Origin of the sequence: Streptomyces sp. NPDC088733, from assembly GCF_044751185.1 — a bacterium.
Lineage (GTDB): Bacteria > Actinomycetota > Actinomycetes > Streptomycetales > Streptomycetaceae > Actinacidiphila.
This window is the reverse complement of the sequence record NZ_JBIVLH010000001.1, coordinates 567,463-680,096: the sequence shown is the minus strand read 5'-3', so window position 1 is coordinate 680,096 and position 112,634 is coordinate 567,463. Positions and strand designations below refer to the sequence as shown.

Here is a 112,634-nt window from a genome sequence, read left to right as displayed (position 1 = left end):
ACGATGATCGACTACGGCTTCAAGAGCGACAGCCAGGTCGAGATCATCAACAAGGCGACCACCTACTACATCGCGGGTATCGCGGTCGCCGTCGGCTTCCGCATGAACCTGTTCAACATCGGCGTCGAGGGCCAGTACCGGCTGGGCGTCTTCTTCGCCGCCGCGATCGGCGGCGCGGTGACCCTGCCGAGCTTCCTGCAGATCCCGCTGATCATCGTGGTGGCCATGGTGGTCGGCGGCGTGTGGGCCGGCATCGCGGGTGTCCTGAAGACCACCCGCGGGGTCAGCGAGGTCATCGCGACCATCATGCTGAACGCGATCGCGCTGTCCATCGTCGGCTACTTCCTCAAGGCCGGCCGGCTCGGCCATCTCGACAAGGCGCAGACCTCGGTGTCGACCACGCCGCTGCCCTCCTCCGGCCACCTGTTCAACTTCGACATGGGCGAGGACATCGGCCAGATCTACGGCTTCGTCGTCCTCGCCGTGATCATCGGAGTCGGCTACTGGTTCGTGCTGGGCCGCACCCGCTTCGGCTTCGACCTGCGCAGCGTCGGGATGTCCGAGAGCGCGGCCACCGCGAGCGGTGTCAGCGTCAAGCGCATGGTGGTCATCAGCATGCTGATCTCGGGCGGCCTGGCCGGCCTGACCGGTCTGCCGCTGCTGCTGAACGACGTGCACGCCTACGGCGCCGACCTCTTCCCGGCCGGCATCGGCTTCACCGGCATCTCGGTGGCGCTGCTGGGCCGCAACAACCCGGTCGGTGTCGCGCTGGCCGCGCTGCTGTGGGGCTTCCTGGAGCGCGGCTCCGGCCGCCTGGAGTTCGACGGCTACGACAAGGAGATCGTCGGCGTCATGCAGGGCGTCATCGTCCTGTGCGTCGTCATCGCCTACGAGCTCGTGCGCCGCTACGGCCTCAAGCGGCAGCAGCAGAAGGTCGGCGAGCAGCTCGCCGCCCAGGCCCGCACCAAGACGGAGGTGACGGCGTGACCGCCACGACGACCCACACCCCGCCGCCCGCGGCTCCCAAGGCGGCCGGCACCAAGGGCCGCAAGGTCCGCCTCTCCTTCCCGATGATCCTGCTGGTCATCGCCGGCGCGCTCGCGCTGGTGTCGGTCGTGCGGATCGTCACGGGCCAGGACCAGCTCACCGCGCAGGGCCAGATCACCGCGGCCCTCGGGCTCGCCGTGCCGATCGGCCTGGCCGGTCTGGCCGGTCTGTGGTCCGAGCGCTCCGGCGTGGTCAACATCGGCCTCGAGGGCATGATGATCCTCGGCACCTTCTTCGGTGCCTGGGCCGGCTGGCAGACCAACCCCTGGATCGGCGTCCTCGCCGGTGTCGTCGGCGGTGCGGTCGGCGGTCTGGTCCACGCCGTCGCCACGGTCACCTTCGGCGTCGACCACATCATCTCCGGTGTCGCGATCAACATCCTGGCACTGGGCGCGACGCAGTACCTCGCCAAGCTGTGGTTCACCAACGGCGAGGCGGCGGCCAAGGGCGGCAACCCCAAGCAGTCCCCGCCGGTCGACTCCCTGCCGTCGTTCGACATCCCCGGGCTGTCCGACTGGCTGGCCGGCATCGAGAAGCACGGCTGGTTCTTCGTCTCCGACCTCGCGGGTGTCATCGGCGGCCTGGTCACCGATGTCTCGGCGCTGACGATCATCGCCGCCGTGCTGTTCGTCGGCAGCTTCTACCTGCTGTGGCGCACGGCCTTCGGGCTGCGGCTGCGGTCGGCCGGTGAGAACCCGGTGGCCGCCGAGTCGCTCGGCGTGAACGTGTACCTGTACAAGTACGTCGCCGTGATCGTCTCCGGTGCCCTGGCCGGCCTCGGCGGCGCCTTCCTGGCGATGGTGCCCACGCACATCTACCTGGAGGGCCAGACCGGCGGCCGCGGCTACATCGGTCTCGCCGCTATGATCTTCGGCAACTGGCGGGTGGGCGGACTCGCCGCCGGCGCCGGGCTGTTCGGCTACTCCGACGCGCTCCAGCTGCGCAACGGCGGTCCCACCGTCCACGCGCTGCTGCTGCTCCTGGTGATCCTGGTCGTGCTGCTCGGCGCCTGGAAGCTGTGGAAGCGGCACGTGTGGCAGGGCGTGGCCAGCCTGGCCGTCGGCGCGCTGGTGCTGGTCTGGTACCTGGTCACCGACGAGGTCCCGGCCGAGTTCGTCGGCGCGACCCCGTACGTCGTCACCCTGCTGGTGCTCTCCCTGTCGGCGCAACGCCTGCGCATGCCCAAGGCTGACGGTATGCGCTACCGAAAGGGTCAAGGAAAGTGACCGCCACCGCGGGCCCGGTCGACCCCGCGGGGGTCGACTGGGAGCACCTGCGGGCACAGGCCCGGGACGCCATGTCCCGGGCCTATGTGCCCTACTCCCACTTCCCGGTGGGTGCGGCCGCCCTGGTCGACGACGGCCGTGTCATCGCCGCGTGCAATGTGGAGAACGCCAGCTACGGCCTCGGCCTGTGCGCCGAGTGCGGGCTGGTCTCGCTGCTGCACGCGACGGGAGGCGGCCGGCTCACCGCGTTCACCTGCGTCGACCGCAACGGCGACCAGCTGATGCCGTGCGGCCGCTGCCGCCAGTTGCTGTGGGAGCACGGCGGCCCCGATCTGCTGGTCGAGATGTCGGACGGCATCCGCACCATGCGGGACGTCCTGCCCGACGCGTTCGGCCCGGACGATCTGACCAACCGTTAAGAAGGTACGTGAATCATGGACGCCATTTCCGTCATCCGCACCAAGCGCGACGGCGGCCGCCTCGACGACGAGCAGATCGACTGGGTCATCGACGCCTACACCAAGGGTGAGGTCGCCGACGAGCAGATGTCCGCGCTCGCCATGGCGATCCTGCTCAACGGCATGGACCGGGCCGAGATCGCCCGCTGGACCGCGGCGATGATCAACAGCGGCGAGCGCATGGACTTCTCCTCGCTGCCGCGCCCCACCGCGGACAAGCACTCCACCGGCGGCGTCGGCGACAAGATCACGCTGCCGCTCGCGCCCCTCGTGGCCGCCTGCGGTGCCGCCGTGCCCCAGCTGTCCGGCCGGGGCCTGGGTCACACCGGCGGCACCCTGGACAAGCTGGAGTCCATCCCCGGCTGGCGGGCGCTGCTGTCCAACGAGGAGATGCTGCGGGTCCTGGGCGACACCGGCGCGGTCATCTGCGCGGCCGGCGACGGCCTCGCCCCGGCCGACAAGAAGCTGTACGCGCTGCGCGACGTGACCGGCACCGTCGAGGCGATCCCGCTGATCGCCTCCTCGATCATGTCGAAGAAGATCGCCGAGGGCACGGGTTCGCTCGTCCTGGACGTCAAGGTCGGCTCCGGCGCCTTCATGAAGAACCTGGAGGACGCCCGCGAGCTGGCCTCCACGATGGTGGGCCTGGGCACCGACCACGGTGTGCGCACCGTCGCCCTGCTCACCGACATGGCGACCCCGCTGGGCCTCACCGCGGGCAACGCCCTGGAGGTCCGCGAGTCCGTCGAGGTCCTGGCGGGCGGCGGCCCGGCCGACGTGGTCGAGCTGACCCTCGCCCTGGCCCGCGAGATGCTCGACGCGGCCGGCCTGACGGACGCCGACCCGGTCAAGGCGCTGGCCGACGGCTCCGCCATGGACGTGTGGCGCCGCATGGTCGCCGCCCAGGGCGGCGACCCGGACGCGGCGCTGCCCGTCGCGCGCGAGCGGCACGTGGTCACCGCCGAGCGCTCCGGCGTGCTCACCGGCCTGGACGCCTACGCCGTCGGCGTCGCCGCCTGGCGCCTGGGCGCCGGCCGCGCGCGCAAGGAGGACCCCGTACAGGCCGGGGCGGGCGTGGAGATCCACGCCAAGCCGGGTGCCGCGGTCACGCAGGGCCAGCCGCTGCTGACCCTGCACACCGACACCCCGGAGAAGTTCGACTACGCCCTGGCGGCCCTGGCCGGCGGCGTCGAGATCTCCCCCGAGGGCACGGCGTTCACGCCGCGCCCGATCGTGCTGGACCGCATCGCCTGACGGTCACGCCCGTGCGGCGCAGGGAGCGGGACCGGTGGACGTCCACCGGTCCCGCTCTCTTCCCCTCCGCTCCCCTCCGCGTGGGGTGCGCCGCTCAGCCGGCGGTGCGCAGCGCCCGGCCGCGGTGCTCGGCCACGGCACGCCGCGTGGCATGGAGGGTGATCGCGGCGACGCCCAGGACCGCGGCGAGGCAGAGGACCACCGTGCCGTCCCAGCCGGCGGAGTGGAAGGCGGAGGCGCCCAGGGTGCCGCCGAGGCTGTTGCCGATGTAGTACGCCGTCAGATAGAGGGCGGAGGCCTGGGCGCGGCCGGTGGTGGCCGTGCGGCTGACGGCGCCCGAGGCGATCGCGTGGCCGGTGAAGAAGCCGGCGGTGATCAGCACGAGGCCGGTGAGCACGGCGGCGAGGGAGCCCGCGAGGCTCAGCAGCAGGCCTGTGGTCACCAGGCCCGCGGCGACGTACAGGGCGCCGCGGCGGCCGATGCGGCCGTGCAGCACACCCGAGGCCGCGGAGGCGGCGGTACCGACCAGGTACACCAGGAAGATGAGGCCGATGGCGGTCTGGGAGAGGCCGAACGGCGCCTCCCCGAGCCGGTAGCCCAGGACGTTGTAGACGGCGCCGAAGACCGCCATGAAGAGCAGCCCGATGACGTACAGACGGCGCAGCAGCGGCGTGCGCAGATGGTGCCCGACGGTACGCAGGAGGGCCGCCGGATTGACCGGCCCGGGACGGAAGTTGCGGGCGGGCGGGATCAGCACGCGGAAGGCGGCGGCGCACAGCAGCGCCATGGCTCCGGCGGCGAACAGCGCGGTGCGCCACCCGAAGGCCTGGGCGACGGCGCCGGTCAGGACCCGGGAGCTCATCCCGCCGATGCTGTTGCCCGCCACGTACAGGCCGATCGCGGAGGCCACCGCCTTGGGGTGGATCTCCTCGGCGAGGTACGCCATCGCCGTCGCGGGCAGTCCGGCCAGCGCCACGCCCTGCACGGCGCGCAGCACGACGAGCGTGGTGAGGTCCGGGGCGAAGGGGATGACCAGGGCGAGTGCGGAGGCGCTGAACACCGAGGCCGTCATCACCGCCGTACGGCCGTACTTCTCGCTGAGCGCGCTCACCGGCAGCAGGGCCAGCGCGAGTGCCGCGGTCGTGGCGGAGACGGTGAGGCTGGACTGCGCCGGGGTGAGGGAGAGGCCGGCGGAGAGCGCGGGGAGCAGGGCCTGCGTCGAGTAGAGCAGGGCGAACGTCGCGAGACCGGCGGCGAACAGCGCCGCATTGGCGCGGCGGTAGCCGGGTCCGCCCGGACGGAGAGCGGTGGCGGAGGCGGTGGCGGAGGCGGCGTCCGGCCGTGTCACGGCGGACGCCCCTGTATCGGCAGGAGGCATGTCCCCCACGCTAGGACCGGCCCGTTTCATGCGTCCAATGCACGGACTGGCCATAATCGTTCCCATGACGCATGAAGCGAGGTCAACGGCTCCGGTTCCGTCGCCGAGTGACGCGAGCGACATGCGCGCGGAGCTGGACAGCGCCTCCTGGGCGGCCGTACTCGCGCCCCGGCTCGCGCAGTTCGCGGCGGTCGCGCGGCACGAGCACGTGACACGGGCGGCGCGTGAGCTGGGCATGCCCCAGTCGACACTGAGCCGGGCCATGGTCCGGCTGGAGATCGATCTGGGCGTCACGCTCTTCGCCCGCCAGGGGCGCACCGTGTCGCTCACCCCCGCCGGCCGGGGCTTCCTCGCCTCCGTGGAGCGCGCGCTGGCGGAAGTGGAGCGGTCGGCGGAGTCGGCACGCGCCGGCGCCGACCCGGCCACCGGGCGCGTCGCCTTCGGATTCCTGCACACCCTCGGCTCGGAGACCGTACCGGCCCTGCTGCGCGAGTTCCGCGTCGACCACCCGCGGGTGCGCTTCCAGCTCGTGCAGAACTACAGCGAGGCGATGCTGGCCGGGCTGCGCGCGGGTCAGCTGGACCTGTGCCTGACCTCACCGGTGCCGGACGCGCCCGATCTGGTCACCCGGCGGCTGGACGAGCAGCGGCTGCGGCTGGTCGTCCCCGACGGCCACCGGCTCGCGGGACGGCGCAGGATCCGGCTTGCGGAGGCCGCCGGTGAACTCTTCGTCACGCTCGAACCGGGCTACGGGCTGCGCCGGATCGCCGACACACTGTGCGCCGAGGCCGGGTTCACCCCGCGGGTGGCCTTCGAGGGCGAGGAGACCGAGACGCTGCGCGGCCTGGTCGCCGCGGGCCTGGGGGTGGCACTGCTGCCGCCGCCGCTGGTGCCGCGTCCCGGTGTGGTGGAGCTGACGGTGACGGCGCCGCGCGCGGTGCGCGAGATCGGGGTGGCCTGGCTCGGCGGTCACCCGGACACGGCGCCGGTGGCGGCCTTCAAGAAGTTCCTGATCGGGCGGCGCGGCAGGCTCATCCCGGGGTGAGCAGCGTGTCCGTCGGGCGGCGCGGATCGACCACCCGGCCGTCGGGCAGGATCTCGCCGGTGTCCTCGAAGAGCAGGACGCCGTTGCACAGCAGACTCCAGCCCTGCTCGCTGTGGGACGCCGTGGCCAGCGCCGCCTCGCGGTCGGGAGCGTCGGCGGACGGGCATTGCGGCTGGTGCAGACACATGACGGACCTCGCTTTTCCACCGGCTGCCGCGATGCTCCCCCGCCCCCCTGACACCGGCCGTACGTCCGTACGGCGCGCAGGCGAACGCCGGGACAGCTCTTGGTGCCGGGGAGAGGCCTGTTCAGTGCAGCGGGGCGCGGCCGAACCCCGCCGCCAGCGGCATGCGCAGGCCGAGCGGGGGAGGGGCGGCGAGCGCGTCGGCGACGGGACGCGCGAAGGACCGCCCCAGCAGCGTCCCGAGGACGAAGTCGGCGGCCAGGGCGGAGACTTCGGAGCGGTGCTCGGTCAGCAGGTGGCCGTCGGAGTGGACCTCGAAGCGGCACACGTCCCGGTTGACCTTCTTGGCGCGTTCGGCGAGCCGGTAGGACAGGTCGGGGTGGGTGGAGTGGTCGTTCGTGCCGTGCACGATCATCACGTGACGGCCGATCAACTGCTTGACGGGGTCGGGCTCCAGCGCGTCGGGCAGCCAGGGCGCTATCGCGACCACGGAGTCGACGGCCGTGTGCCCGGCCGCGCGCAGCGCCGCGCGGCCGCCCATGTCCATGCCGACCAGGGCCACCGGCACGTCGCCGTAGCGCTGCACTACCTCGTCCACGGCCCACTCGGCGTCCTGCGCGGGGTGGGCGTGACCGCCGTTCCAGCCGCGGAAGCGGTAGTGCACGACGTGCACGGCCAGTCCCTCGCCGCGCCCTGCCGCCCGTACCAGCCGCCGGGCCAGGGGCACCATGGCGGCGGCCGCCACCGGCGAGCGCCGGCGCGTGCTCAGCGCGCTGCCCCCGGGCAGCACGAGTACGGCGGCCCGGACCGTGTCGTCCGATTCCCGCCGTGCCGCCGGGGTCAGCCCCGGTGTGACTCTCTTTCCCAACCGCGCACCACGCACCGGTAAAGCTTGCGAAGCCATGGCGTAACCATGGCAGACGGGAAGGTGTGCACGACCTGGCCGGGAGGTCAATATTCAGCATCATCCACAAGTTCTACGCGCGTACGGCTGTGCCGGGTCCGCCGCCCTCCGGAGAGGACGGCCGCCCGGCGCGGCATTGCGTCACGTACCGGTGGAACCCGGACGCGGCCGCCTTGTTCGCGCGAAACCCGGTGCCGGCGCCTTCCGTTGTCGTAGCCTCTCGCTACTGTGTGCTTCCTGTGAAGGGGGAGTGGCGGCCTTGTGTCGCCCGGTTGTTCCCCGGCACGCGTGCCGCCCGGTCCCTTCGGGAGCGTGAGCTGGGGTTCGACGCCCCGGCCGGGTGCCATGCGGACAGCGCTGTCCGCAGGGGTATGGGGAGGGACAACCGAATGAGCAACAGCCCGCAGCAGCCGCAGGGGTGGGGACAGGGGCCGCAGCAGCAGGGATGGGGCCGGCCGCCCACGCATCCGTACGACACGTCCGGGGCGCCGCGCGTACCGGACTCCCGGCCGCTGCACCGGCGCAAGCGCGTCTGGTTCGCGGGGATCGGGGTGTTCGTGTTCGCCGTGGTGATCACCGCCGCGGCCACGGGGAACGAGGCCGGCCAGGCCAATGCGACGGCGAAGGCCGCCCCGACGGTCACGGCGAGGGTCACCGTCACCGCGACGGCCACGGCCACCGTCACCGCGTCCCCCGAGCCCGGCCCGACGGTGACCAGGACCGTCACGGCGAAGCCGCTGCCCCGGGTGACGGTGACCAGGACCGTCGAGGCCGCCTCCGGGTCCGGCGGTGGTGGCAGCGACAGCGGGGGAGGCGGCGGCAGCGCCTACTACGCGAACTGCACCGCGGCCCGCGCCGCCGGGGCCGCCCCGCTCCACGTGGGCGACCCGGGCTACCGCAGCGGGCTCGACCGCGACAGCGACGGAGTCGCCTGCGAGTAGCCGCCCGCGGGGGCCGGGACGGTCCGCGTCCCGGCCCCGGGCCGGCACCTCACCCCTGGAACAGCCACTCGCTGCGCAGCGCCGAGTAGCCCGGCTTGATCACCTCGTCGATCAGCGCCAGCCGCTCGTCGAACGGGATGAAGGCCGACTTGAGCGCGTTGATCGAGAACCACTCGAAGTCCCGCAGCGTGTACCCGAACGCGGCCGCCAGGTGCTCGAACTCCCGGCTCATGCTCGTCCCGCTCATCAGCCGGTTGTCGGTGTTCACCGTCACCCGGAACCGCAGCCGGCGCAGCAGCCCGATGGGGTGCTCCTCGTACGAGGACGCCGCGCCCGTCTGGAGGTTCGAGGTCGGGCACATCTCCAGCGGGATGCGCTTGTCCCGCACGTACGACGCCAGCCGGCCCAGTCGCACCGAGCCGTCGTCGGCGACCTCGATGTCGTCGATGATGCGGACGCCGTGGCCGAGCCGGTCCGCGCCGCACCACTGGAGCGCCTGCCAGATCGACGGCAGCCCGAACCCCTCGCCCGCGTGGATGGTGAAGTGGAAGTTCTCCCGCTGCAGGTACTCGAAGGCGTCCAGGTGGCGGGTGGGCGGGAAGCCCGCCTCGGCGCCCGCGATGTCGAAGCCGACCACGCCCGCGTCCCGGTACCGGATCGCCAGTTCCGCGATCTCCTGTGAACGCGCCGCATGCCGCATCGCCGTCAGCAGCGCCCCCACCCGGATACGGCGGCCGTCCTCGCGGGCCCGCCGCTCCCCCTCCCGGAAGCCCTCGTTGACGGCCTCGACGACCTCCTCCAGGCCCAGGCCGCGCTCCACGTGCAGCTCCGGAGCGAACCGCACCTCCGCGTACACCACACCGTCGGCCGCGAGGTCCTCGGCGCACTCCGCGGCGACCCGCACCAGGGCCTCACGCGTCTGCATCACGCCGACCGTGTGCGAGAACGTCTCCAAGTACCGCTCCAGCGACCCCGAATCGGCCGCCTCGCGGAACCACACCCCGAGCTTGCCGGGGTCCTCCTCCGGCAGCCCCTCGTAGCCCGAGGCGCGGGCCAGGTCGACGACCGTCCCCGGCCGCAGGCCGCCGTCCAGATGGTCGTGGAGCAGCACCTTCGGCGCGCGCCGGATCTGCTCAGAACTCGGGATCACGCTCTGGCTCGTCATTTCCGCACTCTAACTCCTACGCGCATAGAACGGACTCCGATCCGGCCTCGGTGCCCCGCAGTTCCGATGCGGACCGTCAACGCGACGAAGTCGGCGTTCATCCCTTTCGCTGAACGACCGGCCATGATCGATGACGTCCGCCGGCCCGGGTGTGCGGAGGCCGAGGGCCGCGCGGCCGTTCCGTCCGGCGTCCGCCGCACCCCCCTCGGCCAGCGGTTCCGCGTCCGGCGGGCGGTGGCCGGCGGGGCGGGCGCGGGCCCGCCGCGCGGCGACGGCGCGCCGCGCGACGGCGCGCCTCCGCTTGCGCCCGGGTGCCCCGCCTCGCTACGTTCCGGATTCCCGCGGTTACGGCCCGTGTGTCGACGCGGCGGGCGCTCCATCTCCCCCATCACGAGGATCGCAACCATGAAGACCGGAACCGTCAAGACTCTCGGTGCCGCCGCGCTGGGCGTGGCCTTCGTCGGTGCCGCCGCGGGCGCCGCATCCGCCGCCCCGTCGACGACCGACATGGGCCTGCCCCAGGTGCCGAACCTGCCGGCCACTTCCCTGCCGGTCAACCAGGTCGCGCAGGCGGTCCCGCTCGACTCGCTCGCCGGCAACCTGCCCAAGACGGGCAGCGTCGTCCCGGGCGCGCAGAACACCCCCGTGGCGGTGAACACGCTGCTCGGCGGTCTGCCGCTGGGCAAGCTGCCGATCGGGCAGCTCCCCATCGGGCAGCTCCCGCTGCAGGGCCTGCCCATCGGCGGCTGACCCCGCCCGCACGTGAGGGCCGCACCCCCGACCGGGGGTGCGGCCCTCACGCATTGCGGCGCCGGCGGCTACAGGGCGGCCGAGGGACGCCCCTCGGCGGGCAGCACGATCCACAGCGCCAGGTAGAGCAGGAACTGCGGGCCGGGCAGGAGGCAGGACAGCAGGAAGATCACGCGCATCGTGGTGTGCGAGGTGCCGAACCGGTCGGCGAGCCCGGCGCAGACCCCGGCGATCATCCGGCCGTGACGCGGGCGGACCAGAGCGGACATGGCGGGTGCTCCTTCGGGAGTTCCAGGCCGGTCCCTCCGGCCGATGACACCACCGTAGAAGCGCATACCACCTCGAATCGTCGCTCTACGGGGCGACTCCGACCCTGGGAATCCTCGGGGTCCGGCCCTGAGAACCGGCCGCGCCGGGGGCCGTGACCCGCGCGCCGCGCCGCCGCAGCCAGGCGCGCGCGGCCGGTACGACCGCGAGGTGGGCCAGGGCGACGCCCACCGTGTTGAGCAGCAGGGCGTCGACGTCGAAGATCTGACCCGGCACGCCGGTCTGCATGAACTCCAGGGTCAGCGAGATCATCAGCCCGGCGAAGACCGTCCGTGCGAACGAACCCGGCCCGGAGACCCGTACCCGCCCCCCGGCCATGGGCAGCAGCACCCCCAGCGGCGCGAGCAGCACCAGCCCCGCGCCCAGTTCGCGGAACGCCTCCAGGGGCGGCAGGGCGAGGTCGGTGCGGATCGTCGCCAGGGGGCGCAGGTTGGGCGCGTCGACCCAGGCGACGTACTGCGGTCGCAGCAGCATCCATCCCACCAGAGTCAGATGAACCGCGGCGAGTACCAGGCCCACCGCGCGCACTTTCGGGGAAGAGCCGTCGCGCCGCACGAATGGAAGGACGTCCGTCACTTCACGGCGGTTCCAGCGGTTTCGGCCGCGCCGGGGTCCGTGCGCAGGTCGCTGGTACAGGTGTAACGACGCACCTGGGTGTCGTCGGAACCCCCCAGCACCACCGAGCCGCCGGAGGACAGCGACGGATCGGCCGCATAGGTGCACACCACCTGCGCCAGCGCGAACGGCGGCAGCTCCGACAGCGGCGCGCTCAGCCGCAGCGCGTCCCGCGGATCGCCGGGATGCGGTCCCTCCACGGCCAGGTCGCCCTGCACGGCGGTGCCGAAGCCGGCGGTCGCCTCGGTCATCCCGAGGCGTTGCTGGAGTTCGCGCAGCAGCGCCACGGCGGTGCCGAGCCGGGTCAGCCCGGCGAGGGCGACCGCGCGGTGCACGTCGGCGACCTGCGAGCTGCACACCAGGTACACGGTGACGACGGACTCCGCGGCGGACGGCGCCGGCGCCGAGGCCGAGGCGGAGGCCGACACCGTGGCGGAGGCGGACGCCGTCGTCGCCCGGGGGCTGTCCGGGACCGCGCACGACACCCGCGAGGGCGCCGGTCCCGCGTCCACCGGCACGGAGGTGGTGCGGATGCCGCAGCCGGCCGCCAGTGCCGCGCACACCACGGCGAGGAGCGGGGCGCGCCACCTGCGGGCGGCGCCCGGAGCCGCAGGCGACGGGGCGGTGCCCCGGAACGGCTGCGTCATGTGTTCACGTTCCCTTCCTCGGGCTCCGGGGCGAGGTCGTCCCCGCCGCCCATCGGCAGCCGCAGCGTGAAGACCGCGCCCCCGCCGGGGGCGTTGGCCGCGGTGATGCCGCCGCCGTGGATGTGCGCGTTCTCCAGCGCGATCGACAGGCCCAGGCCGCTGCCCTCGGAACGGGCGCGGGAGGCGTCGGCCTTGAAGAACCGGTCGAAGACGTGCGGCAGGACGTCCTCGGGGATGCCGGGGCCGTTGTCGGCGACCTCCACGACCAGCTCGTCGCCGTCCTGCCGCACCTTGACCCGGACCGGGGAGCCGCCGTGCTTGAGGGCGTTGCCGATCAGGTTGGCCAGGATGACGTCCAGGCGGCGCGGGTCGAGCCGGGCGATGATGCCGCGCGGGGCGTCGAGTTCGACCGCGTCGAGCCAGGCGCGGGTGTCGATGCAGGCGGTGACCATGTCGGAGACGTCCACCGCGTCCTCGACGAGCCGGGCGGTGCCCGCGTCGAAACGGGTGACCTCCATGAGGTTCTCCACCAGCTCGCCCAGCCGCTTGGTCTCGCTCACCACCAGCCGCACCGCGGGGGCGATCATCGGGTCGAGGGAGTCCGCCTCGTCCTCCAGCACCTCGGTGACGGCGGTGATCGCGGTCAGCGGGGTGCGCAGCTCGTGCGACATGTCGGCGACGAAGCGGCGGCTGGCCGCCTCGCGCTGGCTGAGCTCGTCCACGCGCCGTTCCAGGCGCTCGGCGGTGCGGTTGAACGTCCGCGACAGCTCGGCGAGTTCGTCGGTGCCGGTGACGCGCAGCCGGGTGTCGAGCTTGCCCTCGCCGAGCCGTCGGGCGGCCTCGCCGAGCCGTGCCACCGGCCGCAGCACGGTGGAGGCGGCGGCCTGCGCCAGCAGCGCGGCGCCGATCAGGGCGAGCGCGGTCGCGATGCCGAGCGACCAGGCCAGCGAGTTGAGGTCCTTGCGCTCGGCCTCCAGCGACTTGAACATGTAGCCGGTCGGGCCGCCCCCGATCACCTTGGCGCCGCCCACCAGGTAGGGCTGGCCGCCGCGGGTGATCCGCTGCCAGTACAGGTGGTACTCGGCGGGGTCGCCCTGCTTGGGGTTGCGCTTCTCGACGGCCTTGCGCAGCGACGGCGGCACCGCGTCCAGGGAGAGGCCGTCGCTGCTCGACTTGGTCGCGCAGCGCTCGCCGTCCGGCCCGGTGCCGATGAGGATGACCTGGTAGTTCTGGGTGCTCGACCCGATGCTGCGGGTCGCCTCGGCCAGCTTGTCGCAGGACGGATGGCGCGGCAGCGACCCCGCGTTGCGGGTCATCGAGGCGCGGAAGTCGTTCAGCGCCGCGTTCTGGGCGCGGGTCAGCACGGCGTCGCGGTTGAGCCAGTACGCGATGCCGGAGGCGGACACGGCGGCGGCCAGCGCCACGGCGGCGAAGACCACCACCAGGCGCAGCCGCAGGCTCGTGAGCCGCAGCAGTCGTGATCGCCAGCCGTTCAGCCGCTGCTCCGCGGCGTCGTCCTCGGCGGCGTACTCGTGATGCCCTGGATTCACGCCGGGGCGTCCAGGCGGTATCCGACGCCTCTGACGGTACGGATCAAGGTGGGCGACGACGGCACGTCCTCGATCTTCGCGCGCAGCCGCTGCACGCAGGCGTCGACCAGGCGCGAGTCACCGAGGTAGTCGTGCTCCCACACCAGGCGCAGCAACTGCTGCCGGGACAGCGCCTGCCCGGGCCGGCGGCTGAGCTCCAGCAGCAGGCGCAGTTCGGTGGGGGTCAGTTGCAGGTCCTCGCCGTTCTTCGTGACGGTCATCGCGGACCGGTCGATCACGATGCTGCCGAAGGCCGCCGAGTCGGAACTGTCGCGCTCGCCGCGGCGCAGCACCGCGCGGATGCGGGCGTCGAGCACCCGCGGCTGGATCGGTTTGAGGACGTAGTCGTCCGCACCGGACTCCAGGCCCACGACGACGTCGATGTCGTCGCTGCGGGCGGTCAGCAGGATGATCGGCAGCTGGTCGGTCCGCCGGATGCGCCGGCACACCTCGAAACCGTCGATCCCGGGCAGCATGACGTCCAGCACGATCAGGTCCGGCCGCTGTTCGCGCAGCAGCTTCAGCCCGTCCTCGCCCGTCGCCGCGGCCACCACTCGGTGGCCTTGGCGCGACAGGGCGAGTTCGAGGCTCGCTCGGATGGCGTCGTCGTCCTCGATCAGCAACAGGAAAGGCACGCCCGCATTCTCCACCAAGGATGGCCGCGGAAGGTACCTGTGGCGTCTGTGACGGGCCTGTGACACTCGGCGGACAGCGTCATGAAACTGGCCCGGCAGTCTATTGGTCACGGCGAGGGCATCCCTGGGGGGAGCCCCTGCCGGACCGAGACAGACACCAGGCAGGCTCCACCCACGGGGGCGCGAAATGAACGCACTGCACAGCACGACGACGGCAGTACTTCAGCCGCTCCCGCTCGTCTCCCACCAGCAGGTCCGTGGGGAGGAGCTTCGCCCGGCCGCCGCGGTGCACACCGCGGGGCGGGGCGTGGAGAAGTCCGGTGCCACGGGCGGGCGGGGGTGCGCGCGTGGCGCCGGGCGTGGGGTGATCCGCAACCGGCCGCCGTACTTCACGGCGATCGAGGGCGGTCACGGGGGACACGGGGGTGTCGCGTACGGAGAGGCCACGGGGGCCTCGGGGGATCTCGCCGGCCCGGCCACGGGCGGCGAGGGGGAGCGGCGGCTCTCGGCGGAGGCGGACTTCACCGCCTACGTCCAGGAGCGCCGGGCCTCTCTGTACGCGACCGCGTACCACCTGACCGGTGACCGGTTCGAGGCGGAGGACCTGCTGCAGAGCGCGCTGTTCTCCACCTACCGGGCCTGGGACCGGATCAGCGACAAGGCGGCGGTCGGGGGCTACCTCCGCCGCACCATGACCAATCTGCACATCAGCGCCTGGCGGCGCCGCAAGCTCAACGAGTACCCGACCGAGGAACTGCCGGAGACGGTGGGCGACTCCGACGAGATGCGCGGCACCGAGCTGCGCGCGGTGCTCTGGCAGGCGCTCGCCAAGCTGCCGGAGACCCAGCGCACGATGCTGGTGCTCCGCTACTACGAGGGCCGGACCGACCCGGAGATCGCCGACATCCTCGGCATCAGCGTCGGCACGGTGAAGAGCAGCATCTGGCGCTCCCTGCGCCGGCTGCGCGAGGACCAGACGCTCAGCGCGGGCGTCGACGAGGAAGGGGCGTTCGGCGAGCTGGTGGCCTGACGCCGCGGAGCCCCGGGGGGATCGGGGGAGCGGGGGCTCCACCGCGGGGGGACGGGGGAGAGGGAGCGGTTGCGTACGGCGGGGGGTCCGTGCGCACCGCTCCCTCGTGCATGTGTACGGGCGTGCGCGCCGATCCGTTCAAACCTGAACGGGAACCGGCGCGAATCGCGCACCGGCGATCCGATCCAGCGCCTCGTCCCGGTCGCACACATAGGCCCCGAGCGCCGAGTGCCGTGCCACGATGCGCCGTTCGGCCCGCATCAGGTTCCAGCCGCGGCGCAGCAGGAAGGGCACCGACTTGCGGCCCTCGCGCAGGTCCCGCACGAAGCGGCGGCGGGCGGTGGTGACCGCTCCCCGGCTCAGGCACAGGGCGTCGGCGAGCAGCCCAAGACCGGCGCAGCGCCCCACGATGTCGGCGGCGAAGATGCCCTCGGCGATGAACACCGGTGCCCCGCCGAGCTCCACCGCCGTGCGGCCGACGACGGAGCTGGAGGAGATGTCGTAGTCGGGGACCTCGGTCCGGCCGGTCGCGCACAGTTCGGCGACGGCGGTGAGGGCGGCGTCCGCGTTCCAGGAGACGGGCGAGTCCCAGTCGGTGCCGGCGCCGCTCGCGAGCCGCGGCAGGGTCGGGTCGTCGCCCTCCTTGTAGAAGTCGTCCAGGCGGAGGATCGGCAGTCCGGTGCGGGCGGCGAGGGAGGACTTGCCGGACCCGGAGGGACCGGTCAGCAGGATCACGCGGGCGGCGGGGTGGGAGCTCACGGAACACCAGTGTGAGGCATTCGGCCTTTGGAGTGACCCGCGGGGACATGTTTTGGACGCGTGATGTTCAACCGCATACCGTACGTGGCGACATCGTCGCGCACGGAGACGGCCGACGGCCCGCGAGCGAGCCTCTTTCGGCGTCCCCGGCCCGGCACCGGTTCAGCGACCAGGCAGGTGGACTCTCGATGCCGCAGCTCCCCCGTACCCTTCTCCGCGCCGCAGCCCTCGCCGTGTCGTCCGTCGCCGCCCTCGCGGTGGCCGGGACGGCGCAGGCGGGCGCGGCGCAGCCCGACGGGCAGGGAAGCTCCGACAAGGCCGGCAAGGAGACCGCGTCGGCCCTCGTCGGCACCATCAACTACCTGCCGGTCAACCCGCTGGCGCGCACCAGCGTCAACCCGCTGGACAACGCGGTGGGTTCGCAGGTCAGCGACTTCAAGCCGGTCTCCACCGCCATGCTCACCAAGCCGGTCGCCGACAGCCGCTCGGTCGCCGATCTGCCGCTCGTCGGCGGCCTGGTGCGCAAGCTCCAGGGGCACTGACCGCACTGGCCCCACTGGCCCCACTGGCCCCACTGGCCCCACCGACTGGGGTTTCCGCTTCGCCCCGCTCCGACCAGCGATTTTCGGTCAGGCGGGGCGAACTGTCCCGCGTGAATGAGGGACAACTTCGGTGTGAAGCCCTTTCTGTATTCGGACCGATGGGGCGTCCGGCGCCGCACCGACCACTACATTCCGCGAACCGAGATCAGCCAGGTCGGCGGCTCGGGTCCGACGGGGAGATGGGGTGGGGTACAGGTGATGGCGGCACGCAGGGACCGCGGACCTGCGCCGGGGGCACGGTGGAGCGTCGAGCGGTCCCCGGACGGGGGCCATCACTGGCGCATGAAGGCATACAACGGCCGGGTGGTGGCGGTGGCGGCCGAAAGCAGGCCGGATCCCGTCGCCTGTCTCGCGGACTTCACGCTCCTCAAGAGCGAGATCGACAACCTCACCTGTGTGATGCTGCACGCCCCCGGGGACGGCAGCGGCTGGTGCTGGTCCGCGCGCGACGCGCAGGGCCGCACGCTGGCCGTCTCGCCCCGCGCCTACGAGCGGTACTCGACCTGCCAGACGGCGTACGAGCGCTTCGTCTCCTTACTCGCCGGCACGACGACGGGCGATGCCGGCGCGGCGGAGGGCGCCGGGTGAGCGCGGCCGTGGTGCGACGGGCTCCCCGGCGGCGGGAGGGGCCGCCGGGGAGTCCGGTTCAGTAGGCGGAGCCGGAGCCCGCGCCCGCACCCGCCGGGTGCCACACGGTCTTCGTCTCCAGGAACGCGGTCATGCGCTCCGTGCCGGGTTCGGCCGACCAGTCCACAGGCTGTGGACGCAGCACCCGCTTCAGGTTGTCGGCGGCGGCCACCTCCAGCTCCCGGGCCAGTTCCGCGTCGTGCGCCGCGCCCGCGAGGTCGATGGCGTTGACGTCCTGGTGCGAGGCGAGCGTCGGCGCGACCTCGGACGTCCGGCCGGACAGCAGGTTGACCACACCGCCGGGCACGTCCGAGGTGGCCAGCACCTCGCCCAGCGACAGCGCGGGCAGCGGGGCCTTCTCGCTGGTCACGACGACCGCCGTGTTGCCGGTGGCGATCACCGGGGCGATCACCGACACCAGGCCGAGGAAGGACGACTCCTGCGGCGCGAGGACCGCCACGACACCGGTGGGCTCGGGGCTGGAGAGGTTGAAGTACGGCCCCGCCACGGGGTTGGCGCCGCCGACGACCTGGGCGATCTTGTCCGTCCACCCCGCGTACCAGACCCAGCGGTCGATCGCGGCGTCCACCACGGCGGCCGCCTTGGACTTCGACAGCCCCTCGGCCTCGGCGACCTCGCGCACGAACTGGTCCCGGCGGCCCTCCAGCATCTCCGCGACGCGGTAGAGGACCTGGCCCCGGTTGTACGCGGTCGCGCCGGACCAGCCGGCGACGGCCTTGCGGGCGGCGGAGACCGCGTCACGGGCGTCCTTGCGCGAGGACTGCGGGGCATTGGCGAGCCAATCGCCCTTGGAGTCGGTCACCTCGTACACCCGCCCGCTCTCGCTGCGGGGGAACTTGCCCCCGACGAACAGCTTGTAGGTCTTGAAGACGGACAGCCGTGCCGACTCTGCCTTCTCCGCCTTGTCCGCCTTGTCCGACTTCTCTGCCTTCTCAGACATCGAGGTACCCCTCCAGACCGTGGCGGCCGCCCTCGCGGCCGAAGCCCGACTCCTTGTAGCCGCCGAAGGGCGAGGTCGGGTCGAACTTGTTGAACGTGTTGGCCCACACCACACCCGCGCGGAGCTGGTTCGCGACCGACAGGATGCGCGAGCCCTTCTCCGTCCAGATGCCGGCCGACAGGCCGTACGGGGTGTTGTTGGCCTTCTCCACGGCCTCGGCCGGGGTGCGGAAGGTCAGCACCGACAGCACCGGGCCGAAGATCTCCTCGCGGGCGATGCGGTGCGCCTGGGTGACACCGGTGAACAGCGTCGGCGCGAACCAGTAGCCGGACGAGGGAAGTTCGCACGCGGGCGACCAGCGCTCGGCGCCCTCGGCCTCGCCGGCGTCGGCGAGCGCGGTGATCCGCGCCAGCTGCTCGGCGGAGTTGATGGCGCCGACGTCGGTGTTCTTGTCCAGCGGGTCGCCGACGCGCAGCGTCGACAGCCGGCGCTTGAGCGCGTCCAGCATCTCGTCGGCCACCGACTCCTGGAGCAGCAGCCGGGAGCCGGCGCAGCAGACCTGGCCCTGGTTGAAGAAGATGCCGTTGACGATGCCCTCGACGGCCTGGTCGACCGGGGCGTCGTCGAAGACGATGTTGGCGCCCTTGCCGCCCAGCTCGAGGGTGACCTTCTTCTTCGTGCCGGCCACGGCGCGGGCGATCTGCTTGCCGACCCCGGTGGAGCCGGTGAACGCGACCTTGTCCACGTCCTCGTGCGCGACGAGCGCGGCACCGGCGTCACCGTAGCCGGGGAGGATGTTGACGACGCCCTTGGGCAGTCCCGCCTGGCGGCAGATGTCGGCGAAGAACAGCGCCGACAGCGGTGTGGTCTCGGCGGGCTTGAGGACCACGGTGTTGCCCGCGGCCAGCGCCGGGGCGATCTTCCACGCCAGCATCAGCAGCGGGAAGTTCCACGGGATGACCTGGCCGGCCACACCGAGCGGGCGCGGGTTCGGGCCGTAGCCGGCGTGCGAGAGCTTGTCCGCCCAGCCGGCGTAGTAGAAGAAGTGCGCGGCGACCAGGGGGAGGTCGGCGTCGCGCGTCTCCTTGATCGGCTTGCCGTTGTCCAGCGTCTCCAGCACGGCCAGTTCGCGCGAGCGCTCCTGGACGATCCGGGCGATGCGGAACAGGTACTTGGCGCGCTCGGAGCCGGGCAGCGCCGACCACGTGCCGAAGGCGCGGCGGGCGGCCCGCACGGCGCGGTCCACGTCCGCCTCACCGGCCCGGGCGACCTCGGAGAGCACCTCCTCGGTGGACGGGCTGACGGTCTTGAAGACCCGGCCGTCGGCGGCCTCGGTGAACTCGCCGTCGATGAACAGGCCGTAGGAGGGCGCGATGTCGACGACGGAACGGGACTCCGGCGCGGGCGCGTACGCGAAGGCGGAGCCGGGCCCGGGCTGCGGGGCCGTGCTCGTCCGCGGGTTCTGCGTGTTCTTGGTCATGGGAGGTCTCAGTCCACCGTCACGTAGTTGGGACCGGAGTAGCGGCCGGTGCTCAGCTTCTGGCGCTGCATGAGCAGGTCGTTCAGCAGGCTGGAGGCGCCGAAGCGGAACCACTCGTTGCTCAGCCACTCGTCGCCCACGGTCTCGTTCACCAGCACCAGGAACTTGATGGCGTCCTTGGAGCTGCGGATGCCGCCGGCGGGCTTCACGCCGATCTGGACGCCGGTGGCGGCGCGGAAGTCGCGCACGGCCTCCAGCATCAGCAGGGTGTTGGCGGGGGTCGCGTTGACCGCGACCTTGCCGGTCGAGGTCTTGATGAAGTCGGCGCCGGCGAGCATGCCGAGCCAGGAGGCGCGGCGGATGTTGTCGTACGTCGCCAGCTCACCGGTCTCGAAGATCACCTTGAGCCGGGCGGCGCCGCCCCCGGGGCGGAGGCAGGCCTCCTTGACCGCCTTGATCTCCTCGAAGACCTTCAGGTAGCGGCCGGAGAGGAAGGCGCCCCGGTCGATGACCATGTCGACCTCGTCGGCCCCGGCGGCCACCGCGTCGGCGGTGTCGGCGAGCTTGACAGGCAGCGCGGCGCGGCCGGCCGGGAAGGCGGTGGCGACGGAGGCGACCCGGACGCCGGAGGCGCCGAGGGACTCCTTGGCGATCGCGGCCATGTCGGGGTACACGCAGATCGCGGCGACCTGGGGGGCCGTGCGGTCGGTGGGGTCCGGCGTGACGCCCTTGGCGCACAGCGCCCGGACCTTGCCCGGGGTGTCCGCGCCTTCGAGCGTGGTCAGGTCGATCATGGAGATCGCCAGGTCGATGGCGTACGCCTTCGCCGTGGTCTTGATCGAGCGGGTGCCGAGGCTGGCGGCGCGGGCCTCGAGGCCGACCGCGTCGACGCCGGGCAGCCCGTGCAGGAAGCGGCGCAGCGCGGCGTCGGAGGACGTGACGTCGGACATCGACGCCAGCCTCGCCGCGGCGTCCGGGCCGTGAGCGGGAACTGTGGTGGGCATGGTCACCACATGAGCATATCTACGCGCGTAGCACATGTCACCACCCGAGTGGGGGATTCGTGAGGACCGGGGGCCGGGCCGAGCAACCGATTTCACGCGACCGGTGGTCTGGGAGGTGAAGGGGGTCATCGATGAATCCGGACGACGAGGCGCAGTTCCAAGGCTACGTCCGTGCCAGATGGGCCCATCTGGTGCGGACCGCCTATCTCCTCACAGGTGACAGGCATCACGCCGAGGACCTGGCCCAGACGGCGCTCGCCAAGGCCTACCGGTCCTGGCGCAGGCTCCAGCGCAGGGACAACCCCGACGCCTATGTGCGCCGGATCCTGATCACCTGCAACAACGACCGGTTCCGCAAGAAACGGGTGCCGGAGCGGCTGGTCGACGCACCGCCGGACGGCGCGGGGGCCGATCCGACGGCGCGGATCGCCCAGCGCGAGGTGCTGCTGGACGCGCTCGGCGAACTCCCCGCCCGGCAGCGGGCGGTGGTGGTCCTGCGGTACTGGGACGACCTGTCGGAGACCGAGGTCGCCCAGGTGCTGGGCTGCTCGGTGGGGACGGTCAAGAGCCAGGCCGCCAGGGGCCTGGCCAAACTCCGCGGCCACCTGGGGGCGGAAGCGGTGATGGCGGGCGCCGGCCCGGAAGAGGGGCCGGCGCGACACGGCGAGGTAGGCACAGGCAGGAGGAGGGGCCGATGAGCGGCATGGAGCAGGACGGACCGGACGGACGGGACCGGCAGGACCGGCAGGACCGTCCGGGCGGCACGGACAGCGGGAGCGGGGCGGCGGGGGAGCCGGAGGACACCCCGTTCGAGGCGAGGCTGCGCGATCTGCTGGAGCGGGAGACGGACGGATTCCGTCCCGGTGAGGCGCCCTACGCCTCGATCGTGCGGCAGGGCAGGAACGACCGCCGCCGGCGTCTGGCCGTGGCCGGAGCGGGCCTGGCGGCACTGGTGGCGGTGCCGTCGACGGCGGTGGCCGTGCACTTCCAGCCGGAAGGGGGCGGGGCGACCGGGCAGCCGGCCGCCGGAACCGTGCCCGCGAAGAGCGCCGGCACGGTACGTCCGCAGTCCTCCGCGCCGGCGGTGCGTGCCTCCCGCACACCGTCCGGGCCCGCGGGACCGGCCACGCCGGGGCAGCTCGTGGACGGGATCACGATGCGGCAGGCAGCCGAAGGGCTCGACAAGTGCCTGCGCTTCGACCGGAAGCATGCGTTCCCGGGGGACTCCCTCTCCTGGGCGGCCGAGGACTACCGCGTGATCCTCGCCCTGAGGGCCACCGGTGACGACAACTCGCCGGGGGACGGGTTCAGCGTCGTCGCAGTCGACAGGCTGCACTCGACGTCCCAGCGCCTGATCTGCGACATCAGGGACGGCCAGGCCTCCGGCATCAACTCCGGGGCCGACGACGACCCGGGCCGGGGCGCGGTCGCACCCGACATCAACGCCACGAAGCTCTACCAGCAGACGGTGCTCCCCGGCCACGCATGGAGGCTCCCCTACCGCTGGGGCAGCATCGGCACGGTCGAGCCCCAGGTCGCCCGGGTCACCGTCTCCTACGGAGGCGTCACCGAGGAGGCCGCGCTCGACCACGGCTACTACACGGCCACCGGCATACTCACCGAGTCCGTGACCTCGGCGCCGCGCGTCAAGGGTTACAACGCGGCGGGCACGCTGGTCTACGACTCGCGGCAGGACACCGCGTACCAGCAGAAGGTGAGTGGCTGACGCCGATGCACTAACGCAACCTCCGCCCCGCGAGGCAGCGGCGGCCCGTCGGGCACAATCTGATCTCATGACGAGCTCGCAGACCCCCGCCCCCGACCCGCAGCCCGATCCGGGGCAGCCGAAGTACGCCGACCGGTCCTACCGCTCGTCGGCCGGTATCGCCGGCGGTGTGGTCATGCTCGCCATCGCGCTGTGGCTCGGCATCGACGCGATGGTCCGGGGCGACGGCCGCACTCCCTGGGTCGCTCTGGCACTGCTGGTGCTGGTCGTGCCGTTGATCATCGCCTTCAGCCTGCGCCCGGTGGTGTTCGCGGGGGAGGACCGGCTGCGGGTGCGCAATCCCTTCCGGACCATCGTCGCGCCCTGGGCGGAGGTGGAGGGACTGCGTGCCGGGTACTCCACCGAGCTGTTCGCCGGGGCGAAGAAGTACCAGCTGTGGGCGGTCCCGGTGTCGATGCGCGCCCGCAAGCGCGCGGTGCGGGCCCAGTCCCGGGCGGCGTCCGGGAACGCTTCGGGCGCGACGGCGAAGGGGCGCTTCGGCGCGCCGGACGCCGCCGCCCCCACCCGGGCCTGGTCCGACCAGGTCGTCGCCGACTTGCGGGAGCTCGCCGAGAAGAACGCGGGCCGGGACACCGCCCAGGGCGAGGTCACGGTGCGCTGGGCGTACGAGGTGATCGCCCCCGCCGTGGCCGGGGCGATCGCCCTGGTGGTGCTGCTCGCCCTGGGGTGAACCGTCGTGGCGCTCGGGGCCGGGTGGCACCCGTGGCGTCGGGCCGCCCGAGTACCGCGGGCGGTCCCGCTCGGGGCCGGGACCCCGGGGCCGGCGCGTGACGGCTTCGCCCGGGAAGGCAGGAGGGCGATCGTGCCCGCCGCCCGGGTCGCGAGCAGCCGTGCGGCCGGACTGCCGCCGGTGAGGGGCGCTCTGTGGAGCCCCCGCACGGCAGGTCGTCCCGACGTCCGGTCGTCCGGCGTCCCGACGTCCCGACGCCCGGTCGTTCCGCTGTCCGCCGGACACGGCAGACGGTCCGTGCGGTCATGGATTACGGCGACCGGGCACCAGCCTGGCCCGGTGATATTTCAGATGTAGTGCCGCGCCTGGCCGTCGCGCGTCCGGGGACGGCGTGAAGAGCGAATGACCCAACCCCGTGGACGCCCTCTCCGTCAATAGGCCGCTCCCGCATGATCCACCCGCGAAAAGAGATCCCGGAAAACAAGAACGGCACGTCAGGACCGAATTCCGTAGGGCGGGCGCGCGCTTTGCTTCCGTGCGGAAGTTATTGCCGGTCCGGCGGATTCATCTTGAATTTGCCCCGCAGGACCCCCTTGCTCGCCGCATTCACCGATGGGGGAAAGAGTGCGGCGCCGGACCCCGTGGGGGCCCGGCGCCGGCGGCTGCTCAGGGCTCAGCGGACGTCGACGTAGTCGGCATCGGAGACCGCGGCCGCGGTGTCGGCCGTGCCGGCCCAGGACCAGCGGTAGGAACCGTCGAGGAGCGCCGGGACGGTGGTGGAGACAGTGCCGTCGGCGGCGGTCCTGACGGTCTTGACGGTGATCCAGGAGTCGCAGTCGGCCAGGCGGAACTGCAGCGCGACGGGGCGGCCGGCCGCGGCCGGGGCGTAGGCGCCCGCCGCCCAGTCGGCGTGCTGCACGCTGCCCTTGACGGTGAGGTTCTTGCCGAACTTCACCGGCTCGGGGGTGGCGTCGGCGGTCACACGGGTGTCGCGCTGCACGTTGAAGGTGGCGGCGGCGTCCAGGAAGACGGCGTCGCTGTCGGGAGCGATCGCGTAGGCGGAGAGGCTCCAGGCGCCGGCCAGCGAGCCGTCGGCCGGAACGGTGCCGGGCGTGAGGGTGAACGTCAGGGTGCAGGTGCTGGTGGTGGCAGTGGTCGGTTCGCAGGCCGCCGCCGAGGGCACGGTGACATCCTGGTTCTCGAACGTGCCGTGGTACAGGAACGCGTTGATCTGGTCCAGGCCGGACGGGTCCGTCGCGGTGACCTTGACGGTGAAGTCTCTCTCGGTCGTGCCGACGACGACGGGCCGGCCGTCGTTGACGACCACGCTGGTGATCTCGGTGTCGCCGTACTTCTGGTCCGCCTGGGCGGCCGGCAGGGCGAGAGCGGACAGGGCCAGGACGCCGGACGTGGCGGCGACGACTGAGCTAATACGCATGCGAATTCCCCAAGGTGAGTGCCACAGCCTGCCAATCTCCCCCTGGCAGACTCGAATTGACGTGTGCAGCGTACTCATCCTGTGGAGAGTTCGGAACGTTTTCTCCAAAAGAGAGAAGCCGGTCGTCGATTTCCGTCAGGGGAAACAATGCGGAATATCGTTCGCGTCGATTTCCCGGGAAACCGAAGGAGAAACACAATCCGAATTTCAGTCGACCCGGCGGCCACGGACGCACCGTCGCGGTCCTGGCCCGCCGCCCGGAGGGGGGCGGCCGGCCCGCGATCGGCCGGCGGCGCGGGCCCCGTGGCTGTGGGGTTCCTGTGAGTCCGCCGGATGAACGAGGGGCAACATCGCCGCGAAGCGTGGCTCGTGCAGCCAACCGGCACGACCACAGTGCACTCTTGTCTGATTACCCTGCGTGTGCTGCATGAGCGCTCAACCACGAACAGCACATGCAACGTTTCCTGACATCAGACAACAGGGGCGGGGATGGCGGCACTTAGGGGGGGCGCGGCCGTACCGGGCACGCGCTGCCAGATAGACATCGAGGCGGACGGCTCCTACTCGTGGCGGCTCACCGCGTCGAACGGCCGGGTGATCGCCGTGGCCGCGACCGTGTACAGGGATTACGGCGAGTGCCGTGCCGCGTTCGAGTACCTGTGTGCGGAGGCCGAGGGCTTACCCGGCGAACTGCACCATTCCGCCGAGGGCAACGGCTGGGTCTGGCGGGTGCGCGACCGCAGCGGCCGGTCCGTCGCCGTGGCCTCGCGCGCCTATGAGCGGCACTCGACGTGCCGGACGGCATACGACCGTTTCCGTGCGGTCCTGACCGAACTCGGTTCGGGGCGGGCGGCGTTGTGGGACGACGCCGACTGAAATGAAATCCACACACGGCTGTTGCCGGAAGTTGCCCCTAGGGGGCGTCTCGTTCACATTCGTGTGCGCGGGTGTCCACCGCGTCCCAGAAGTGTCGTAGCACGTGACGACGCGAACATCCGAACAGCCAGTGGCTCCGGCCCCTCGACCGCCGAGACGCCTGTACCCGGACCCAGGCCTGTCCGACCGCGTGTTCCGGGCCATTCTGCGCGGCGGCGGCGCCCTGGTCCTCGCGATCATGCTGCTTGTCGGCGGCTTCCTGACCTACCGGGCCTGGCAGGCGTTGTCGGTCGCGAAGTGGTCCTTCATCACCACGCAGGCGTGGGAGCCGGAGGCGCACAACTTCGGCATCGCGGCGGTGCTCGTCGGTACGGTGCTCATCGCCGCTGTCGCCATCGTGTTCGCGGTGCCGCTCGCTCTCGGTACCGCGCTCTACATCTCCGAGTTCGCCCCGCCGCGGATCCGTCAGACCCTCATCAGCGTCGTCGACCTGATGGCCGCGGTGCCGTCGGTGGTCTACGGCCTGTGGGGCCTCTTCTACTACCAGGGGCACGTGGTCACCGTCTCGCGCTGGATCTCCACCTACTTCGGCTGGATACCGGCCTTCAAGGTGGACGGCTCGGATCCGAACGACCCGCTCGCCACCGCGACGGTGTACACCTCCTCCACCTTCATCGCGGGCATGGTCGTGGCCCTGATGGTGGCGCCGATCACCTGCTCGGTGATGCGGGAGGTCTTCTCGCAGGCGCCGGTCGGCGAGCGGGAGGGGGCGTACGCGCTCGGTGCGAACCGCTGGGGCATGATCCGCAGCGTCGTCCTGCCCTTCGGCAAGGGCGGCATGATCGGCGGCACCATGCTGGGCCTGGGCCGGGCACTGGGCGAGACCATCGCCGTCTACATGATCATCTCGCCGGTCTTCGCGATCCAGCCGCACATCCTGCAGAACGGCGCCAACTCGGTCTCCTCCCTGATCGCCCTGCGGTACGGCGAGGCCACCCCGTTCGGCATGTCGGCGCTGATGGCCGCCGGCCTCGCGCTCTTCCTGATGACCCTCGTCGTCAATTTCGCCGCGTCGTCGATCGTCGCCCGCAGCCGTTCCGGCGCGGCGAGCGACTCCTAGGAGACCGAGTCCGATGACCGTCACCGCTTCACAGAGCCAGAAGACCGGGCAGGGCCTGCGTCCCGGGCCGAACCCCGGTGGTCCGCAGAAAGGATCCGGCGCGGGCACCAACCTGCCCGGACGCCGGACCGGCGACGGTACGGCGCGCGGTGAGGCGCGCCGCAACCTGTCCACCCTGCGTGCCACCGACATGTACGCGATGGTGGGCGCCGGCGCCGCGTCCGTCGCCGTCACCTGGCTGCTCTACGACCGATTGCTGCCGTTCAACGGCGCGCTGGGCTTCGTCGTCATCGCCTACGCGCTTTTCATCGGCATCTACGCGCTGACGGTCTCCTTCGACGAGGACGGTCCCGCGGTCCGGGACCGGGTGGCCGCCGCGGTCGTCCAGAGTCTCGGTCTGGTGATGCTGACCGCGCTGGCGTTCGTGGTCGTCTTCACCCTGTTCGAGGGCCGCAAGGCACTGCCGCACCTGAACTTCTACACCCAGTCGATGGCCGATGCCGGTCCGCTCGAACCGCTCGACGTCGGTGGCATCCTGCACGCGATCGTCGGCACGCTGTGGCAGATCGGCATCGCGCTGGTGATCTGCATCCCGGCCGGGCTGGTGTGCGCGGTCTTCCTCAACGAGATCCCCGGTGCCTTCAGCCGGTTCGTCCGCACCATCGTCGAGGCGATGACCGCGCTGCCGTCCATCGTCGCCGGTCTGTTCATCTACGCCATGTTCATCCTGGGGCTGGGCTTCGACCAGTCCGGTCTCGCCGCCGCGCTCGCCATCTCCGTGATGATGCTGCCGATCATCATCCGCGCCTCGGACGTGGTGATCCGGCTGACTCCCGGCACGCTGCGCGAGGCGTCCTACGCGCTCGGCACCTCGCGGTGGCGCACCGTCTGGCACGTGGTGCTGCCCACCTCGCGGTCCGGGCTGACCACGGCGGTCATCCTGGGTACCGCGCGCGGCGTGGGCGAGACCTCACCGGTGCTGCTGACCGCCGGTTTCACCGCGGAGCTCAACACCAATCCGCTCCACGACCCGATGGTGTCGCTGCCGCTCGCCGCCTTCGAACTCGTCAAGTCCCCCGAGCCCACCTACATCGCCCGCGGCTTCGGCACCGCGGCGGTGCTGCTGGTGCTGGTGCTCGTCCTGTTCGTCATGGCCCGCATCTTCGGCGGCCGCGGTCCGGGCAAGCTGACGCATCGTCAGGAGCATCGCGCGGTCAGGGCCTCGCAGCGTGACGCCCGGCGCTTCGCGCCGTCCGCAACAGCAGACCAGTCGCCAGTCCGTCCCGCACCGACGAGGAGCACCCCGTGATACCCGCACCCGTCCGCCGTACGCGCCCCCTGCGCGCGTACCAGGCACTGGCGCTGTTCGTCGCCGTGGTCTGCGCGCTGCTGGCGGTCCGGCCGCCGGGCGCCGCCGCGGCCTCCTACACGAAGATCAGCGGATCCGGCTCCACCTGGAGCGCCAACGCCATCGAGCAGTGGCGGCGCAACGTCCGCCAGCAGGGCATGACCGTGAACTACGCGTCGGTCGGCTCCACGGTCGGCCGCAGCCAGTTCGCGTCCGGGACGTCCGACTTCGGTGTGTCCGAGATTCCGTACGGCCTCACCGACCTGGGTCAGCAGGACCCCCCGCCCACGCGCAAGTACGCCTACATGCCGATCGTGGCCGGCGGTACCTCGTTCATGTACAACCTGAAGATCGGCGGTCGGCAGGTCACCAACCTCCGGCTGTCCGGGGATGTGCTCAGCAAGATCTTCACCGGCAAGCTCACCATGTGGAACTCGCCGGAGATCAAGGCCGACAATCCCAGGCTGACCCTTCCGGCCCGGCGCATCGTCCCGGTCGTCCGCTCCGACGGCTCCGGTACCACCGCGCAGTTCACCCTCTGGATGTCCAAGGAGCACTCCGGGCTCTGGAACGACTACTGCCGCCGGGCCGGCAAGACACCGCCCTGCGGACTGACGTCGTACTTCCCGAACATCCCCGGCTCCGGCTTCGTCTCCCAGTCGGGCTCCCTCGGCGTGGCCGGCTACACCCGGCAGCCCCAGGCCGAAGGCGCCATCACCTACGTCGAGTACTCGTACGCCAGGAACGCGGGCTTCCCGGTGGTCAAGGTGCTCAACAGGGCCGGCTACTACGTCGAGCCGACCGCGTCCAGCGTGGCCGTCGCCCTGACGAAGGCCGAGATCAACAACGACCCGCGCTCCGCGAACTACCTGACGCAGCAGCTGGACAACGTCTACCGGTACGGCGACGACCGGACCTACCCGCTGTCCAGCTACAGCTACATGATCATCCCGACCAAGGAGGAGATGGGCTTCACCCAGGCCAAGGGCAGGACGCTGAGCGCCTTCAACAACTACTTCCTGTGCGAGGGCCAGCAGCTGGCGGACCGGCTCGGCTACTCGCCGCTGCCGCGCAACCTGGTGGAGGCGGCCATGGCGCAGACCCGGAAGATCCCCGGGGCCGTGGGGAACACCATCGACATCAACACGTGCAACAACCCGACCTTCTCCGGCGGCAGGAACACCCTGATCCTCAACGCCCCGCACCCGAAGGCGTGCGACAAGAAGGGCCCCGACCAGTGCGCCGACGGCACCGCCGGCGCCCAGCAGCCCACCGTGCCGAGCGGCACCTCCGGCGGCACGTCCAGCACGGGGGGCAGCGGCTCCACGGGGGCGACGGGATCGACCGGCGGCAGCGGTTCCACGGGTTCCGCGGGAGGCAGCGGTTCCACGGGATCGACCGGCGGCAGCGGCTCCACGGGTTCCGCGGGAGGCAGCGGCTCCACGGGGGCGACGGGATCGACGGGCGGCAGCGGCGGTACCACCGGTGACCCCGGCACCGCGGCGGGCGGGACGAGCGGTGGGACCGTGCTCGACCCCGACACCGGTCAGCTCGTCAGCACCGAACAGACCGGCGACACCTCCGTCGTCGCCAGTCCGGTCTCCCTCGGCACGGACGACGCCCTCGGACTGCGCACCGCACTGATGGCACTGTCGGCCGTGCTGCTGCTCGGTGTCGTCGTCGGACCACCACTCGTCGCCCGCGTGATGGCCAACCGGGCCCGCCGGAACGGCGGCTCGGCATGAGGACCGCACTGAACCGGCCCCGGCCGCGCATCCTCCTGGCCGTGGGCTCGCTGCTGGCCGCCCTCGTGGTGGCCCTGGTCCCGCTGCCGTCCACCGGCACCGCCGCCGCCGCGGACGCCGGCGCGGAGTCCTCCGCGGTGACGAAGACGGGGACCAAGGGCACGTACAACGACTTCTCCCACCTGAAGGTGACCGTCCACCAGACCAAGGACCTGCGCTCCCAGAGCGTGCGGGTCAGCTGGGAAGGCGGGACGCCGACGGAGTCGGACACTCAGTTCAACACCAACTTCCTGCAGATCATGCAGTGCTGGGGCGACGATCCGGCCGGGCCCGCGCGAGAGCAGTGCGAATTCGGCGCCACGGGAGTTCCGCTTCCCGGCATCATGACCAGTAGCCGGCGGGTCGCCAGCACCGGGTCCGGCGTCGGCGATCCCGGGGAGACGCAGTACCCCGGCACCAACAACTTCGTGCCCTTCCGTCCCGTCCACGGGGCGCCCACCACGTCCTCCACGGACTACACGTACTTCGGGCCGTTGGACACCAACGAGCAGATAGCCGGCCGGATCTTCGGCAACGGCACGGGTGAAGTGGGATTCGAAGTACAGGACGGGAGCCAGGCCGACCATCTCGGCTGCGGTGCGAACACGGCGCCGCCCGGCGCTGCCGTCACTCCGCGTTCCTGCTGGCTGGTCGTCGTGCCGCGCGGCACTCACGACGCGGACGGCAGTGACAGGGGCGCGGGCAACAAGCTCGACACCTCGCCGCTGTCCGCGACGAACTGGGCCCAGCGGATCGTCTTCCGCCTGGACTTCCAGCCGATCGGCTCGTTCTGCCAGGTGGGCCAGGCGGAGCGAACCGTATCGGGTTCCGAACTGGCCGACGACGCGGTCGCGTCGTGGGGGCCGACGCTGTGCTCGTCCACGGGGAGCACGTTCGTCTTCAACCGGGAGGACGAGGAGAGCGCCAGGGGCGAGGTACTGAGCACCACGCCCCAGACGCCCGGGCTGGGGGTCACCGTCGACCCGGTGGTTCAGCCGGCAGGCGGACCATCCGTCGTGCACGCTCCGGTGGCGTTGTCCGGTCTGGGGTTCGCCTTCTTCATAGAAGGCCCTTCCGGCGTGGTGCGCGACATGAATCTGACACCGCGGCTCGTGGCCAAGATGCTCACCCATTCCTATGTGAGAGACGTGCCGTGGGCCATCCCTGTTCCGGGGCATGTGAAAGGCAATCCTGATTACTGGACCCAGGACCCGGAATTCAAGGAACTGAACCCGGAATTCCCTGGTCAGATTACGCCCATGAGCCTCATTGTTCCGCAGGGGAATTCTGACACCGCGCGCATGATCTGGAACTGGCTCCAGGCGGACAAGGACGCCCGGGACTTCCTTGCCGGAAAGAAAGATCCCTGGGGAATGAAATTGAACCCCTATTTCAAGGACCTGGGCCTGGACACCGCCCTGAACAACTTCCCCAAGGTGGACGAGACGCGCGCCCCGGCCCTGGCCGGACTCCCGCCGGACCCGCCCGACTACGGAATCATCGACCTCGCCCCGTACGTGGCCGATCTGCACGACGGCGCCCTGCGTACCCGCCGGGGCCACAACGGCCGAACCATCCAGCAGGATGTGGGCTCCACCACCAACGCCAGGGGTCTCAAGGCCGACGAGATCTTCCCGGGCCACCATGCCGTGATGGCGATCGTCGATGCCGCGTCCGCGGAGCGTTACGGACTGCCGACAGCGGCCCTGCGCAATGCGGACGGAAACTTCGTCAGGCCCTCGGCCGGCACGCTGCAGGCAGGCGTCGATGCCATGCGACCGTGGCCGGACAACTCCGCCGTGCTCAAGCCCGATCCGGCACGGGCCAAGGGCCAGGCGTACCCGTTGACCGCGGTGACCTACGCCGCCGCTTCGGTGAACCAGGACGCGCAGGCCCGCAAGGCGTACGCGAATTTCATCAGGTTCGCCGCGGGGCCGGGCCAGACGCCGGGCCGGTCGGCAGGCGAACTTCCGCCCGGCTACGCGCCGTTGCCGACGAAGCTCCGCCAGCAGGCCGAGGCTGCCGCCGACGCCCTGGAACGAGGAGCGCCCGCGGACGGCCCTTCGACCGGTGGGCCGGCACCGGGCGATCCCGGGGGCGGTGACTCCGGCGGTGGCTCCGGCGGTCCCGCATCCGGGGCCGGAACAGGTGGAACGTCCTCCGGCACGGGCGCCGGCGGAGCGTCCTCGGGCGGAACGGGGGGCGACACCGGTGGCGCCGGCGGCGGCCCCGGCGCGGTGCCGTCGAATTCATCGGCCGCCGCGCCCGGATCCGCGCCTCCTTCCGTCGTGCCGCAGCAGAATGTCGCGAAATCCGGTATTACCCCCGGCGAAGCCCTCGGAGTGATCCGCTGGGTCCTTCTCGCCGTTCTTGTTCTCGGTGGGGCGGCGGCTCTGACAGGCCCGGTGTTTCTTCGTTTTGCGCAACGGCGGACCCCCTAGGAGACACCTAGGAGGCTTGCCCGTAACCTTTTCCTCCATGGGAATTGGTGGCCACCGCATTAAAAACTTGGAAGCGTATGCGGTGGCCGGCCGACGGGTCGGCAGCACGGAAATCCGGATTCAGCTTGAACGTCCAGTCTTCGAAATCCCGAAACAAGGAGTTCTGAAGTGAACGTCAAGTCTCGCGCCAAGGTCGGCGCCGCGATCCTCGGCGCCGCGGCGCTCGGCGTCGGCATCCTGGCCGCCCCCGCGTCCGCGGACGCCCCGATCCGTCAGCTGGCGGGTGTCGGTTCGGACACCACGCAGTACGTCATGAACGGTCTGGCCAACGGCAGCGTCGTCGTGAACGCCGGCGGCGCGAACTACGTCACGTCGTGGGACGCCGTCGCCCAGTCGGGCGCCGCCGACCCGTTCACCACCAAGAACCCGGCGACGACCCCCGGATGCACGTTCACCCGCGCGGAGGCGAACGGCTCCTCGAACGGCATCAAGCTGCTCAACGCCGACATCGCGAACGGGGGGAGCGTCTGCCTCGACTTCGCCCGCTCCTCGCGTCAGCCGAACGACACCAGCAGCGCGGACCTCACCTGGATCCCGTTCGCCAAGGACGCGGTCACGTACGCCACCGACCTGGGCAGCACCATCGGGTCCCAGGCGCCCGGCACCTCGAGCAACCCGTCTCTGACGACGACGCAGCTGCACGACATCTACACCACCTGCAAGTACACGGATGCCGCGGGCGCCGTGCACACGGTGCAGCCGCTGCTGCCGCAGGCCGGCTCCGGCACCCGGTCGTACTGGCTGTCGTCCATCAGTGTCTCCGAGGCGCAGATCACCGCGGCCAAGGCGAGCTGCGGCCTGGTCGACACCATCCAGGAGCACGACGGTACGGCGATCACCAACCTCAACCAGATCATGCCGTACTCCGTCGCCCAGTGGATCGCCCAGGGCAAGAGCCTCCCGGGCGTCCCGAACCGCCGCGGCGAGTCGCGTCTGCGCAACATCGGGGGTGTGGCACCCACCACCGGCTCCGGCAGCGCGCTCGCGCTCAACCCGAGCTTCGTCTTCACCCGTGACGTCTACAACGTCGTCCAGACCTCCCGGCTCAACGAGGCCGCGATCGACGAGGCGTTCGTGGTGAAGTCGAGCGTCCCGGGCGACACGGCGGATGTCTGCCAGGACACCACCACCATCACGACCTACGGCTTCGCCGCCATCCCCAACTGCGGTGCGACCACCCTCACGGGCAAGAGCTGACCCGTGATCGTCCTCTGATCCCCGCGTGACGGCCGGGCACCCTCCAGGTGCCCGGCCCCACGTGCTGTCGCCCTATCCGTCCACCAACCGTCCCCCGGGGGGCAATCGCCATGACAGTGCTCCATCCCTTCCGAAGAGCGGCATCGATCGCGGCCGCCTGCGCCCTGCTCGCCCTGGGCCTCGTGACCCTGGTCGCATCCCAGTCCCAGCCCGCCCGGGCGGCGTCCATCGGGACTTTCACCATGGCGCCCAGCGGCAAGTTGAGCGATCCGGAGCCGCTCGGCAGCACCATCGGCATACCTGCCGCGTGCCCCGACTTCGTCATCGACGACGGAAACGGTGGCGTGATCACCTTCCCCTTCAACTGGGGCCTTTTTCTCAATGTGGTCAAGGACGGCACAGAGGTCCGCGCGATAGACGGCATCTACAACGACGCGGACCGGCCCTACGACTCGGCGAAGACGATTTCGCTGGCCGCGGCGGACAACCCCGATCTGGCGGTCCACGACCTGTCGCAGATCTTCAGCGGTGACGGCACCTACGAGCTGCGTCTGCAATGCATGGACGATTTCTCGGGCACCCACCCGGACTCTCCGTACTGGACCCAGCAAATCACCGTCACCGGCGACAACTGGGTGGTCGGAGAGGGTGCCACGGCCGTCACTGTCGCGTTGCCGGAGTACAGCCCCAGCCAGCCCGAGCCGGGCCAGGAGGTGACGCTCACGGCAACGGTCACGCCGGCGGAGGCAGTCGGCACGGTGACTTTCCTGGACGGTGGGACACCGCTGAACCAGACGCCGGTCCAGGTCGCCGCCGGGAAGGCCGAGTTCAAGACGTCGACGCTGTCCGACGGAGGCCACTCGATCATCGCCCGGTTCACCCCGGACAACCCCGCCGAGTTCGGGGCGTCCGAGTCCGAGGCCCGGACCGTGACGGTGCAGTTGCCGCGGGCCGAGATGCTCGACAACGCCGGTCAGCGGATCGCCCCGGGCTCGGAGCTCCAGCGCGGCCAGACGGTCAAGCTGATCCTCCGGGGATGCGCAGCCGGCGACTCGTACGGACTGACCATGAATCTGGGCGCCGGTCCCACGGATGCCACGTTCCCCGACAGGACGGCGGACGCCGGCGGCGTGGTGACCTGGGAGGCGCTCACGGTTCCCGAGGACGCGGTCGCCAGCCCCAACTACAACTGGGTGTGGACCCCGAACTGCGACCCGACGTTCCCGACGATGGCGTTCAAGGTCCCCGAGCCGCCGTCCGGGTCCCCGAGCCCCACCGACTCCACGACGCCCACCGACGATCCGACCGACGACCCCTCCGACTCCCCGTCGCCCACGGACTCCGCGACGGACACGTCCGGCACGACGTCCGGGACCAGCGGCGGCGACACCGCGGGTGACTCCGGCGGCAGCGGTGACACCGGAGGCACCGGCAGCAGCGGCGGCTCCGGCACCGGCGGCTCCGGCGGGAACTCGCCTCAGGGCGGCCTCGCCTCCACCGGCAGCCAGATCGCGCTGTTCTCCGGCGTGGGCGCCGTCGTCCTGTTCGGGGCCGGCTTCGCCTTCGTGCGGCTCGGCGGCCGCAGGAAGCTGCTGACCTTCGGCCCGCCCCGCTCGTAACGGCCCGCGGAGCACGGGCGGCGGGCCCCCACCCCGCCGCCCGCGCTTCCGTTTCTCCACCCACACCACTCCACAGGGAGCGCACCCCGTGACCACGCTGTCCCCGCCCCCGCCCGTCGTGGCGCCCGCGCGCCCGCCGGATGCCGGGCCACCGCTCACCCGCCCCGGCCTCGCGTTCGCCGGGGCGGCCCTGTGCGTCCTCGCCGCGCTGCTGCTCGGCTTCGCCGCCGACCTCACCCTCGTGGGCAATCTCCAGCACGCCCGCGACCAGCGGACGGCGTACGACGAGCTGCGCCGGCAACTCGCCCTGGGCACCGCCCCGGTGGGCCAGCGGACCTTCGACGGCAAGCCGCTCGAACCCGGCGCCCCCGTCGCGTTGCTGCGCATCCCGGAACTCGGTCTGGACGAGGTCGTCGAGGAGGGCACCACCTCCGGCGTGCTGATGGCGGGTCCCGGGCACCGCCGTGACACCCCGCTGCCGGGGCAGGCGGGCACCAGCGTGATCATGGGCCGCCAGTGGGGGTACGGCGGCCCGTTCAACGATCTGCACCGGCTGGCCCCCGGCACCGCGATCGAGCTGACCACCGGGCAGGGCACGGCCCGCTACGAGGTGACCGGCCTCCGCCGCGCGGGCGACCCGCTGCCGTCCGTCCTCGAACAGGGCCGGGGCCGGCTCACCCTCATCACCGCCGAGGGCCCCGCCTACACCCCCTCCGGCGTCCTGCGCGTCGACGCCGACCTGGTGAGCGATGTCCAGCCCAACCCGCCGCGTCCGCAGGCCGCCGGCTGGATCGACGGCTCCGAGCAGGCCCTGGGCCGCGAGAACTCGGTCTGGCTCCCGGTCTTCCTGTGGTCGCTGGCGCTGCTCGGCGCGGCGCTGCTCACCACCTGGGCCCATCGCGTGTGGGGACGCTGGCAGACCTGGATCGCCGGTGTACCCGTCCTGGTCGCGCTCGGCCTCGCCGTCTCGGGCGCCGCCGCCCGTCTGCTGCCCAACCTGCTCTGACCGACCCCTGAACCACTGGGAGCCACGTCATGTCCGATCCCACCGACACGCTCGTCGGCGAAACCCTGCGCATCCCCCCGGTCGCCGCCCCGGCCGCCGTGGCGAGCGGCAGCCCGGCCACCCTGGAGGCCGACGCGATCTCCGCGTGGTTCGGCGACCACAAGGTCCTGGACGAGGTGTCGCTCACCATGCCCGCCCACCAGGTCACCGCGCTCATCGGCCCCTCCGGTTGCGGCAAGTCCACCTTCCTGCGGATCCTCAACCGCATGCACGAGCTGGTCGGCTCCGCGTCGCTGGCCGGCCGGGTGCTGCTCGACGGCGACGACATCTACGACCGCGGGCGCCGCATCACCCAGGCCCGCCGCCAGATCGGCATGGTCTTCCAGAAGCCGAACCCCTTCCCGGCGATGTCGATCTACGACAACGTGGTCGCCGGCCTCAAGATGGGCGGCATCAAGGCCGCCCGCCAGGACAAGGACGCCCTGGTCGAGGAGTGCCTGACCAAGGCCGGCCTGTGGAAGGAGGTCCGGGATCGCCTCCGGCAGCCCGGCGGCGCCCTCTCCGGCGGCCAGCAGCAGCGCCTGTGCATCGCCCGCTCGCTGGCGGTGCGGCCCCGGGTGCTGCTGATGGACGAGCCGTGCTCCGCCCTGGACCCGACCTCCACCCGGCGCATCGAGGAGACGATCCACGAGCTCTCCCACGAGGTCACCATCGTCATCGTCACCCACAACATGCAGCAGGCCGCGCGCGTCTCCGACCAGTGCGCGTTCTTCCTCGCCGAGCAGGGCACCCCGGGTGTCATCGTCGAACACGGCGCCACGGACGCGATGTTCAACAACCCGCAGGACCAGCGCACCACGGATTACGTCAACGGCCGTTTCGGGTAGTCGACCGGTGTCCGAACGGAGGTGCGCGATGAGAGGCATCCGGGCGGCCGCGACCGTTGCGGGCCTGGTGGCGTGCGCGGCCCTCGCGGGCTGCGGCGCCCCGGCCCCGGCCGGTGAACCGCTCGCGGGGCCGGAGCCGGTCCCCGTCGCGAGCCCCACCCGATCGCGGACGCCGTCGGCGTCCGCTGCCCCGGTCACGCCGGCCGTCACCAGCACGGCGTCGCGCGCCGCGGCCCCCCGGCGCCCCCCGTCGGCACCGCCGCGGACCCACCCGCCGGTCCCGCCGTCCGCGGGCGCGACCACCGCGTCGCCGCGGCCCGGACTCCCGGATCTGTCGCGCACGGCGCCCCCCTCCCCGTCCGCGCCGCCGACCCCGCGGGCCACGCCCACCGCCCCGGCGTCCTCGCCACCGCCGTCGTCACGGGCCGCCTCCCCGGTGCCCTCCTCGCCGGTACCGGACGCGGCCACCGCCCTCCACATCGGCGACTGGTCGGCCCAGGTCGTCCGCGGCGACCAGGAGACCGTGGACGCCTGCCGTGACGCCGTCCAGTGGGACGGTCCCGAACTCGGCAGCGAGGACGGATACGCCCTGCGCACCGCCGTCGTCGTGGGCCACGACTACTGCGGCTTCCAGCGGTTCGCCACCCTGCCGATCGGCACGGCCGTCACCGCCACGACCCCGCGCGGCACCTTCACGTACCGCGTCTACGCCCACCACACCGAGCCCGGCCGCGGCACCCCCTCCCACGGCCTCTACTGGGGCGACCTGACCCTCCAGTCCTGCGTCGGCCCGAATACGGGCTTCAGCTACCTCAGGCGCGAATGAGCCGGCTCCGTCTGTACGCCCAGTCCCAGGACCGCGCGAGATACGACGTTCACCTCTGAACTCCTTGTCGCTGGATTTCGAAGACAGGACGTCCAAGTGGAATCCGGACTTTCGCAGGGTCCGCCATTTCACGGGAAAGTGATGCGCGTGGGCGCGGGGATCAGACGGTGGTCCCTGTGAGCCGCTCGGAGACGTCCCACAGCCGCTGGCGTTCGGCGTCGGTCGCGCCGCTCAGCGGGGAGTACATCCGCTGCTCGGCGGGCGGCCCGCCCAGGTTGCCGGGGCCGCTGGGCCCGTAGAGTGCGCCGGCCTTCGCGGCCGGATCGGTCGCCGCCATCAATGCGGGCAGTTTCGCCGTGGCGACGGTGCCGACGAGGATGCCGCTCGCCGAGAGCGCCCGGATGAGGCGGACCGCGGGTGTGTCCTTGGGGCGGCCCAGTTCCGGGCGGGCGGCGAGCAGGCTCGTGGGGGCGACACCGGGGTGGGAGAGGTTGCTGGTGATGCCCCAGCCGTTCGCCTCGCTGCGGCGTTGCAGTTCGATGCCGAAGAGCCCGAAGGCGATCTTGGACTGGACGTAGGCGCGCTGCTTGTCGTACCCGCGCTCCCAGTTGAGGTCGTCCCAGTTGATGGAGCCGCTGCGCGCGGCGATGCTGACCTGCGAGGTGACGCGGGCGCGGCCGGCCCGCAGCAGCGGGAGGAGGTGGCCCACGAGCGCGAAGTGGCCCAGGTGGTTGGTGCCGAACTGCAGCTCGTGGCCCTCGGCCGTGGCCTGCCGGGCCGGGGGGACCATCACGCCGGCGTTGTTGACGAGGATGTGGAGGGGCCGGCCCTCTTGCCGGAGGGTGTCGCCGAGGGCCGCGACGGAATCGAGCGAGGCCAGGTCGAGGACGCGCAGGGAGACCTTCGCCCCGGGAACGCTGTGCCGGATCTCCCGGATCGCTTTCTCGCCCTTGGCGGGATTGCGGACCGGCATGAGGACCTCCGCTCCCGCGGCGGCGAGCCGCGCGGCTATTTCCCGGCCCATTCCGTCGCTGGCGCCGGTGACGAGGGCGCGCTTTCCGGAAAGGTCCGGAATGGTGATGTCGATCTCGCGACGAGCCACGATGCACTCCTTGGGTCGTTGTTTCCGGAACAACACTCGGGGACACCGCGACCTCGTTCCAGGGACTGCCCATCCATGGATACGGAGAAAGGGAATGCACCCTTCCGTTTCTGCGGGAGAGGGGGATCGCCGGTCCGTGGCTCCGGCCGGACGCGGCCGGTAGAAAGGACGGCACAGGACCGGGGAGAGGGAGACCATGATCGATCGCGTCGGGCTGGCCGCGTTCCTCCGCAAGCGCCGGGAGTCGCTGCAACCCGAGGACGTCGGCCTTCCACGCGGCTCCCGGCGCCGTACGAGCGGTCTGCGGCGGGAGGAGGTCGCGGCGCTCTGCCACATGTCGACCGACTACTACTCCCGTCTCGAACGCGAGCGCGGGCCCCAGCCGTCGAGCCAGATGCTCGCCTCGATGGCCCTGGGGCTGCATCTCTCGCTCGCCGAGCGCGACCACCTCTTCCGCCTCGCGGGACAGCGGCCGCCGGACCCCAGCGGGATCAGCGAGCACATCAGCCCGGGCCTGCTGCGCATCCTCGACCGCCTCAGCGACACCCCCGCGGAGATCGCCACGGAGCTCGGCGAGACCTTGCGGCAGACCCCGATGAGCGTCGCGCTGTCCGGGGACATGACCCGCTACACCGGACCGGCCCGCAGCTCCGGGTTCCGGTGGTTCACCGATCCCTCGGCACGCCAGCGCTACGCGCCGGAGGAACACGCCTTCCTCACGCGCATGTACGCCTCGGGACTGCGCGAGGTCGTCACCCTCCGCGGGCCCGGCTCGCGCGCGGCGCAACTGGCCGACCTGCTCCTGGGCAGCAGCGAGGAGTTCCGCCGGGCGTGGGACAAACACGAGATCGGCGTACGCGCCCACGAGGTGAAACGCTTCGTGCACCCCGAGGTCGGCCCCCTCGATCTCACGTGCCAGCGCCTGGTCGATCCCGAACAGGCCCACTCACTGCTCGTCTACACGGCCATCCCCGGCACCGAGAGCCACGAGAAGTTGCGTCTGCTCTCCGTTATAGGGGCCCAGCCGCTCCGCTGACGCGCCGGGACGGCGTGCGTCGCCCGTTCGGGGGATGGCGGCATCGTCACTTTCGAAGTACTTTCAAAAACATGCCTACCGAGACCGGCGCCGTGAATTTCTCCGAGCTGGTGAACAAGAACAAGCAGACTCTCGCCCGGCTGAAGGAATCGCCCCGGTTGCTCTTGCACCGCAGGGATGGAGAGGACCTGGTCCTCACCACCGCGGCCCGGGCGGAGCAGGACCAGACCGTGGTGTCCGCCGCCACACGCATGCTCGCCGCGATCGCGCGGCGGGAGCCCGGCAGCATGGAACTCCTGCTCGACCTGCTTCCTGACGCGTTTCCCTGGGTGCGCTTCCTGCCCGAGCCCGATGTCCACGCCTTCGCCGTCGAACTGGTCGACACCATGCGTGCCGCGGATGCCCTGGGGAACAGTGCATCCGTCGCCCAGGTGCTCGTCGCCTGGCAGCACACGGCCGAGGCCCACTCCGATCCCGAACTGCTGGCCGCGCTCACCAGGGACCACGACGAGGACTACGGCGCGGTACCCGATCCGCGGGACACGGTGTGACGGCCGGCCGGGCGACCGAACGGCGCCTCCGGCGCCGGAGGGTCAGTGGGAGGTCCGCTTCGCGGACGCGGCCTCGGCCAAGGGATGGGAGAACCTTGCCGGGCAGGCCCCTGGAAACACGTACCGTGCGTGGCTGACGATGCGCACGAACCCCCGCCCGGTCGTGGAGACATCCCGGCACCATCGGCTCAAGGGCAGCCTGGCGCACGGCACCCACAGAGGGCGGACCTGCGAGCAATGGCAGATCGAAGTCACCGGCGGCGGTCGCGTCTGGTACCTGGTGGACACGGCGCACGACACGTGCTGGATCACCTTCGCGGGTGCGGGACACCCGCGGGCCACCGAGCGCCGCTGACGGAGCGCGGCCGTGTCGCTCCGTCAGCGGACGGGTGGGTCAGATGCCCGCGGCCGCCGCGAGGTCGGACTTGAGCGCGGCCAGGACCTCCGCCGCCCGCGTGCGGGTGGCCGCGAGGGTCTCGGCGCCGCCGGGGACCGGGAGGACGACCTCCAGGTAGCACTTGAGCTTGGGTTCCGTGCCGCTCGGGCGGACGATGACCCGGGCCGCCTCGACGGGACCGGCGCCGGCCAGGTGGTAGCGCAGGCCGTCCGTCGGGGGCAGGTCCTCGGTGCCCCGGGTGAGGTCCTCGGCGGTCGTCACGGCCAGCCCCGCCAGCGAGGTCGGCGGCCGCTCCCGCAGCCGCGTCATGGCCTCGCCGATGAGGCCGAGGTCGGCGACCCGCACCGAGAGCTGGTCGGTGGCGTGCAGGCCGTACTCCAGGGCGATGTCGTCCAGGAGGTCGGAGAGGGTGCGGCCCTTGGCCTTGAGCTCGGCGGCGAGTTCGGCGACGGCCAGGGCCGCGCTGATGCCGTCCTTGTCACGGACGCCCCCGGGGTCCACGCAGTAGCCGAGGGCCTCCTCGTAGCCGTAACGCAGGCCCTCCACGCGGGAGATCCACTTGAAGCCGGTCAGGGTGTCGGCGTAGTCCAGGCCCGCCCGGGCGGCGATGCGGGACAGCAGCGAGGAGGAGACGATGCTCGCCGCGAAGGTCCCGGTGGCGCGCTGGTGCACCAGATGCGTGGCGAGCAGGGCGCCCACCTCGTCGCCGCGCAGCATCCGCCAGCCGGCCTCCGTGCCGCGGTCCGGGACGGCGACGGCGCAGCGGTCCGCGTCGGGGTCGTTGGCGATGACGATGTCGGTGTCGACGCCCGGCGCGAGCGCGCGGGCGGCGGCGAAGGCCAGGTCCATCGCCCCCGGCTCCTCGGGGTTGGGGAAGGCGACCGTCGGGAAGTCCGGGTCGGGCTCGGCCTGTTCCGCGACGACGTGGGGGGCGGCGAAACCGGCCCGCGCGAAGGCGGCGGTCAGCGTGGAGCGGCCGACGCCGTGCAGGGGGGTGTAGACCACGGACAGGTCCCGCGGGGAGTGCCGGTCCACCACCGAGGCGACGCGCTCCAGATAGGCCTCGACGACCTCGTCGCCGTAGACCTGCCAGCCGTCACCGGCCGGCGGCACGTCCGCGAGCGGGCCGATCGCGGCGATCTCGGCGGCGATGCCGGAGTCGGCGGGCGGCACGATCTGCGAGCCGTCGCCGAGGTAGACCTTGTAGCCGTTGTCCTGGGGCGGGTTGTGGCTCGCGGTCACCATGACGCCCGCGGCCGCGCCGAGATGGCGTACGGCGAAGGCGAGCACGGGCGTGGGCAGCGGCCGGGACAGCAAGGCGGCGCGCAGCCCGGCGCCGACCATGACGGCGGCCGTGTCGCGCGCGAAGTCGTACGACTTGTGGCGGGCGTCGTAGCCGACGACGACCAGTCCGTCGCCCTGGCCGTGCGCCTTGAGGTACGCGGCCAGGCCCGCGGCCGCGCGGATGACGACCGAGCGGTTCATCCGCATCGGACCCGCGCCGATCTCGCCGCGCAGACCGGCGGTGCCGAACTGCAAGGTGCCCGCGAACCGGTCTGCCAGGTCGTCCGCCGCGGCCCGGTCACCGGCCTCGGCGGAGGCGAGCAGCACCTCCAGTTCGTCCCGGGTGTCCGGGTCGGGGTCCTCGGCCAGCCAGGTACGGGCCTGCCGGATCAGCTGCTCTGCGCTGTTGCTTGCGCTTGCCACGTCATGCTCCTGCGATGTCTCGGTCGTCGGTGCCGCCTCCGCCGCCGCGGCGGCCGGTCCCGGGACCGGCGTGCCGGGGCCGACCGGGGGCCGGGGGCCGGGTGGGGGCGGCGCGTGCCGGGGGACCAGTGAGTTACCGGGGTAACCTCCCCGCGCCCGCCGGTTCCCTAACCAGGTGAACCGGGCGCCCACGGCGCGCACGGGCGGGCGGGGCGGCGGTGCCCGGGTTCCGCCCTGTGCCGGTCGGGGTCCCGCCGGACGGTCAGATCCGCTCCAGCACCTGGGCGAGGAGGGCGCCCATGCGGGCGGCGGAGTCGCGGCCGGCCTCCAGGACCTCCTCGTGGTTGAGGGGTTCGCCGGTCATGCCCGCGGCCAGGTTGGTGACCAGGGAGATGCCGAGCACCTCGGCCCCCGCCTCGCGGGCCGCGATGGCCTCCAGCGTGGTGGACATGCCGACCAGGTCGCCGCCGATGGTGCGGACCATGTTGATCTCGGCGGGCGTCTCGTAGTGCGGGCCGGGGAGCTGGACGTAGACGCCCTCCTCCAGGGAGGGGTCGACCTCCTTGCACAGCGCGCGCAGCCGCGGCGAGTACAGGTCGGTGAGGTCCACGAAGTTGGCGCCCACGATCGGCGAGGTGGCCGTCATGTTGATGTGGTCGCTGATCAGCACGGCCTGGCCGGGCCGGTAGTCGGGGCGCAGCCCGCCGCAGCCGTTGGTGAGCACGACGGTCTTGCAGCCGGCGGCGACGGCGGTGCGCACACCGTGCACCACGGTGGCCACGCCGTGGCCCTCGTAGTAGTGGTTGCGGCCCAGGAACACCAGCGCGCGCCGGTCGCCCATCCGCACCGAGCGCACCTTGCCGGAGTGCCCGGCGACGGCGGGCGGCGGGAAGCCCGGCAGCTCGGTGATCGCGAACTCGTACTCGGCCTCTCCGAGCCGGTCGGCGGCCGGCACCCAGCCGGAGCCCATCACCAGGGCGACGTCGTGGGTCTCGTCGCCGGTGAGCTCGCGCAGGCGAGCGGCGGCCTCCGTGGCGGCGGCGTACGGGTCGCCCTGCGGAGTGCGGGCTGCGTTGGGATGTGCGGAAGAGTTCACGCCGATGAGGGTAGCCGGTTATCTCCTACGCGCGTAGACGTCTCAGGTCACGGTCTGCGAAACTTCGGAGGATCCGACGATTGACGGTCCCATTGTGCCGTCCGGGGAGTCCGGTGGTGAGCGCTTTCCCCGCGCATCACCCAGTGTTCATCTCCGCCCGCCGCCCGGTCCGGGGCGTGCCCCGCGGTCAGCAGGGGCGCTTGCGCAGTTCCATGACGTAGTCGTGCGGGGCGCCCGCGGACTCGGCCGCGTCGGCCATCTCGCCCAGGTAGCGGGCGGAGGGGAGGCCGCCCTCGTAGTCGTTGAGGACGTAGATCCACGCCGTCACGTCGCCGTCGAGGGTGTGCGCCCGGACCTGGTGGCGGCGGTAGATGCCGAGCGGGACGCCCTCCCAGCGGTCCAGCGACTCGTCGTCGACCGGGGCGATGTCGTACAGCCCGACGAAGACCTGGTGCAGCGGGTCCTCCACCAGAGTGGCGATCGCCCCCTCCCAGCCCATCTGCTCGCCGCCGAAGGTCAGGCGCCAGCCGTCGAGCCAGCCGGTTCCGCGCAGCGGCGAGTGCGGGGCGCGGCGGGTCATCAGCCGCGCGTCGAGGTTGCCGGCGTACGCGGCGTAGAGCGACATGGTGACGAGAGTACGACAGAGGGACCCCGCCCACCCGCCCACGACGGCCGGGCCGCGGGGCCCCGTAGGTGATCACTTGGCGCGTGCGGGACAATGGGGTACGTGACTCGGATCGTGATCATTGGTGGCGGACCCGGCGGATACGAAGCGGCCCTCGTGGCCAGCCAGCTGGGCGCGGAGGTGACCGTCGTCGACTGCGACGGCCTGGGCGGGGCGTCGGTGCTCACCGACTGCGTGCCGTCGAAGACCCTGATCGCGACGGCCGAGGTGATGACCACCTTCGACTCCTCGTACGAGGAACTGGGCATCATCGTGGCGGACGACACGCCGCACGTCGAGCAGGCGGCCCGCGTCGTCGGCGTCGACCTCGGCAAGGTCAACCGGCGGGTGAAGCGCCTCGCGCTCGCCCAGTCGCACGACATCGCCGCCTCCGTCACCCGCGCCGGCGCCCGGGTCATGCGCGGCCGAGGGCGGCTCGAGGGCATGCAGGCCATCGACGGCTCCCGCAAGGTCGTCGTGGCGGCCGCCGACGGCACGACCGAGACCCTCACCGCCGACGCCGTGCTGATCGCCACCGGCGGTCGCCCCCGCGAGCTCCCCGACGCGCTGCCGGACGGCGAGCGCATCCTCAACTGGACGCAGGTGTACGACCTGGACGAGCTCCCCGAGGAGCTCATCGTGGTCGGCTCCGGCGTGACCGGCGCCGAGTTCGCCGGCGCGTACCAGGCGCTCGGCTCCAAGGTGACGCTCGTCTCCTCCCGCGACCGCGTCCTGCCCGGCGAGGACCCGGACGCCGCCGCCGTCCTGGAGGACGTCTTCCGCCGCCGCGGCATGAACGTCATGGCCCGCTCCCGCGCCGAGTCCGCCAAGCGGGTGGGCGACCGCGTCGAGGTCACGCTCTCCGACGGCCGGGTCATCACCGGCAGCCACTGCCTCATGGCGGTCGGCGCCATACCCAACAGCTCCGACATGGGCCTGGAGGGCGCCGGGGTCAAGCTGAAGGAGTCCGGCCACATCTGGACCGACAAGGTCTCCCGCACCTCCGCCCCGGGCGTGTACGCGGCCGGTGACGTCACGGGCATCTTCGCGCTCGCGTCGGTCGCCGCCATGCAGGGCCGGATCGCGATGTACCACTTCCTCGGCGAGACGGTCGGCCCGCTCAACCTCAAGGCGGTCTCCTCGAACGTCTTCACCGACCCCGAGATCGCGACGGTCGGCTACACGCAGTCCGACGTCGACGCCGGCATCATCGACGCCCGCGTCCTGAAGCTGCCGCTGCTGCGCAACCCGCGGGCGAAGATGCAGGGCATCCGGGACGGCTTCGTGAAGCTCTTCTGCCGTCCGGGCACCGGGATCGTGGTCGGCGGCGTGGTCGTGTCGCTGCGCGCGAGCGAGCTGATCCACCCCATCTCGATCGCGGTCGACAACAATCTGACCGTCGAGCAGATGGCGAACACCTTCACGGTCTATCCGTCGCTGTCGGGCTCGATCGCGGAGGCCGCACGCCAGTTGGCCACCCGGAAGGCCGCCGGGGAGCTGTAACCGCGGGGCGCGGGGCCGCAGCTTTCCGTATAGCACGCGACGTCCGACTTCACGAACAACTTCTGTTAATCGGTGCAAACTGCTGATAGCAGACGGTCATTGGCGTTACTGTCAGTTTCGTGTTCGCAGCAGAACGTCGCCAACTGATCCTCGAAATGGTGCGCGCCAACGGAGCCGTTTCCCTCCGTGAGCTCGCCCGCGTCGTCCAGACCTCGGAAGTGACCGTACGGCGTGACGTGCGGGCGCTGGAGGCAGAAGGACTGCTCGACCGCCGGCACGGCGGTGCGGTGCTGCCGGGGGGCTTCACCAGGGAGTCCGGCTTCCCGCAGAAATCCCATCTATCGACCGCGGAGAAGACGGCGATCGCCGATCTCGCGGCCGGTCTCGTCGAGGAGGGCGAGGCCATTGTCGTCGGTGCCGGTACCACCACCCAGGAGCTGGCACGCCGGCTCGCCCGGGTGCCGGGGCTGACCGTCGTGACCAACTCCCTGCTCGTGGCGCAGGCGTTGGCGCATGCCAACCGGGTCGAGGTCGTCATGACCGGCGGCACGCTCCGCGGGTCCAACTACGCGCTGGTCGGCAGCGGCGCCGAGCAGTCCCTGCAGGGGCTGCGGGTCTCCCGGGCGTTCCTGTCCGGGGCCGGCCTCACCGCCGAACGCGGCCTGTCCACCTCGAACATGCTCTCCGCGAGCGTCGACCGGGCACTGGTCCAGGCGGCCGCGGAAGTCGTGGTGCTGGCCGACCACACCAAGCTGGGCACCGACACCATGTTCCAGACCGTGCCCACGGACCTGATCACCCATCTGGTCACCGACGCGCCGCCCGCGGGCGACGACCGCGCGGCGACCGAACTCCAGGCGCTGGCCGACCGCGGTGTGCAGGTCGCGGTGGCGTCGACCGACGGTGTGGACGGCGGGATGCCCCACGGGCGGCAGCGGCGGGAGATGCCGCCCGTGCCGGGTCCCCGCCGCCACCAGCACCCGCAGCCGGGCTACTCCGCCGGCAGCGCGGCCCCGCCCGGGGAGCCGCGCGCCCGGGCCGCCGGGCAGTCGGCCGGAGGCGTGGCGGGCAGCATGTCGCCGCTGCGCACCGCCCAACTGGCCGGGGAGCAGCAGGCCGCCCGGATCGCGGACCTGGCACCGCGCCGCCGCTGACCACCGCGGGCCCCGGCCGATCCTCGGCCGGGGCCTGCGTGCGGTGCCGTGCGTGCGGCGCTGTGCCGCCGCAGACGTGGATCAGTCCTTGATCTCGCAGATCAGCGCGCCGGAGGAGACGGAGGAGCCGACCTCGGCGGTCAGGCCCTTGATGGTGCCGGAGCGGTGCGCGTTGAGCGGCTGCTCCATCTTCATCGCCTCCAGGACGACGACCAGGTCGCCCTCCTTGACCTCCTGGCCCTCCTCCACGGCCACCTTCACGATGGTGCCCTGCATCGGCGAGGCCAGGCTGTCGCCGGAGGCGGCGGAGCCCGCCTTCTTCGCGGTGCGCCGCTTGGGACGCGCGCCGCCGGCGGCCGCCGTACGGGCCAGGGTCATGCCCAGCGAGGCCGGGAGGGAGACCTCCAGGCGCTTGCCGCCGACCTCGACCACCACGGTCTCGCGGCCCGACTCGTCGGACTCCTCACCGTCGCCGACGGCGGTGAAGGGCGGGATCTCGTTGGCGAACTCGGTCTCGATCCACCGGGTGTGGACCGTGAACGGGCCCTTCCCGCCGTGCACCTCGGGTGCGAACGCCGGGTCGGCGACCACCGCGCGGTGGAACGGGATGGCGGTGGCCATGCCCTCGACCTGGAACTCGGCCAGGGCACGCGCGGCGCGCTGCAGCGCCTGCTGCCGGGTGGCACCGGTGACGATCAGCTTGGCCAGCAGCGAGTCCCAGGCGGGGCCGATGACACTGCCGGCCTCCACGCCGGCGTCCAGGCGCACACCCGGGCCGGACGGGGTGTCGAACCGGGTGACCGTGCCGGGGGCCGGCAGGAAGTTGCGGCCCGGGTCCTCGCCGTTGATGCGGAACTCGAAGGAGTGACCGCGCATCGGCGGGTCGTCGTAGCCGAGCTCCTCGCCGTCGGCGATCCGGAACATCTCGCGGACCAGGTCGATGCCGGTGACCTCCTCGGTGACCGGGTGCTCGACCTGGAGGCGGGTGTTGACCTCCAGGAAGGAGATCGTGCCGTCGGTGCCGACCAGGAACTCGCAGGTGCCCGCGCCGACGTAGCCGGCCTCCTTGAGGATGGCCTTGGAGGCGCGGTAGAGCTGCTCGTTCTGCTCCGGGGTCAGGAAGGGCGCGGGCGCCTCCTCCACGAGCTTCTGGTGGCGGCGCTGGAGCGAGCAGTCACGGGTGGAGACCACGACCACGTTGCCGTGCTGGTCGGCCAGGCACTGGGTCTCCACGTGCCGGGGCTTGTCCAGGTAGCGCTCGACGAAGCACTCGCCGCGCCCGAAGGCGGCGACGGCCTCGCGCACCGCGGAGTCGTAGAGCTCCGGGACCTCCTCCAGCGTGCGGGCGACCTTCAGGCCGCGTCCGCCGCCGCCGAAGGCGGCCTTGATGGCGATCGGCAGGCCGTTCTCGCGCGCGAACGCCACGACCTCCTCCGACCCGGAGACCGGGTCGGGAGTGCCGGCCACCAGCGGCGCACCGGCGCGCTGCGCGATGTGCCGGGCGGCGACCTTGTCACCCAGGTCGCGGATGGCCTGCGGCGGCGGGCCGATCCAGGTCAGGCCGGCGTCGAGCACGGCCTGCGCGAAGTCGGCGTTCTCCGACAGGAAGCCGTACCCCGGGTGGACGGCGTCCGCCCCGGCTTCGGCTGCGGCCGCCAGCACCTTGGAGATGTCCAGGTAACTGGTGGCCGGAGTGTCACCGCCCAGCGCGTACGCCTCATCGGCCACGCGCACATGCAGCGCGTCCCGGTCCGGCTCCGCGTAGACGGCCACACTGGCGATCCCGGCATCCCGGCAGGCACGGGCGACGCGGACTGCGATTTCACCGCGGTTGGCGATGAGGACCTTGCGCACGATGGCTCCCTCCTTGAAACAAGCAGAGTTTAGGTACTGGCGACACTTCGTGCCGAGGCGCCCCTGGGGGTGAGCTTGCCCACACGGAGGGTGACACGGGTCCCCGCGGGGGGCTGGTATGCCGTGGCTTTCCACGGTAAATCCCTCTTCATCCCGGTGCTTGAGGCCCTGGGGTGTGGGCCGGGTCACCTGTCTCCACCGTGGCCGACGGGGTGTTGGTTTTGTGGGAACTCCACGAAGGCCCGGGGAAAACTTTGCCGGAGCGGCGCCCCATACGGGTGGCGGTGACGAAACCCTTGCCGCGACACCTACCCGTTAGTAGCGTGCGCCCTACGTGATACCGGCGGTAATCCGGTCGGGGACAGGGGGCGCGCAGTGCGCAGGAGTGTCGCCGCGACAGCGGCCGTAGTGCTCGTCCTGGAGGCGTTCGGCTTCGCCGTCGTCAACTGGGTGATGGGCATCGCCGTGGAGCACCAGCAGATGTCGCTCGGCGGCCTGGCGCCCCGTGCCATGGCGGCCGGGGCGTGGGCGGCCGGCGTGGTGATGGCGCTCTTCCTCATCGGCTGCGCGGTCGTCCTCGCCCGTGCCGCGCTCCGGGACCGCGCCCCCCGGCGCCTGGGCCGCGTCCTGCTGATCGTCTGCGCCGTCACCCACGGCGTGCTCGCCGCCGGCCTGGCCGCGCCGGTGGGCTGGGCGGCGTTCGTGGGGATGGTGGTGATCATGGGGCTGGTGGTGCTCAGCCTGGTGCTGTACGCCGATGGCGACACCCCGGCGGTCCCGGTCGCCGGGAAGCCGGACGGGGGCACGCCCCCGTCGCCTCCCGTGGCGCCGGCCGCGGTCTGACGGCCGCCGGCGGCAGCCGACCTCAGGGCTCGCCCGGTCCTGCACGCCGATGGCGTCGCCCCGGTCGCCGGGAAGCCGGACCGGGCGCCTCCCCGCGGCCTTCCGTGGCACGGGCCGCGGTCTGAGGGCCTCTGGCGGCAGCTGACCTTTGGGCTCAGTGCGCGGAGCGGGCTGCCCGAGGGCTGGTGGTGCTCAGCCTGGTGCTGCACGCCGATGGCGTCGCCCCGGCGGTCCCGGCCGCCGGGAAGCCGGACGGGGTGCCCCGCCGCCGTCTCCCGTGGCGCCGGCGCCGGTCTGCCGGTCGCCGATGGCGCCGCCCCCACGGTCCTGGCCGCGGTCTGAGGGCCGCCGGCGGCAGCTGACCTTGGTGCTCGGACCCAGAAGTCGGGGATGCGCTGACCGGGCTGCCCGAGGGCTGGAGGTGCTCAGCCTGGTGCTGCACGCCGATGGCGACACCCCGGCGGTCCCGGTCGCCGGGAAGCCGGACGGGGCGCCCCGCCGCCGCCTCCCGTGGCACCGGTCGCGATCTGAGGGCCGTTGAGGCCGGGTCTCAGACCCAGAAGTCGGTGATGCGCAGACCGAGCTCCGCGAAGAGCCGGCGCAGCAGCGGCAGCGACAGCCCGATGACATTGCCGGAGTCGCCGTCGATGCCGTCGACGAACGGTGCCGAGCGCCCGTCGAGGGTGAACGCCCCCGCCACCTTGAGCGGCTCGCCGGAGGCGACGTAGGCGGCGATCTCGTCGTCGTCCGGGGTGCCGAAGCGGACCGTGGTGGAGCCGGTGGCCGAGACCCGGCGGCCGCCCTGGGACAGGTCGATGACGCAGTGTCCGGTGCGGAGCACGCCGGAGCGGCCGCGCATGGCCTTCCAGCGCGCGGTGGCGTCCTCCGCGTCGGAGGGCTTGCCGAGGGCCTGGCCGTCCAGGTCGAGGACGGAGTCGCAGCCGATGACGACCTCGTCGCCGGAGAGTCCCGCGGCGACCGCGGCGGCCTTGGCCTCGGCAAGCACCAGGGCGAGTTCGGCGGGGCTGCCGGCGGTGACCGCCTCCTCGTCGACGCCGCTGACGACGACCCGCGGGTCGAGTCCGGCGTCCTTGAGCAGTCCGAGCCGGGCCGGGGAGGCCGAGGCGAGGACGAGCGGGCGGGTGCGGGCGCTGCGGCTGTCGGTCATGCCGTCATCGTAGTCAGCAGCGCCAGGCCACCAGGGCCGTGATGACGGGGACGGCGACGGCGATCACGAGCATCGCCCGGCGCATCATCGCCTGGGCCTGCCGCATCTCCTCGGGGGGTTCGTCGGACGGTTCGGACCACAGCATCCGTCCAGGGTGCGCCGCGTGCGGCCGCCCGCGCCTGAGTACGGATACTCAGCCGCGGACGGCACGCGCGGACGCGGTGCCCGGCTCAGTGCGGCCAGTAGGTGGCGCGCCAGGCGGCGGGAGCCGGGCGGAGCGCCCTGGACGGCACGTTGCGCGCGGGGTCGGCCCACTCGTCGGCGGATCGCGGGCCGTCGGCGGCGCCGGGCGCGGCCGCGGCCCGCGCCTGGACCAGGGCGACGACGGCCGCCAGTTCCTCCGGGGTCGGGTTGCCCCGTTCGACCTTGATCATCATCGTGGGCACACTCCTTACAGCGGGATGTTGCCGTGCTTCTTCGGCGGCAGGCTCTCGCGCTTGTTGCGCAGCGTCCGCAGCCCCTTCACCAGGTGCACGCGGGTCTCCGAGGGCATGATCACCGCGTCGACGTAGCCGCGTTCGGCCGCGACGTACGGGTTCAGCAGCGTGTCCTCGTACTCCCGCATCAGTTCCGCGCGCAGCGACTCCGCCTCCTCCGGCGTACCGGCCTCGGCGAGCGTGCGGCGGTGCAGGATGTTGACCGCGCCCTGGGCGCCCATGACGGCGATCTGGGCGGTCGGCCAGGCCAGGTTGAGGTCGGCGCCCAGGTGCTTGGAGCCCATGACGTCGTAGGCGCCGCCGAACGCCTTGCGGGTGATGACGGTGATCAGCGGCACGGTGGCCTCGGCGTACGCGTAGATCAGCTTGGCGCCGCGCCGGATGATGCCGTTCCACTCCTGGTCGGTGCCCGGCAGGAAGCCGGGGACGTCGACGAAGGTGATGACCGGGACGTTGAAGCTGTCGCAGGTGCGGACGAAGCGCGCCGCCTTCTCGCCGGCGTTGATGTCCAGGCAGCCGGCGAACTGCATCGGCTGGTTGGCGACGACGCCGACCGGGCTGCCCTCGATGCGGCCGAAGCCGGTGACGATGTTCGGGGCGAACATCGCTTGGGTCTCCAGGAACTCGCCGTCGTCCAGGACGTGCTCGATGACCTGGTGCATGTCGTACGGCTGGTTCGCCGAGTCCGGGATCAGCGCGTCGAGCTCCAGGTCCTCGGCGCCGACCTCCAGGTCCGCCTCCTGCGGGTAGGCCGGGGCCTCCTGGAGGTTGTTGGACGGCAGGTACGACAGCAGCGCCTTGACGTACTCGATGGCGTCCTTCTCGTCGCCCGCCATGTGGTGCGCGTTGCCCGAGACCGAGTTGTGCGAGCGGGCGCCGCCGAGCTCCTCGAAGCCGACGTCCTCGCCGGTGACGGTCTTGATGACGTCGGGGCCCGTGATGAACATGTGCGAGGTCTGGTCGACCATCACCACGAAGTCGGTGATGGCGGGGGAGTACACCGCGCCGCCCGCGCACGGGCCCATGATCAGCGAGATCTGCGGGATCACACCGGAGGCGTGGGTGTTGCGGCGGAAGATCTCGCCGTACAGGCCGAGCGAGGTCACGCCCTCCTGGATACGGGCGCCGCCGGAGTCGTTGATGCCGATGACCGGGCAGCCGGTCTTCAGCGCCCAGTCCATGACCTTCACGATCTTCTCGCCGAAGACCTCGCCGAGCGCCCCGCCGAACACCGTGAAGTCCTGCGAGAACACCGCGACCGGGCGCCCGTCGACGGTGCCGTAGCCGGTGACGACGCCGTCCCCGTACGGGCGGTTCTTCTCCAGGCCGAAGTTGGTCGAGCGGTGCCGCGCGAGTTCGTCGAGCTCCACGAACGAGTTGTCGTCCAGCAGCAGTTCGATGCGCTCACGGGCCGTCAGCTTGCCCTTCGCATGCTGCTTCTCCACCGCGCGCGCCGAGCCTGCGTGGGTCGCCTCCTCGGTGCGGCGGCGCAGGTCCGCGAGTTTCCCCGCGGTCGTGTGGATGTCGTACTCCGGCTCAGCCATGGGAGGCGGCTCTCCTGTTCCCGTCGGTCGGTCTGAGGGTGTGACGTGACTGGCGAGTAATTCTGTTTCCGTAGCGTAACCGCGTGGATGCTGCCCGGTCAGTGCGGCGTTGGCCACACCCCTGCTCCTAGGCTGGGGCACATGACATCGAACCGCTGGTCCGACCTCGACCGCCCGCCGCTGAACGTGACGGCCCTGCGCAAGGCGATCGTCACCCCGGACAGCCGGTGGACCTCCCTCGACCTCGTCGAGGCCACCGGCTCCACCAACAGCGACCTGGGCGCCCGCGCCCGCGAGGGCGCGCCCGAGGGCGCGGTGCTGGTCGCCGAGGAGCAGACGGCGGGCCGCGGCCGGCTGGACCGCCAGTGGCAGGCGCCGGCCCGCTCCGGACTGTTCTTCTCCGTCCTGCTGCGGCCGTCCGCCGCCCCCGCCCACCGCTGGGGCTGGCTGCCGCTGCTCGCCGGGGTCGCCACGGCGACCGCCGTCGCGCGCACGGCGGGCGTCGACACGGGCCTGAAGTGGCCCAACGACGTCCTGGTGACCGTCGGGGGCGAGGAGCGCAAGACCGGCGGCATCCTCGCCGAGCGGGTGGGCGACGACGCCGTCGTCCTCGGCATCGGGCTCAATGTCACCCTGCGCGAGGACGAGCTGCCGGTGCCCACCGCCGGGTCGCTGGCGCTCGCCGGGGCCAAGGTCGCCGACCGCGATCCGCTGCTGCGCGCCGTGCTGCGCTCGCTGGCCGACTGGTACGGCGAGTGGCTGGCCGCGGAGGGCGATCCGGCCGCCTCGCGGCTCCAGCAGGCGTACGCGGCCGGCTGCACGACCCTGGGCCGCACGGTGCGCGCGATGCTCCCCGGCGGGGCCGAGGTGACCGGCCGCGCGGTCGCCGTGGACGAGGACGGACGCCTGGTCGTCGCCACCGGTACGGGCGAGCAGGCGGTGGCCGCGGGCGACGTCGTCCATGTGCGGCCGGCGGGAGAGTGAGCCAGGCCACACCTGTCGTATGGTTGGTGCGGCAGCCGCCATACAACAGGTGTGCGGAGGGGCCGGAGCGCAGGGACCCTGGAGGGGGCGGGCGGTGAGCGTGGACGACGCGAGCGACCTCCCGTCGCACGACGGACCGGACCGGGAGCCGGGCAGCGGGCCCGAGGGCACCGCACCCGAGGACGAGCCGGACGCCGAGCCGCAGGACGATCCCGGGGCCGGGACCCCCGGTCCGGACGAGGACCCCATCGCGCTCCGCCTGGAGGCGCTGATCATGGGCGCGGAACGGCTCTACACGCCGTTCCAGGCGGCCCGCAGCGCCGGTGTCTCCATGGACCTCGCGGCGCGCTTCTGGCGCGCCATGGGCTTCGCCGACATCGGCCAGGCACGGGCCCTGACCGAGGCCGACGTGCTCGCGCTGCGCCGCCTGGCGGGCCTGGTGGAGGCCGGCCTGATCAGCGAGAACACCGCCATCCAAGTGGCCCGCTCCACGGGCCAGACCACCGCGCGGCTCGCCGAGTGGCAGACCGACTCCTTCCTGGAGGAGCTGACCGAGCCGCCCGAGCCCGGCCTGACCCGGGCCGAGGTCGCCTACCCGCTGGTCGAACTGCTGCTGCCGGAGCTGGAGGAGTTCCTGACGTACGTCTGGCGGCGCCAGCTGGCCGCCGCCACCAGCCGGGTCGTGCGCTCCGACGACGAGGAGGCCGTGGACCGCCGGCTCGCCGTCGGCTTCGCCGACCTCGTCGGCTTCACCCGGCTGACCCGGCGGCTGGAGGAGGAGGAACTCGGCGAACTGGTCGAGGCCTTCGAGACCACGGCCGCCGACCAGGTCGCCGCCCACGGCGGGCGGCTGGTCAAGACCCTCGGCGACGAAGTGCTGTTCATCGCCGACGACCCGGGCACCGCCGCCGAGATCGGCATGCGGCTGATCGAGACGATGAACGGCGACGAGACGATGCCCGCGCTCCGCGTGGGCATCGCCTTCGGCACGGTCACCACGCGGATGGGCGACGTCTTCGGCACCACGGTGAACCTGGCGAGCCGGCTGACCTCGATAGCGCCCCGCGACGCGGTGCTCGTCGACGGGGAGCTCGCGCAGGCGCTGGTCGCCGGCGGCGAGGCGCCCGAGTCGGAGGCGGAGATCGAGCCCGGGTCGGACGAGAAGTACCGCTTCGCGCTGCAGCCGATGTGGCGGCGGCCGGTGCGCGGTCTGGGCGTCGTGGAGCCCTGGCTGCTGAGCCGCCGCGGCGGCTGAGCGGGCCGGGGACGCTTTCGCCCGCGGGTCCGGCGCCCTACCCTGCTCGGGTTGGTTCACGATCGTTAACGGCCGACCCGAAGGGGTGCGTGGGCAATGTCCGAGCAGCGGTTTGGTGAGTGGGTGGCGGTCCGCCGGCACGGTGACGCGGGTCGGGTCGCCGAGCTGGTGCTCGACCGGCCGAAGGCGATGAACGCCGTCTCCACGGACATGGCGCGAGGGATCGCCGAGGCGTGCGCGGCCCTGGCGGCCGACCGTTCGGTGAGCGTCGCCGTGCTGAGCTCCACCCATGAGCGGGCCTTCTGCGTCGGCGCCGACCTCAAGGAGCGCAACTCCTTCTCCGACGCCGACCTGATGAAGCAGCGCCCGCACACCCGGGCCGCCTACACCGCCGTACTGGAGCTGCCGATGCCCTCGGTGGCCGCGGTGCACGGCTTCGCACTCGGCGGCGGCTACGAACTGGCGCTGGCCTGCGACGTGATCGTGGCGGACCCGACGGCCGTCGTCGGGCTGCCCGAGGTCTCGGTCGGCGTGATCCCCGGAGGCGGCGGCACGCAGCTGCTCCCGCGCCGGGTGGGCGCCGCCCGTGCGGCGCAGCTGATCTTCACGGGGCGGCGGGTGCCCGCGGCGGAGGCGCTCGGGCTGGGCCTGATCGACGTCCTCGCCGAGGAGGGCCAGGACGGTACGGAGGCGCTGGCGTTGGCCGCCCGGATGGCCAGGAACTCCCCGGTCGGGCTGTGGGCCGCCAAGCGGGCGCTGCGCCTCGGCCAGGGCACGGACCTGCGCACCGGCCTGGACGTGGAGGACGCGGCCTGGCGCACGGTCGCCTTCTCCGGGGACCGGGCGGAGGGCGTGGCGGCGTTCAACGAGAAGCGCGACCCGGTGTGGCCGGGGGAGTGATTGGCGCGGGAAACGGCCGTGCCGGGCGGGCCCGGAGCGCGCATGATCCGGTAAACGTCGCAAACTGGTAAAAAGTGTGCGGCGACAGGAGACGGGCGCATGAACGGCACCGGCGGCGGGGACGTGCGACTGCGCGCCGTCGCCGAGCTGGCGCGGGCAGTGGCCGCGGCGAAGTCGCCGATGGAAGCGGTCGTCGCCGCCGCCACCGCCGCCCGGGTCGCCCTCGGCGGCACCATGGCGGCGGTCTCCCGCTGGGAACGCGACCGCGGACGGCTGCGGGTCCTGGTCAACGACGGCGACCTCGCGCCCGACGAGGAGGCGCAGCCCGACGAGGAGGTCTACTCGGTCGCCGACTTCCCCGAGATCGTGGAGTTCCTGCACGGCCGGTGGACCGAGGGCGGCGAGCCGCACGCCTGGGTCGAGACCGCGGACGGCCCCGCGGGCGACCGTACCGGCGCCTACTGCCACCAGCGGGTCGCCATGCTGCGCCGGCGCGGCCGCTCCTCGTGCGTGATCGCGCCGATCCTGCTGCACGGGCTCGCCTGGGGCGAGCTCTACGTCGCCCGGGCGGCCGGTCGGCCGGTCTTCGACCGGGACGACACCGAGTTCGCCACCGTCCTGGCGGCGCTCACCGCCGCCGGGATCGCGCAGACCGAGCGGCTGGCGGAGGTGCGGCGGCTGGCCTTCACCGACCCGCTGACCGGACTGGCCAACCGGCGCGCGGTGGACCAGCGCCTCGAGGAGGCCCTGGAGCGGCACCGCGCCGACGGGACCCCCGTCAGCCTCGTGGTCTGCGACCTCAACGGCCTCAAACGGGTCAACGACCAGCTCGGGCACGCGGTCGGCGACCGCCTGCTGGTCGGCTTCGGCTCGGTGCTCTCGCTGTGCGGCGCGGCGCTGGAGGAGAGCCTGGTGGCCCGGCTGGGAGGCGACGAGTTCTGCCTGCTGTCGGTGGGGCACGGGGCCGAGGACGTGGTCCGGGTCGCCGAGGAGCTGTGCGTGCGGACCAAATGGCTGGGACTGGGCGACGGGGTCGCCGTGGGGGTGGCCTCGACGGACGCCGAGATCGGGCCGGTCACCTCGGCCCGGCGGCTGTTCCGGCTGGCGGACGCCGCCCAGTACCGGGCGAAGGCCCTGCACTCCATTGAGCCGGTCGTCGCGGGCCGCGGCGCACCGGAGGACCCGGTCGTCCGCCTCGCCGACCAGCCCGCGGGCCACGACGTGGAACGCCGCCGCTTCCGCGGCCGGGACTAGGCGGGCCGCGGCCCGCGGGGTCCCGACTGCGCTGCGTCGGCCGTCGGCGGTTACGGCTTGCGCCGGAAGCCGGGCTCGCGCGTGCGGCCCGGTACCTGGGCCGTCCCGGTTGCGGCGGGGGTTCTTCCCGCGCTGCGGGCGTTGGTTGCCGGCGTGCGGGGTGCCGCGGCGGTGCGCGTGGTCTGTGGTGGGCGGCGGAAGCCGGGCTCGTGCGGGCGGGTTGGAGCCTTGCGCTGTTCCGGCTGTTGGTGCGGTGTGTCCGGGGCCCGCGCGGGGCGGCGGCTCGGGCGGTTCGTCGCCGGTGTGCGGGGTGGCCGCGGGGTCGCGCAGGGGGGTCGCGGTCCCGGTTGCGGCGGGGGTTGTTCCGACGCTGCGGGTGTTGGTCGCCGTCGTGCGGAGTGCGTTGAGGGGCTTGCGCGGGCGCGAGGGCTTGGCCGGTTGGTCGCCGCGGTGCGCGCGGTGCGCGTGGTCTGTGGTGGGCGGCGTGCCCGTGCCGTCCCGGCTGCGATGGGGGTTGTTCCGCGGTCGCCGTCGTGCGGGGTGCGCAGCCGTGGCCGGCAGTTTCGGCTTGCGCGGACGGGTCGGTGCCTCTCGCGGCTGCTGTGGTCGTCGGCGCCGTGCGGGGTGCTCGTGGGCTCGGGCGGGCAGGTCGTTCCCGCCCGGGGGTGGGCCTGTGCGGGTGCGGTGCCGCAGGCCGGGTCGTGGGGGCCCGCGGCCCCCCGCGTAGGGTCGGAAACCGGACGCGTGACAGGTTGGGATTCAGTCCGTAGGGTGCGTGAATATGGGTATGCATAACGTGGTGATCGGGGCCCACGGGGCCACGGTGGAGGATGTGCTGGCTGTCGCCCGCGGTGGCGCGCGCGTGGAGCTGTCGGCGGAGGCGCTGGCCGGGATCGCCGCGGCGCGCGACGTCGTGGACGCGCTGGCGGCGAAGCCGGAGCCGGTCTACGGCGTGTCCACCGGCTTCGGCGCGCTGGCCGTGCGGCACATCAGCCCTGAGCTGCGCGCCCAGCTCCAGCGCAGCCTGGTGCGCTCGCATGCGGCGGGCATGGGCCCGCGCGTGGAGCGCGAGGTCGTCCGCGCGCTGATGTTCCTGCGGCTGAAGACGCTCGCCTCCGGCCGGACCGGTGTGCGCCCCGTCGTCGCCGAGACGATGGCCGCCCTGCTCAACGCGGGCATCACCCCCGTGGTCCACGAGTTCGGCTCGCTGGGCTGCTCCGGCGACCTGGCCCCGCTCGCGCACTGCGCGCTGGTGCTCATGGGCGAGGGCGAGGCGGAGGGCCCCGACGGCGTCGTGCGCCCGGTTCCCGAGCTGCTGGCCGCGCACGGCATCGAGCCCGTCGAACTGCGCGAGAAGGAGGGCCTGGCCCTCATCAACGGCACCGACGGCATGCTCGGCATGCTCGTGATGGCCCTCGACGACCTGCGTCTGCTGTTCACCTCCGCCGACGTCACCGCCGCGCTGTCCCTGGAGGCGCTGCTCGGCACCGACAAGGTGCTCGCCCCCGAACTGCACGCCATCCGTCCGCACCCGGGCCAGGCCGCCAGCGCCTCCAACATGCGCCGTGTGCTGGCCGGTTCCGGGCTCACCGGGCACCACCAGGACGACGCGCCGCGCGTGCAGGACGCGTACTCGATCCGCTGCGCCCCGCAGGTGGCCGGCGCGGGCCGCGACACCGTGGCGCACGCGCTGACCGTCGCCGAGCGCGAGCTGGCCTCGGCCGTCGACAACCCCGTGGTGCTGTTCGGGGACGAGGGCTCCGAGGGGCGGCTGGAGTCCAACGGCAACTTCCACGGCGCTCCCGTGGCCTACGTGCTGGACTTCCTGGCCATCGCCGCCGCCGACCTCGGCTCGATAGCGGAACGGCGCACCGACCGGCTGCTGGACAAGAGCCGTTCGCACGGCCTGCCCGCCTTCCTGGCCGACGACCCGGGTGTGGACTCGGGCCTGATGATCGCTCAGTACACGCAGGCCGCGCTCGTCAGCGAGAACAAGCGGCTCGCGGTGCCCGCCTCGGTGGACTCCATCCCCTCCTCGGCGATGCAGGAGGACCACGTCTCGATGGGCTGGTCGGCCGCGCGGAAGCTGCGGCAGGCGGTGGACAACCTGACCCGCATCGTGGCGATCGAACTGGTCGCCGCGTCCCGGGCGATCGAGATGCGCGTGCAGGGCAGCGAGGTCCTGGTGCCGGCGCCCGCGTCACAGGCGGTGCTGAAGGCCGCGCGTGAGGCGGATGTGACCGGCCCGGGCCCGGACCGCTTCCTGGCCCCGGACCTGGCGGCCGCGTACGAGTTCGTCCGCAGCGGCGCCCTGGTGGCGGCGGCCGAGTCGGCGACCGGGCCGCTGGCCTGAGACCTGCCGGTCAGTAGGCGCGGGCGCGGCGGCTCGCATTGAGGACGAGCGCCGCGCCCATGCCGAGGAACGCGGTGCCGCCGATCAGGTACGGCGTGGTGTCGACACTGCCGGTGTCCGCGAGCTGCTGTTCCCCGTCACCGCCGGACGCGGTGGTGGAGGTCGCCGTGGACACCTCGGCAGCCGTCGTCGTCGTGTGCTCCGGATTGGCGGACGCGTTCGGCACGAAGTAGAGCGCGCCGAGCACGGCCGCCGAGGCGACGGCGACGTAAGCGGGAGAGCGGTACGAGGTCAATGGATCCCCCAGCGGATGCGGTGACTTGACCGTGGAGCCCGATGTTAGTGAGACAAGGGGTGCGGAGGGAAGTTCGAACCTGGAACACACCCTTCCGCAACCTCCGTGCCGCTCCGGCGGGTATCCTCCCGGCCGGATCCGGGTGCCTCCCCCCGCGGCGGGCCGCGCGAGCATACGCTCCGTCACATGAGCACTACTGACATCCCCATCGGGGAGAGCGGGCCGCGTTACGTGCGGCTCCAGGTCGAGCTGGTCCTGGAGATCACGGGGCCCGACGAGCTGACGGATGCCGCGCTCGACCAGCTCGGCGGCGACGAGTACATGCCGGAGGACGAGCGGCAGCACGCGGAGTCCTCGGTCCGCCAGGACGAGTCCGAGGCGCTGGCGTACCTGGTCGATCCGTTCGACCTGGTCACGGGCGTGCCGGGAGTCGATATGGTCCAGGCGTCCTGGTCCTGCGCTCACACGGAGTACGACCCCGACTCCGATGAGTGGGACCTCTACGACGACGAGACATCCGCCGACGACGCCGACGACGCCGAGGAGGCAGACGGTGACCGAGTTGCGGAAGGGAAGGAACCGGGCGGCCGCTGAACGCGTCATCCCCTGTACGTGACTCACAGGCCCCGGGCCCATCATTGGGTCCGGGGTTCCGTATGAGCTGCTGCGGACAACGCGATCGTGTTGTTCCCCACACTCTGCGGCATGGAGGAACGGACCTAAGACCCTGGCAGTTCCCGAGAGTACGACCGACGCTCGAATGAGGTCCGCGGCTTGCGTAGCCGCGGGCTGGGGGATCGCGTACCGAAGACATTGGAGATTCGTGTGAAGCGCGCCGAGACCGGCACAGCCAACGACCCGCGCCCCACCCGCAAGCGGGGGGCTGAGCTGGCAGCGATTGCTCTGCTGGCCGTCGGCGCGATCACGCTGACCGCCTGCGGGGGAGACAAGGCGGACGCCGGCACCGACAACACCGTCAAGTCCCAGGCGTCGGTGGACGACGCGGCGGCCAAGGACGCCTCCGACGCCCGAATAGCCATCACCCCCAAGGCCGGTGCCGACAACGTCAGCATCAACTCCGGCTCCAAGGTCGCCGTCACCGAGGGCAAGCTCAGCGCCGTGACGATGACCTCGGTCGCCGACGGCAAGGAGGTCGAGGGAACGATCTCCGCCGACGGCACGAGCTGGGCGCCGAACGCGCCGCTGGAGCGCGCCACCAAGTACTCGATCGTCGCGAAGGCGGAGGACACGAAGGGCCGCAAGGCCACGGAGAACTCGACCTTCACCACCGTCTCCGCCGCGCACAGCTTCATCGGGTACTACACCCCCGAGAACGGCCAGACCGTCGGCGTGGGCATGCCGGTGTCGATCAACTTCAACAAGGCCATCACCGACAAGAAGGCCGTCCAGACCGGGATCACGGTCACCTCCAGCAGCGGCCAGCAGGTCGTCGGCCACTGGTTCAACTCCACCCGCCTGGACTTCCGCCCCCAGAACTACTGGACCGCCGGCTCCACGGTCACGGTCAAGCTGAACCTGGACGGCGTCCAGGGCGCCAGCGGTGTCTACGGCGTCCAGCAGAAGACCGTCTCGTTCAAGATCGGTCGCAGCCAGGTCTCCACGGTCGACGCCTCGACCCACCAGATGAAGGTCGTCCGCGACGGCCAGGTCATCAAGAACATCCCGATCTCGGCGGGCTCGGACGAGCACACCACCTACAACGGCCAGATGGTGATGTCCGAGAAGTTCACCGAGACCCGGATGAACGGGGCGACCGTCGGCTTCACCGACGACGACGGCAAGGGCGAGTACGACATCAAGGACGTGCCGCACGCCATCCGCCTGACCACGTCCGGCACCTTCATCCACGGCAACTACTGGGGCTCGGACGGGGTCTTCGGCCACGTCAACACCAGCCACGGCTGCGTGGGCCTGAACGACACCAAGGGCGCGAAGGACACCAGCACCGACGCGTACTGGTTCTTCACCCACTCGATCATCGGCGACGTGGTGATCGTGAAGAACTCCAAGGACAAGACGGTCGACCCGGCGAACGGCCTCAACGGCTGGAACCTGAGCTGGGCCGACTGGAAGGCCGGCAGCGCGGTCTGATTTTTTCGTCTTAAGGGCTCGGTTCGCCTCCGGGGCGCCTGTTGCGCCTGTCGACGGTCGATCGTGCTCGGTCCCTCGTTCCTCGGGACCTCCGCGCGTTCTCCCTTTCGACAGGCGCGCGCCCCTTTGGCTCACTCGCCAGGGCGCCACAGGGGCCCGGAACCAGACGGTTCCGGGCCCCTGTGCATGCCGGGTCGGTCAGTCCTTGGAGCCGTCCACGATGACCGGGGTGCCGCTGTTGTTCGTGCCGCAGGGGACCGCGTAGACGGGGTGGGCCTTGGCGGCCTCCTTGTAGGCGTCCAGGCACTGGTTGTAGAGCACCTTGTCGCTGAGCGAGCCCGCGATGATCCGGTTGGCGCGGGCGATGCCCTCCGCCTCGATCCGCTTGCGCTCGGCCTCGGCCTTGGCCGTGCGGGCCGCCTCGACCGCGCGCTCGGTGTCCTGCTCCTGCTGGATCTTCTTGTCGATCTGCGTCTGCAGCTGGTCGGACGGCCGCACATTGCGCAGGTTGACGGCGGTAATGTCGATGCCGCGCGGCGCGAGGCGCTCCTTGATCAGGGCGTCGATCTCCCCGCCGATCTCCTCGCGGGCGGAGGCGTAGCCCTCCTCGCTGGTGTGCTTGGCGAAGACGTTGCGGATGATCTCGCGGCTGTCCGGCACCACCAGGCGCTCCTGGATGGCCTCCTCGTTGCCCGCCAGCCGGTAGAGGCCGACGGCCTTGGCGGGCACCACGGCCCACTTCACGGTGACGTCCGCGTACAGCACACCGCCCTGCGAGGAACGGACCTCGACGACGTCCTTGTCGTAGAGGTTGAGGTCCGCGGGGCGGGTGGAGAAGGCGGTGATGTCGGTGAACGGCGACGTGAAGTGGACGCCGGAGGTCAGCGGCGAGCCGACTTTGCCGAAGGTCACGGGCACGCCGACCTCGTAGGCGCTGACGACGTGGACGCAGGCGAAGACGCCGGCCAGTACGCCGGCGAGCGCGCTGAGGGCGGCGCCCAGTTTCCAGCCCCCGGTGCGGCCGCGGCCGACGAAGAACAGCACGACGGCCGCGATCAGCAACAGGATGCACAGCACGAGCACGGGAATCCCCCCGGGACGGAAACGATCCGCGCCGCCTCCCCGTGCGGCGCGGATGCGCATCGTAACGGCCAGCGGTGTCTAGGGGGTTCGCAATTGCTGAGGGTCGTCGAGGAGGTCGCGCACGACGCTGTACGCCGCGCCCAGCAGGACGCCCTCGCGCCCCAGCCGGGACACCAGGACCGCGTCCGCGGGCCATTGGCGGTCCGTCACGCGCCGGTCCAGCTCCCGCACCAGCGCCCCGCGCAGCCAGGGGGCGAGCGCGGCCAGGGTGCCGCCCAGCACGACGGCCTGCGGGTCCAGCAGGTTCACCGCGCCGCTGAGGGCGATGCCGAACGCCTGGCCGGCGGCGGCCAGCGCCTTGAGCGCCGCGGCGTCGTTGCCGGCGGCGGCGGTGTGCAGGGCCTTGAGGGCGTCCAGCCGGTCGGGGCCGATCCCGGCGGCCCGCAGCACCGCCTCCTCGCCCGCGTACTGCTCCAGGCAGCCCCGGGAGCCGCAGGAGCAGTGGGGGCCGTTGGGGAACACCGGTACGTGACCCAGCTCACCGGCGAAGCCGCGGGCGCCGCGGAAGAGCCGGCCGTCGATCACGAGCGCGGCGCCGATGCCGATCTCCGCCGAGACGTGCACGAAGTCCGTGACGCCCTCGTGGCCGCCGAGCCACAGCTCGGCCAGGGCGCCGAGGTTGGCCTCGTTGTCGATCAGGGTCGGGGTGGGGGTGAGCGCGTCGAAGTACTGTGCGGCCGGCACGTCCTCCCAGTCGAGGTTGGGGGCGCGGGTGACCTCCCGCCGGTCGCGCCCGACCAGCCCGGGGACGGCGACCGTGAGCCCGGCGGGGAACAGCCCGCTGTCGTGGACCTCGGCTGTCACCTCCCGGACGAGCGTGGCCAGTTCGCGCAGCACTTCGAGGGCCGGACGGCCGCGGTTGGCGGCCTCGACGCGGGCCCGGGCGCGGACCGTGCCGCGCAGGTCGATCGCGCAGACCGCCAGGTGGTCGACCCCGACCTCGGCGCCCAGGCCCACCGGGCCGCTGTCGCTGAGGGCGAGCGCGGTGCCGGGCCGGCCGACCGTGCCGGGGCGCTGCGTGCCGAGCTCCACCAGCAGCCCGGTCGCCAGCAGCTCGTCCACGAGCGTCGAGACCGTCGCGCGGGTCAGGCCGACCTCCGCGGCCACCGCGGCGCGCGACATCTCGCCGTGCTCGGCCACGGCATGGGCCACGAGGGCCAGATTCCGCCTCCGCACGCCCGCCTGCGATCCCGGGCCTTCCGCCACGTGCCGATCCCCTCTCGTCCGATGCCTGCTGTCTGATTGGTGGTGTTCTGTCCTACCCTCGCACGCCCTGCGGCCGGGTCAACCGCCCGTCGGCCGGGCCCGCAGGTGCATCCGCTCGCCCTGGGCCCCGAAGAGGCTCAGGAACTCCACGGGCTGCGGTCCCGCGTTGGCGAAGCCGTGCGGGGTGCGGGTGTCGAACTCGGCGGCCTCACCCGCGGTGAGCACGAGATCGTGGTCGCCGAGGGTCAGCCGCAGCCGTCCGGACAGCACGTAGACCCACTCGTACCCCTCGTGCTGCCCCTGCTCGGGCCGGACCGCCGGGTCCTGGGGCGCCTGGATGATCATCTTGTACGCGTGCAGCCCGCCCAGATAGCGGGTGAGCGGCACGAAGGTCTTCCCGTGCCGGGTGACGGGGCGCGGATGGACGCGCGGGTCCCCGGTCGGCGGCGCTCCCACCAGCTCGTCCAGCGGCACGCCGTACGTCTTCGCCAGCGGCAGCAGCAGCTCCAGCGTCGGTTTGCGCTGCCCGGACTCCAGCCGCGACAGCGTGCTCGACGAGATGCCGGTCCGCTCGCCGATCTGCGCCAGGGTGGCGCCCCGTTCGCGCCGCAGCGCCCGCAGCCGCGGTCCGACGCCGGACAGCACGCCGGGTATGTCGTCGTCCGTCATGACTCCATTTGCCGTTCCGGCAAGCACGGTTGTCAAGACCGTACCGGGTGGCGGGCGGTCTCCCGCCCCGGTGCGGCCCGCGCGGACGGCATTCCGCGCGGGCCGCACCCGGCGGCCGCGCCGCCGCCGGGGAGCGCCTATTTCACGCCGAAGGCCCGCGACAGCTCCGCCCCGATGCGGCCGAGGGTCTCCTCGTCGCGCGGGACCGGGTCGTACGACGGGCCCTCGGCGGTGTTCCAGCGGCGGGCGATCTCCTGCGGGGTCTCGCCCGTCAGCAGGGCCGCCGCCTGGGCCGCCGCGCCGAGGGCGACGAGCTCGTCGGCCACCGGGACGCGCACCGCGCGGCCGGACAGCCGCCGCACCGTCTCCCGCCAGGCGGTGCCGCGCGCGCCGCCGCCGATCAGCAGCAGGGGCGCGTCGGAGGCGGTGCCGTCGACCGCGAGCACCTGGTCGAGCGCGCTGAGCAGGGCGTACGCGGCGCCGTCGTAGGCGGCCTGGAGGATCTGCCCCGGCGTGGTGTCGTGCCGCAGTCCGGTCAGCAAGCCGGAGGCGTACGGCAGGTTGGGCGTGCGCTCGCCGTCGAGGAACGGCAGCAGCACGGGGGAACCGCCCGGGGCGACGGCCTCCCGGTCCAGGGAGAGCAGCGCCGCGACCTTGTCGACCGCGAGCGTGCAGTTCAGGGTGCAGGCCAGCGGCAGCCAGCCGCCGTGGCCGCCGGCGAAGCCGGCCACGATGCCCGTCGGGTCGGCGGGACGGGCCGCCGAGGGCGTGTAGACGGTGCCGGAGGTGCCGAGGCTGAGCGCCGGCTGCCCCGGGGCGAGGCCGAGGCCGAGGGCGGCGCCGGCGTTGTCGCCGGTGCCGGCGGCGACCAGGGCGCCCTCGCGCAGCGGCAGGCCCGGCAGGACGGCGCCGGCCCGCTCGCCGGGGGCCAGGACGCGGGGCAGCAGGGCCGGGTCCAGGCCGATCGAGGCGAGCATCGCCTCGTCGTACGCCTCGGTGCCGGTGGCCCACCAGCCGGTGCCGGAGGCGTCGCCCCGGTCGGTGACGGCGGCGCCGCTCAGCCGCTCGGTGAGGAAGTCGTGGGGCAGCCGCACCGCCGCCGCGGCCTTGGCGGCCTCCGGCTCGTGCTCGGCCAGCCACGCCCACTTGGTGACGGTGAAGCTCGTGCCGGGCACGCTGCCGAAGCGCTCCGCCCACCAGGCGGCGCCGTGCTTCTCGACCAGGGCGGCGGCCTGGGGCGCGGAGCGCACGTCGTTCCAGAGCAGCGCGGGCCGCACCGGCTTCCCGTCCGCGTCCAGCACGACCAGGCCGTGCTGCTGCCCGCCGACGGAGATCGCGCCGGCCTCGGCGGCGTACGGGCCCAGCTGGGCCAGTGCCTCGCCGAGTGCCGTCCACCACACCTCGGGGTCGGTCTCGCGTCCCTCGCCCTCGCTCACCACATGCCGTGCCTGGCCCCTGGCCAGCACTTTTCCGGTCTCCACCTCGACTGCCAGCACCTTGGTGGACTGCGTGGAGCTGTCCACACCCAGTGCGATCGTTCCGTGCGCCATGTCGCGGCTCATGCTGCGGCTCCCTTCACAAAGCGGCGTTCGCATATTAATTTGTTCAACGGTCTTACGAATAGGAGCCGCCGCGATGAGTTTCACCCCCACCCCCGACGACAAGTTCACCTTCGGTCTCTGGACCGTCGGCTGGCAGGGTCGCGACCCCTTCGGCGAGGCGACCCGCCCCGCCCTCGACCCCGTCGAGAGCGTCAACAAGCTGGCCGAGCTCGGTGCGTACGGCGTCACCTTCCACGACGACGACCTGATCCCCTTCGGCTCGGACGACACCGCGCGTGAGGGCCACATCAAGCGCTTCCGCCAGGCCCTGGACGCCACCGGCCTGAAGGTGCCGATGGCCACCACCAACCTCTTCACGCACCCGGTCTTCAAGGACGGCGGCTTCACCGCGAACGACCGCGAGGTGCGGCGCTTCGCACTCCGCAAGACCATCCGCAACATCGACCTCGCCGCCGAGCTCGGCGCCAAGGTCTATGTCGCCTGGGGCGGCCGCGAGGGCGCCGAGTCCGGTGCCGCCAAGGACGTGCGGGTCGCCCTCGACCGCTTCAAGGAGGCGTTCGACCTCCTCGGCGAGTACGTCATCGAGCAGGGCTACGACATCCGCTTCGCCATCGAGCCCAAGCCGAACGAGCCGCGCGGCGACATCCTGCTGCCGACCATCGGCCACGCGCTGGCGTTCATCAACGAGCTGGCCCACCCCGAGCTCGTCGGCCTCAACCCCGAGGTCGGCCACGAGCAGATGGCCGGGCTGAACTTCCCGCACGGCATCGCCCAGGCGCTGTGGCACGGCAAGCTCTTCCACATCGACCTCAACGGCCAGACCGGCATCAAGTACGACCAGGACCTGCGCTTCGGCGCCGGCGACCTGCGCTCCGCGTTCTGGCTGGTCGACCTGCTGGAGACGGCCGGTTACGAGGGCCCGCGCCACTTCGACTTCAAGCCCCCGCGGACCGAGGACATGGACGGTGTGTGGGCGTCCGCCGCCGGCGGCATGCGCAACTACCTCATCCTCAAGGAGCGCGCCGCCGCGTTCCGCGCCGACCCGGCCGTGCAGGAGGCGCTGAAGGCCTCCCGCCTGGACCAGCTGGCGCAGCCGACCCTCGGTGCGGGCGAGAGCCTGGCCGACCTGCTCGCCGACCGCGGCGCCTACGAGGAGTTCGACGCCGACGCCGTCGCCACCCGCGGGTCCGCCTTCGAGCAGCTGGACCAGCTCGCCATGGACCACCTGCTCGGCACCCGCTGAGCAGGCCGGAGCGCGGCCCCCGGGCCGTAAACGGGTTGCCGTCGGGTCCCGCCCGGCGGCAACCTGCCCGCATGACCGAACTGCGCACGCTCACCCCGCAGGACTGGCGGCTGTGGCGCGGCCTGCGCCTGGCCGCCCTCGCCGACGCCCCGTACGCCTTCGGCTCCCGGCTCGCCGACTGGCAGGGCACCGGGGACCGCGAGGAGCGCTGGCGCGACCGGCTCGCCCTGCCCGGCACCCACCTGGCCGCCGTGCACGACGGAGTGCCCTGCGGCATGGCGAGCGGTATCCGCGGCGAGCACCCCGGCACCACCGAACTGATCTCGATGTGGGTGGCCCGTGACGCACGCGGCCTCGGCGTCGGCGACCTGCTGATCCGGGCCGTCGAGACCTGGGCCGCGGGGACCGGCGCCGCGCTGCTCACCCTCGCCGTCGCGGACGGCAACGAGCCGGCCGCCGCGCTCTACCGCCGCAACGGCTTCGAGTTCACCGCCGATCCCCTCGGGCGGATGCCCGACGGCCGCCCGGAGCGCCTCATGGCGAAGCGGCTCCAGGCGGCACCGGTGTGACGGGAATCACCAGGCGAACGCCTCCGGGGCCGGACCCGGCCCCGGGAAGATCTCGTCCAGCCCGGCCAGCAGTTCCGCGTCCAGCTCCAGTTCCGCCGCGCGCAGCGCCGAGGCGAACTGCTCCATGGTGCGCGGCCCGACGATCGGCCCCGTGACCCCCGGCCGGGTCAGCAGCCACGCCAGGGCCACTTCGCCCGGCTCCAGTCCGTGCTTGTCCAGCAGGTCCTCGTAGGCCTGGACCCGGGCCCGCACGGCCGGATCCGCCAGCCCCGCGGCCGAACGGCCCGCCTTGGTGCGCGAGCCGCTGTTCTCGCGCTCCTTGCGCAGGGCGCCGCCCAGCAGCCCCTGGTGCAGCGGCGACCACGGGATCACCCCGAGGCCGTACGCCTGGGCGGCCGGGATCACGTCCGCCTCGGCCCGGCGCTCCGCCAGGTTGTACAGGCACTGCTCGCTGACCAGGCCCACCATGCCGCGGTTCGCGGCGGTCTCGTTGGCCTGAGCGATCTTGTAGCCGGGGAAGTTCGAGGAGGCGGCGTAGAGGATCTTGCCCTGGCGGACGAGCACGTCGACCGCCTGCCAGATCTCCTCGAACGGCGTCGCGCGGTCGATGTGGTGGAACTGGTAGATGTCGATGTGGTCGGTGCCGAGGCGGCGCAGGCTCGCCTCCGCCGCCCGCCGGATGTTCAGCGCGGAGAGCCGGTCGTGGTTGGGCCAGGACTGCTCGTGCCAGGCCTTGCCGTCGTCCGACATGTTGCCGTACACCTTCGTCGCGAGCACGACCTTGTCGCGCCGTCCGGCGCCGCCCGCGAACCACCTGCCGATGACCTTCTCCGTCAGGCCCTTCTCCTCGGCCGTGCCGTAGATGTCCGCCGTGTCGAAGAAGTTGACGCCCGCGTCCAGCGCGGCGTCCATGATCCGGTGGCTGTCCTGCTCGTCCGTCTGCCCGCCGAAGTTCATCGTGCCCAGCACGATGCGGCCGACCTTCAGGCCGGTGCGGCCCAGCTGCGTGTACTCCATGGGAGACCAGCCAACGCCTTCGAGTGGACTCACGGCAAGGGGCGCCGGGGACCGGCGCCACCTCAAGTCCCGTGCGGGCAGGGCGTGTCGGGGTGTCGGCGGCACCCCGGGGGTGCCCGCCGGGTCGACCCCGTCGCGGCGGGCGGCGGCGACCCTGACGGCGCGGGCTTCCGTGCCGCGGGAGCGGGTCTTGCCGGAGCGGCGCTCGTGGAGGCGCACGGCGGCGTGCGCGGGGTCCGGCTCGCCTCGGACTCGACGTTCACGCCGTCCGGGCAGGCCGCCGCGGGTTCCCGGACCGGGGACGTCAGCAGGTCCTCGGCGACGGCGTGCGGACGGGGCTCGAACTCGGCGGGGGCCGGAACGAGTGGTGGCGTTACTTCCCCGGGTGATGGACGCCCGGGTGACGCTCACCGTGACCGGGGCTCGTTTCCCGGGCGGGGCCGCCTGGCCGCCGCGCGCGGGGTCAGGCGGCCTGGCCGTCCGCCGCGCCCTTGGCGAAGTCCGCGCGCAGCCTGGCCAGTTCGTCGTCCGGGACGGCCCGTGCCCAGGCGTCGGGCTGGCCCTTGACGGTGTGGTCGCTGGTCGTGGCGGCGCTGTAGGCGGCCGTGCAGGTCAGGGCGACCGAGCCGGAGGGCTCCATCGTGCGCTGGTAGGAGCAGCGCTTGATGCTCCTGCCGTCGAGCGTGATGTCGATGGTGATCTCCGCGTGGACCGCGTCGTCGGTGCTCGCCTCCGCGGCCGCCGAACCGTAAGCGGAGTTCTGGAGCGTGAAGCGGGCCGTGCACGTCGTGCTGCCGCAGGGGGAGAAGCGCGCCTTGCCGACCGTGGTGAAGGTGACCGTGGGGTCGACCGCGGTGCTCAGCTCCGCCAGGTCCCGTTCGAAGCCGGTGGTGAACGCCGCACGGTCGACACCGGTGAGCGCGGCGACGGAGACGTCCGTGCCGTCGGCCAGCGGCAGCGGCCCGGTCGCGGCGGGGGAGGACCCTGAGGCCAGGTGGAGCAGGGTGTGGGGCGCGGAGTCGCTGATGGAGAAGGTGCCGCCGGGCGTGGACAGCACGGTGGCGGCCCGGCCGGCCACCCGGGTCGGGGAGGCGGTGGCCGAGGACGCGCTGCCGGCCGCGTCGCGGAGCAGGCCGGCGACGTTGGCGGGCGCCAGCGGGGCCGTCACGTCGTCGATCTCCGGGAGGTCGGAGGACGCGTCGAGCCAGTGGTCGGAGATCCGGTCCAGCAGGGCGCCGGAGTAGCCGCGGCCCTTCCAGTACGCCTGGTCCGCCTTGGCCATCCGGTGGTCGCCCGCGGTGAGCAACCGGACCGTCCGGCCCCCGTCGCCGAGGGAGCCGCGGCCCCATCCGCCCGGGGTGGTCTGCAGGTCGAAGCCTGTGGCCGTGCCCGGATCGCGGGCGAACTCACCCCGGTAGGACAGCACATGGGCCTTCTCCAGGGTGTCCGCGGCCTCGCGCAGCATCCGCGCGGCGTCGACGGCGGTGCCCCTGCCGGCCGCGGGCGAGCCGGAGCCCGCCCCTTCGGGACCGTCGTTCCAGGGCCTCGCGATCAGCAGGCCGGCCACCAGCACGGCGGTGGCGACGCCGACGAGGGCCAGGAGCAGCGCGGAGCGCCGCGGCCGGGCGGGCGGCGGCGCCGGCGCGTGGGCGGGCATCGCCGGGTACGGAGGCGGGGGAGGGGGGCCGAAACCGCTGCCGGGGTCAGGTCCGTACCCCGGCTCGCGTCCCGGTCCGGAGCCGTCGCCGAACCCCCGGCGACGGCCGTGACCCTCCCCGTCCCACGGCGTTCCGTCCGTCAACTCCGGCTCTCCCCCTCGTGCGTGGGCGCGCGGCTGGTCCCGTGCACCGTCGTCGAAGCGCTTTCCGTCCCGGCGCCGACCTTCTCATCCGATCCACATGTGCGCCTCCGCCTTCCGTGAATCCCCTCCCGCGGCCTGTCGCGACGGCCCCGCGAGGGCGGGCCGGCAGGGACGGGGCAGGCACAGGACAAGGTACTGCAGCCCCCGCACGTCCCCGGAACCGAGACGGCCGTCGCGGGCGGCTGTCGCGGGCGGCGGCCGTCCCGGTTCCGGGGACGCCGGGTTTCTCATCGCCCTCTCATCCCGGCCTCACACTCTCATCAGGGCCGATTCCTAGCGTCACGGCAGCGGGACGGAGGCCGAGTCCGTCCTCCCTCCCGCCCCCCGGCTTCCGAACTCGGCGAGGAATCGATGTTCTTCACGTATCTCCGGCGCGAACTCCGTCGCCGCAGGAAAGCGGCGCTCGTCATCGCGATGGGCCTCGCACTCGGCATCGCGCTGGTCATCACCGTCAACTCGGTGTCGGCGGGCATGACACAGGCGCAGGGCAAGGTGCTCCAGTCGCTCTACGGCCTGGGGACGGACATGACCGTCACCAAGGCCGCCGACCCGTCCTCGACGGGCGCGGAGCGCCCGCGGTTCCAGTTCAACGCGCGCGGCGACGACAAGGAGCAGAGCAGCGACCGTGTCATGGTCCAGGGCTTCACCACCCTGAAGTCCTCCGTCGTCGGCGACGTCGCGGGGCAGACCGGGGTCAAGCAGGCCGTCGGCGGTCTCAGCCTGGTCGTCATCAAGATCAACGGCCAGTTCCAGCGCGGGCAGTACCAGCAGTCCCCGAACAGCGGCCGGCAGGGCGGCGGGTTCGGCGGCAACCGGCCGCAGGGCACCGTGCGCGGCGGCGGTGCCAACTTCGGCATCGACAACTTCACGCTCTACGGCACCGACGTGGCGCACATGGAGCTCGGCCCGCTGACCTCCTCGAAGATCACCTCCGGGAAGACCTTCACGGCCGCGCAGGCCGATGCCAAGGTCGCCGTCCTGGACAGCGCGTACGCCAAGCAGAAGAAGCTGTCGGTGGGCAAGACGCTCACCGTCTCGGGCACCACGTTCTCCGTGATCGGCATCGCGACCGCCGACAGCGGCTCGTCCACCGCGAACGTCTACATCCCGCTCCAGCAGGCGCAGACGCTGTCGGACTCCAAGGACAAGGTCACCACCGTCTACGTCCAGGCCGCCGACTCCCAGAAGATCGGCGCCGTGAAGCAGGCCATCCAGAAGAACATCGCCGGCACGACGGTCACGACCTCCTCGGACCTGGCGTCCACGGTGTCGGGTTCGCTGTCCACGGCGTCCAACCTCGCCACGAACGTGGGCAAGTGGCTGTCCATCGCCGTGCTCATCGCCGCGTTCCTGGTCGCGGGGCTGCTCACCTCCTCCGCGGTCAGCCGCCGGGTCCGCGAGTTCGGCACGCTCAAGGCACTCGGCTGGAAGAGCGGCCGCGTCACCCGCCAGGTCATGGGCGAGGCCCTGGTCAACGGCCTCATCGGCGGCGTGCTCGGCATCGCCCTCGGCCTCGGCTGCGCCTACCTCATCACCGCCATCAGCCCGACCCTGGACGCGTCCGTCGCCCGCGGCGGCGGGGGCGGCTTCGGGGGCCGGGGCGGCGGCTTCGGCGGCGGCGCCTTCGGCGGCGGGCAGGGCGGACAGGGCCGGCAGGCGGCGTCCGACGTGCTCAAGATCGCCCTTGAGGCGCCGGTCAGCGTCAACACCATCGTCGTCGCCGTGGTGCTGGCGATCGCCGGCGGCCTGATCGCGGGCACCTTCGGCGGCTGGCGCGCCTCCCGGCTGCGCCCCGCGGACGCCCTGCGCCGCGTCGAGTAGCCGCAACCCCTCCCCGAGACGGGTGCCGCGCCCCGCACCATCCCCCTGGCGGGGTGCGGCACCCACCCCCTTCTCCTCCCAGGCTTCAGGAGTCATCTCATGTACAAGCTGAGCGGCGTGACCAAGCGCTACTCGCGCGGCAAGGACGTCGTGGACGCGCTGCGCAGCGTGGACCTGGTCATCGAGGACGGCGAACAGCTCGTCGTCCAGGGACCCACCGGCGGCGGCAAGTCCACCCTGCTGCAGATGCTGGGCGGCCTGGACAAGCCGACCTCCGGCTCGGTCGAGCTCGACGGCGTCGACCTCGCCCGGCTGAGCGAGACCCGGCTGACCAAGGTCCGCTCCGAGAGCATCGGCATCATCTTCCAGAGCTTCAACCTGATCCCGACGCTCACCGCGCAGGAGAACGTCGAGACCGCGCTGGTGCCGCTCGCCGTCAAGGCCGCCGAGCGCCGCGCCCGCGCCGCCGAGGCGCTCGACTCGGTGGGCCTCGGCGACCGCCTCCACCACCTGCCGAGCGAGCTCTCCGGCGGTCAGCAGCAGCGCGTGGCCATCGCCCGGGCGCTGGTGAAGAAGCCGAAGGTGCTGCTCGCCGACGAGCCGACCGGCGCCCTGGACGAGGGCACCCGCGACGAGATCCTGGCGCTCCTGGAGGGACTGTGGAAGGAGTACGGGCTGACCTTCGTCCTGGTCACCCACGACTCCCACATCGCCCGCCGGGCGACCCGGGTCGCCACGATCAAGCGGGGGCAGATCACCGTCTCCGACCGCACGCCCGCGGCCTGACGGCCGCCCGTCCCGCCGCCCGGCTCCTGCCGGGCGGCGGCGGGGTGCCGCCCGGGTCAGTCGCGCTGCGCGCCGGCCGGGAGCGAACGCAGCTTCAGCGTGCCGGCAGCGGACGTGCTGCTGGTGCCGAAGGCGTAGTTGAGCATCTTGGTGGCGTCGGTGAAGCGGTTGTCACCGCTGGAGCTGTGGAGCAGCACACCGACGACCGTGCGGCCGTTGCGCGTGGCGGCGAAGATCAGGCAGGGGCCGGCCGAGGTGCCGGTGCCGGTCTTCACGCCCACGGCGCCGTTGTACGAGCCGAGGAGCTTGTTGGTGTTGTACCAGGTGTAGGTGCGGCCGTTGGTGGCCTTCTGCACCGACTTGGCGGACTTCACGACATCGCGGAAGTTGACGTACGACATGGCCTTGCGGGCCAGGACCGCCGCGTCGCGCGGGGTCGTGTAGTTGCTGCCGGCCGAGGATATGCCGTCGAACGAGTCGTACTTGGTGTTCTTCATCTTCAGCGCGGCGGCCGTGCTGTTCATCTTCTTGATGAACGACGCGGTGCGGGCCGAGACGGTGGTGCCGGTGCCGTAGGTGTCGGCGAGCGCCATGGCGGCGTCGCAGCCCGAGGGCAGCATCAGTGCGTAGAGCAGCTGCTTGACGGTGACCGTGTCGCCCGTCTTCAGGTCGGCGGTGCTGGCGCCGTTGCGGACGACGTAGTCCCGGTACGCCTGCTTGATCGTGATCTTCTTGTTCAGGTCCAGCTTCGGGGTGCCGAGGACGACGGCGGCCGTCATCACCTTGGTGGTACTGGCCATCTGCCGCTTGGTGTCGGCGGCCTTGCTCCACAGCGTCTTGTTGGCCGTGCTGTCGAGCAGGAAGGCGCCCGTGGCGGTCACCGAGGGGGCCTTGACCGTGGCCGCCTGGGCGGGAGCCGCCACCGGGGCCGCCACGACGAGGGCACTGGAGGCCAGGAGCGCGGCGCCGAGCCGGTGCGTCCTCGTGATGCCGAGTCTCAAAGAAGCTCCATGGGTCGATGGGAGGGGATCGGGCAGCACATCCTGACACCCGACCGACGAACACCCGTACGGGGAGCGGGGATTGTGACCGGACGCGGACAAAACGCGGACGGCCCGCCCGGAACGGTGGTTTCCGTTCCGGGCGGGCCGTCACAAGGCGCGTTCCTCCGGGCGCGGTCGGCCCGAGGGGACTACTTCGTGCGGTAGGCGTTGAAGATCGCCTCGTCGAGCGTGTTGCCCTTCTTGTCGGTCACCTGGGCCCTGAGCGAGACGCCCGTGCCGGCCCTGGGGTTCTTCAGCGTCACCTTGCCGCTCTTGACGGTGAGCGGCTTCCAGTGGGCGCCGCCGTCGGTGGACCAGTACACCTTCAGCGACTTGAGGTTGGTGCCCGCGGCCGCGCCCTGGACCGTGACCGGGACGGTCCTGGTGGCGCCGGCCGTGGAGCTGCTCGTCGCGCTCAGCGCCGGGGTGAAGCGGACCACGGAGACGGGGAGCCCGGCCTCGGCGCGCTGGGAGGTGAACGTCCAGGTCGTGGTGATCCGGGTGCTGACGGTGGCGGGCTTGCTGCGGTTCACCGTGGTGGAGAGCCGGTAGGCGGCCTTGCCGGCCGGGACGGTGAAGGAGACGCCGTCGTCGAGCATGCCGGCGACGGTGCCGATCCTCGTCCCGTTCCGGTAGAGGGTCGTGCTGGCCTTGTCGTAGAGGGAGCCGCCGTCGTGGCCGGATCCGTCGTCGAAGGTGCCCACGTAGCCGAAGATCTCGTCCCCCGAGCGGAAGAGCCCCGACATGGAGTCGAGCTTCGGGCCGAAGACGCCGACGTTCCAGGTGCGGTTGTAGCTCCGGCCCTTGGTGAAGAACTGCTCGTCGGCGAACCAGGCCGCGTCGGGGTTGCCCGTGGTGTCGAGCTGCAGGAACCGCTGGGCCCAGGCGACGCCCGCGGCGTTGATCCAGACGCTCCTGGTGTACGGCAGCCTGACGGCGACGCCGCTCGTCATGAGGAAGGCGTCGTTGACCGTCGGTTCGGTGAACAGCAGGCCGAGCTTGTTCGCCGCCGGGGCGCCGGCCGTGGTGGCGATCCTCGCCAGGTCGCCGCTCGCCACGGTCCGGGTGTAGCCCGTGAAGAAGGACTTGCTGCGCCCGTAGGCCACGTTGAAGACGTTCGCGCCGTGCTCGAAGGTGCCCTTCACCGCCGCCTGGAACTGCGATGAGGTGAGCTCGGGACCGACGTGCGCGGTACGGAAGTCGGTCAGGGTACCGGCGTCGTAGCTCAGCCCGCTGCCGTCGGTGCCGTTGGACAGGACGTAGCCGACGGACAGATCCGCCTGGCGGGCCGCGCTGTCCGGCAGCTTGAAGACGAAGGGCTTCGCGGTGCGCGCGTCGAAGGTCAGCGCGGTGTCGCCGGTGATCTTCACCAGCGGCCGGGTCAGCCAGTCGACGCTCTGCGGCGTCTTGCCGTCGGCCTTCATCTTCATGATCAGGCTGTCCACGCTGTAGGTGCCCTTGGGCACCCGCACCGTGGTGGTGCCGGCGGTCAGTTCCCAGGGGGCGCCGAGGCCGTCCAGGCCGGTGACGATCGTGTCGAAGGCCGGGGCCGCGTGGCCGGTGCGGTCCAGGTTCGTGATCGTGAGGTTGTACGACTCGCTCTCGCGGATCACGGCCGCGGCGGTGCGGACGTTCTGGCCGCCGCCGGTGGCCACCACGTAGGCGCTGTAGGCGCCGTCGACGGTTCCGCCGAGGGTGGAGTCGACGGTCACGGTCGCCTCGGCGGTGCCGCCCGCGGGCACGGTCACCTGCTGCTTGTCGAGGCGGAAGAAGCCCGCGGGGGCGGCGCCCCCGCGCGGTCCCTGGCCGGTGAGCGACAGGTCGAGCGTGATGTCCTGCTGACCGGAGTTCCGGTAGGTGACGGTCCTCGTCGTCGTGGGGTCGTCGTTGTGCGGCCACAGCGCCGTGCCGAAGTTCAGCGACGCCGGTTCGGCGACGACCGTCTGCCCGATCGCGCGGGCCACGTCGATCCGGCCGGAACCCTGCTGGAAGGGGGTGTAGCCGCCGTCCTCCGCGGAGCCGACGAGAACGGCCTTGATCTGCTGGCCCGTCCAGTCCGGGTGCTCCTGGGCGAGGATCGCCGCGGCGCCCGTGACGTGCGGGGTCGCCATGGAGGTGCCGGAGATGGTCAGGTAGCCGTCCGCGGGGTGCGGGACCTCCGGGTCGGTGTCGATGGCGCTGCCCTTGGCCGCGGCCGCCGTGATGTCCACGCCGGGGGCGGTGACATCGGGCTTGATCGCGCCGTCGCCCACCCGCGGGCCGCGCGAGGAGAAGTCGGCGAGCCGGTCGGTCTTGTCGACGGCCCCGACGGTCAGCGCGGCGTCGGCGCTGCCGGGCGAGCCGACGGTGGAGGCCTTGTCGCCCTCGTTGCCCGCGGCGATGACGAACAGCGGGGCCCCGGCGCCGGCGGACAGCCTGTTGACGGCCGCCTCGATCGGGTCGACGCCCGGGGTGTCGGTGCCGCCGAGGCTCAGGTTGACGATCCTGGCGCCCTGCGCGGTGGCCCACTCCAGGCCCTTGATGATGCCGGCGTCGTCCCCGAAGCCTTCGTCGTCCAGCACCTTGCCGCTGATGATCTGCGCGCCCGGGGCGACGCCCTTGTACTTCCCGCCCGACTTCGCGCCGGTGCCGGCCGCGATGGAGGCGACGTGGGTGCCGTGGCCGACGTGGTCGACGGTGTCGGCGGACTCCGAGAAGTTGGCGGTCTTCACCACCTTGGTGCCCGTGGGCAGGTCCGGGTGGCGGGTGTCGACGCCGGTGTCCAGTACGGCGATCCTGATGCCGGTGCCGTCGTAGCCGGCCTTCCAGGCGGTCGGCGCGCCGATCTGCGGCACGCTCTTGTCGAGCGCGGCCCGCTGGATCGCGTTCAGCCAGACCGTGCCCAGGCCGGACTCCGCGGTGGCGTACGGAGAATCGTTTCTGTTGTTGGTCAGCGCTGCCCAGACGTCGGCCGCGTCCTTCTCCGGGGCGGTGACGGACTCGCCGTTGAGCCGCGTGAAGGTGTGCGTCACCTTCGTGCCCTCGGCCGCGTGCAGTTCGGACCTGGCGTCCGCCGCGCCGCCCCGGTACGTGACGATCAGCCCGAGGCCGTGCCGCTGGGCCGCCCTGCGGTACTCCGCGCGGCTGAGGGTGGTCACGTCGAAGAGCCGGCGGTCGACCCGGCCCTGTGCGACGAGCTGCGCCGCGTCCTGCGGGACGACGTAGACATGGCCGTTCTGACGGCGCGTCTGGACGGGTATGCCCTCGCGCCCCTTCGCGCGCTTCAGGGCGACGGGCGCGCCCTTGGCGTTCACGGCGACCTGGTCACCCGTGATCAGGGTGATCCACTCCTGCCCGCCGCCCTGCCGGGCGGCGACCGCGCCGGCCGGTGTCTGTATCTCCGGCGTTCCCGGCGATCCCGGCGTTCCCGCCGCGGTGGCCGGCAGCGCCACGCCCGCGGTCAGCACCGCGACGACCCCCGCTGCGAGCGCCGACGCGCGCGCCTTGCTCCAGTGTGCGTGCAACTTCTCCCCTGGTGTCCGAGTCATGACACGCGGGAGCCCTCATTCCCGGACGCGCGCACGCGATGTTCCCCCCGCGGCGATCCCCCGGCGAGGCCCCCCGCCTCGCGTTGCAGTATCCACCCCGCGCACCTGAGGTCTCCAGAGCCCCGCAGGCAACCGTCGCGATGGATTCCGGCCAAGTGTCCTCCGTGCGTCCGTACAAGCTCCATGCGGGGTGAGTTGAAGCGCTTCGACACTTCTCTGGACAGGAAAGCGGGCACTGGATACGGTCATTCGTCGAAGCGCTTCACCATCGAGGTGGCGCACCGCGCATGCCGCCCGTCCACCCGAGGGAGTCGCCGGATGGTCACGCTCGCCGAGGTCGCCCGGCACGCCGGGGTCTCCGCCAGCACCGTGTCGTACGTCCTGAGCGGCAAGCGGTCCATCTCCGAGGCCACGCGGCACAGGGTCGAGCGCAGCATCCAGGAACTCGGCTACCACCCCCACGCCGGTGCCCGCGCACTGGCCAGCAGCCGGTCCAACATCATCGCCCTGATGGTGCCGTTGCGTACAGACATGTACGTGCCCGTCATGATGGAGATCGCCATCGCCGTCGCCACCACCGCGCGGCAGCACGGCCACGACGTGCTGCTGCTCACCGGCGAGGAGGGGCCGACCGCGGTGCGCCGGGTCGCCGCGAGCGGGCTGGCCGACGCGATGATCCTCATGGACGTCGAACTCCACGACGAACGCATCCCGTTGCTCCGCGAGGGCGGCCGGCCCGCCGTCCTCATCGGCCTGCCCGCCGAACCCGCGGGACTGACCTGCGTCGACCTCGACTTCGAGGCCACCGGAGCGCTCTGCGTCGACCACCTCGCCGGTCTGGGCCACCGCGACGTCGCCGTCGTCGGCGAGGCCGCCGCGGTCTACCAGCGGCACACCGGCTTCGCCGAACGCACCCTCCAGGGCCTGCGCTCCCGCGCCGCCGCACATGGCATGCGGCTCATCCACCGCCCCTGCGAGGGGAGTTGGGAGTCGACGGCGGGCACGCTCGCCCGCATCTTCGAGGAACGGCCCGACACCACCGCCCTTGTCGTCCAGAACGAGGCCGCCATCGGCCCCCTCCTGTCGCGCCTGCGCCAGCAGGGCCGCGCCGTCCCCGAGGACGTCTCCGTCGTCGCGATCAGCCCCGACCAGGTCGCCGTCCAGTCGGCACCCCGGCTGACCTCGGTGTCCATCCCGGCGGAGGAGATGGGCCGCCGCGCCGTCGAACTCGTCATGGCCAAACTCGGCGGCACCCCGACCGCCGCCCCCTCGGCCGGGGTGCACCTCATCGAGCCCCGCCTGACGGTCCGCGACAGCAGCGGGCCGGTGCCGGCCCGGTAGGGACCGGGTGATTCGAAGCCCCTGTCCGGCGGGCCTGCGCGCGGAAGTCTGTCGGCATGGACAAAACCGGCACGGTTGAGGGGGCCGCGCGGTGTGTCCGGCACGGTGATTCCATGCTGTCGCAGGGCATACGAAGGGAGGCCGTCATGGTGCATACCGCAGCATGCTCGTTGTATGTCCGCCACGACGCGCATCACCGTCACCCTGCCCACCGAGCAGGTGGCCGAGCTGAGGAAGCTCACCGACAACGTCTCCGGCTACGTGGCCGAGGCGGTGTCCCGCCGGATACGGCATCAGCTCCTCGGTGACGACCTGCGGCGGCACCAGGAGGAGAGCGGCGCTTTCACGGACGGGGAACTGGCCGAGGCGCGTGCCCGGATCCTTGGCGACGCCGCACCGGCGGGACACACGGACGCCGCGTGAGCGACCGCTTCGAGACCGTTGTTCTGGACGCACAGGGGCTGTCGGCCTGGATCGCGCAGGACCGGAAGGTACTCGCGATGCTGCAGGTGTTCCACGGGATGGGGGCCGATCTCGTGGTCGGCGCCAACACGATCGTGGAGGTCGGCCACGCGCGCGTGGACCTGCCGCGGTTGAACGGGGCCCTGTCACGGGTCAAGGTCGAGCCGGTGACCGAGTCCTCGGCCAGCGCGGCGGCAGGTCTGCTCAAGGCGGCGGGACTGCACGGGCACACGTACGCGATCGACGCCACCGTGGCCGAGACGGCCCTGCGCCGGCCGGGGCCGGTGGCGATACTGACCTCCGACGTCGACGACATGGCCAGGCTGTGCGGTGACCGGGTGCGGCTGGTCGCCGTGTAGGGCACCGTTGCGCCGGCTCCGCATCGGCACCGGTCATTGCGGCGGTCTGTCGTACACCCAGTACTGCGCGAGGACGCCGATCACGGCGTCGGCCCGGGCCGCAAGTGCCTCGTCGGCGTCGCCGAGGAGCCGGAGCGAGACGACCGAGCCGCCGGCAGCCTGGGCCAGGCACAGGTCCACGCGCCGCCTACCGACGAGCGGACAGCGGAACCCGTGGTGGACAGGCCGTACTCGACCGCCTGCCAGTCGCTGTCGTCGAAGGCGTGGCCGGCGAGGCCGGAGACGACCTCGCAGAGCGGCCGGAGGTTCTCCGTGTACACCCAGCCGCCCGCGAGGACGTGGTCCTGCGGCACTGTCACAAGGCAGCTCCCGCCGGGCACGTCACGCCCGTGCCGCCGATGCCGCAGTAGCCCGCGGGGTTCTGGGCGAGGTACTGCTGGTGGCGGGCCTCGGCGGGGTAGAAGGGGCCCGCGGGGGCGATCCCGGTGGTGACGGGGCCGTGGCCGGCGGCGGCCAGCGCGGATGCGTAGAGCGCGCGGGAGGCGAGGGCGGTGGCGTGCTGCGCGGGGGAGTGGGTGCGCAGGGCGGAGCGGTACTGGGTGCCGTGGTCGTGGCCCTGGCGGTAGCCCTGGGTGGGGTCGTGGGCCTCCCAGAAGACGCGCAGCAGCCGGTCGTAGGGCAGGGCGGCGGGGTCGAAGACCACCCGCACCGTCTCCGCGTGGCCGGTGAGGCCGCTGCACACCTCCTCGTGGACGGGGTGCGCGGTGTGGCCGCCCTGGTAGCCGACGAGGGTCGTCCACACACCGTCCAGGCGCCAGAAGGTGCGTTCGGCGCCCCAGAAGCAGCCGAGGGCGAGGTCGGCGACCTCCAGGCCCGCGGGACAAGGGCCCGCGAGCGGGGTGCCGAGCAGCAGGTGCCGTGCGGGCAGCACGTGCGGCGGCGAGGCGCGGCCGGGCAGGGCCTCCTCGGCGGAGGGCAGGCGCAGGCCGTGGTGGGGGAACGGGGCGGTCGTCAACGGGCCGGTCCCGGCGCGGAGTTGCGCTGGAGTCCGGCGATGGCCTGGGCGCGGTAGAGGGCGTACGCGGCGGCGGGGTCGTCGGCGTACGACCAGGGGGCCGCGCCCGCGAAGCCGTCGACGTGGTGGAACTGCTCGACGGCCTCGGGGTAGCGCTCGGCCCGCACCAGGAAGGAGATCAGCAGGTGCCGCACCAGGGGCACCACGGGGTCGTTGGGGGAGGCGTGCTCGGTGGCGTACAGGGCGCCGCCGACGGCCCGGGAGATGACCTCGCTCTGGTAGAAGCTGCTGGTCAGGACGAGTTCCGGCAGGTGCGCGAAGACCTGGAAGAGCGGCAGTGCGGGCAGCAGGCTGCCCTCGGGCCCCGAGGCGGCGGCGCGCTCGGCGAAGTCGCGGGCGGCGTCCTCGGGCAGCCGGGACAGGGCGGCGAGGTGCGCGCCCATGTGGTGCGGGGCGCGGGCGGTGATCTTCTCCCAGGCGGTCGTGAAGTCGCCGTCCGCGGCGAGGTCGACGATGTACGGGACCGGGTCGCGCGGCGCCAGCAGCGCGGCCTCCGAGGCGACCGTGCGGGCCTCCTCCAGGATCATCGGCACGTCGGGCGAGCCCGTCGCGGCGCGCCGCGCCCGCTGCACCAGGAACGCGGCCTGGACTGCCGCGCCGCCCGGGTCCTCCGGCTCCTCCACCCGCCAGGTGCGCAGCCAGGTCCCGCCCTTGCCGGGGGCGCGCGCCAGTTCCACTGCGGCGGCACCGGCCAGCGTCTGGACCCGCTGCCAGCGGGCCTCGCCCTCCACCGGGGTGCCCTTGAGCAGGGCGGCCACCGCGCGCCAGTCCTGGGTGCGCTGGGTCGCGGTGAGGGCCTGGGTGAGTTCGGGGTCGGGTCCCGGCAGCCGGATGTCGATCATGTCCTGCGACACGAACCCGTACAGGCCGGGGTCGGCCGCGGCCCTGGCCCACTCGGCGCGGCCGCGCTGCAGGCGGGGCCACATCACGACGGCGGCGATCAGGAGCACTCCGTACAGCACCCAGAGGAATTCCATGGTGAGCAAGCGTACGCGCGCCCGGCGGGCACGCCCCCGTCCCGTCGGCGGCACTACGCTCGGCGCTATGAGCGAGCAGCAGCACCAGAACTTCGAGACCCTGGCGATCCACGCGGGTCAGGCGGCCGATGCCCGGACCGGGGCCGTGGTGACGCCGATCTACCAGGTCTCCACGTACAAGCAGGACGGTGTCGGCGGTCTGCGCGGCGGTTACGAGTACAGCCGCAGCGCCAACCCCACCCGCACGGCGCTGGAGGAGAACCTCGCGGCGCTGGAGGGCGGCCGGCGGGGTCTGGCCTTCGCGTCGGGGCTGGCGGCCGAGGACTGCCTGCTGCGTACGGTCCTGAAGCCCGGCGACCACGTCGTCATCCCGAACGACGCCTACGGCGGCACCTTCCGGCTCTTCGCGAAGGTCGTGGAGCGCTGGGGCGTGCAGTGGTCGGTCGCCGACACCTCGGACCCGGCGGCGGTGCGGGCCGAGATCCGCCCCAACACCCGGGTCATCTGGGTCGAGACGCCCAGCAACCCGCTGCTCGGCATCACCGACATCGCCGTGCTGGCGGACATCGCGCGCGGCGCGGACGCCCGGCTCGTGGTCGACAACACCTTCGCCAGCCCCTACCTCCAGCAGCCGCTGGCGCTCGGCGCGGACGTGGTCGTGCACTCCACGACCAAGTACATGGGCGGCCACTCCGATGTGGTCGGCGGCGCGCTGATCGCGGCCGAGGCGGGCCTCGGCGAGGAACTGGCCTACCACCAGAACGCGATGGGCGCGGTCGCCGGCCCCTTCGACGCCTGGCTGGTCATGCGCGGCATCAAGACCCTCGCGGTGCGCATGGACCGGCACAGCGACAACGCGGAGAAGGTCGCGGACCTGCTGTCCACCCACCCGAAGGTCACCCAGGTCTTCTACCCGGGCCTGGCCGAGCACGCGGGGCACAACGTCGCCGCGAAGCAGATGAAGCGCTTCGGCGGGATGGTCTCCTTCCGGGTCGCCGGCGGCGAGGAGGCGGCGGTCGAGGTCTGCAACCGGGCCCGGCTGTTCACCCTCGGCGAGTCGCTGGGCGGCGTCGAGTCGCTGATCGAGCACCCGGGGCGGATGACGCACGCCTCGGCGGCCGGTTCCGCGCTGGAGGTGCCGGCCGACCTGGTGCGCCTGTCGGTGGGCATCGAGTCCGTCGACGACCTGCTGGAGGACCTGCGGCACGCCCTCGGCTGACGGGCACGGCGGGCGCCGGAAATCCCGCGGCGCCCGCTACCAGTACACCAGGGGTGTCGTCCGGAGCGGCTGCGGCTCCGGCCACCACAGGGCGGCCGCCACCAGGGCGGCGGTCAGGGCGGCCAGCAGCAGCACCCACAGGACGAGACGCAGGACGCGGCGGCGCGCGATCAGGCGCCTGCCGCGTTCGGCGGCCGAGAGGGCGAGACCCGCGGGCACGACGGGGTGCGGTCCGTCGAGCAGCCGGCGGACCTGGTCCTCCTTGCGGCTCCACGTCACGAGGCGGCCTCCCGGACCCGGGGCGCGGGCTCGGCGGCCGGCCGCGGGCCGTGCAGGGCGGTCGTGGCCCGCAGGCACACCGCGCGCACCCGGTCGACCGGCATGCCGAGCTGGGCGGCGGTCTGCTCCTCGGCGATCCCCTCGTACAGCCGCAGGACGACCACCAGCCGCTCGTGGACGGTCAGCGGCACGAGCAGTCCGCCGCGCGGCCGCCGCCACCGGGGGCGGAGCGCGAAGCGGCGGACGATCTCGCCCCGGGTGTGGACGTACGGGTCCTCGCCGCGGAGCCGGAACCAGTCGGCGTACGTCCGCGACAGGGCGGCGCACAGCAGCTCGGCGGCCTCCTCGCGGTCGCCGGTGAGCAGGGTGGCGGCATGCAGCAGACGCCCTGCCGCGCCCGCCGCGAACGCCGCGAACTCGGCGTCGCGCAGGCGTTCCGCTGCCGCCCGGCGCTCTCCCACAGCGCCATGGGACGGCAGACGGCGACCTCAGGTCAAGAGCTCTGCTCGTCCCCGGATGTCATGGCCGTGTGATAGTCCGCCAACGCGGAGTTGAAGCGGCCGAGGAGGTCGGTGAAGATCTCCCGCTCCTGCTCGGTCCAGTCCTCGGTGACGACCGACATGAGCTCACGGCGCGAGGTGCGCACCTCTTCGAGGCGCGTGCGCCCCCGGGGGGAGAGCGCGAGGACCACCGCGCGCCCGTCCTCGGGGTGCGAGGTGCGCTTGACCAGACCGCTGTCGACGAGCGGCGCGACCTGCCGGGTGACGGTCGAGGAGTCGATGCCCATGCCCTCGGCGAGCGCCTTGACGCCCATCGGCCCCTCGTTGTCCAGCCGGTTGAGCAGCAGGTATGCGGCCCGGTCCATGGAGTTGCGGGCCTTGCCGACGCCACCCAGACGGGTCTGCTCCGCGCGCCGGGCGAAGAGTGCCACCTGGTGCTGGAGCCGCTCCAGGAGGTCGGTCGTTGTCTCCGAGGGAATGGGCATGGCCGGAAGCTCGCGTTCTGTCGGTCCTGCGAAGGTTGGGAGAAGAGTACGCGGAGAGCGACACCCCGGGACCCTGCCGGGGAAAACTGTTCGGTCCCGGCTCCCCCTGCGCCCGGCTGCAAGACTGGGGTTCATGGAAAGCCCGGCAAGTCCAGTACGTCCCGTCCGCCGTCCGGCGGGCCCGCCCCCTTCGCACCCGGTCACGATCGACGACGTCCGCGGTGCGCACAAGATGCTCTCGGGGGTCGCGCGGACGACTCCGATGGAGGGCAGCCGCTACCTCTCCGGGCTGGTGTCCGCGCCCGTGCACCTCAAGTGCGAGAACCTCCAGCGCACCGGTTCCTTCAAGGTGCGCGGCGCCTATGTGCGGATCGCGGGTCTGCGGCCGGAGGAGCGGGCCGCCGGGGTCGTCGCGGCGAGCGCGGGCAACCACGCGCAGGGCGTGGCGCTGGCCGCCTCGCTGCTGGGGGTGCGTTCGACCGTCTTCATGCCCGTCGGGGCCCCGCTGCCGAAGATCGCGGCGACCCGGGAGTACGGCGCCGAGGTGCGGATGCGCGGGCAGGTGGTGGACGAGACGCTGCACGCCGCCCGCGTGTACGCGGAGGAGACCGGTGCCGTCTTCATCCATCCCTTCGACCACCCCGACATCATCGCGGGCCAGGGCACCGTGGGGCTGGAGATCCTGGAGCAGTGTCCCGAGGTGCGCACGATCGTGGTGGGCGTCGGCGGCGGCGGGCTCGCCGCGGGTGTGGCGCTGGCGGTGAAGTCGGTGCGCTCCGACGTCCGTGTCATCGGGGTGCAGGCGGAGGGCGCGGCGGCCTACCCGCCGTCGCTGCGGGCCGGCCGGCCCGTGGTGCTGGACACGGTGGCCACCATGGCGGACGGCATCAAGGTGGGCAGTCCCGGGGACGTCCCGTTCGGCATCATCCGGGATCTGCTGGACGACGTGCACACGGTCAGCGAGGACGAGTTGTCCAGGGCGCTGCTGCTGTGCCTGGAGCGGGCCAAGCAGGTCGTCGAGCCGGCGGGGGCGAGCCCGGTGGCGGCGCTGCTGGCCCGGCCGGAGGCGTTCGAGGGGCCGGTGGTGGCCGTGCTGTCCGGCGGCAATGTGGACCCGCTGCTGATGGAGCGTATTCTTCGGCACGGTATGTCCGCGGCGGGCCGTTATCTGTCGTTCCGGCTGCGGCTGACGGACCGGCCGGGCGCCCTGGCGGCGCTGCTGGGCATCCTGTCGGCGAGCGACGCCAATGTGCTGGACATCGCGCACGTGCGTACCGACGCCCGGCTCGGGCTGACCGAGGCCGAGGTGGAGCTGCGGGTGGAGACGCGCGGGCCGGAGCACCGCGAGGCGGTGGTCTCCGCGCTGCGGGACTCGGGGTACGCGCTGCTCTGACCCCCTGCGTGCTCGGCTGCGGGCCCGATTGTCAGTGGCGTGCGGCAGGCTGGACGAGGGTGTTGCGGACGCGGTGGGACACGGGAGAGGGAGCCGCGGAAAAACCGGTTGACGCGATATATCGCGTCTGGGATGCTCGCGATGTATCGGCGTGTGCCGCCGCTCCGGCCGCGCGCCCGTACATCCCCACATCTCACATCTCACGCCCTGAAGGGGAGACAACGCATGCCAGGCGCCATCCACGCCGAAGGTCTGGTGAAGACCTTCGGCGACGTAAGGGCACTGGACGGAGTGGACCTCGACGTCCCCGAAGGCACCGTCCTGGGTCTGCTCGGCCCGAACGGAGCCGGGAAGACCACAGCCGTCCGCGTCCTGACCACCTTGCTGCAGCCGGACAGCGGCAAGGCCGTCGTCGCCGGTGTCGACGTGCTCAAGCACCCCAACGAGGTGCGCCGGCAGATCGGTCTGTCCGGTCAGTTCGCCGCCGTCGACGAGTACCTGACCGGCCGCGAGAACCTGCAGATGGTGGGGCGGCTCTACCAGATGTCCGCGCGCGACGCGAAGGCGCGCGCCACCGAACTGCTGGAGCGCTTCAACCTCGCCGAGGCCGCCGACCGCACGGCCAAGACGTACTCCGGCGGCATGCGCCGCCGCCTCGACCTGGCGGCGGCGCTGGTCGTCCGGCCGCCGGTGATGTTCATGGACGAGCCGACGACCGGGCTCGACCCGCGCAACCGGCTCGCCCTGTGGGAGGTCATCCAGGACCTCGTGGCCGGCGGCACCACCCTGCTGCTCACCACGCAGTACCTGGAGGAGGCCGACCACCTCGCCCACGACATCTGCGTGATCGACCACGGCAAGGTCATCGCGCGCGGCACCTCCGACGAGCTCAAGGCGCGCACCGGCGGCGAGCGCGTCGAGGTCGTGGTGCACGACCGCGAGCACCTGTCCGCGGCCACCGAGGTTCTCCAGGGCTTCGGCAAGGGCGACACCTCGCTCGACAACCACACCCGCCGGATCACCGTGCCGGTCACCGGCGGCGCGAAGCTGCTCGCGGAGGTCATCCGCGAACTCGACACCCGCGGCATCGAGATCGACGACATCGGTCTGCGCCGCCCGACGCTCGACGATGTCTTCATGTCGCTCACCGGCCACGCCGCCGAGGAGAAGGAAGAGGAGTCCCAGTGACCACGGCGACCGACGCGGTAGCCACCGCCAAGCCGCGCCCGACCACCAACCCGTTCGTGCAGTCCGTCCGGGACTCGCTGGTGGTCGCCCAGCGCAACCTGATCCGCATGATGCGGATCCCCGAGGTCGTCATCTTCGGCCTCGTCCAGCCGATCATGTTCGTGGTGCTGTTCAGCTACGTCTTCGGCGGCTCCATGAACGTCGGCGGCTCCACGAGCCCGACCGTCTACCGCGAGTTCCTGATGGCGGGCATCTTCGCCCAGACCGTCACCTTCGCGACCGCCGGCGCGGGCGCGGGCATCGCCGACGACATGCACAAGGGCCTCATCGACCGCTTCCGGTCGCTGCCGATGGCCCGCGGCGCGGTGCTCACCGGCCGCACCCTGGCGGACCTGGTGCAGACGGCGCTGACCGTCGTCGTGCTGGCGATCGTCGCGGTACTCGTCGGCTGGCGCATTCACGAGGGCCTGGCCAAGGCGGTCGCGGCGTTCGCGCTGCTCCTCCTGCTCGGCTACGCCTTCTCCTGGATCGGCGCCCTGATCGGCCTGTCGGTGCGCACCCCGGAGGCGGCCACCTCCGGCGGCCTGATCTGGCTGTTCCCGCTGACGTTCATCTCGAACGCCTTCGTGGACTCCAACCTGATGACCCCGTGGCTGCGCCACATCGCCGAGTGGAACCCCTTCAGCGCCACCGTGCTCGCCTGCCGGGAGCTGTTCGGCAACCTGCCGCCCAACTACCGGGAGGCGGACGCCTGGCCCATGCAGCACCCGGTGCTCGCCTCGGTGATCTGGTCGGTCGTGATCATCGTGGTCTTCCGGACCCTGGCCGTGCGCAAGTACCGCTCCGCCACGGCGTGAACGTGCGGACACCGAAGGAGCCCCCGGCCTTCGCGGCCGGGGGCTCCGTCATGTCCGTGGGCGGGGATGCCGGGGTGCCGGCGCCCGCGTCGGTCAGCCGCTGTACGGCCTCGCCTCGATGATCTTCACCGAGGCCTTCTTGCCGTTGGGGAGCTCGTAGCTCGCGTCCTCGCCGACCTTCTTGCCGTTCACACCCGAGCCGAGCGGCGACTGCGGCGAGTAGGTCTCCAGGTCCGACGACACGTACTCGCGCGAGCCGAGCAGGAAGGTCAGCGTGTCGTCCGGGTCGCCGTCGAAGGCGATGGTGACGACCATGCCGGGCGCGACCACACCGTTGTCCGCCGGGGCCTCACCCACCTTGGCGTGCTGCAGCAGCTGCGTCAGCTGGCGGATCCGGAGCTCCAGCTTGCCCTGGTCCTCACGCGCCGCGTGGTAGCCGGCGTTCTCCTTGAGATCGCCTTCCTGGCGGGCTTCCTCGATCTTGGCGACGATCTCGGCGCGCGCCGGACCAGACAGATGCTCCAGCTCGGCCTTGAGCTGGTCGTACGCCTCCTGGGTCAGCCAGGTGACGTTCTCACTGGTCTGGGTCACAGGTGCTCCTCGTCGGTACTCGCTTGCTTACAAATGAACGCCCTACCCAGAAAGATGCGTCTTCGCGGGAGGGCGAAACCACGAGCCTAACAATTCCCCCCGACAATCGGCGAGAGGAAAAGCATCAAAAGGGCATCAGCGCAGGTCAGGCGGGTGTCGATGGAACCGGCCCGATCAGTGTGTCGGCTGGCAGCCGATCAGCTCCGCGGAAGTCCCGCGACTGGTGGTGCGAATGGTGGCCACGGTGTCGATGCGATCGCTGTGCTGATTCAGCCGGACGTCGCGGCGGCCCACCTCGGAGTGGTCCTCGGCGACCGAGCGCAGCGTGCAGACCGCTTCGGTGTCCGTGTTCTTGCGCACTTCCAGATGGACCTGGACCTCGTGGTCGGAGACCACCTGGAACGTGATCACCTGGCCGCTCACCTCGGTGCCGGCGATCTTGTCCCAGCCGATCCACACGAGCAGGACCAGCGTCAACGCGCCCAGTACGGCCCCGATGACCTTGAGTCTGCGGTCGGTGCGGGCGTCCGCGTCCGCACTCCGGCCGTACCGGCCCTCGGGCAGTTGCGACGTCGCCGCGCTCATCGATCAGTCCTCCCGGGGGCCGGGAGTCCGGCCCTGGAATTAAACAGCCCCTTGCTTCGGTCACTATAGAAGTCGCTACTCCGACCCTTGACTGAGGATCCAACCTTGACCGATCAGCTGCGACTGATGGCCGTGCACGCCCACCCCGACGACGAGTCGAGCAAGGGCGCGGCCACGATGGCCAAGTACGTCTCCGAGGGCGTCGACGTCCTGGTCGCCACCTGCACGGGAGGCGAGCGCGGTTCCGTACTCAATCCCAAGCTCCAGGGCGACTCGTACATCGAGGAGCACATCCACGAGGTCCGTGCCAAGGAGATGGACGAGGCCCGCGAGATCCTGGGCGTCAAGCAGTCCTGGCTCGGCTACGTCGACTCCGGCCTCCCCGAGGGCGACCCGCTGCCGCCGCTGCCCGAGGGCTGCTTCGCCCTGCAGGACGTGGACGAGGCCGCCGGGACGCTGGTGAAGCTCATCCGCGAGTTCCGTCCGCACGTGATCACCACGTACGACGAGAACGGCGGGTACCCGCACCCCGACCACATCATGACCCACAAGATCTCGATGATCGCCTTCGAGGCCGCCGGCGACCCGGAGCGCTACCCCGAGGCCGGCGAGCCCTGGACGCCGCTGAAGCTCTACTACAACCAGGGCTTCAACCGGCAGCGCACGGTCGCCCTGCACGAGGCCCTGCTCTCCCGCGGCCTGGAGTCCCCGTACGGCGAGTGGCTGGAGCGGTGGAAGACCTTCGACCGGCCCGAGCGCTCCATCACCACCCACGTGCCGTGCGCCGAGTTCTTCGAGATCCGGGACAAGGCGCTGCTCGCGCACGCCACCCAGATCGACCCCGACGGCGCCTGGTTCCAGGTGCCGATGGAGATCCAGAAGGAGGTCTGGCCGAACGAGGACTACGAGCTCGCGAAGTCCCGCGTGGACACCACCCTCCCCGAGGACGACCTCTTCGCGGGCATCCGGGAGAATTGAGCGCGTGAACGCGACATTCGGCACGGCCGCAGCCCAGCTCGTTCCTCTCGCCGTCAAGGACCTCGACGAGAACAAGGTGACGCCCGGACTCCTGGGCTTCGTCATCTTCGCCCTCATCGGCCTCGCCCTGTGGTGGCTGATGAAGAACATGAACAAGCAGATGCACAAGATCAGTTTTGTCGAGGAGCCCGACCCCGCCGCCGAGGCGGAGCCGGCCCCCGGCAAGGGCGCCGGCCGCGCCGGCTGATCCAGCCGCACCGCGCCGCGGGACCCCGGGCGGAGCCCGCCCGGGGTCGCGGCATGCCCTGAGACGCCCCGCGGCGCTCGGCCCGGGGTCCGCGGTGCGGCAGGATCAGCCCGCCCGGTCCGCCGGCGGCGGCGTCATCGCCATGCGCGCCCCGCGCGACGGCACCATGCCCAGCCGCCAGGCCTCCCACGGGGTGCCGGGTTCGACGCCGCGCTCCAGCAGCAGCGCGTACGCCTCCGCGTACTCCTCCAGGTCCAGGTCGCGTCCCTCGTAGGTGTCCCGCAGCAACGTGGACAGCCCCTCGCGCGCCTCGGCGGCGCCGTCCTCGGTCAGCAGCGGCAGCAGCGTGCACTGCAGGAAACGCGACCAGTCCGCGCCCCGGCGGTCGGGCAGCGCGGTGAAGAGGCGCTCGGCGTCGCGCAGCAGCTCCAGCGCCTCCGGGACGCGGCCGTTGCCCGCGTCTATCACGGCCAGTTCGACGCAGGACCAGGCCTCGCCGTGCGGTACGCCGATCCGGCGGAAGTCGGCGCGGGCGTCCTGGAGCAACTGGCGGGCGAAGCCGCTGTTGCGGAGGCTGCCGGTCAGGGCGGCCCGCTGGTCGCGGGTGACCCGCGCCGAGTGGTGCCGGGCGCAGGCCAGCCCGTAGACGTCCCGCATGCGGCTGAACATCGTGCGGGAACGCTCCAGGGCCCGCAGCGCCGGATCGAGCTCCCCGGCCTCCTCCAGCGCCTGGCCGAGGTAGTACAGCGACCACGCCTCACCCCGGGCGTCCTCGTTGGCCCGGTGGCGCACCAGGGCGTCGCCCAGGATGCGCTGCGCGGCGGGGGCGTCGCCGCGCAGGAGGCGGGCGCGGGCGAGCTGGGTGGCCGTCCAGGCGGTGCCGCGCGGATCACGGGTGGCCGCGTAGGCCTCGCCGGCGGCCCGGAGTTCGGCCTCGCCGCGGTCCGCGTCGCCGACCGCCAGCTGCCACTGCCCGAGTTGCAGATGGGCCCACGCCTGGCCGTGCACGCTCTCGCTCTCGCGGTGCAGGGCCAGCGACTCGGCCAGCAGCTCGCCGGCCTCCGCCAGCCGGCCCGCGTCGCGCAGCACCGCCGCCAGCGCGTGCTGCGTCCACGCCCGGTCGGCGCGCAGTTCCTCCGCCGCCTGGAGCTCCAGGGCCTCGCGGAGCCTGGCCTCCGCCTCGTGCAGGCTGCCCTGCTGCTGGAGCGTGATGCCGAGACTGCACAACGCGCGGGCGGCGCCCGCCGGGTGCTGCGCCTCGAAGTACAGGTCGACCACGGACGTCAGCGTGGAACGGGCCTTGTCGAGTTCGCCGAGCTGCCGGGCGGCGATCCCCGTGCGCCACTGCACGGAGCGCACCAGCACGTTCTGGTCGGCCTCGCGCTGGTGCCGCTGCGCCAGTTCGCTGATCTCGCCCAGCCGGTACAGGTCGCCGCGCAGCAGGCAGTAGTCGCACAGCGCGCCCAGCAGGTGCTGCACAACCCGCTGGTCGACGCCGTCGGCCTGCCGCAGCGCGGCGGTGATGAAACTGGACTCCTCGTCCAGCCAGCGCAGTGCGAGGTCCAGCGACGCGAAGCCCTGCGGCCCGAAACGGTCCGCCCGGGTGGAGGTACGGCCGTCCACCAGGCGGATCACGGAGTCCGCGAGTTCGGCGTAGCTGCGGATCAGCCGCTCCTGGGCGGCGGCCCGCTCGTCCGGGTCCTCCTCGTCGAGCAGGCGGGCGTGCGCGAAGCGGCGCACCAGATCGTGCAGCCGGTAGCGGCTGCCGCGGACGTGCTCGATCAGCCCGGCCGCGGCCAGTTCGCCCAGCCGCCGTGCCGCCTCCTGCTCGTCGGCCGCCAGCAGCGCCGCGGCCGCCGCCGCCCCGAGACTGGTGCGCCCGGCCAGCGCCAGGCGCCGCAGCAGCCTGCGGGCGGGTTCCGGCTGGTCCTGGTAGCGCAGGGACAGGGCCCGGTCGACCGGGTCGAGCGGCCCGTAGGCGCCGAGTTCCGCCGCGAGGGCCGCCGCGCCGCGCAGGGGCAGCGAACTGCCGGCGACGCGCAGCGCCAGCGGGAGCCCGCCGCACAACCGCCGGATCTCCTCCGCGCCGGCCCCGGCCGCCCCGGCGTCCCCGCCGAGCTCGGTCAGCAACTCCCGCGAGGCGCCCGCCGCCAGGGGCTCCACCGGCAGGTCGTGGACGCGCGCGGCCGGCACGTCCAGGGCCAGCGGCCCGGCCGCGGTCACCAGGACGAGGCTGTCGGAGCGTTCGGGGACCAGGGCCCTGACCTGAGCGGTGTCGGCCGCGTCGTCCAGGACGACGACGACCGGCACCCCCGTCAGCCGCTTCTGGTACTCGTCGGCCAGGCGCCGCAGATTCTGCTCCTGGGAGGTGCGCTCGCGGAAGAGCAACTGCTCGCGGGGCGCGCCCAGCCGGTTCAGCAGGTGCAGCAGCGCGTCACGGGTGGGCAGCGGCCGCTCGCCGGGGGCCGCGCCCCGCAGATCGACCACGCAGGCGCCGCGGAACTGGTCCTTGAGCTGCCGGGCGGCGCGCAGGGCCAGCGTGGTGCGCCCCGAGCCCGCCGGACCGTGCAGCACGACGACCACGGGCCCGCTGTCGGGGGAGACGCGCGCCTGGCGCACCCACTGGGCGATCAACCGCAGATGGTCCCGGCGACCGGCGAACGGCCCGTCGGTGGACGGGAGTTGCGCGAAGGACTGCTCCAGGACGCTGCGGCCGCGCGCGGCGGCGCTGCGGTCGGTGCGCCGTTGCGCGGGCAGGGCCGGACCCGGCGCGGGTGCCGGGGCGGGCGCGGTGAGCTGCCGCTCCAGGAACGGGCGGACGCCGCGCCGGTCCACCGCCTCCAGCCAGGCGCGGCGCAGTTCGCCGGGGCGCCCGCCGCCCGCACCGGAGCCGCCCGCCGAGCAGGCCGCCGTCGTGGCCGCCCCCGCCACCGCGACGACCGCGGCGGCGCCCAGGGCCGTACCGGCGCCGGTGCCCCAGCCGAGGTCGGCGACGCACGTGGCGACCGCGGCCACGGCGGTCACCAGGGCGGGGGTGCCGAACGCGGCGCGCCGCCCGGCGCGTTCGGCGTCCCGGGCCGCCGCGTAGGCGGTGTACTCGCCCGCGGCCTCGTCCGCGATCGTCTCCAGTGCCGCGCGCCCCCTGCGCAGCAGTTCGTCGCCGTCCTCGGGGTGCCTGCGCCGTCGTTCTCCCGCGACGGCCCGCTCCAGCAGCCGTAACACCTCCGCCCGGTCGGACGGGTGCAGTTCCGCAGTCCGCTTCGTCAACGCGGTCCCCCTCGGTCGCCGAGCCAGGCCCCAAGTGTCCTGCCGAACCCGCCGTATCGCGACACCATCGGTGCGGCCGGGGCTGCGGAAGCGCGGAGCGGGCCGGGCAGGCGCCGGCCACCGGCCCGTTCCGCGATTTCCTCCCCGCTTGTGCTGCTTCGTACCCCCGGTGCCCTGGCGCAAAGGTGACTTGGCACCTGCTGGACAGCGGCGGGGTGCTGACCCCCGCCGTCCGCGGCGACATGCTGACTCGCCATGAGACACATGAACAGCAGGTGGCGGCCGAGGGTCCGGAGCCCGCGACCGCGCTACATGGCGGCCGCCGCCCTCACGGCGCTGCTGGCGGGTCTGACGGCGACGCCCGGCGCGGCCCAGGACACCGGCCGGGGCGCCGCGCCGGCCGCGGGACAGCCCGGCGCACAGGACCGGGCCGCCGGGCCGGCGGCCGGGGTCACCCGGCACCAGGTCACCCTGATCACCGGTGACCGGGTCACGCTGGAGACGGACCCCGCGGGCCGGCAGAGCGTCAGCGCCGAGCCCGCCGCGGGGCGCGAGCACATCACGTTCGTCAAGCGGCAGCAGGGCCGCGACTGGACGGTGATACCCGCCGACGCCCTCCCCCTGCTGGCCACCGGCCGCCTCGACACGGCGCTGTTCAACGTCTCGGCCCTGGTCAGGGGCAAGTACGCGGAGCGCCCGGCCCTGCCGCTGATCGTCCAGTACGCGGGCGACGCGGGCACCGCCGAACGCCGGCTCGCCACGGCCGGGGCCGAGCGCGTCGACGCCGTCAACGGGACCTCCTTCGCGACGCTGGCCGAACGCCCCGAGGACGCCGCGCGGTTCTGGCGGGGCATCGCCCCCGGCCGGGCGGACGTCACGTCCCTGGGCGCGGGCGTGCGCCGGGTGTGGCTCGACGGCCGGTCCAGGGTCCAGGCCGAGGATTCCGTGCCGCGCATCGGCGCCCCCCACGCCTGGGAGAAGGGCTGGACGGGCAACGGCGTCAAGGTCGCGGTGCTCGACACCGGTTACGACCCGAACCACCCGGACCTGGCGGGCGTGGTCACCGAGTCGGCGAACTTCACCGGCGAGCCGAACACCGACGACCTGATGGGCCACGGCACCCACGTGACCTCGACCATCGCCGGTTCCGGCGCGCTCTCCGCGGGCCGCTGGAAGGGCGTGGCCCCCGGCGTGCGCATCCTGTCCGGCAAGGTGTGCACCGCGGACGGCAACTGCGACAACTCCGCCATCATCGAGGGACTGGCCTGGGCCGCCCAGCACGGCGCCAAGGTGATCAACCTCAGCCTGGGCGACACGGACACCGCGGAGACCGACGCCGTCGAGGCGATGGTCGACACCGTCAGCCGTGACTACGGCGTCCTGGTGGTGGCCGCGGCCGGCAACAACGGCTCCGGCAGCAAGGTCTCCTCGCCCGCCTCCGCGGACCGCGCGCTGGCCGTCGGCGCCGCCGAGACCGACGACGACCGCGCCGTCTTCAGCTCGGTCGGCCCGCGGACCGGCGACTCCGGCCTCAAGCCGGACGTCATCGCCCCCGGCGTCGGCATCGTGGCCGCCCGGGCCGGCGGAACCACCGCCGAGGACGGCTACATCACGATGGACGGCACGTCCATGGCCACGCCGCACGTGGCGGGAGCCGCCGCCGTCCTCTTCCAGCAGCACCCGGACTGGACCGCGGAGCAGGTCAAGCGGCAGCTGATGCAGTCGGCGACCGGTGCCAAGGAGCACGGCGCCTACTACCAGGGCGCCGGGCGCGTGGACGTCGCACGCGCCGTCGACCAGGAGGTCGGCGCGGATGCCGCCGCGCTGGACTTCGGGCTGGTCCGCTGGACCGACGCCCAGCGGCCGCCGGTGAGCCGGAAGATCACCTACCGCAACCCGGGCGCCGCGCCCGTCACCCTCCGGCTCCGGCAGAACGCGAGCACCGGCAGGCTCGACCAGCCCGCGCCCGCCGGCCTCTTCCGGCTCAGCACCGACACGGTCACCGTGCCCGCGCACGGGACCGCGGAGGCCACCCTCACCGTGACCCCGGAGGCCACCACGCTCTACGCCGCCTACAGCGGCGTGGTGAGCGCGGTCTCCGCGGACGGCGGGGTCTCCGTCCGCGTCCCGTTCGGCATGGACCTGGAGCAGCCGTCCCACGACCTGCGCATCACCCTGAAGAACCGCGCGGGCGCTGCCCCCGACAACGCCTACCTGCTCGTCGAATCGGCCGACGGCAAGGCCTACGAGCAGGAACTGCTCGGCAAGGGCAGCACCACGTTCCGGCTGCCGAACGACACCTACTCCGTGACCGGCTTCTTCTTCAACGCCGACTTCACCGAGTGCGTCGTGGTCGGCGACCCCGAGGTAGTGGCCACCGCCGACCGCGCCGTCACCATCGACGCCCGGAAGGCGAAGCCCGTCACGATCTCGGCCCCCAGCCGGTCGGCGCGCATCATCTCCACCGAGGTCGGCACCATCGGCCTGCACGACGAACTGCTCTCCGTCACCGTGAACAACGCCATCGGCGACGACCACATCGCGGGCCTGTACGCGACGCCGACAGCGCGCGCCAGGCACTCGGCGTTCACCTACCTGGTCAGCTCCATCTGGGGCGAGCCCGCGGCCGACGACGGCAACCCCTCGTCCGCCTACTACCTGACCCGGCCGGTGCACGGCCAGATCCCCGCGGACCCCGGCTACCGCCCCCACCGGTCGGAACTGGCCCGGGTGACCAGCACCTTCGCCGCCACCGCCCCGGGGACCACCGCGGCCCGCTTCATCTACATGTACGTCGACAACGTCCGGTTCACCTCGCACCGGATGCAGGGACTGACGGTCCCCGAGCGGCGGGTCGACTGGTTCTCCGCGGCCGACGGGCTGCGCTGGTCGGCCGCCTTCGACCAGTGGAACTTCTTCGACCCCGACAGCCCGCGCGGGCAGAGCTACCTCAGCACCATCCACGGCTACAAGGCCGGCTCCCGGGTCGAGGAGCACTGGAACCAGGGAGTGCAGGCCGCCGGCTTCTCCCCCGAGGAGGTGAACACCTACCGCGAGGGCGACGACATGGTGTTCGCGATCCAGGACGCCGCCAACGGGAACCTCGACCTGGTGGCCGCGACGTCCTCCGTCAACGAGCCGAAGTGGGAGCTGCGGCGGAACGGTGAGACCGTCCCGTACTTCTACGGCTACGCGGCGGTGCCCACCGACACCACGCCCGCCGACTACCGGCTGACGCTCGACCAGGACCGCGACCTGGCCCCGCTCAGCGCCGTCTCCACACATCTGCGGGCCGAGTGGGGCTTCCGGTCGCAGACCCCGTCGGCACGGCAGGCGCTGCCGCTGTACGCGGTGCGCATGGCGCCGGAACTGGACGAGTGGAACCGGGCCGTTGCGGGCAAGCGGCTCGACATCCCGGTCCTGGTCCAGCGTGCGGTGGGCGCCGCGGAGTCGCCCGTCCGCACCTTCACGGCCGAGGTCTCCTACGACGAGGGCAGGACCTGGCAGCCGGCCGCGGTCAAGGGCTCGGGCACGCACCGCACCGTGACCGTGGACAGCCCGCGCCGTGCCGCGGGCGGATCGGTCAGCCTGCGCACGTACGTCAAGGACGCCGCGGGCAACTCCTTCCGGCAGACGGTGATCAGGGCGTACCTGCTCAAGTAGTGGGCGCGGGCCCGCCGGAGACGTTCCGGCGGGCCCGTCCGCCGTCCGCCCGGTCTCTCAGAGCCAGTCGCGGCGTGCCGCGTGCCAGCCCAGCTGCATGCGGGTGGCGACGCCCGCGAGGCCCATCAGCCCCTGGACGCGGCGCTGGACGGTGCGCTTGCTCACGCGGAGCTGCCCGGCGATCGCCTCGTCGGTCAGGCCGGCGACCATCAGCGACAGCAGGTGCCGGTCCTCGGCGGCCAGCGGCGCCGGTTCCTCGGGGCCCGCGCCGCCGATCCGCCCCTCCTCCGTCACCCGGAGCGGGGCGCCGACCTCCCAGTAGCGCTCGAACAGGTCGATCAGCGCCTCCAGCAGGCTGCTCTCCCGCACCAGCGCCGCCGTGAGCTCCTTGGGGTTGCCGGGTCCGGCGGAGGAGGCCAGCGGCAGGACGGCCACCGACCGGTCGGCGATCGCCATCCGCAGCGGCAGCCGGGGCACGGCACGCGCGGTCTCGCCGGCGCGCACCCCGGTGACGACGTTGTCGACCGAACCGGGGTCGTCGAAGTACGCCTGCTCGTACAGGACCCGGTAGAGCACGCCCCGCGCGTGCGCCGCGAACTGCTCCTGGTTGCTCTCCGGGGACATGGCCACATAACCGGCCTTGCAGAACCATGTCATCTCGTGGCGGCTGCCGTCCTGGAGCTGCCGCAGCCGCTGGCGCAGGGCGGCCGCACCGCTGATGATCTCGACCGCCTCGCCCCCGACCCGGGTCCGCGCGGCGCGCTGGTACGTCTGCACCATCTCGACGACGGCCGCCCGCGTGCGGTCCAGGGCCTCGGAGTGGCGCTGCAGCCGCGGCACGAGGGCGACCTCCGGCGGGATGGCCGCGAACCAGCCGGGACTGTCCTCCACCGGGTACGCCAGTCCCTTGGCCTCCAGCGTGAGCAGCAGCCGCCGGACCGCGGCGGCGTCGAGGCCGCAGCGGCCGGAGAGCGCCTCGGCCGACGCCGACTCGGCGACGAGCAGCAGGCGGTACACATCGCCCTCGGCTGCCGTGAGGCCCACCGTCTCCAGCATCTCGCCCCTCCCTTCACCGCGGGTGTCGTCCGGCGGTCGATTTCATCAGCACATCCGCCCGGGGACAACGTCCGTTGCCGCGGGCAACCGCCCGACGGTGCCGGGTGGGCCGGGAGAGGGGAGGCGTTCGCGTCGGCCCGGGGGCGCGGCAGCTCGGGCCCGTCAGACGTCGACGGTACCCACGCGGCTCCCGCACAACTGCGACCAGTCGTCACGGTCAGAGGTGAGGACCAGAACAGGGGCCGGGGAGCGCAGGGCCAGCGCGGCGACGAGGGCGTCGATCGCGTACTTGTGCCCGTGCAGGCCGCCCGCATCCAGCAGCAGGCGTACGGCGGTCATCGAGTCTGCTTGGCTGACCTGCTCGACCTGGAGCCGGGAGAGGATCCAGTCGAGCCGCGCGACATCCGTTTTGGCGTGGACGGCCTCGACCACGGTGAGAACGGAGACGAGGACCGGCACACCCGCCCGGCGGGATGCCTCGATGCGGGTGACCGTCCGCCGGTCATTGCCGAGCAGAAGGGACAGCGCCTGGGAGTCGAGGACCAGCGATCGCGCTGCGGGCTCCTTCACGCGGCGTTCGGTCCGGTTTCGCGGGACTGCTGTTCTTCGCCGAAGAGTTCACGGTGCGCCGCCTCGATCTCCTGATCGGTGAGCGCGCCGTGCTCGGCCTCGTGGTCGGCGACGATCTCGGCCAGACCGTCCATGGCGAGCTGGTGCCGGACCGCCTCGGTGATGTAGGCGGACACGCCACGTCGGCCGGCACGCGCGCGCAATGCTCCGACCAGTTCCGACGGCAAGGACACGGAGATGTTCTCGGTCGATCCGGTTCGGTTCGTCTTCACGGGACCAAGTGTACGACAAGAACTATTACAGTTCCGGGGCGGCGGCCTCACCCGGGTGCACCCCGCAAGCCATGGGTCTGCCACGTGGTCTCTGCCGCACCTGCCAGGAGCCCGGCTCGTTAGGCTCGTGCTTCATGTGCGGAGGGGGTGGGAATGAGCCAGCACTTCAACCTCGGTGACGAGACGCTGTGGAATCCGTCGAACGGGGCGACTCGACTGTTCCTCGGGCAGCTGGCTGTTTTTGAGGCGGAGCTGGGTCTTCCCGGTGGAATCGGCCCGATGGAGAACGACGAGTGCCAGGTCGAACCGGTAGCGTTCGCGGTCTTCGCCTCCGCTCTTCTGGCATGGCACCGGCGGGCCCGGCACGCCGTCGTCCTGGTGCTTTCCGAGGGCTTCGTCGCCACGGTGCTGGCTCTCGCGGAGGGGGCCGCCGTCGATCTGGAGCGGGCGGAACCGGGTGTCGCGGCGCAGGGCGAGCGGGATGTCCAGGTCCCCGTGCCCCCCGATCTGGTTGACCATGGCCGCGCGAGAAGGCAGCTCCGGGAACGCGTGCGGGAAATCAGCCGCGCCATGCCGCGTTGACGGAACACCGACCGGTACCGGCGGGATGGCAGCGCAGTCGCGGGAGTTCCCGCGGCCTCGTCCAGTGGCGGGTCGCGGGCGGTACGGGCGTCGTCGAGGGGCGGGTTCCACTCGCGACGGGCCCGGTGCCTCGGCCGGGGCGACGGGCGGCCCGGCCGTCCTGCTGCCGGACGGAGCGGGGCGGCGCGGTCGGCACGGGGTGTGGGTCCGCGCCGTCGTGATGGGCAAGGATGGGGGCATGCCGAACCGTCTCGCCGACGCGACCTCGCCGTATCTGCTCCAGCACGCCGACAACCCCGTGCACTGGTGGCCCTGGGGCGAGGAGGCCTTCGCGCAGGCGCGGGAGCGCGGGGTGCCGGTGCTGCTCAGCGTGGGGTACAGCAGTTGCCACTGGTGCCACGTCATGGCCGGCGAGTCCTTCGAGGACGAGGAGACCGCCGCGTACCTCAACGAGCACTTCGTGTCGGTGAAGGTCGACCGCGAGGAGCGGCCCGACGTCGACGCCGTCTACATGGAGGCCGTGCAGGCCGCCACCGGGCAGGGCGGCTGGCCGATGACGGTGTTCCTGACCCCGCAGGGCGAGCCGTTCTACTTCGGCACCTACTTCCCGCCGGCCCCGCGGCACGGCATGCCCTCGTTCCGGCAGGTGCTGGAGGGCGTCGAGGCGGCCTGGCGGGAGCGCCGCGACGAGGTCGGCGAGGTCGCGGCGAGCATCGTGAAGGACCTGGGCGCGCGTTCCGCGGCCTTCGCCGGGACGACCGCGCCGGGGGAGCAGGAACTCGCCGCGGCGCTGCTCGGGCTGACCCGGGACTACGACGCCACGCACGGCGGGTTCGGCGGCGCGCCCAAGTTCCCGCCGTCGATGGCCCTGGAGTTCCTGCTGCGGCACCACGCGCGCACCGGCTCCGAGGGCGCGCTCCAGATGGCCGCGGACACCTGCGAGGCGATGGCCCGCGGCGGCATCTACGACCAGCTCGGCGGCGGTTTCGCGCGCTACTCCGTGGACCGGGAGTGGGTGACGCCGCACTTCGAGAAGATGCTCTATGACAACGCCCTGCTGTGCCGGGTCTACGCCCACCTGTGGCGTGCCACCGGCTCCGGCCTGGCGCGCCGGGTCGCCCTGGAGACCGCCGACTTCCTCGTCCGCGAACTGCGCACCCACGAGGGCGGGTTCGCCTCCGCGCTCGACGCCGACAGCGACAAGCCGGGCGGCGGCCACGGCGAGGGGGCGTTCTACGTCTGGACGCCCGAGGAGCTGGCGGACGTGCTCGGCCCGGCGGACGCGGCGCTCGCCGCCGCGCACTTCGGGGTGACGGAGGAGGGCACCTTCGAGGAGGGCGCGTCCGTGCTGCGGCTGCCCGCCGACGCCGGGCCGGCGGACAGCCACAGCACCGAGCGCATCGCCTCGGTGCGCGAACGGCTCTTCACCGCGCGCGAGGCCCGTCCGCGCCCCGGCCGTGACGACAAGGTCGTCGCCGCGTGGAACGGGCTGGCGATCGCTGCGCTGGCCGAGACCGGTGCGTACTTCGGGCGGCCGGACCTGGTCGCGGCGGCCGTGGCGGCCGCCGACCTGCTGGTGCGGGTGCACATGGACGAGCACGGCCGGCTGGCCCGTACCTCGCGGGACGGCGTGGTGGGTGTCAACGCCGGTGTGCTGGAGGACTACGCGGACGTCGCGGAGGGCTTCCTGGCGCTCACCGCGGTGACCGGCGAGGGCGTGTGGCTGGACTTCGCCGGGCTGCTGCTCGACTCCGTGCTGCGGCACTTCACCGGCGAGGCCGGGGCGCTCTACGACACCGCGGACGACGCGGAGGCGCTGATCCGCCGGCCCCAGGACCCGACCGACAACGCCGCGCCCTCGGGCTGGACGGCCGCGGCCGGGGCCCTGCTGTCGTACGCCGCGTACACCGGGTCCGACCGGCACCGCGAGGCCGCCGAGCGGGCGCTCGGGGTCGTGGGTGCCCTCGCGGGCCGGGTGCCGCGGTTCATCGGCTGGGGTCTGGCGGTCGCCGAGGCGGCCCTCGACGGTCCCCGCGAGGTCGCCGTGGTGGGTCCGGCGGGCGATGCCGGAACGGCGGCGCTGCACCGCGTGGCGCTGCTGGGCACCGCCCCGGGCGCGGTGGTCGCCGTCGGGTCGCCCGGGGGCGACGAGTACGCCCTGCTGGCCGACCGCCCCTTGCTCGGTGACCGCCCGGCCGCCTATGTCTGCAGGCACTTCGTGTGCGCGGCGCCGACCGCCGACCCCGGGGCGCTGGCGGAGCAGCTCGGCGCGCGCTGAACGGGACCGCGTCACGACGTCATGTGCCCCTTTCGTCGGGTGATTTGATGGGTTATCAGTCGATATGTGATGCGGTTGCGGGGCATCCGGCGGAAAGTGTCCGGTTCCGGACATGGCCGGCGGGAGTGGGTGATCATGACGCGTGGGGCGGTGCCGGTAACCGGGCGGCAACTGCGCAGTGCTCACTGTCGGTGACGCGCTGTGGGGCGCGGCCCCTGCGTCCCCGGGGGTCCGCCGGGAATTGAGTGCGGGTTTTCGCCCGCCGAACTGGTGCCCTACGTACCGAACGGGCGCCATGTCCGGGTTCCGGCGGAGTGTCTGCTTCCCGTTGGTATTCGGCACCCTGTGGCCGGGCGCGGACGCCCTCATTCGCGGCGGTGCCGGCCGCCCCGCGCCGCGGACGGCGGGCCGCCGCCGCACCGGAGGCCGACCGCAGGTCGGGCGGCCCTGCGTCCGGCCGCCGGCCGCGCGGTGCCGCACGCGCGGCCGGCCCGATGCGCGCGACGGGGAAATGTAAAGGCGCGCGGAGTGCCGGGCGTGTATTCCGTAAAGGGTCCGCAATGCACGGGAGTTCTCTTTTTGTTTTGCGGCCCTGTCCGGCCGTCGATTTCCTCGGGGCGCCGCCTTTTCCGGGGAGTCCCGAACGGGGCCGCGCCGGCGATCTTGAAGTCGCTTACGCAGAAGCACTTCTGGCGGAGTGTCAGAAAACGGGGGAGTCCGGCGCGTCATCTGGACAACATGTGCCCGTAACAAACTCTTTTACCCGCGGGCTTCCGGGGCCCCTGTATAACTTTCTTACTCCGACTCGGAGGGGGGGTGAGTGCTCGATGGCACTCACGATTCACGGGTGCGGGGCCGCTTGGGGTGCGGCGCCGCGTGGTCCGGAATGCACGGTGCCGAAGGCGGCGAACAGCTGCCGGCTCCGCAAGCGCGGCCGTACCGGCCGCTGTCAGTGGTCCCCGCCGGGCCGGGGGGCGACACCGGCGCGGTGAGCCGGCCGGGTCGCGTCCGGCGTTCCGTATCCGCGTCCGGCGTCCCGTGCGGCGGGGGAAAACCACTGGCAGGCGGGGTGGTGCGGGCTGGTACGCCGCACCGGCCGACGCCTCGGCGATGTCTCCCGGCTGCCCGTACGGGTGCCCGGCGTGCCGCGGGCCCGTCGGACCCGACCGGAAGCAACCGGCCGTCACCTCACCGCGCGTCGCTCCGTGTCCCCGGGCGGCGGGGCGGCTCCCGCTCCGTCGTGCCCCCCTTCCGCCGTGACCGGTGGACCGGGGGCGGTGGGCCGGGAACGGCGGATCCATTCGTCCCGGCTGTTCGTTCACCCGCGCTTCACATGTATTCCACGCTGATGTCGGCGCCACGCGTTTCCCGTCAAGGTCCCATCAGGAGGCAGTCCCATGGCCAGAATCTTCATCGTCGGTTCCGGAGTTGTCGGCACCGCCACCGGCAAGGGTTTTCTCCATGCCGGTCACGAGGTGACATTCATCGATGTCCTGCCGCAGCGGATAGACCAGTTGCGTTCGGAAGGACTCGACGCACGCGACACCCTGGACCTGCGCGCCGAACCCGGCGCTTTCCTCTTCCTCACCCTCCCGACGCCCAACGTCGGGCACCGCTACGACCTGTCCGCGTTCGAGGCGGGTTCCACCTCGGTGGGCGAGGCGCTGGCGGACGCGGCGGAGAAGCACATCGTCGTGGTCCGCTCCACCGTGCCGCCGGGCACCGCCGAGGGGCTCGTCCAGCCGCTGCTGGAGAAGTACTCGGGCGGCCGCCTGGGCGAGGACTTCATGCTCGCCAGCAACCCGGAGTTCCTGCGGGCGGCCTCCGCCGTCGAGGACTTCCGCTACCCCTGGATGACCGTGATCGCCTCGCGCAGCGCGCGGACCCGGGAGCGGCTGGCCGAACTGCTGCTGCCCTTCGGCGGGGAGATGCGCTTCTTCTCGGACCCGGCGGAGGCCGAGTTCGTCAAGTGCGCGCACAACATCTACAACGCGACGAAGATCAGCTTCTGGAACGAGATGTGGCTGGTCAGCCAGTCGCTCGGCCTGGACCTCGATCCCATCGCGCAGACCGTGGCCCGCTCCGCCGAGGGTTCCTACAACCCGCTGTACGGCATCCGCGGCGGCGCCCCCTACGGCGGGGTGTGCCTGCCCAAGGACACGCAGGGCTTCCTCGGCCTGGCCGACACGATCGGCCTGGACATGCCGCTGCTGCGTGCCGTCGTCGCCGTCAACGACACCCTCGCCGAGAAGGTCGACCAGGAGGCGGACGCCCTCACGGCCGACGTCGCGTAGGGCGGCCGGCCACGCCCCGCGGCGTGGCGCACGCCCCGGCGGGCCCGGCCCCGGAAGCCGCCGGGGCCCGGGCGTCCCGGTCCCGGCCGACCCCCCAGGACCGAGGACACTCCCCTCCCGGGCCCCGGCCCCGCTCGCCCCACCTCAAGCAAGCTGTCGCACCGCCCATCACGAGAACAGGCACATGAGCGGATTCTTCGACACCACCGTGCTCGACTTCCGGTACTACCTCGTCTACCTCCCGCTCGGCATCCTGGGCCTGGTGCGCTGGACGTGCTGGCTGGTCCGCCGGGCCCCGGCGTCCCTCTACCGGCCCGTGGCGGGCGACTTCAGGCTGCCCATGAGCATCGTCGTCCCCGTCTATCAAGAGGACCCCGAGATCTTCGCCCTGGCGATCGAGTCCTGGCTGGCGAACGACGTCGAGGAGGTGGTCCTGGTCATCGACGTCACCGACCAGGCCTGCCAGGACATCGCCGCCCGGTATCCCGTCACCGTCGTCATCACCGACGTCCCGGGCAAACGGGACGCGCTGGTGCGCGGCTGGGAGGCGTGCCGGACCGAACTCGTGGCGCTCGTCGACTCCGACACGATCTGGGCGGACGACGTGGCGGCCGAGGCGTGCAAGCCCTTCGCCGACCCGAAGGTGGGCGGCGTGGGCACCCGGCAGAACGTCTACAACCCCAAGGGCTTCCTCCAGCGCGTGAACGACATGTTCCTGGACTACCGGTACTTCGACGAGAACGCCGCCCAGTCCCGGATGGGCCGCGCGGTCTCCTGCCTGTCCGGCCGCACCGCGGTCTACCGGCGGAAGCTGCTGCTGGAGATATCCGAGGACTTCATGGCCGAGACGTTCATGGGCGTGCCCTGCATGTCGGGCGACGACAAACGGCTGACCACGCTCATCCTGGAGCGCGGCCACCTGGCCTTCATGCAGCGCTCGGCCCGGGTGTGGTCCACCTTCCCCGGGACGGTGCGGATCTTCCTCAAGCAGCGGCTGCGCTGGGCCCGCAACACCTGGCGCTCGGACCTGCGGGCCCTGTCGCGCCGCTGGGTCTGGCGGCACCCGTTCCTGGCCTTCACCATGGTCGACAAGGGGGTCAGCAGCTTCACGCTGCTCTTCTCGCCGATCTTCATGACGCTGGCGATCGTCCGCGAGGACTGGTTCTTCGTGGCGTGCCTGGCCGGCTGGTGGTGGATCAGCCGGTCCATGAAGATCCTGCCGCACTTGGTCCGCAAGCCCTCTTCGTTCTTCCTGGTGCCCGGCTTCGTGGTGGTGTCGTTCGTGATGGCCGTGGTCAAGCTGTGCGCGCTGGCCACGATCCGCAAGCAGCGCTGGCTCACCCGCCAGGTCTCGGTGGAGAACGGCGTCGTGGTCCGTACGGCCTCGGTCCCCGCGCAGGACCGGTCCGCCCAGTCGGAGGTGGTCGCGTGAGCACCGCGCTGCGCACTCTCGCCGTGGCCGTGGTGACGGCCCTGTCCTCCGCGGTGCTGACCGCCGTGCTGCCGTCCGCCGTCGCGGTCGCCGCCGGCGACCCGGACGCCGCGGCCTGGGAGCGGACCGGCCGCCCCGAGCGGCTGATGGTGATCAGGCCCGGCACCGTCGCCCTGGTCAGCCGGGGCACCGTGGTCCGCCGGCTGTATCCGCAGGCGGGCGCCGTTCCCCTGAGCTGGCTCGCGGCCAACACCGGGCACGACTGGGTCGCCCGGCAGACCGGCGGGGACTCCGCCGTCGAAGTGCGGACCGCGGTGCTGCTCACGCCCGGCACCACCCTGCGGATCGGGCCGGACACCGGGAAGGTGCTGTTCGCCGCGGGTTCGACGGCCGCCTCGGGCACGTGGATCCGCGGCAGCAGGGCCACGCTGGAGGTGCGGGACGCCACCCTCGCGTCGGTCGGCGAGGACGGCAAGGAGCCCGCGCCCGAGGACGCCGCCGGCCGCCCGTACCTCCTCATGGGGGCGGGCGGACGCCTCGACCTCAGCCACAGCACGGTCACCGGGTTCGGCCTTCCCGGCTCCGGCCCCGGTCTCAGCGGGTTCTCCGGCGTCACCTGGGGCAAGGGCAGCACCGGTTCCGCCGCGGGCTCCTCCTTCGTGGGCAACCGCACGGGCCTGCGGCTGGCCGGATCCACCGGCGTGAAGCTGTCGGACGTCACGGTCAAGGGCTCCCTCGAGGACGGCGTGGTGCTGAACAGGGACGCCGGCACCGTCATCGAGAACCTGACCTCGCAGGACAACGGCCGCAACGGCCTGACCGCCGGAGGCACCGACGGCCGCGCCCTGACCGGCGTCGCCACGTCGGGCAACCGCGGCAGCGGCATCAAGGCCACGGCCCAGAGCGGCCTGCGGCTCACCGGCGTCACCTCGCAGGGCGACCAGGGCGGCGGCATCCGGTTGGTGTCCTGCGCCAAGTGCGCCGTGGACACCGCCACCGTGCACGGGGCCCCGGTCGCCCTGGCCGTCTCGGGCGCGGGCAGCGACGTGTCCGTCGACGAGCCGCACTTCAGCACGGGGGCGACCGGGATCAGCCTCGCGGCGGGCATCAGCGGCGCCACCGTCACCGGGGGCACGGTCCAGGGCTTCGAGCGCGGTATCGCCGTCTCCGGCTCCGATGTGACGATCCGTCAGACAGCTGTCAGTGATTCCCCCACGGGGATCACGGTCTACGGGCAGGCCCGCCAGGTGGCGCTGCGGGGCGTCACCGTGCGCGGCGGACGGGTCGGGGTCACCGCCTCCGACACCACCTCCGGTGTGGCACTCACCGACGTGCGGGTCAGCGGCACCACCAGGAAGGGCCTGTCCTCCGCGTCACCCGGACTGCGGGTGACCGGCGGCTCGGTGTCCGGCGCGACCACCGCCGTCGACCTGGGCGCGTCGGCCCGGCTCGACCATCTGACGATCAGCGGCGCCCGACGGGGGCTGCACCTCGCGGCCGGTGTGCACGCGAGCGGCACCGCGCTGGACGTACTGGCCGAACGCAAGGGGATCGAGGTCGGCCGCGACGGCCGCATGGATCTCACCGACTCCCGGGTCCGCGCCCCCATCGCGCTGTTCGGGCCCGGCGCCGTGCACCGCAGCGGCCGCACCCAGGTCACCCTCCCGCCGTTCCCCTGGCTCGGATTCGCCGCCCTGCTCGCCCTGACCCTGGCCGCCGGGATGCAGACCGTCCACCAGGTCAGGCATCGCAGGACGCCGGCCCCGCAGGTCGCCTCGCACGTACGCAACACCGCCTGATCCGCGGGGCCGCCGGACGGCGGCCCCGCGCGTCCCACCACCCGCCACCACCCGCCGCCGCTCCGTCCCGGCGGTCACCACAGGAGCCGCACTATGAGAGACCGCCGTCGCCCCACGACGTCCGCCTGCTGCGGACCTTCGACCACCGCCACCGCCACCGTCACTGCCGTCACCGCCCCGCGCCGGCTGCGGGCGCTCACCGCCACGCTGACCACGACCGTGCTGGTCGGCGGCGCGCTCACGCTGTCCGCCGGGCCGGTGTCGGCGGCGACCTGCGCGGGGCAGATCCGGTACGCGTCGAGCACCAACACGATCTACCTCCAGTCCGGCACCGCGAGCCTGTCGGACATCGCCTCGCTGTGCGCGTCGGCGCCGCTGCGGCTGGTCGACGCGGCCAGCCGCACCTGGGAGCTGAGCGCGGACCTGGTCGTGCAGAACGGCGCGACCCTCCTCCTGCACGGCTCGTCGGCCGCCGGCGGCGGTGACGTGGACACGCTGCGGCTGCGCAGCCTGGCCGACAGCGCGGCGACCAACGTCAACTCGATCACGGCCCAGTACGGCACGATCGACATCGACTCGGTCGCCATCACCTCCTGGGACGACGCGGCGGGCGGCCCGGACACCGACCCGAGCGTGCCCGACGACGCGCCGCCCGTCGCGCGCGGCCGCTCCTTCATCCGGGCGCTGTCGTTCCTCGACGCCGACGGGGTCCCCCGGGAGTCCCGGATGGACATCGTCGACAGCGACCTCGGCTACCTCGGCTACTACGCGGCCGAGAGCTACGGGGTGGCGTACAAGGGCCGCGGCTGCGACGCCGCCCATCTCGACGCCTGCGCGGCCCTCGACGTCCACGGCTCGGAGATCCGCAGCCGGTTCCACCACAACTACATGGGCACCTACACGTTCAACGCCCAGGGCATGGTCTTCGACGGGAACGAGTACGACCACAACAAGTCGTACGGACTGGACCCGCACGACGACTCCGACAACCTGACCATCACCGACAACCACTCGCATCACAACGGCAACCACGGGATCATCTGCTCCCAGCGCTGCGACCACCTGCTGATCGCCCGCAACGAGGTCGACCACAACGGCATCCCGCCGTACCTGCCCCCGGGCGACACCGACGCCTCGGACAACCAGGTGCACGGCATCATGATCCACCGCGGGGTCACCGACACCGTGATCGAGGACAACAACGTCCACGACCAGCCCAACGGCGCGGGCATCGCCGTCTTCGACAGCAGCGACGACATCATCCGGAACAACACCGTGAGCGGGGCCGAGTACGGACTGCGCTACAGCGTCGGCGCGAAGGACATCAGCACGTACGGCAACACCGTCACCGACAGCGTGCAGTACGCGGTCTTCACCTACCAGGGCTCGGACCTCCCGGCGTACACCAATGCCACCGGCCGGCCGACGGACCTGACCTTCACCGGGAACGTCTTCGACACCACCGGCAGCAACGCGGTCAAGCTCAACCAGGCCGACGGCACGGTCTTCACCGGCAACACCTTCACCGGCGACTACGACTCCGGCGTGCTCACGCAGTACACCACCGGCACCGTGTTCGACGGCAACACCGTGCCCGGCTCGCTCGGCTACACCGTCAAGGGCGACGCCGTCACACCCGGCGGCATGGTCTTCAAGAACGCCGCCCAGACCACCAAGGTCCAGCTGGACCAGGTCAGTTCGGCGTCCTTCACCAGCGGCAGGGGCACGGTCCACCGGGTCGCGGGCTTCCCGGGGATGGCCACCGCGCTCACCCCGGCCGGCGGTACCGCGACCCTGACCTCCGCAGCGGTCGGCACCTCGTCGGTGAACGTCACCCCGCTGCCGCTGGCCGTGCTGCCCGGCCGCGGCACCGCCACCGCGCGGGTGCCGAACGGCGCGGCGCCGTACCAGGCCCTCGTGGCGGTGGGGACGGCCGGGACGGACCTGGCCTTCCGGGCCGGCGGACTCACCCCCGGGGCCCGGTACGCCCTCACCGCCGGCGGCGCCACCGTGGCGACCGGCAGTGCGGGCAGCGACGGCACGCTGACGCTGCACACCGCGCCGTCCGGCACCGCGGAGGTGGACTACCGCATCGTCAGCACGTCCTGACGTCACATCAGCACAAGCGCAGATAACGACGGCACACGCGGGACACCGGGCGGAGCGGGCCCAGGAAAGGAGCGGCACCATGCACAGACGGCTGTTCATCGCGGGGGGCGGCGCCTGCGCCGCGGCGGCCCTCGCGTCGTGCTCCGCGTACGGGAGCGACCGCTCCGCCCGCGGCGCCGGCCCGTCCGCCGGCCGGGACACCACGTTGGACATGGCCTCCGCGGCCCGGGTGTTCGGGCCGCGGCTGGAGCCCCGCGCCGCCGGTTCGTTCGGGCTGTCCCGTGTCAGGCTGCCGGCCCAGGCGCACCCGGTGCTGGGCCGGCTGCTCCAGGTGCGGTACCCGGCGGGCTCGGCGAGTCCGACCGTCGCCCGGGACTTCGGCAGCCCCGAGGGCGGGGCGCAGCTGTACCTCGCGCTGCGCTCGGGGCCCGTCGACGCGCTCAGCCTGCGGTACTACGTGCGCTTCCCCGCGGACTTCGACTTCGTCAAGGGCGGCAAGCTGCCCGGCCTGTACGGCGGGTCCGTCACCAGCGGCAAGCACATCCCGGACGGCTCGGACGGCCTGTCCACGCGCTACATGTGGCGCCGGGGCGGCACCGCGGAGGTGTACGCGTACCTGCCGACCTCCGTCGAGCACGGCACCTCGCTCGGCAGCGGCGACTGGCGATGGCCGCTCGGCCGGTGGGCCTGCGTGGAGCAGGCCGTGCGCCTCAACACCCCGGGGCGCAAGGACGGTTCGGTCACCGTGTTCCTCGACGGCGCCCAGGTCCTGCTCAGCCGGGGGCTGGAGTTCCGGACGACCGGCCGGCTCGGCATCGGGGGAGTGTTCTTCTCGACCTTCTTCGGCGGCGGGGACCCGAGCTGGGCGACGCCGCGCACCCAGCACGCCGAGTTCGCCGCCTTCGCCGTGTCCGACCGCTCCATCGGGCCGCTGCCCGGAGTGTGACCGTCCCACCGACCTCGCAGCACCGCAGCACGCAGCACCGCAGTTCGCATCCCTCAAGGAGGCATCATGACCACCACGCACGACGCCGCCCCGACCGCCGTCACCGCATGGGGCGGCCCGCTGGTCCGCCAGGCCGTCGTCCTCGCGGGCGGGCAGGCCAGCAGGCTGCGCCCGTACACCGACCGGATCCCCAAGGCCCTGGTGGAGGTGGCCGGCCGGCCGATCTTCGAGCACCAGGCGCACTGGCTGGCCGCCGAGGGCATCGAGGACGTGATCATCTCCTGCGGCTACCGCGCCGACGCGCTCCAGGAGTACGTGGACACCCATCCGCTGCCGCTGCGCGTGCGCATCGTCGTCGAGGACGAACCGCTCGGCCGCGGCGGCGGCCTGAAGTACGCCGCCCGCGGCCTGCCGCACCCCGGAGAGCGCTGGGCCGGTCTCAACGGCGACATCCTCACCCGCTTCTCGCTGCGCGACCTGGCCCGCGCCCACGTCGAGCGGTCCGCGCTGGCCACGCTGGCGGTCACCGCGCTGAAGTCCCCGTACGGCATCGTCGAGCTGGCCGGCGGCGACCGGGTCAGCAGCTTCACCGAGGCGCCCGTGCTCCCGCACTGGATCAACGCCGGCGTCTATCTCTTCGAGCCGGAGGTCACCGCCCTCCTGCCCGACCTCGGCGACCACGAGGACACCACCTTCCCCGCGCTGTGCGAGCAGAACCGCCTGTCCGCGTACCGCATCAACGGCTACTGGCGCGGCGTCGACAACGCCAAGGACCTCAAGGAGGCCACCAAGGAGGTGGCCGCCTTCGGCTGGGTCCGCTCCCTCGAAGCGGTGTAGCCGGCGGGCGCGGACCGCGCGGGAAAAGCCGGTCAGCGCTCGTTCAGGTTGGCCGCGAGCAGGGTGAGCGCACGGTCGAGGAGGTCGGCCAGGTCGGCGCCGCCGCCGGTGTCGATCCAGTGGAAGATGGCCTCGCCCCAGGCGCCGATCAGCGCCCCGACGACGACCCGGATCTCGAAGTCGTCCTCGGGGCGCCCCAGGCGCTCGGCCGTGACGGAGGACAGCAGCAGGCTGGACTGCTGGATGTTCTCGCCCATGCGGGCGCGGATGGCCGGGACGGTGCGCGCCAGGCGCAACCGCTGCCGCATCTCGTCCAGTTCGGCCGGGTCGGCGAACATCTCCCGCATCGGTCCCAGCAGCGCGTGCCGGATCGACTCGACGATGGGCTCCGTCGCCGGGCGGTCGCGCAGCGCGGCCACCATGACGGGGTCGTACTCGTCGGTGAGGACGATGTCCTCCTTCGTCGGGAAGTACCGGAAGACCGTGCTGGCGGAGACCTCGGCCGCGTCCGCGATCTGCTCGACGGTGGTGCCGTCGTACCCCTGCGCCTCGAAGAGCCGGTAGGCCGCGCGGCGGATGGCCCGGCGGGTC

At 72.5% G+C, this 112,634-nt stretch carries 103 protein-coding genes (2 of these 103 only partly in view); 58 read left to right on the top strand and 45 right to left on the bottom strand.

Features of this window, described 5'->3' with window-relative positions:
* The 4 genes in view from ACIP64_RS03090 to ACIP64_RS03075 are tightly spaced (at most 15 nt apart) and all read left to right on the top strand, a layout consistent with a single transcriptional unit that may run on beyond the window.
* Nucleotides 1-987, top strand: partial view of an ABC transporter permease gene (locus ACIP64_RS03090; RefSeq protein ID WP_401580995.1) — the 3' portion only. 129 nt of this gene lie to the left of the window's left edge; the window shows 987 of its 1,116 coding nt (coding positions 130-1,116); its start codon lies beyond the left edge, outside the window; its stop codon occupies nucleotides 985-987.
* Nucleotides 984-2,273 (top strand): ABC transporter permease, encoded by a 1,290-nt coding sequence (locus ACIP64_RS03085; RefSeq protein ID WP_401580993.1) that lies wholly within the window; start codon nucleotides 984-986, stop codon nucleotides 2,271-2,273. The genes ACIP64_RS03090 and ACIP64_RS03085 overlap by 4 nt, the downstream gene beginning before the upstream one ends.
* Nucleotides 2,270-2,692, top strand: a complete 423-nt coding sequence (locus tag ACIP64_RS03080; protein ID WP_401580991.1) for a cytidine deaminase — start codon at nucleotides 2,270-2,272, stop codon at nucleotides 2,690-2,692. Before ACIP64_RS03085 ends, ACIP64_RS03080 begins: the two co-directional genes overlap by 4 nt.
* A 15-nt stretch (nucleotides 2,693-2,707) precedes the next feature.
* Nucleotides 2,708-3,985 (top strand): thymidine phosphorylase, encoded by a 1,278-nt coding sequence (locus tag ACIP64_RS03075; protein WP_401580989.1) that lies wholly within the window; start codon nucleotides 2,708-2,710, stop codon nucleotides 3,983-3,985.
* A gap of 94 nt (nucleotides 3,986-4,079) precedes the next feature.
* Here the strand turns inward: ACIP64_RS03075 and ACIP64_RS03070 are convergent, their stop codons facing one another.
* Complete coding sequence (locus ACIP64_RS03070; protein WP_401580987.1) at nucleotides 4,080-5,363, bottom strand: MFS transporter; 1,284 nt, start codon at nucleotides 5,361-5,363, stop codon at nucleotides 4,080-4,082.
* Between the two features lie 64 nt (nucleotides 5,364-5,427).
* On the opposite strand from ACIP64_RS03070, the gene ACIP64_RS03065 reads away from it, so the two are divergent.
* Entirely contained in the window at nucleotides 5,428-6,408 is a 981-nt protein-coding gene (locus ACIP64_RS03065) for a LysR family transcriptional regulator (protein ID WP_401580985.1), read from the top strand.
* Here ACIP64_RS03065 and ACIP64_RS03060 read toward each other — a convergent pair.
* Nucleotides 6,395-6,595: a DUF5999 family protein gene (locus ACIP64_RS03060; protein WP_360902044.1), complete on the bottom strand. Its 201-nt coding sequence runs from the start codon at nucleotides 6,593-6,595 to the stop codon at nucleotides 6,395-6,397. The genes ACIP64_RS03065 and ACIP64_RS03060 overlap by 14 nt on opposite strands.
* 121 nt (nucleotides 6,596-6,716) lie before the next feature.
* The gene (locus ACIP64_RS03055; protein ID WP_401580984.1) at nucleotides 6,717-7,496 is read right to left on the bottom strand and encodes a dienelactone hydrolase family protein; all 780 of its coding nucleotides are present in this window, start codon (nucleotides 7,494-7,496) and stop codon (nucleotides 6,717-6,719) included.
* Nucleotides 7,497-7,885: 389 nt separating this feature from the next.
* Between ACIP64_RS03055 and ACIP64_RS03050 the strand changes: the two genes are divergently transcribed.
* Complete coding sequence (locus ACIP64_RS03050; RefSeq protein WP_401580982.1) at nucleotides 7,886-8,437, top strand: excalibur calcium-binding domain-containing protein; 552 nt, start codon at nucleotides 7,886-7,888, stop codon at nucleotides 8,435-8,437.
* Between the two features lie 49 nt (nucleotides 8,438-8,486).
* Here ACIP64_RS03050 and ACIP64_RS03045 read toward each other — a convergent pair whose 3' ends face one another.
* Entirely contained in the window at nucleotides 8,487-9,602 is a 1,116-nt protein-coding gene (locus ACIP64_RS03045; RefSeq protein ID WP_401580980.1) for an adenosine deaminase, read from the bottom strand.
* Nucleotides 9,603-10,007: 405 nt separating this feature from the next.
* Here ACIP64_RS03045 and ACIP64_RS03040 point away from each other — a divergent pair, with 405 nt between their 5' ends.
* Entirely contained in the window at nucleotides 10,008-10,352 is a 345-nt protein-coding gene (locus ACIP64_RS03040) for an ATP-binding protein (protein ID WP_401580978.1), read from the top strand.
* A 68-nt stretch (nucleotides 10,353-10,420) separates the two neighbouring features.
* Here the strand turns inward: ACIP64_RS03040 and ACIP64_RS03035 are convergent, their stop codons facing one another.
* The 5 genes from ACIP64_RS03035 to ACIP64_RS03015 form a co-directional block, all read right to left on the bottom strand.
* Complete coding sequence (locus ACIP64_RS03035; RefSeq protein WP_360902029.1) at nucleotides 10,421-10,621, bottom strand: PspC domain-containing protein; 201 nt, start codon at nucleotides 10,619-10,621, stop codon at nucleotides 10,421-10,423.
* Nucleotides 10,622-10,706: 85 nt separating this feature from the next.
* Nucleotides 10,707-11,198, bottom strand: a complete 492-nt coding sequence (locus tag ACIP64_RS03030; protein ID WP_401580977.1) for a VanZ family protein — start codon at nucleotides 11,196-11,198, stop codon at nucleotides 10,707-10,709.
* Nucleotides 11,199-11,251: 53 nt separating this feature from the next.
* Entirely contained in the window at nucleotides 11,252-11,941 is a 690-nt protein-coding gene (locus ACIP64_RS03025) for a hypothetical protein (RefSeq protein ID WP_401580975.1), read from the bottom strand.
* A complete protein-coding gene (locus tag ACIP64_RS03020) occupies nucleotides 11,938-13,491 on the bottom strand; it encodes an ATP-binding protein (protein WP_401580973.1) in 1,554 nt (517 codons plus the stop codon). The genes ACIP64_RS03025 and ACIP64_RS03020 overlap by 4 nt, the downstream gene beginning before the upstream one ends.
* Nucleotides 13,488-14,165 (bottom strand): response regulator transcription factor, encoded by a 678-nt coding sequence (locus ACIP64_RS03015; RefSeq protein ID WP_319658662.1) that lies wholly within the window; start codon nucleotides 14,163-14,165, stop codon nucleotides 13,488-13,490. The genes ACIP64_RS03020 and ACIP64_RS03015 overlap by 4 nt, the downstream gene beginning before the upstream one ends.
* Nucleotides 14,166-14,352: 187 nt before the next feature.
* Here ACIP64_RS03015 and ACIP64_RS03010 point away from each other — a divergent pair, with 187 nt between their 5' ends.
* Nucleotides 14,353-15,195 (top strand): SigE family RNA polymerase sigma factor, encoded by an 843-nt coding sequence (locus tag ACIP64_RS03010; protein ID WP_401580971.1) that lies wholly within the window; start codon nucleotides 14,353-14,355, stop codon nucleotides 15,193-15,195.
* A gap of 138 nt (nucleotides 15,196-15,333) precedes the next feature.
* Here the strand turns inward: ACIP64_RS03010 and ACIP64_RS03005 are convergent, their stop codons facing one another.
* Nucleotides 15,334-15,954 carry a uridine kinase gene (locus tag ACIP64_RS03005; protein WP_401580970.1) on the bottom strand — a complete coding sequence of 207 codons (621 nt, stop codon included), beginning with the start codon at nucleotides 15,952-15,954 and terminating at the stop codon, nucleotides 15,334-15,336.
* A 188-nt stretch (nucleotides 15,955-16,142) separates the two neighbouring features.
* On the opposite strand from ACIP64_RS03005, the gene ACIP64_RS03000 reads away from it, so the two are divergent.
* Together ACIP64_RS03000 and ACIP64_RS02995 are read left to right on the top strand one after the other, a co-directional pair.
* The gene (locus tag ACIP64_RS03000) at nucleotides 16,143-16,496 is read left to right on the top strand and encodes a hypothetical protein (RefSeq protein WP_401580968.1); all 354 of its coding nucleotides are present in this window, start codon (nucleotides 16,143-16,145) and stop codon (nucleotides 16,494-16,496) included.
* A gap of 342 nt (nucleotides 16,497-16,838) precedes the next feature.
* Nucleotides 16,839-17,144, top strand: coding sequence for a hypothetical protein (locus ACIP64_RS02995; protein ID WP_401580966.1), 306 nt, complete (start codon nucleotides 16,839-16,841; stop codon nucleotides 17,142-17,144).
* Between the two features lie 58 nt (nucleotides 17,145-17,202).
* On the opposite strand, the gene ACIP64_RS02990 is transcribed toward ACIP64_RS02995, so the two are convergent.
* The 3 genes from ACIP64_RS02990 to deoC are packed head-to-tail and all read right to left on the bottom strand — an operon-like array spanning nucleotide 17,203 to nucleotide 20,628.
* Nucleotides 17,203-18,144, bottom strand: coding sequence for an aldehyde dehydrogenase family protein (locus tag ACIP64_RS02990; RefSeq protein ID WP_401580964.1), 942 nt, complete (start codon nucleotides 18,142-18,144; stop codon nucleotides 17,203-17,205).
* A complete protein-coding gene (locus tag ACIP64_RS02985; protein ID WP_401580962.1) occupies nucleotides 18,137-19,624 on the bottom strand; it encodes an aldehyde dehydrogenase family protein in 1,488 nt (495 codons plus the stop codon). Before ACIP64_RS02985 ends, ACIP64_RS02990 begins: the two co-directional genes overlap by 8 nt.
* Nucleotides 19,625-19,632: 8 nt before the next feature.
* Entirely contained in the window at nucleotides 19,633-20,628 is a 996-nt protein-coding gene (gene deoC, locus ACIP64_RS02980; RefSeq protein WP_401581168.1) for a deoxyribose-phosphate aldolase, read from the bottom strand.
* Nucleotides 20,629-20,759: 131 nt separating this feature from the next.
* On the opposite strand from deoC, the gene ACIP64_RS02975 reads away from it, so the two are divergent.
* From ACIP64_RS02975 to ACIP64_RS02965, 3 genes are all read left to right on the top strand, one after another.
* Entirely contained in the window at nucleotides 20,760-21,326 is a 567-nt protein-coding gene (locus ACIP64_RS02975) for a SigE family RNA polymerase sigma factor (RefSeq protein WP_401580960.1), read from the top strand.
* On the top strand, nucleotides 21,323-22,354 hold the full coding sequence (locus ACIP64_RS02970) for a hypothetical protein (RefSeq protein WP_401580958.1): 1,032 nt from the start codon (nucleotides 21,323-21,325) through the stop codon (nucleotides 22,352-22,354). The genes ACIP64_RS02975 and ACIP64_RS02970 overlap by 4 nt, the downstream gene beginning before the upstream one ends.
* A gap of 67 nt (nucleotides 22,355-22,421) precedes the next feature.
* Nucleotides 22,422-23,084 carry a PH domain-containing protein gene (locus tag ACIP64_RS02965; protein WP_401580956.1) on the top strand — a complete coding sequence of 221 codons (663 nt, stop codon included), beginning with the start codon at nucleotides 22,422-22,424 and terminating at the stop codon, nucleotides 23,082-23,084.
* Nucleotides 23,085-23,757: 673 nt separating this feature from the next.
* On the opposite strand, the gene ACIP64_RS02960 is transcribed toward ACIP64_RS02965, so the two are convergent.
* On the bottom strand, nucleotides 23,758-24,522 hold the full coding sequence (locus tag ACIP64_RS02960) for a DUF5707 domain-containing protein (RefSeq protein ID WP_401580954.1): 765 nt from the start codon (nucleotides 24,520-24,522) through the stop codon (nucleotides 23,758-23,760).
* 489 nt (nucleotides 24,523-25,011) lie between these two features.
* On the opposite strand from ACIP64_RS02960, the gene ACIP64_RS02955 reads away from it, so the two are divergent.
* From ACIP64_RS02955 to ACIP64_RS02910, 10 genes are all read left to right on the top strand, one after another.
* Nucleotides 25,012-25,398 carry a hypothetical protein gene (locus tag ACIP64_RS02955; protein ID WP_401580953.1) on the top strand — a complete coding sequence of 129 codons (387 nt, stop codon included), beginning with the start codon at nucleotides 25,012-25,014 and terminating at the stop codon, nucleotides 25,396-25,398.
* A gap of 190 nt (nucleotides 25,399-25,588) precedes the next feature.
* A complete protein-coding gene (pstC, locus tag ACIP64_RS02950) occupies nucleotides 25,589-26,518 on the top strand; it encodes a phosphate ABC transporter permease subunit PstC (RefSeq protein WP_401580951.1) in 930 nt (309 codons plus the stop codon).
* Between the two features lie 13 nt (nucleotides 26,519-26,531).
* Entirely contained in the window at nucleotides 26,532-27,827 is a 1,296-nt protein-coding gene (gene pstA / locus ACIP64_RS02945) for a phosphate ABC transporter permease PstA (protein ID WP_401580950.1), read from the top strand.
* The gene (gene pstS / locus ACIP64_RS02940) at nucleotides 27,824-29,611 is read left to right on the top strand and encodes a phosphate ABC transporter substrate-binding protein PstS (RefSeq protein WP_401580949.1); all 1,788 of its coding nucleotides are present in this window, start codon (nucleotides 27,824-27,826) and stop codon (nucleotides 29,609-29,611) included. The genes pstA and pstS overlap by 4 nt, the downstream gene beginning before the upstream one ends.
* A 65-nt stretch (nucleotides 29,612-29,676) precedes the next feature.
* Nucleotides 29,677-32,091, top strand: a complete 2,415-nt coding sequence (locus ACIP64_RS02935; protein ID WP_401580948.1) for a hypothetical protein — start codon at nucleotides 29,677-29,679, stop codon at nucleotides 32,089-32,091.
* 168 nt (nucleotides 32,092-32,259) lie between these two features.
* On the top strand, nucleotides 32,260-33,348 hold the full coding sequence (locus ACIP64_RS02930) for a hypothetical protein (RefSeq protein WP_401580947.1): 1,089 nt from the start codon (nucleotides 32,260-32,262) through the stop codon (nucleotides 33,346-33,348).
* Nucleotides 33,349-33,458: 110 nt separating this feature from the next.
* Nucleotides 33,459-34,967 carry an Ig-like domain-containing protein gene (locus tag ACIP64_RS02925; protein WP_401580945.1) on the top strand — a complete coding sequence of 503 codons (1,509 nt, stop codon included), beginning with the start codon at nucleotides 33,459-33,461 and terminating at the stop codon, nucleotides 34,965-34,967.
* Nucleotides 34,968-35,055: 88 nt separating this feature from the next.
* Nucleotides 35,056-35,973 carry a sortase gene (locus ACIP64_RS02920; protein WP_401580943.1) on the top strand — a complete coding sequence of 306 codons (918 nt, stop codon included), beginning with the start codon at nucleotides 35,056-35,058 and terminating at the stop codon, nucleotides 35,971-35,973.
* Nucleotides 35,974-36,002: 29 nt separating this feature from the next.
* Complete coding sequence (gene pstB, locus ACIP64_RS02915; RefSeq protein WP_401580942.1) at nucleotides 36,003-36,860, top strand: phosphate ABC transporter ATP-binding protein PstB; 858 nt, start codon at nucleotides 36,003-36,005, stop codon at nucleotides 36,858-36,860.
* A gap of 28 nt (nucleotides 36,861-36,888) precedes the next feature.
* Nucleotides 36,889-37,686 (top strand): hypothetical protein, encoded by a 798-nt coding sequence (locus ACIP64_RS02910; RefSeq protein WP_401580940.1) that lies wholly within the window; start codon nucleotides 36,889-36,891, stop codon nucleotides 37,684-37,686.
* 160 nt (nucleotides 37,687-37,846) lie between these two features.
* Here ACIP64_RS02910 and ACIP64_RS02905 read toward each other — a convergent pair whose 3' ends face one another.
* Complete coding sequence (locus ACIP64_RS02905) at nucleotides 37,847-38,788, bottom strand: SDR family oxidoreductase (RefSeq protein ID WP_401580938.1); 942 nt, start codon at nucleotides 38,786-38,788, stop codon at nucleotides 37,847-37,849.
* A 196-nt stretch (nucleotides 38,789-38,984) separates the two neighbouring features.
* Between ACIP64_RS02905 and ACIP64_RS02900 the strand changes: the two genes are divergently transcribed.
* From ACIP64_RS02900 to ACIP64_RS02890, 3 genes are all read left to right on the top strand, one after another.
* Nucleotides 38,985-39,824, top strand: coding sequence for a helix-turn-helix transcriptional regulator (locus tag ACIP64_RS02900; protein ID WP_401580936.1), 840 nt, complete (start codon nucleotides 38,985-38,987; stop codon nucleotides 39,822-39,824).
* 71 nt (nucleotides 39,825-39,895) lie between these two features.
* On the top strand, nucleotides 39,896-40,375 hold the full coding sequence (locus tag ACIP64_RS02895; protein WP_401580935.1) for a hypothetical protein: 480 nt from the start codon (nucleotides 39,896-39,898) through the stop codon (nucleotides 40,373-40,375).
* 139 nt (nucleotides 40,376-40,514) lie between these two features.
* Complete coding sequence (locus ACIP64_RS02890) at nucleotides 40,515-40,730, top strand: hypothetical protein (protein ID WP_401580933.1); 216 nt, start codon at nucleotides 40,515-40,517, stop codon at nucleotides 40,728-40,730.
* A gap of 39 nt (nucleotides 40,731-40,769) precedes the next feature.
* Here the strand turns inward: ACIP64_RS02890 and ACIP64_RS02885 are convergent, their stop codons facing one another.
* The 3 genes from ACIP64_RS02885 to ACIP64_RS02875 form a co-directional block, all read right to left on the bottom strand.
* On the bottom strand, nucleotides 40,770-42,479 hold the full coding sequence (locus ACIP64_RS02885; protein WP_401580931.1) for a phospho-sugar mutase: 1,710 nt from the start codon (nucleotides 42,477-42,479) through the stop codon (nucleotides 40,770-40,772).
* 262 nt (nucleotides 42,480-42,741) lie between these two features.
* Nucleotides 42,742-43,575 carry a purine-nucleoside phosphorylase gene (locus ACIP64_RS02880; protein ID WP_401580930.1) on the bottom strand — a complete coding sequence of 278 codons (834 nt, stop codon included), beginning with the start codon at nucleotides 43,573-43,575 and terminating at the stop codon, nucleotides 42,742-42,744.
* Nucleotides 43,576-43,762: 187 nt separating this feature from the next.
* Nucleotides 43,763-44,200: a gamma-glutamylcyclotransferase gene (locus ACIP64_RS02875; RefSeq protein ID WP_360901941.1), complete on the bottom strand. Its 438-nt coding sequence runs from the start codon at nucleotides 44,198-44,200 to the stop codon at nucleotides 43,763-43,765.
* Between the two features lie 93 nt (nucleotides 44,201-44,293).
* On the opposite strand from ACIP64_RS02875, the gene ACIP64_RS02870 reads away from it, so the two are divergent.
* Together ACIP64_RS02870 and ACIP64_RS02865 are read left to right on the top strand one after the other, a co-directional pair.
* Nucleotides 44,294-45,742: an NAD(P)H-quinone dehydrogenase gene (locus ACIP64_RS02870; protein ID WP_401580928.1), complete on the top strand. Its 1,449-nt coding sequence runs from the start codon at nucleotides 44,294-44,296 to the stop codon at nucleotides 45,740-45,742.
* Nucleotides 45,743-45,897: 155 nt separating this feature from the next.
* Nucleotides 45,898-46,896, top strand: a complete 999-nt coding sequence (locus ACIP64_RS02865) for a DeoR/GlpR family DNA-binding transcription regulator (RefSeq protein WP_401581165.1) — start codon at nucleotides 45,898-45,900, stop codon at nucleotides 46,894-46,896.
* An 81-nt stretch (nucleotides 46,897-46,977) separates the two neighbouring features.
* Here ACIP64_RS02865 and ACIP64_RS02860 read toward each other — a convergent pair whose 3' ends face one another.
* Nucleotides 46,978-48,750 (bottom strand): acetyl/propionyl/methylcrotonyl-CoA carboxylase subunit alpha, encoded by a 1,773-nt coding sequence (locus ACIP64_RS02860; RefSeq protein WP_401580926.1) that lies wholly within the window; start codon nucleotides 48,748-48,750, stop codon nucleotides 46,978-46,980.
* A gap of 375 nt (nucleotides 48,751-49,125) precedes the next feature.
* On the opposite strand from ACIP64_RS02860, the gene ACIP64_RS02855 reads away from it, so the two are divergent.
* Nucleotides 49,126-49,593, top strand: coding sequence for a hypothetical protein (locus tag ACIP64_RS02855; protein WP_401580925.1), 468 nt, complete (start codon nucleotides 49,126-49,128; stop codon nucleotides 49,591-49,593).
* Nucleotides 49,594-50,143: 550 nt separating this feature from the next.
* On the opposite strand, the gene ACIP64_RS02850 is transcribed toward ACIP64_RS02855, so the two are convergent.
* The 4 genes from ACIP64_RS02850 to ACIP64_RS02835 all read right to left on the bottom strand — a co-directional run bounded on the left by ACIP64_RS02850 (nucleotide 50,144) and on the right by ACIP64_RS02835 (nucleotide 52,802).
* On the bottom strand, nucleotides 50,144-50,761 hold the full coding sequence (locus ACIP64_RS02850) for a Maf family protein (RefSeq protein WP_401580923.1): 618 nt from the start codon (nucleotides 50,759-50,761) through the stop codon (nucleotides 50,144-50,146).
* A gap of 13 nt (nucleotides 50,762-50,774) precedes the next feature.
* A complete protein-coding gene (gene mmpB / locus ACIP64_RS02845) occupies nucleotides 50,775-50,906 on the bottom strand; it encodes a morphogenic membrane protein MmpB (RefSeq protein WP_401580922.1) in 132 nt (43 codons plus the stop codon).
* A gap of 85 nt (nucleotides 50,907-50,991) precedes the next feature.
* The gene (locus ACIP64_RS02840) at nucleotides 50,992-51,195 is read right to left on the bottom strand and encodes an acyl-CoA carboxylase subunit epsilon (protein ID WP_360902925.1); all 204 of its coding nucleotides are present in this window, start codon (nucleotides 51,193-51,195) and stop codon (nucleotides 50,992-50,994) included.
* Nucleotides 51,196-51,212: 17 nt separating this feature from the next.
* A complete protein-coding gene (locus ACIP64_RS02835; RefSeq protein WP_401580920.1) occupies nucleotides 51,213-52,802 on the bottom strand; it encodes an acyl-CoA carboxylase subunit beta in 1,590 nt (529 codons plus the stop codon).
* Nucleotides 52,803-52,943: 141 nt separating this feature from the next.
* Here ACIP64_RS02835 and ACIP64_RS02830 point away from each other — a divergent pair, with 141 nt between their 5' ends.
* The 5 genes from ACIP64_RS02830 (at nucleotide 52,944) to hutH (ending at nucleotide 59,548) form a co-directional block, all read left to right on the top strand.
* The gene (locus ACIP64_RS02830) at nucleotides 52,944-53,786 is read left to right on the top strand and encodes a biotin--[acetyl-CoA-carboxylase] ligase (protein ID WP_360901917.1); all 843 of its coding nucleotides are present in this window, start codon (nucleotides 52,944-52,946) and stop codon (nucleotides 53,784-53,786) included.
* Nucleotides 53,787-53,880: 94 nt separating this feature from the next.
* Nucleotides 53,881-55,041 (top strand): adenylate/guanylate cyclase domain-containing protein, encoded by a 1,161-nt coding sequence (locus ACIP64_RS02825; protein WP_401580919.1) that lies wholly within the window; start codon nucleotides 53,881-53,883, stop codon nucleotides 55,039-55,041.
* Between the two features lie 96 nt (nucleotides 55,042-55,137).
* Nucleotides 55,138-55,941, top strand: coding sequence for an enoyl-CoA hydratase/isomerase family protein (locus tag ACIP64_RS02820; RefSeq protein WP_401580917.1), 804 nt, complete (start codon nucleotides 55,138-55,140; stop codon nucleotides 55,939-55,941).
* A 99-nt stretch (nucleotides 55,942-56,040) separates the two neighbouring features.
* A complete protein-coding gene (locus tag ACIP64_RS02815) occupies nucleotides 56,041-57,195 on the top strand; it encodes a GGDEF domain-containing protein (RefSeq protein ID WP_401580915.1) in 1,155 nt (384 codons plus the stop codon).
* A gap of 787 nt (nucleotides 57,196-57,982) precedes the next feature.
* Nucleotides 57,983-59,548 (top strand): histidine ammonia-lyase, encoded by a 1,566-nt coding sequence (gene hutH, locus ACIP64_RS02810; RefSeq protein ID WP_401581162.1) that lies wholly within the window; start codon nucleotides 57,983-57,985, stop codon nucleotides 59,546-59,548.
* Between the two features lie 10 nt (nucleotides 59,549-59,558).
* Here the strand turns inward: hutH and ACIP64_RS02805 are convergent, their stop codons facing one another.
* Complete coding sequence (locus ACIP64_RS02805; RefSeq protein ID WP_401580914.1) at nucleotides 59,559-59,843, bottom strand: hypothetical protein; 285 nt, start codon at nucleotides 59,841-59,843, stop codon at nucleotides 59,559-59,561.
* Between the two features lie 186 nt (nucleotides 59,844-60,029).
* Between ACIP64_RS02805 and ACIP64_RS02800 the strand changes: the two genes are divergently transcribed.
* On the top strand, nucleotides 60,030-60,437 hold the full coding sequence (locus tag ACIP64_RS02800; RefSeq protein WP_401580912.1) for a hypothetical protein: 408 nt from the start codon (nucleotides 60,030-60,032) through the stop codon (nucleotides 60,435-60,437).
* A 231-nt stretch (nucleotides 60,438-60,668) separates the two neighbouring features.
* Nucleotides 60,669-61,955, top strand: a complete 1,287-nt coding sequence (locus ACIP64_RS02795) for an Ig-like domain-containing protein (RefSeq protein WP_401580910.1) — start codon at nucleotides 60,669-60,671, stop codon at nucleotides 61,953-61,955.
* A 198-nt stretch (nucleotides 61,956-62,153) separates the two neighbouring features.
* Here the strand turns inward: ACIP64_RS02795 and ACIP64_RS02790 are convergent, their stop codons facing one another.
* The 4 genes from ACIP64_RS02790 to xylB all read right to left on the bottom strand — a co-directional run bounded on the left by ACIP64_RS02790 (nucleotide 62,154) and on the right by xylB (nucleotide 66,535).
* Nucleotides 62,154-63,038, bottom strand: a complete 885-nt coding sequence (locus ACIP64_RS02790; protein WP_401580908.1) for a prohibitin family protein — start codon at nucleotides 63,036-63,038, stop codon at nucleotides 62,154-62,156.
* A gap of 78 nt (nucleotides 63,039-63,116) precedes the next feature.
* Entirely contained in the window at nucleotides 63,117-64,250 is a 1,134-nt protein-coding gene (locus ACIP64_RS02785; RefSeq protein ID WP_401580906.1) for an ROK family protein, read from the bottom strand.
* A gap of 132 nt (nucleotides 64,251-64,382) precedes the next feature.
* Entirely contained in the window at nucleotides 64,383-64,973 is a 591-nt protein-coding gene (locus ACIP64_RS02780) for a helix-turn-helix domain-containing protein (protein ID WP_401580904.1), read from the bottom strand.
* 137 nt (nucleotides 64,974-65,110) lie between these two features.
* A complete protein-coding gene (xylB, locus tag ACIP64_RS02775; RefSeq protein ID WP_401580903.1) occupies nucleotides 65,111-66,535 on the bottom strand; it encodes a xylulokinase in 1,425 nt (474 codons plus the stop codon).
* A 73-nt stretch (nucleotides 66,536-66,608) separates the two neighbouring features.
* Between xylB and xylA the strand changes: the two genes are divergently transcribed.
* Nucleotides 66,609-67,778: a xylose isomerase gene (xylA, locus tag ACIP64_RS02770; protein ID WP_401580901.1), complete on the top strand. Its 1,170-nt coding sequence runs from the start codon at nucleotides 66,609-66,611 to the stop codon at nucleotides 67,776-67,778.
* A 71-nt stretch (nucleotides 67,779-67,849) separates the two neighbouring features.
* Nucleotides 67,850-68,347: a GNAT family N-acetyltransferase gene (locus ACIP64_RS02765; protein WP_401580899.1), complete on the top strand. Its 498-nt coding sequence runs from the start codon at nucleotides 67,850-67,852 to the stop codon at nucleotides 68,345-68,347.
* A 6-nt stretch (nucleotides 68,348-68,353) separates the two neighbouring features.
* On the opposite strand, the gene ACIP64_RS02760 is transcribed toward ACIP64_RS02765, so the two are convergent.
* The gene (locus ACIP64_RS02760) at nucleotides 68,354-69,364 is read right to left on the bottom strand and encodes an aldo/keto reductase (protein ID WP_401580897.1); all 1,011 of its coding nucleotides are present in this window, start codon (nucleotides 69,362-69,364) and stop codon (nucleotides 68,354-68,356) included.
* 463 nt (nucleotides 69,365-69,827) lie between these two features.
* Nucleotides 69,828-71,021: a hypothetical protein gene (locus ACIP64_RS02755; protein ID WP_401580895.1), complete on the bottom strand. Its 1,194-nt coding sequence runs from the start codon at nucleotides 71,019-71,021 to the stop codon at nucleotides 69,828-69,830.
* Between the two features lie 555 nt (nucleotides 71,022-71,576).
* Here ACIP64_RS02755 and ACIP64_RS02750 point away from each other — a divergent pair.
* Together ACIP64_RS02750 and ACIP64_RS02745 are read left to right on the top strand one after the other, a co-directional pair.
* Nucleotides 71,577-73,046: an ABC transporter permease gene (locus tag ACIP64_RS02750; protein WP_401580893.1), complete on the top strand. Its 1,470-nt coding sequence runs from the start codon at nucleotides 71,577-71,579 to the stop codon at nucleotides 73,044-73,046.
* Between the two features lie 99 nt (nucleotides 73,047-73,145).
* Nucleotides 73,146-73,832: an ABC transporter ATP-binding protein gene (locus ACIP64_RS02745; protein WP_401580891.1), complete on the top strand. Its 687-nt coding sequence runs from the start codon at nucleotides 73,146-73,148 to the stop codon at nucleotides 73,830-73,832.
* A 56-nt stretch (nucleotides 73,833-73,888) separates the two neighbouring features.
* Here ACIP64_RS02745 and ACIP64_RS02740 read toward each other — a convergent pair whose 3' ends face one another.
* Complete coding sequence (locus tag ACIP64_RS02740) at nucleotides 73,889-74,833, bottom strand: D-alanyl-D-alanine carboxypeptidase family protein (RefSeq protein WP_401580889.1); 945 nt, start codon at nucleotides 74,831-74,833, stop codon at nucleotides 73,889-73,891.
* A gap of 191 nt (nucleotides 74,834-75,024) precedes the next feature.
* A complete protein-coding gene (locus ACIP64_RS02735; protein WP_401580887.1) occupies nucleotides 75,025-78,402 on the bottom strand; it encodes a S8 family peptidase in 3,378 nt (1,125 codons plus the stop codon).
* A gap of 318 nt (nucleotides 78,403-78,720) precedes the next feature.
* Between ACIP64_RS02735 and ACIP64_RS02730 the strand changes: the two genes are divergently transcribed.
* From ACIP64_RS02730 to ACIP64_RS02720, 3 genes are all read left to right on the top strand, one after another.
* Nucleotides 78,721-79,743, top strand: a complete 1,023-nt coding sequence (locus tag ACIP64_RS02730) for a LacI family DNA-binding transcriptional regulator (protein WP_401580885.1) — start codon at nucleotides 78,721-78,723, stop codon at nucleotides 79,741-79,743.
* A gap of 174 nt (nucleotides 79,744-79,917) precedes the next feature.
* Complete coding sequence (locus tag ACIP64_RS02725) at nucleotides 79,918-80,166, top strand: hypothetical protein (RefSeq protein WP_401580884.1); 249 nt, start codon at nucleotides 79,918-79,920, stop codon at nucleotides 80,164-80,166.
* Nucleotides 80,163-80,564, top strand: coding sequence for a DNA-binding protein (locus ACIP64_RS02720; RefSeq protein ID WP_401580882.1), 402 nt, complete (start codon nucleotides 80,163-80,165; stop codon nucleotides 80,562-80,564). The genes ACIP64_RS02725 and ACIP64_RS02720 overlap by 4 nt, the downstream gene beginning before the upstream one ends.
* Before the next feature lie 33 nt (nucleotides 80,565-80,597).
* On the opposite strand, the gene ACIP64_RS02715 is transcribed toward ACIP64_RS02720, so the two are convergent.
* The 3 genes from ACIP64_RS02715 to ACIP64_RS02705 all read right to left on the bottom strand — a co-directional run bounded on the left by ACIP64_RS02715 (nucleotide 80,598) and on the right by ACIP64_RS02705 (nucleotide 82,616).
* Entirely contained in the window at nucleotides 80,598-80,744 is a 147-nt protein-coding gene (locus ACIP64_RS02715; protein ID WP_401580881.1) for a hypothetical protein, read from the bottom strand.
* Nucleotides 80,745-80,919: 175 nt separating this feature from the next.
* A complete protein-coding gene (gene msrA, locus ACIP64_RS02710) occupies nucleotides 80,920-81,579 on the bottom strand; it encodes a peptide-methionine (S)-S-oxide reductase MsrA (RefSeq protein WP_401580879.1) in 660 nt (219 codons plus the stop codon).
* Nucleotides 81,576-82,616 carry a hypothetical protein gene (locus ACIP64_RS02705; protein WP_401580877.1) on the bottom strand — a complete coding sequence of 347 codons (1,041 nt, stop codon included), beginning with the start codon at nucleotides 82,614-82,616 and terminating at the stop codon, nucleotides 81,576-81,578. Before ACIP64_RS02705 ends, msrA begins: the two co-directional genes overlap by 4 nt.
* 67 nt (nucleotides 82,617-82,683) lie before the next feature.
* On the opposite strand from ACIP64_RS02705, the gene ACIP64_RS02700 reads away from it, so the two are divergent.
* On the top strand, nucleotides 82,684-83,835 hold the full coding sequence (locus tag ACIP64_RS02700) for a cystathionine gamma-synthase (RefSeq protein WP_401580875.1): 1,152 nt from the start codon (nucleotides 82,684-82,686) through the stop codon (nucleotides 83,833-83,835).
* Nucleotides 83,836-83,871: 36 nt separating this feature from the next.
* Here the strand turns inward: ACIP64_RS02700 and ACIP64_RS02695 are convergent, their stop codons facing one another.
* From ACIP64_RS02695 to ACIP64_RS02685, 3 genes are read right to left on the bottom strand one after another with little or no spacing between them, the layout of a single operon-like run.
* Nucleotides 83,872-84,114, bottom strand: coding sequence for a hypothetical protein (locus tag ACIP64_RS02695; RefSeq protein WP_401580874.1), 243 nt, complete (start codon nucleotides 84,112-84,114; stop codon nucleotides 83,872-83,874).
* A complete protein-coding gene (locus ACIP64_RS02690) occupies nucleotides 84,111-84,575 on the bottom strand; it encodes an RNA polymerase (protein WP_401580873.1) in 465 nt (154 codons plus the stop codon). The genes ACIP64_RS02695 and ACIP64_RS02690 overlap by 4 nt, the downstream gene beginning before the upstream one ends.
* Before the next feature lie 32 nt (nucleotides 84,576-84,607).
* Nucleotides 84,608-85,099: a MarR family transcriptional regulator gene (locus ACIP64_RS02685; protein ID WP_360901843.1), complete on the bottom strand. Its 492-nt coding sequence runs from the start codon at nucleotides 85,097-85,099 to the stop codon at nucleotides 84,608-84,610.
* A gap of 232 nt (nucleotides 85,100-85,331) precedes the next feature.
* Here ACIP64_RS02685 and ilvA point away from each other — a divergent pair, with 232 nt between their 5' ends.
* From ilvA to ACIP64_RS02670, 3 genes are all read left to right on the top strand, one after another.
* A complete protein-coding gene (gene ilvA, locus ACIP64_RS02680; RefSeq protein ID WP_401581159.1) occupies nucleotides 85,332-86,492 on the top strand; it encodes a threonine ammonia-lyase in 1,161 nt (386 codons plus the stop codon).
* 225 nt (nucleotides 86,493-86,717) lie between these two features.
* A complete protein-coding gene (locus tag ACIP64_RS02675) occupies nucleotides 86,718-87,680 on the top strand; it encodes an ATP-binding cassette domain-containing protein (RefSeq protein WP_401580870.1) in 963 nt (320 codons plus the stop codon).
* Nucleotides 87,677-88,537, top strand: coding sequence for an ABC transporter permease (locus ACIP64_RS02670; protein ID WP_401580868.1), 861 nt, complete (start codon nucleotides 87,677-87,679; stop codon nucleotides 88,535-88,537). The genes ACIP64_RS02675 and ACIP64_RS02670 overlap by 4 nt, the downstream gene beginning before the upstream one ends.
* 93 nt (nucleotides 88,538-88,630) lie before the next feature.
* Here ACIP64_RS02670 and greA read toward each other — a convergent pair whose 3' ends face one another.
* Together greA and ACIP64_RS02660 are read right to left on the bottom strand one after the other, a co-directional pair.
* The gene (gene greA / locus ACIP64_RS02665; protein ID WP_401580866.1) at nucleotides 88,631-89,128 is read right to left on the bottom strand and encodes a transcription elongation factor GreA; all 498 of its coding nucleotides are present in this window, start codon (nucleotides 89,126-89,128) and stop codon (nucleotides 88,631-88,633) included.
* 174 nt (nucleotides 89,129-89,302) lie between these two features.
* Nucleotides 89,303-89,713, bottom strand: a complete 411-nt coding sequence (locus ACIP64_RS02660) for a DUF4307 domain-containing protein (protein WP_401580865.1) — start codon at nucleotides 89,711-89,713, stop codon at nucleotides 89,303-89,305.
* Between the two features lie 105 nt (nucleotides 89,714-89,818).
* Here ACIP64_RS02660 and mca point away from each other — a divergent pair, with 105 nt between their 5' ends.
* On the top strand, nucleotides 89,819-90,691 hold the full coding sequence (gene mca / locus ACIP64_RS02655; protein WP_401580864.1) for a mycothiol conjugate amidase Mca: 873 nt from the start codon (nucleotides 89,819-89,821) through the stop codon (nucleotides 90,689-90,691).
* A gap of 4 nt (nucleotides 90,692-90,695) precedes the next feature.
* On the top strand, nucleotides 90,696-90,938 hold the full coding sequence (locus ACIP64_RS02650) for a hypothetical protein (protein WP_401580862.1): 243 nt from the start codon (nucleotides 90,696-90,698) through the stop codon (nucleotides 90,936-90,938).
* A gap of 105 nt (nucleotides 90,939-91,043) precedes the next feature.
* Here ACIP64_RS02650 and ACIP64_RS02645 read toward each other — a convergent pair whose 3' ends face one another.
* The gene (locus ACIP64_RS02645; RefSeq protein ID WP_401581157.1) at nucleotides 91,044-94,184 is read right to left on the bottom strand and encodes a tetratricopeptide repeat protein; all 3,141 of its coding nucleotides are present in this window, start codon (nucleotides 94,182-94,184) and stop codon (nucleotides 91,044-91,046) included.
* A 276-nt stretch (nucleotides 94,185-94,460) separates the two neighbouring features.
* Here ACIP64_RS02645 and ACIP64_RS02640 point away from each other — a divergent pair, with 276 nt between their 5' ends.
* Entirely contained in the window at nucleotides 94,461-97,868 is a 3,408-nt protein-coding gene (locus ACIP64_RS02640) for a S8 family peptidase (RefSeq protein ID WP_401580861.1), read from the top strand.
* A 57-nt stretch (nucleotides 97,869-97,925) separates the two neighbouring features.
* Here the strand turns inward: ACIP64_RS02640 and ACIP64_RS02635 are convergent, their stop codons facing one another.
* The 3 genes from ACIP64_RS02635 to ACIP64_RS02625 form a co-directional block, all read right to left on the bottom strand.
* On the bottom strand, nucleotides 97,926-98,924 hold the full coding sequence (locus ACIP64_RS02635) for a helix-turn-helix domain-containing protein (RefSeq protein WP_401580859.1): 999 nt from the start codon (nucleotides 98,922-98,924) through the stop codon (nucleotides 97,926-97,928).
* Nucleotides 98,925-99,086: 162 nt separating this feature from the next.
* On the bottom strand, nucleotides 99,087-99,494 hold the full coding sequence (locus ACIP64_RS02630) for a PIN domain-containing protein (protein WP_401580857.1): 408 nt from the start codon (nucleotides 99,492-99,494) through the stop codon (nucleotides 99,087-99,089).
* Entirely contained in the window at nucleotides 99,491-99,766 is a 276-nt protein-coding gene (locus ACIP64_RS02625) for a hypothetical protein (RefSeq protein WP_401580855.1), read from the bottom strand. Before ACIP64_RS02625 ends, ACIP64_RS02630 begins: the two co-directional genes overlap by 4 nt.
* Nucleotides 99,767-99,919: 153 nt before the next feature.
* On the opposite strand from ACIP64_RS02625, the gene ACIP64_RS02620 reads away from it, so the two are divergent.
* The 8 genes from ACIP64_RS02620 (at nucleotide 99,920) to ACIP64_RS02585 (ending at nucleotide 112,043) form a co-directional block, all read left to right on the top strand.
* Nucleotides 99,920-100,348, top strand: a complete 429-nt coding sequence (locus ACIP64_RS02620) for a DUF6086 family protein (protein ID WP_401580854.1) — start codon at nucleotides 99,920-99,922, stop codon at nucleotides 100,346-100,348.
* 238 nt (nucleotides 100,349-100,586) lie between these two features.
* Entirely contained in the window at nucleotides 100,587-102,626 is a 2,040-nt protein-coding gene (locus ACIP64_RS02615) for a thioredoxin domain-containing protein (RefSeq protein ID WP_401580853.1), read from the top strand.
* A 1,397-nt stretch (nucleotides 102,627-104,023) separates the two neighbouring features.
* The gene (locus ACIP64_RS02610; protein WP_401580851.1) at nucleotides 104,024-104,920 is read left to right on the top strand and encodes a 2-dehydropantoate 2-reductase N-terminal domain-containing protein; all 897 of its coding nucleotides are present in this window, start codon (nucleotides 104,024-104,026) and stop codon (nucleotides 104,918-104,920) included.
* 184 nt (nucleotides 104,921-105,104) lie between these two features.
* The gene (locus tag ACIP64_RS02605; RefSeq protein WP_401580850.1) at nucleotides 105,105-106,352 is read left to right on the top strand and encodes a glycosyltransferase; all 1,248 of its coding nucleotides are present in this window, start codon (nucleotides 105,105-105,107) and stop codon (nucleotides 106,350-106,352) included.
* On the top strand, nucleotides 106,349-108,151 hold the full coding sequence (locus ACIP64_RS02600; RefSeq protein ID WP_401580848.1) for a right-handed parallel beta-helix repeat-containing protein: 1,803 nt from the start codon (nucleotides 106,349-106,351) through the stop codon (nucleotides 108,149-108,151). Before ACIP64_RS02605 ends, ACIP64_RS02600 begins: the two co-directional genes overlap by 4 nt.
* A gap of 93 nt (nucleotides 108,152-108,244) precedes the next feature.
* On the top strand, nucleotides 108,245-110,260 hold the full coding sequence (locus tag ACIP64_RS02595) for a right-handed parallel beta-helix repeat-containing protein (protein WP_401580846.1): 2,016 nt from the start codon (nucleotides 108,245-108,247) through the stop codon (nucleotides 110,258-110,260).
* A 79-nt stretch (nucleotides 110,261-110,339) separates the two neighbouring features.
* Nucleotides 110,340-111,206 carry a polysaccharide lyase gene (locus tag ACIP64_RS02590; protein ID WP_401580845.1) on the top strand — a complete coding sequence of 289 codons (867 nt, stop codon included), beginning with the start codon at nucleotides 110,340-110,342 and terminating at the stop codon, nucleotides 111,204-111,206.
* Nucleotides 111,207-111,272: 66 nt separating this feature from the next.
* Entirely contained in the window at nucleotides 111,273-112,043 is a 771-nt protein-coding gene (locus ACIP64_RS02585) for an NDP-sugar synthase (protein WP_401580844.1), read from the top strand.
* A 32-nt stretch (nucleotides 112,044-112,075) separates the two neighbouring features.
* Here ACIP64_RS02585 and ACIP64_RS02580 read toward each other — a convergent pair whose 3' ends face one another.
* Nucleotides 112,076-112,634, bottom strand: partial view of a TetR family transcriptional regulator gene (locus ACIP64_RS02580; protein ID WP_401580842.1) — the 3' portion only. It continues 74 nt past the right edge of the window; 559 of the gene's 633 nt are visible here — the last part of the coding sequence; its start codon lies beyond the right edge, outside the window — the gene reads right to left on this strand; it ends in the stop codon at nucleotides 112,076-112,078.

Bases quoted from the DNA above. Each gene is read 5' to 3' on its own strand.
- ACIP64_RS02755 (WP_401580895.1), bottom strand. From the start codon at position 71,021: ATGCCCGCCCACGCGCCGGCGCCGCCGCCCGCCCGGCCGCGGCGCTCC.
- xylB (WP_401580903.1), bottom strand. From the start codon at position 66,535: ATGAGCCGCGACATGGCGCACGGAACGATCGCACTGGGTGTGGACAGC.
- pstA (WP_401580950.1), top strand. From the start codon at position 26,532: ATGACCGTCACCGCTTCACAGAGCCAGAAGACCGGGCAGGGCCTGCGT.
- ACIP64_RS02735 (WP_401580887.1), bottom strand. From the start codon at position 78,402: ATGACTCGGACACCAGGGGAGAAGTTGCACGCACACTGGAGCAAGGCG.
- hutH (WP_401581162.1), top strand. From the start codon at position 57,983: ATGCATAACGTGGTGATCGGGGCCCACGGGGCCACGGTGGAGGATGTG.
- ACIP64_RS02835 (WP_401580920.1), bottom strand. From the start codon at position 52,802: ATGGCTGAGCCGGAGTACGACATCCACACGACCGCGGGGAAACTCGCG.
- ACIP64_RS02995 (WP_401580966.1), top strand. From the start codon at position 16,839: ATGAAGGCATACAACGGCCGGGTGGTGGCGGTGGCGGCCGAAAGCAGG.
- ACIP64_RS02620 (WP_401580854.1), top strand. From the start codon at position 99,920: ATGAGCCAGCACTTCAACCTCGGTGACGAGACGCTGTGGAATCCGTCG.
- ACIP64_RS02730 (WP_401580885.1), top strand. From the start codon at position 78,721: ATGGTCACGCTCGCCGAGGTCGCCCGGCACGCCGGGGTCTCCGCCAGC.
- ACIP64_RS02900 (WP_401580936.1), top strand. From the start codon at position 38,985: ATGATCGATCGCGTCGGGCTGGCCGCGTTCCTCCGCAAGCGCCGGGAG.
- ACIP64_RS02705 (WP_401580877.1), bottom strand. From the start codon at position 82,616: ATGGAATTCCTCTGGGTGCTGTACGGAGTGCTCCTGATCGCCGCCGTC.
- ACIP64_RS03070 (WP_401580987.1), bottom strand. From the start codon at position 5,363: ATGCCTCCTGCCGATACAGGGGCGTCCGCCGTGACACGGCCGGACGCC.
- ACIP64_RS02990 (WP_401580964.1), bottom strand. From the start codon at position 18,144: ATGTCTGAGAAGGCAGAGAAGTCGGACAAGGCGGACAAGGCGGAGAAG.
- mmpB (WP_401580922.1), bottom strand. From the start codon at position 50,906: ATGCTGTGGTCCGAACCGTCCGACGAACCCCCCGAGGAGATGCGGCAG.
- ACIP64_RS02830 (WP_360901917.1), top strand. From the start codon at position 52,944: ATGACATCGAACCGCTGGTCCGACCTCGACCGCCCGCCGCTGAACGTG.
- xylA (WP_401580901.1), top strand. From the start codon at position 66,609: ATGAGTTTCACCCCCACCCCCGACGACAAGTTCACCTTCGGTCTCTGG.
- ACIP64_RS03065 (WP_401580985.1), top strand. From the start codon at position 5,428: ATGACGCATGAAGCGAGGTCAACGGCTCCGGTTCCGTCGCCGAGTGAC.
- ACIP64_RS02800 (WP_401580912.1), top strand. From the start codon at position 60,030: ATGAGCACTACTGACATCCCCATCGGGGAGAGCGGGCCGCGTTACGTG.
- ACIP64_RS02605 (WP_401580850.1), top strand. From the start codon at position 105,105: ATGAGCGGATTCTTCGACACCACCGTGCTCGACTTCCGGTACTACCTC.
- ACIP64_RS02615 (WP_401580853.1), top strand. From the start codon at position 100,587: ATGCCGAACCGTCTCGCCGACGCGACCTCGCCGTATCTGCTCCAGCAC.
- ACIP64_RS02590 (WP_401580845.1), top strand. From the start codon at position 110,340: ATGCACAGACGGCTGTTCATCGCGGGGGGCGGCGCCTGCGCCGCGGCG.
- ACIP64_RS02745 (WP_401580891.1), top strand. From the start codon at position 73,146: ATGTACAAGCTGAGCGGCGTGACCAAGCGCTACTCGCGCGGCAAGGAC.
- ACIP64_RS02955 (WP_401580953.1), top strand. From the start codon at position 25,012: ATGGCGGCACTTAGGGGGGGCGCGGCCGTACCGGGCACGCGCTGCCAG.
- pstB (WP_401580942.1), top strand. From the start codon at position 36,003: ATGTCCGATCCCACCGACACGCTCGTCGGCGAAACCCTGCGCATCCCC.
- ACIP64_RS02985 (WP_401580962.1), bottom strand. From the start codon at position 19,624: ATGACCAAGAACACGCAGAACCCGCGGACGAGCACGGCCCCGCAGCCC.
- ACIP64_RS02960 (WP_401580954.1), bottom strand. From the start codon at position 24,522: ATGCGTATTAGCTCAGTCGTCGCCGCCACGTCCGGCGTCCTGGCCCTG.
- ACIP64_RS03060 (WP_360902044.1), bottom strand. From the start codon at position 6,595: ATGTGTCTGCACCAGCCGCAATGCCCGTCCGCCGACGCTCCCGACCGC.
- ACIP64_RS03010 (WP_401580971.1), top strand. From the start codon at position 14,353: ATGAACGCACTGCACAGCACGACGACGGCAGTACTTCAGCCGCTCCCG.
- ACIP64_RS02585 (WP_401580844.1), top strand. From the start codon at position 111,273: ATGACCACCACGCACGACGCCGCCCCGACCGCCGTCACCGCATGGGGC.
- ACIP64_RS02725 (WP_401580884.1), top strand. From the start codon at position 79,918: ATGTCCGCCACGACGCGCATCACCGTCACCCTGCCCACCGAGCAGGTG.
- ACIP64_RS02815 (WP_401580915.1), top strand. From the start codon at position 56,041: ATGAACGGCACCGGCGGCGGGGACGTGCGACTGCGCGCCGTCGCCGAG.
- ACIP64_RS02925 (WP_401580945.1), top strand. From the start codon at position 33,459: ATGACAGTGCTCCATCCCTTCCGAAGAGCGGCATCGATCGCGGCCGCC.
- ACIP64_RS03035 (WP_360902029.1), bottom strand. From the start codon at position 10,621: ATGTCCGCTCTGGTCCGCCCGCGTCACGGCCGGATGATCGCCGGGGTC.
- ilvA (WP_401581159.1), top strand. From the start codon at position 85,332: ATGCTCTCGGGGGTCGCGCGGACGACTCCGATGGAGGGCAGCCGCTAC.
- ACIP64_RS02910 (WP_401580940.1), top strand. From the start codon at position 36,889: ATGAGAGGCATCCGGGCGGCCGCGACCGTTGCGGGCCTGGTGGCGTGC.
- ACIP64_RS02965 (WP_401580956.1), top strand. From the start codon at position 22,422: ATGACGAGCTCGCAGACCCCCGCCCCCGACCCGCAGCCCGATCCGGGG.
- ACIP64_RS02890 (WP_401580933.1), top strand. From the start codon at position 40,515: ATGCGCACGAACCCCCGCCCGGTCGTGGAGACATCCCGGCACCATCGG.
- ACIP64_RS02975 (WP_401580960.1), top strand. From the start codon at position 20,760: ATGAATCCGGACGACGAGGCGCAGTTCCAAGGCTACGTCCGTGCCAGA.
- ACIP64_RS02660 (WP_401580865.1), bottom strand. From the start codon at position 89,713: ATGAGCGCGGCGACGTCGCAACTGCCCGAGGGCCGGTACGGCCGGAGT.
- ACIP64_RS03055 (WP_401580984.1), bottom strand. From the start codon at position 7,496: ATGGCTTCGCAAGCTTTACCGGTGCGTGGTGCGCGGTTGGGAAAGAGA.
- ACIP64_RS02840 (WP_360902925.1), bottom strand. From the start codon at position 51,195: ATGATCAAGGTCGAACGGGGCAACCCGACCCCGGAGGAACTGGCGGCC.
- ACIP64_RS02870 (WP_401580928.1), top strand. From the start codon at position 44,294: ATGGGGTACGTGACTCGGATCGTGATCATTGGTGGCGGACCCGGCGGA.
- ACIP64_RS02610 (WP_401580851.1), top strand. From the start codon at position 104,024: ATGGCCAGAATCTTCATCGTCGGTTCCGGAGTTGTCGGCACCGCCACC.
- ACIP64_RS02765 (WP_401580899.1), top strand. From the start codon at position 67,850: ATGACCGAACTGCGCACGCTCACCCCGCAGGACTGGCGGCTGTGGCGC.
- ACIP64_RS03075 (WP_401580989.1), top strand. From the start codon at position 2,708: ATGGACGCCATTTCCGTCATCCGCACCAAGCGCGACGGCGGCCGCCTC.
- ACIP64_RS02780 (WP_401580904.1), bottom strand. From the start codon at position 64,973: ATGACGGACGACGACATACCCGGCGTGCTGTCCGGCGTCGGACCGCGG.
- ACIP64_RS03050 (WP_401580982.1), top strand. From the start codon at position 7,886: ATGAGCAACAGCCCGCAGCAGCCGCAGGGGTGGGGACAGGGGCCGCAG.
- ACIP64_RS02875 (WP_360901941.1), bottom strand. From the start codon at position 44,200: ATGTCGCTCTACGCCGCGTACGCCGGCAACCTCGACGCGCGGCTGATG.
- ACIP64_RS02700 (WP_401580875.1), top strand. From the start codon at position 82,684: ATGAGCGAGCAGCAGCACCAGAACTTCGAGACCCTGGCGATCCACGCG.
- ACIP64_RS02970 (WP_401580958.1), top strand. From the start codon at position 21,323: ATGAGCGGCATGGAGCAGGACGGACCGGACGGACGGGACCGGCAGGAC.
- ACIP64_RS03045 (WP_401580980.1), bottom strand. From the start codon at position 9,602: ATGACGAGCCAGAGCGTGATCCCGAGTTCTGAGCAGATCCGGCGCGCG.
- ACIP64_RS03040 (WP_401580978.1), top strand. From the start codon at position 10,008: ATGAAGACCGGAACCGTCAAGACTCTCGGTGCCGCCGCGCTGGGCGTG.
- ACIP64_RS02865 (WP_401581165.1), top strand. From the start codon at position 45,898: ATGGTGCGCGCCAACGGAGCCGTTTCCCTCCGTGAGCTCGCCCGCGTC.
- ACIP64_RS02850 (WP_401580923.1), bottom strand. From the start codon at position 50,761: ATGACCGACAGCCGCAGCGCCCGCACCCGCCCGCTCGTCCTCGCCTCG.
- ACIP64_RS02750 (WP_401580893.1), top strand. From the start codon at position 71,577: ATGTTCTTCACGTATCTCCGGCGCGAACTCCGTCGCCGCAGGAAAGCG.
- ACIP64_RS02640 (WP_401580861.1), top strand. From the start codon at position 94,461: ATGAGACACATGAACAGCAGGTGGCGGCCGAGGGTCCGGAGCCCGCGA.
- ACIP64_RS03000 (WP_401580968.1), top strand. From the start codon at position 16,143: ATGCCGCAGCTCCCCCGTACCCTTCTCCGCGCCGCAGCCCTCGCCGTG.
- deoC (WP_401581168.1), bottom strand. From the start codon at position 20,628: ATGCCCACCACAGTTCCCGCTCACGGCCCGGACGCCGCGGCGAGGCTG.
- ACIP64_RS02635 (WP_401580859.1), bottom strand. From the start codon at position 98,924: ATGCTGGAGACGGTGGGCCTCACGGCAGCCGAGGGCGATGTGTACCGC.
- ACIP64_RS02685 (WP_360901843.1), bottom strand. From the start codon at position 85,099: ATGCCCATTCCCTCGGAGACAACGACCGACCTCCTGGAGCGGCTCCAG.
- ACIP64_RS02595 (WP_401580846.1), top strand. From the start codon at position 108,245: ATGAGAGACCGCCGTCGCCCCACGACGTCCGCCTGCTGCGGACCTTCG.
- ACIP64_RS02675 (WP_401580870.1), top strand. From the start codon at position 86,718: ATGCCAGGCGCCATCCACGCCGAAGGTCTGGTGAAGACCTTCGGCGAC.
- ACIP64_RS03025 (WP_401580975.1), bottom strand. From the start codon at position 11,941: ATGACGCAGCCGTTCCGGGGCACCGCCCCGTCGCCTGCGGCTCCGGGC.
- ACIP64_RS02895 (WP_401580935.1), top strand. From the start codon at position 39,896: ATGCCTACCGAGACCGGCGCCGTGAATTTCTCCGAGCTGGTGAACAAG.
- ACIP64_RS02820 (WP_401580917.1), top strand. From the start codon at position 55,138: ATGTCCGAGCAGCGGTTTGGTGAGTGGGTGGCGGTCCGCCGGCACGGT.
- ACIP64_RS02760 (WP_401580897.1), bottom strand. From the start codon at position 69,364: ATGGAGTACACGCAGCTGGGCCGCACCGGCCTGAAGGTCGGCCGCATC.